Annotated in this window: 90 protein-coding genes and 1 other annotated feature; of the genes, 79 read left to right on the top strand and 11 right to left on the bottom strand. The window is 47.3% G+C overall.

The genetic code is table 11. The features are described 5' to 3' along the window. Positions 1-159 precede the first annotated feature (159 nt). A complete protein-coding gene (locus FC47_RS10435; protein ID WP_081036750.1) occupies positions 160-300 on the bottom strand; it encodes a transposase in 141 nt (46 codons plus the stop codon). Positions 301-515: 215 nt separating this feature from the next. Continuing rightward, positions 516-1,007 (bottom strand): hypothetical protein, encoded by a 492-nt coding sequence (locus FC47_RS06260; RefSeq protein WP_052088691.1) that lies wholly within the window; start codon positions 1,005-1,007, stop codon positions 516-518. Between the two features lie 296 nt (positions 1,008-1,303). Here FC47_RS06260 and spxA point away from each other — a divergent pair, with 296 nt between their 5' ends. The 3 genes from spxA to FC47_RS06245 all read left to right on the top strand — a co-directional run bounded on the left by spxA (position 1,304) and on the right by FC47_RS06245 (position 3,726). Next, a complete protein-coding gene (gene spxA, locus FC47_RS06255) occupies positions 1,304-1,705 on the top strand; it encodes a transcriptional regulator SpxA (RefSeq protein ID WP_033934933.1) in 402 nt (133 codons plus the stop codon). A 164-nt stretch (positions 1,706-1,869) separates the two neighbouring features. Then, a complete protein-coding gene (locus FC47_RS06250; protein WP_081036749.1) occupies positions 1,870-2,586 on the top strand; it encodes an adaptor protein MecA in 717 nt (238 codons plus the stop codon). A gap of 96 nt (positions 2,587-2,682) precedes the next feature. Beyond that, a complete protein-coding gene (locus FC47_RS06245) occupies positions 2,683-3,726 on the top strand; it encodes a competence protein CoiA (RefSeq protein WP_056968414.1) in 1,044 nt (347 codons plus the stop codon). Here the strand turns inward: FC47_RS06245 and FC47_RS06240 are convergent. Then, a complete protein-coding gene (locus FC47_RS06240; protein WP_006499685.1) occupies positions 3,723-4,361 on the bottom strand; it encodes a DsbA family protein in 639 nt (212 codons plus the stop codon). The genes FC47_RS06245 and FC47_RS06240 overlap by 4 nt on opposite strands. Before the next feature lie 252 nt (positions 4,362-4,613). On the opposite strand from FC47_RS06240, the gene yjbM reads away from it, so the two are divergent. Genes yjbM through FC47_RS06225 form a run of 3 tightly spaced genes read left to right on the top strand, consistent with a single transcriptional unit; the run spans position 4,614 to position 6,988 of the window. Then, complete coding sequence (gene yjbM / locus FC47_RS06235; protein ID WP_006499686.1) at positions 4,614-5,282, top strand: GTP diphosphokinase; 669 nt, start codon at positions 4,614-4,616, stop codon at positions 5,280-5,282. 3 nt (positions 5,283-5,285) lie between these two features. Then, positions 5,286-6,098, top strand: a complete 813-nt coding sequence (locus FC47_RS06230) for an NAD kinase (protein ID WP_056968413.1) — start codon at positions 5,286-5,288, stop codon at positions 6,096-6,098. Next, entirely contained in the window at positions 6,098-6,988 is an 891-nt protein-coding gene (locus FC47_RS06225) for an RluA family pseudouridine synthase (RefSeq protein ID WP_056968412.1), read from the top strand. The genes FC47_RS06230 and FC47_RS06225 overlap by 1 nt, the downstream gene beginning before the upstream one ends. A gap of 50 nt (positions 6,989-7,038) precedes the next feature. On the opposite strand, the gene FC47_RS06220 is transcribed toward FC47_RS06225, so the two are convergent. Next, positions 7,039-8,070 carry a lactonase family protein gene (locus FC47_RS06220; protein ID WP_056968411.1) on the bottom strand — a complete coding sequence of 344 codons (1,032 nt, stop codon included), beginning with the start codon at positions 8,068-8,070 and terminating at the stop codon, positions 7,039-7,041. Positions 8,071-8,163: 93 nt separating this feature from the next. Between FC47_RS06220 and FC47_RS06215 the strand changes: the two genes are divergently transcribed. From FC47_RS06215 to FC47_RS06205, 3 genes are all read left to right on the top strand, one after another. Continuing rightward, positions 8,164-9,015 (top strand): methyltransferase domain-containing protein, encoded by an 852-nt coding sequence (locus tag FC47_RS06215; protein WP_039945611.1) that lies wholly within the window; start codon positions 8,164-8,166, stop codon positions 9,013-9,015. Between the two features lie 180 nt (positions 9,016-9,195). After that, positions 9,196-9,705, top strand: a complete 510-nt coding sequence (locus FC47_RS06210; protein ID WP_006499691.1) for a tRNA (cytidine(34)-2'-O)-methyltransferase — start codon at positions 9,196-9,198, stop codon at positions 9,703-9,705. A 25-nt stretch (positions 9,706-9,730) separates the two neighbouring features. Continuing rightward, positions 9,731-12,097, top strand: a complete 2,367-nt coding sequence (locus FC47_RS06205) for an FtsK/SpoIIIE family DNA translocase (RefSeq protein ID WP_056968410.1) — start codon at positions 9,731-9,733, stop codon at positions 12,095-12,097. Positions 12,098-12,179: 82 nt separating this feature from the next. On the opposite strand, the gene FC47_RS10430 is transcribed toward FC47_RS06205, so the two are convergent. After that, positions 12,180-12,296 (bottom strand): DUF4044 domain-containing protein, encoded by a 117-nt coding sequence (locus tag FC47_RS10430; RefSeq protein ID WP_006499693.1) that lies wholly within the window; start codon positions 12,294-12,296, stop codon positions 12,180-12,182. A 122-nt stretch (positions 12,297-12,418) separates the two neighbouring features. Here FC47_RS10430 and FC47_RS06200 point away from each other — a divergent pair, with 122 nt between their 5' ends. From FC47_RS06200 to FC47_RS06070, 27 genes are all read left to right on the top strand, one after another. Next, positions 12,419-12,757 (top strand): hypothetical protein, encoded by a 339-nt coding sequence (locus FC47_RS06200; RefSeq protein ID WP_056968409.1) that lies wholly within the window; start codon positions 12,419-12,421, stop codon positions 12,755-12,757. Positions 12,758-12,909: 152 nt separating this feature from the next. After that, the gene (mraZ, locus tag FC47_RS06195) at positions 12,910-13,338 is read left to right on the top strand and encodes a division/cell wall cluster transcriptional repressor MraZ (RefSeq protein ID WP_033934927.1); all 429 of its coding nucleotides are present in this window, start codon (positions 12,910-12,912) and stop codon (positions 13,336-13,338) included. A 23-nt stretch (positions 13,339-13,361) separates the two neighbouring features. Next, positions 13,362-14,306 carry a 16S rRNA (cytosine(1402)-N(4))-methyltransferase RsmH gene (rsmH, locus tag FC47_RS06190; protein ID WP_006499696.1) on the top strand — a complete coding sequence of 315 codons (945 nt, stop codon included), beginning with the start codon at positions 13,362-13,364 and terminating at the stop codon, positions 14,304-14,306. A gap of 24 nt (positions 14,307-14,330) precedes the next feature. Continuing rightward, complete coding sequence (ftsL2, locus tag FC47_RS06185) at positions 14,331-14,702, top strand: cell division protein FtsL (protein ID WP_006499697.1); 372 nt, start codon at positions 14,331-14,333, stop codon at positions 14,700-14,702. After that, positions 14,702-16,846 (top strand): penicillin-binding transpeptidase domain-containing protein, encoded by a 2,145-nt coding sequence (locus tag FC47_RS06180; RefSeq protein ID WP_056968408.1) that lies wholly within the window; start codon positions 14,702-14,704, stop codon positions 16,844-16,846. The genes ftsL2 and FC47_RS06180 overlap by 1 nt, the downstream gene beginning before the upstream one ends. Before the next feature lie 32 nt (positions 16,847-16,878). Next, entirely contained in the window at positions 16,879-17,838 is a 960-nt protein-coding gene (gene mraY, locus FC47_RS06175; protein ID WP_033934926.1) for a phospho-N-acetylmuramoyl-pentapeptide-transferase, read from the top strand. A 127-nt stretch (positions 17,839-17,965) separates the two neighbouring features. Beyond that, complete coding sequence (gene murD / locus FC47_RS06170; protein ID WP_056968407.1) at positions 17,966-19,342, top strand: UDP-N-acetylmuramoyl-L-alanine--D-glutamate ligase; 1,377 nt, start codon at positions 17,966-17,968, stop codon at positions 19,340-19,342. Continuing rightward, complete coding sequence (gene murG / locus FC47_RS06165) at positions 19,342-20,448, top strand: undecaprenyldiphospho-muramoylpentapeptide beta-N-acetylglucosaminyltransferase (protein ID WP_056968406.1); 1,107 nt, start codon at positions 19,342-19,344, stop codon at positions 20,446-20,448. The genes murD and murG overlap by 1 nt, the downstream gene beginning before the upstream one ends. A 12-nt stretch (positions 20,449-20,460) precedes the next feature. Continuing rightward, positions 20,461-21,312, top strand: a complete 852-nt coding sequence (locus tag FC47_RS06160; protein WP_039945615.1) for a cell division protein FtsQ/DivIB — start codon at positions 20,461-20,463, stop codon at positions 21,310-21,312. A 135-nt stretch (positions 21,313-21,447) separates the two neighbouring features. Next, a complete protein-coding gene (gene ftsA, locus FC47_RS06155; protein WP_033934922.1) occupies positions 21,448-22,827 on the top strand; it encodes a cell division protein FtsA in 1,380 nt (459 codons plus the stop codon). A gap of 36 nt (positions 22,828-22,863) precedes the next feature. Beyond that, the gene (gene ftsZ / locus FC47_RS06150; RefSeq protein ID WP_006499704.1) at positions 22,864-24,198 is read left to right on the top strand and encodes a cell division protein FtsZ; all 1,335 of its coding nucleotides are present in this window, start codon (positions 22,864-22,866) and stop codon (positions 24,196-24,198) included. A gap of 76 nt (positions 24,199-24,274) precedes the next feature. Beyond that, positions 24,275-24,718, top strand: coding sequence for a cell division protein SepF (locus tag FC47_RS06145; RefSeq protein ID WP_006499705.1), 444 nt, complete (start codon positions 24,275-24,277; stop codon positions 24,716-24,718). 8 nt (positions 24,719-24,726) lie between these two features. Next, positions 24,727-24,996 (top strand): YggT family protein, encoded by a 270-nt coding sequence (locus FC47_RS06140; protein WP_006499706.1) that lies wholly within the window; start codon positions 24,727-24,729, stop codon positions 24,994-24,996. 10 nt (positions 24,997-25,006) lie between these two features. Further along, a complete protein-coding gene (locus FC47_RS06135; protein WP_006499707.1) occupies positions 25,007-25,795 on the top strand; it encodes a YlmH family RNA-binding protein in 789 nt (262 codons plus the stop codon). Positions 25,796-25,811: 16 nt separating this feature from the next. After that, entirely contained in the window at positions 25,812-26,525 is a 714-nt protein-coding gene (locus FC47_RS06130) for a DivIVA domain-containing protein (protein WP_033934918.1), read from the top strand. Between the two features lie 299 nt (positions 26,526-26,824). After that, positions 26,825-29,620 carry an isoleucine--tRNA ligase gene (gene ileS, locus FC47_RS06125; RefSeq protein ID WP_056968405.1) on the top strand — a complete coding sequence of 932 codons (2,796 nt, stop codon included), beginning with the start codon at positions 26,825-26,827 and terminating at the stop codon, positions 29,618-29,620. Positions 29,621-29,741: 121 nt separating this feature from the next. Next, complete coding sequence (locus FC47_RS06120; RefSeq protein WP_056968417.1) at positions 29,742-29,951, top strand: cold-shock protein; 210 nt, start codon at positions 29,742-29,744, stop codon at positions 29,949-29,951. 15 nt (positions 29,952-29,966) lie between these two features. Continuing rightward, a complete protein-coding gene (locus tag FC47_RS06115; RefSeq protein ID WP_006499711.1) occupies positions 29,967-30,551 on the top strand; it encodes an NUDIX hydrolase in 585 nt (194 codons plus the stop codon). Next, the gene (locus tag FC47_RS06110; RefSeq protein ID WP_006499712.1) at positions 30,532-30,807 is read left to right on the top strand and encodes a hypothetical protein; all 276 of its coding nucleotides are present in this window, start codon (positions 30,532-30,534) and stop codon (positions 30,805-30,807) included. The genes FC47_RS06115 and FC47_RS06110 overlap by 20 nt, the downstream gene beginning before the upstream one ends. Positions 30,808-30,823: 16 nt before the next feature. Beyond that, entirely contained in the window at positions 30,824-31,528 is a 705-nt protein-coding gene (locus FC47_RS06105) for a 5'-methylthioadenosine/adenosylhomocysteine nucleosidase (RefSeq protein ID WP_033934914.1), read from the top strand. 1 nt (position 31,529) lies between these two features. Beyond that, complete coding sequence (locus FC47_RS06100) at positions 31,530-31,874, top strand: cysteine desulfurase (protein WP_056968404.1); 345 nt, start codon at positions 31,530-31,532, stop codon at positions 31,872-31,874. A 111-nt stretch (positions 31,875-31,985) separates the two neighbouring features. Then, positions 31,986-33,119 (top strand): tRNA 2-thiouridine(34) synthase MnmA, encoded by a 1,134-nt coding sequence (gene mnmA, locus FC47_RS06095; protein WP_006499715.1) that lies wholly within the window; start codon positions 31,986-31,988, stop codon positions 33,117-33,119. Positions 33,120-33,297: 178 nt separating this feature from the next. Then, the gene (locus FC47_RS06090) at positions 33,298-33,957 is read left to right on the top strand and encodes a histidine phosphatase family protein (RefSeq protein WP_034539864.1); all 660 of its coding nucleotides are present in this window, start codon (positions 33,298-33,300) and stop codon (positions 33,955-33,957) included. Positions 33,958-33,970: 13 nt separating this feature from the next. Next, the gene (locus FC47_RS06085; protein WP_006499717.1) at positions 33,971-34,657 is read left to right on the top strand and encodes a tetratricopeptide repeat protein; all 687 of its coding nucleotides are present in this window, start codon (positions 33,971-33,973) and stop codon (positions 34,655-34,657) included. Then, a complete protein-coding gene (locus FC47_RS06080) occupies positions 34,654-34,947 on the top strand; it encodes a YrrC family ATP-dependent DNA helicase (RefSeq protein WP_006499718.1) in 294 nt (97 codons plus the stop codon). The genes FC47_RS06085 and FC47_RS06080 overlap by 4 nt, the downstream gene beginning before the upstream one ends. After that, on the top strand, positions 34,934-37,432 hold the full coding sequence (recD2, locus tag FC47_RS06075) for an SF1B family DNA helicase RecD2 (RefSeq protein ID WP_006499719.1): 2,499 nt from the start codon (positions 34,934-34,936) through the stop codon (positions 37,430-37,432). The genes FC47_RS06080 and recD2 overlap by 14 nt, the downstream gene beginning before the upstream one ends. 78 nt (positions 37,433-37,510) lie before the next feature. After that, the gene (locus FC47_RS06070; RefSeq protein ID WP_006499720.1) at positions 37,511-38,512 is read left to right on the top strand and encodes a ribose-phosphate diphosphokinase; all 1,002 of its coding nucleotides are present in this window, start codon (positions 37,511-37,513) and stop codon (positions 38,510-38,512) included. A 61-nt stretch (positions 38,513-38,573) separates the two neighbouring features. Here the strand turns inward: FC47_RS06070 and FC47_RS06065 are convergent, their stop codons facing one another. Then, the gene (locus FC47_RS06065; RefSeq protein ID WP_006499721.1) at positions 38,574-38,996 is read right to left on the bottom strand and encodes a transcriptional regulator Spx; all 423 of its coding nucleotides are present in this window, start codon (positions 38,994-38,996) and stop codon (positions 38,574-38,576) included. Positions 38,997-39,294: 298 nt separating this feature from the next. On the opposite strand from FC47_RS06065, the gene FC47_RS06060 reads away from it, so the two are divergent. Together FC47_RS06060 and FC47_RS06055 are read left to right on the top strand one after the other, a co-directional pair. After that, on the top strand, positions 39,295-40,836 hold the full coding sequence (locus tag FC47_RS06060; RefSeq protein ID WP_006499722.1) for a C40 family peptidase: 1,542 nt from the start codon (positions 39,295-39,297) through the stop codon (positions 40,834-40,836). 220 nt (positions 40,837-41,056) lie between these two features. Next, positions 41,057-41,269 (top strand): hypothetical protein, encoded by a 213-nt coding sequence (locus tag FC47_RS06055; protein WP_006499723.1) that lies wholly within the window; start codon positions 41,057-41,059, stop codon positions 41,267-41,269. 134 nt (positions 41,270-41,403) lie between these two features. Here the strand turns inward: FC47_RS06055 and FC47_RS06050 are convergent, their stop codons facing one another. Further along, positions 41,404-42,366, bottom strand: coding sequence for a diacylglycerol/lipid kinase family protein (locus tag FC47_RS06050; protein ID WP_006499724.1), 963 nt, complete (start codon positions 42,364-42,366; stop codon positions 41,404-41,406). A gap of 70 nt (positions 42,367-42,436) precedes the next feature. Next, entirely contained in the window at positions 42,437-42,649 is a 213-nt protein-coding gene (locus FC47_RS06045) for a DNA-directed RNA polymerase subunit epsilon (RefSeq protein WP_006499725.1), read from the bottom strand. Positions 42,650-42,781: 132 nt separating this feature from the next. On the opposite strand from FC47_RS06045, the gene FC47_RS06040 reads away from it, so the two are divergent. After that, positions 42,782-43,246: a hypothetical protein gene (locus FC47_RS06040; protein ID WP_006499726.1), complete on the top strand. Its 465-nt coding sequence runs from the start codon at positions 42,782-42,784 to the stop codon at positions 43,244-43,246. An 86-nt stretch (positions 43,247-43,332) separates the two neighbouring features. Here FC47_RS06040 and def read toward each other — a convergent pair whose 3' ends face one another. Next, positions 43,333-43,893 (bottom strand): peptide deformylase, encoded by a 561-nt coding sequence (def, locus tag FC47_RS06035; protein WP_006499727.1) that lies wholly within the window; start codon positions 43,891-43,893, stop codon positions 43,333-43,335. 144 nt (positions 43,894-44,037) lie between these two features. Between def and FC47_RS06030 the strand changes: the two genes are divergently transcribed. The 12 genes from FC47_RS06030 to holA all read left to right on the top strand — a co-directional run bounded on the left by FC47_RS06030 (position 44,038) and on the right by holA (position 55,386). After that, entirely contained in the window at positions 44,038-44,325 is a 288-nt protein-coding gene (locus FC47_RS06030) for a UPF0223 family protein (protein WP_006499728.1), read from the top strand. Positions 44,326-44,341: 16 nt separating this feature from the next. Further along, positions 44,342-45,106: an inositol monophosphatase family protein gene (locus tag FC47_RS06025; protein WP_048344657.1), complete on the top strand. Its 765-nt coding sequence runs from the start codon at positions 44,342-44,344 to the stop codon at positions 45,104-45,106. Between the two features lie 92 nt (positions 45,107-45,198). Then, positions 45,199-47,043 (top strand): translational GTPase TypA, encoded by a 1,845-nt coding sequence (typA, locus tag FC47_RS06020; RefSeq protein ID WP_006499730.1) that lies wholly within the window; start codon positions 45,199-45,201, stop codon positions 47,041-47,043. 178 nt (positions 47,044-47,221) lie between these two features. Further along, positions 47,222-48,427, top strand: a complete 1,206-nt coding sequence (locus FC47_RS06015; RefSeq protein ID WP_006499731.1) for an FtsW/RodA/SpoVE family cell cycle protein — start codon at positions 47,222-47,224, stop codon at positions 48,425-48,427. Beyond that, on the top strand, positions 48,427-48,714 hold the full coding sequence (locus FC47_RS06010; RefSeq protein WP_006499732.1) for a YlbG family protein: 288 nt from the start codon (positions 48,427-48,429) through the stop codon (positions 48,712-48,714). Before FC47_RS06015 ends, FC47_RS06010 begins: the two co-directional genes overlap by 1 nt. Continuing rightward, complete coding sequence (gene rsmD, locus FC47_RS06005) at positions 48,711-49,277, top strand: 16S rRNA (guanine(966)-N(2))-methyltransferase RsmD (RefSeq protein WP_039945619.1); 567 nt, start codon at positions 48,711-48,713, stop codon at positions 49,275-49,277. The genes FC47_RS06010 and rsmD overlap by 4 nt, the downstream gene beginning before the upstream one ends. After that, positions 49,277-49,798 (top strand): pantetheine-phosphate adenylyltransferase, encoded by a 522-nt coding sequence (coaD, locus tag FC47_RS06000; RefSeq protein ID WP_006499734.1) that lies wholly within the window; start codon positions 49,277-49,279, stop codon positions 49,796-49,798. The genes rsmD and coaD overlap by 1 nt, the downstream gene beginning before the upstream one ends. Next, on the top strand, positions 49,782-50,831 hold the full coding sequence (locus FC47_RS05995; RefSeq protein WP_006499735.1) for a SepM family pheromone-processing serine protease: 1,050 nt from the start codon (positions 49,782-49,784) through the stop codon (positions 50,829-50,831). Before coaD ends, FC47_RS05995 begins: the two co-directional genes overlap by 17 nt. A 95-nt stretch (positions 50,832-50,926) precedes the next feature. Further along, positions 50,927-51,565: a helix-hairpin-helix domain-containing protein gene (locus FC47_RS05990; RefSeq protein WP_056968403.1), complete on the top strand. Its 639-nt coding sequence runs from the start codon at positions 50,927-50,929 to the stop codon at positions 51,563-51,565. Between the two features lie 67 nt (positions 51,566-51,632). Next, positions 51,633-52,127: a ComE operon protein 2 gene (locus FC47_RS05985; RefSeq protein WP_033934904.1), complete on the top strand. Its 495-nt coding sequence runs from the start codon at positions 51,633-51,635 to the stop codon at positions 52,125-52,127. Beyond that, positions 52,124-54,391 carry a DNA internalization-related competence protein ComEC/Rec2 gene (locus FC47_RS05980; RefSeq protein WP_056968402.1) on the top strand — a complete coding sequence of 756 codons (2,268 nt, stop codon included), beginning with the start codon at positions 52,124-52,126 and terminating at the stop codon, positions 54,389-54,391. Before FC47_RS05985 ends, FC47_RS05980 begins: the two co-directional genes overlap by 4 nt. Then, positions 54,361-55,386 carry a DNA polymerase III subunit delta gene (gene holA, locus FC47_RS05975; RefSeq protein ID WP_006499739.1) on the top strand — a complete coding sequence of 342 codons (1,026 nt, stop codon included), beginning with the start codon at positions 54,361-54,363 and terminating at the stop codon, positions 55,384-55,386. Before FC47_RS05980 ends, holA begins: the two co-directional genes overlap by 31 nt. Before the next feature lie 50 nt (positions 55,387-55,436). Here the strand turns inward: holA and rpsT are convergent, their stop codons facing one another. Further along, positions 55,437-55,691: a 30S ribosomal protein S20 gene (gene rpsT / locus FC47_RS05970; RefSeq protein ID WP_006499740.1), complete on the bottom strand. Its 255-nt coding sequence runs from the start codon at positions 55,689-55,691 to the stop codon at positions 55,437-55,439. 261 nt (positions 55,692-55,952) lie between these two features. On the opposite strand from rpsT, the gene rpsO reads away from it, so the two are divergent. From rpsO to yihA, 9 genes are all read left to right on the top strand, one after another. Next, complete coding sequence (gene rpsO / locus FC47_RS05965; RefSeq protein WP_006499741.1) at positions 55,953-56,222, top strand: 30S ribosomal protein S15; 270 nt, start codon at positions 55,953-55,955, stop codon at positions 56,220-56,222. 209 nt (positions 56,223-56,431) lie between these two features. Further along, positions 56,432-58,243: a ribonuclease J gene (locus FC47_RS05960; RefSeq protein WP_006499742.1), complete on the top strand. Its 1,812-nt coding sequence runs from the start codon at positions 56,432-56,434 to the stop codon at positions 58,241-58,243. Between the two features lie 63 nt (positions 58,244-58,306). Continuing rightward, positions 58,307-59,197: a hypothetical protein gene (locus tag FC47_RS05955; RefSeq protein WP_056968401.1), complete on the top strand. Its 891-nt coding sequence runs from the start codon at positions 58,307-58,309 to the stop codon at positions 59,195-59,197. A gap of 202 nt (positions 59,198-59,399) precedes the next feature. Beyond that, complete coding sequence (tuf, locus tag FC47_RS05950) at positions 59,400-60,590, top strand: elongation factor Tu (protein ID WP_006499744.1); 1,191 nt, start codon at positions 59,400-59,402, stop codon at positions 60,588-60,590. Positions 60,591-61,054: 464 nt separating this feature from the next. Further along, positions 61,055-62,401, top strand: a complete 1,347-nt coding sequence (locus tag FC47_RS05945) for an NCS2 family permease (protein WP_006499746.1) — start codon at positions 61,055-61,057, stop codon at positions 62,399-62,401. Between the two features lie 81 nt (positions 62,402-62,482). Beyond that, positions 62,483-64,228, top strand: a complete 1,746-nt coding sequence (ade, locus tag FC47_RS05940) for an adenine deaminase (RefSeq protein ID WP_056968416.1) — start codon at positions 62,483-62,485, stop codon at positions 64,226-64,228. Between the two features lie 133 nt (positions 64,229-64,361). Continuing rightward, entirely contained in the window at positions 64,362-65,675 is a 1,314-nt protein-coding gene (gene tig, locus FC47_RS05935; RefSeq protein ID WP_056968400.1) for a trigger factor, read from the top strand. 215 nt (positions 65,676-65,890) lie between these two features. Continuing rightward, a complete protein-coding gene (gene clpX / locus FC47_RS05930; protein WP_006499749.1) occupies positions 65,891-67,141 on the top strand; it encodes an ATP-dependent Clp protease ATP-binding subunit ClpX in 1,251 nt (416 codons plus the stop codon). A gap of 51 nt (positions 67,142-67,192) precedes the next feature. Beyond that, positions 67,193-67,783 carry a ribosome biogenesis GTP-binding protein YihA/YsxC gene (gene yihA, locus FC47_RS05925; RefSeq protein ID WP_006499750.1) on the top strand — a complete coding sequence of 197 codons (591 nt, stop codon included), beginning with the start codon at positions 67,193-67,195 and terminating at the stop codon, positions 67,781-67,783. 97 nt (positions 67,784-67,880) lie between these two features. Here yihA and FC47_RS11025 read toward each other — a convergent pair whose 3' ends face one another. Further along, positions 67,881-68,015 carry an SPJ_0845 family protein gene (locus FC47_RS11025; protein WP_258442021.1) on the bottom strand — a complete coding sequence of 45 codons (135 nt, stop codon included), beginning with the start codon at positions 68,013-68,015 and terminating at the stop codon, positions 67,881-67,883. Between the two features lie 141 nt (positions 68,016-68,156). Here FC47_RS11025 and uvrC point away from each other — a divergent pair, with 141 nt between their 5' ends. From uvrC to hisC, 19 genes are all read left to right on the top strand, one after another. Next, complete coding sequence (gene uvrC / locus FC47_RS05920; RefSeq protein WP_033935672.1) at positions 68,157-69,968, top strand: excinuclease ABC subunit UvrC; 1,812 nt, start codon at positions 68,157-68,159, stop codon at positions 69,966-69,968. 71 nt (positions 69,969-70,039) lie between these two features. Further along, complete coding sequence (gene obgE / locus FC47_RS05915) at positions 70,040-71,347, top strand: GTPase ObgE (protein ID WP_006499753.1); 1,308 nt, start codon at positions 70,040-70,042, stop codon at positions 71,345-71,347. A 36-nt stretch (positions 71,348-71,383) separates the two neighbouring features. Next, complete coding sequence (gene rnz / locus FC47_RS05910; RefSeq protein WP_006499754.1) at positions 71,384-72,310, top strand: ribonuclease Z; 927 nt, start codon at positions 71,384-71,386, stop codon at positions 72,308-72,310. Between the two features lie 11 nt (positions 72,311-72,321). Then, entirely contained in the window at positions 72,322-73,155 is an 834-nt protein-coding gene (locus FC47_RS05905) for an SDR family NAD(P)-dependent oxidoreductase (protein WP_045025450.1), read from the top strand. A 62-nt stretch (positions 73,156-73,217) separates the two neighbouring features. Next, positions 73,218-75,533 (top strand): single-stranded-DNA-specific exonuclease RecJ, encoded by a 2,316-nt coding sequence (gene recJ / locus FC47_RS05900; protein ID WP_081036748.1) that lies wholly within the window; start codon positions 73,218-73,220, stop codon positions 75,531-75,533. Positions 75,534-75,546: 13 nt separating this feature from the next. Further along, complete coding sequence (locus FC47_RS05895) at positions 75,547-76,065, top strand: adenine phosphoribosyltransferase (protein ID WP_056968398.1); 519 nt, start codon at positions 75,547-75,549, stop codon at positions 76,063-76,065. A 209-nt stretch (positions 76,066-76,274) separates the two neighbouring features. Beyond that, positions 76,275-76,922, top strand: a complete 648-nt coding sequence (locus FC47_RS05890) for a hypothetical protein (protein ID WP_048344662.1) — start codon at positions 76,275-76,277, stop codon at positions 76,920-76,922. Between the two features lie 11 nt (positions 76,923-76,933). After that, the gene (locus FC47_RS05885) at positions 76,934-78,145 is read left to right on the top strand and encodes an MFS transporter (RefSeq protein ID WP_006499759.1); all 1,212 of its coding nucleotides are present in this window, start codon (positions 76,934-76,936) and stop codon (positions 78,143-78,145) included. Positions 78,146-78,253: 108 nt separating this feature from the next. Then, positions 78,254-79,111: a histidinol-phosphatase HisJ gene (gene hisJ / locus FC47_RS05880; RefSeq protein WP_056968397.1), complete on the top strand. Its 858-nt coding sequence runs from the start codon at positions 78,254-78,256 to the stop codon at positions 79,109-79,111. Between the two features lie 40 nt (positions 79,112-79,151). Next, positions 79,152-79,383, top strand: a binding site (T-box leader). A gap of 71 nt (positions 79,384-79,454) precedes the next feature. Next, positions 79,455-80,612, top strand: a complete 1,158-nt coding sequence (locus tag FC47_RS05875) for an ATP phosphoribosyltransferase regulatory subunit (RefSeq protein WP_006499761.1) — start codon at positions 79,455-79,457, stop codon at positions 80,610-80,612. Beyond that, positions 80,606-81,265, top strand: a complete 660-nt coding sequence (gene hisG / locus FC47_RS05870; RefSeq protein ID WP_048344664.1) for an ATP phosphoribosyltransferase — start codon at positions 80,606-80,608, stop codon at positions 81,263-81,265. The genes FC47_RS05875 and hisG overlap by 7 nt, the downstream gene beginning before the upstream one ends. Then, positions 81,237-82,520, top strand: coding sequence for a histidinol dehydrogenase (gene hisD / locus FC47_RS05865; RefSeq protein ID WP_056968396.1), 1,284 nt, complete (start codon positions 81,237-81,239; stop codon positions 82,518-82,520). The genes hisG and hisD overlap by 29 nt, the downstream gene beginning before the upstream one ends. 4 nt (positions 82,521-82,524) lie before the next feature. Then, the gene (gene hisB / locus FC47_RS05860; RefSeq protein WP_056968395.1) at positions 82,525-83,109 is read left to right on the top strand and encodes an imidazoleglycerol-phosphate dehydratase HisB; all 585 of its coding nucleotides are present in this window, start codon (positions 82,525-82,527) and stop codon (positions 83,107-83,109) included. Next, positions 83,109-83,723: an imidazole glycerol phosphate synthase subunit HisH gene (gene hisH, locus FC47_RS05855; protein WP_056968394.1), complete on the top strand. Its 615-nt coding sequence runs from the start codon at positions 83,109-83,111 to the stop codon at positions 83,721-83,723. Before hisB ends, hisH begins: the two co-directional genes overlap by 1 nt. Next, complete coding sequence (gene hisA / locus FC47_RS05850; RefSeq protein WP_048344667.1) at positions 83,720-84,445, top strand: 1-(5-phosphoribosyl)-5-[(5-phosphoribosylamino)methylideneamino]imidazole-4-carboxamide isomerase; 726 nt, start codon at positions 83,720-83,722, stop codon at positions 84,443-84,445. Before hisH ends, hisA begins: the two co-directional genes overlap by 4 nt. Further along, positions 84,435-85,196, top strand: a complete 762-nt coding sequence (gene hisF / locus FC47_RS05845; RefSeq protein ID WP_056968393.1) for an imidazole glycerol phosphate synthase subunit HisF — start codon at positions 84,435-84,437, stop codon at positions 85,194-85,196. The genes hisA and hisF overlap by 11 nt, the downstream gene beginning before the upstream one ends. Next, a complete protein-coding gene (gene hisI, locus FC47_RS05840) occupies positions 85,193-85,543 on the top strand; it encodes a phosphoribosyl-AMP cyclohydrolase (RefSeq protein WP_033935685.1) in 351 nt (116 codons plus the stop codon). The genes hisF and hisI overlap by 4 nt, the downstream gene beginning before the upstream one ends. Beyond that, positions 85,524-85,850, top strand: a complete 327-nt coding sequence (gene hisE, locus FC47_RS05835; RefSeq protein ID WP_033935686.1) for a phosphoribosyl-ATP diphosphatase — start codon at positions 85,524-85,526, stop codon at positions 85,848-85,850. The genes hisI and hisE overlap by 20 nt, the downstream gene beginning before the upstream one ends. A gap of 10 nt (positions 85,851-85,860) precedes the next feature. Further along, entirely contained in the window at positions 85,861-86,937 is a 1,077-nt protein-coding gene (gene hisC / locus FC47_RS05830) for a histidinol-phosphate transaminase (RefSeq protein ID WP_048344670.1), read from the top strand. Positions 86,938-87,531 lie beyond the last annotated feature (594 nt).

Below are 87,531 nucleotides of genomic sequence, written 5' to 3'. Positions count from 1 at the left end.
GTTCGAGTCTCGTACGGACCGTATGATTGAACATGTTGCTGTTTCGGCAACATGTTTTTTTGTTGGCAAAGCTCGTGAGAAAACTTGGTACTTTAAGTCTTTGTCAAATCGTATTGGTGAAGATCAATTCCCTGCTTCAAAAATGAAGTGGAGAATTTTTTAGGAACGGATACAGTCAATGCGCCGCAATAGATTTTCAAAATTGCGGAAGCCACAACAGCTGTGTTTTAAGTTTTTGATTTTTCGATTGATGCCTTTCAGTAGCCCGTTGGAATAGTCGTATTTGGCATTGTTGGCGATATAATGGGCGGAGTGAAGGTTTGATCCATCGCGGTTTTGGTGTTCTCATAGGCAAAAATGGCACTGTTAAACTTGTCAACATTGCGCCGACTGAAGCCCCTGATAGGTTTCGTAAACCCACGTAAAGTCAGGATATTTGGGTGATTGCAATTATTGCAAATTCAGATTTCTAGGTAAAACAAAAGTGCAATGCATTGAACTGCATTGCACTTTTTCTATTCAGCTGGACGATAATCCTCATAGTAGTAAACGCTGCGCGGACTGTGATCCATGTATCCGGCGAGCGGTGCAAAGTCGGTACTGCTGGTCCAGTCATCAATGGCAACTGCATTTGTCCAAGTCGTTATCAAAATAGTTGCATTGGTTTGATCAGGACGTGAGAACATATAGCCAGTCGTCATTTTAGAATGGTCAGCACTATCAAGAGCAATTTTTGCCTGTTTGCGCAGCAGGTTCTTATCTTCAGTGCCGAGCTCAAATGATTCAAAATGAAGAATTCCTTTGAACTTGTCATTACCAACACTGTATAAAGTCTCTAAGGTAATTGGACTGTTAAAGATGGTTGGTTTACCTGATAGGTCAAATAGAGCCAGCTTGCTGTTGTCACCAGTTGCCTGCAGCAGCCGGAAGTCACGATCTGGGTGCTTTTTAATGATTTCAAGCAGAACTGGCATTGAGCCAAAAGTAAAACTAATTTGTGATAGCATGATTGTCTCCTCCTTATCTTAATTGTCTCAATTATACCGCTCATTAACATTAATTGGGAATAACGAGTTGGAAAGCGCAACTAATTAATCAATGATGCCCATTATATCAATAAATGTATCGTTCGCGATGGTAGTTTAATAATTGTTGATGAGCAAACCAGACGTCATTTTCAATTCCACTTACAAAAAGTCAAGAAAATTACTGACAGTGGTTCAAAATCATTCTAAAATAAGTTATAATTATTTATGGAGTGATCAAGGTTAAACATGTTTTTGATTTAAAGGAGGCCCAACAAATGGTTACACTATATACGTCTCCAAGTTGCACATCTTGCCGTAAGGCGCGGGCCTGGTTGAAGGAGCATGGCATTCCTTTCACCGAGCGCAACATTTTTTCTGAACCTCTGAGTATGGACGAGGTAAAAAACATTTTACGAATGACTGAAAACGGTACTGAAGACATCATTTCAAAACGTTCGAAAGCTTATCAAAGTTTAAACATTAATCTAGATGAGATGTCAATGACCGAGCTTTATGATTTGATTCGTAAAAATCCAGGCCTGTTAAGACGACCAATCATTATGGATGATAAAAGATTGCAGATTGGATATAACGAAGATGAGATTCGTCGGTTCCTGCCACGTGAAGTCCGAGCATTGGAGCTGGCTGAAGCACGTCGAAAAGCAAACTTGAACTAAAGGGGTGGCGATTTTTCGTCGCCTTTATTTTTTTATCGAACTGTTATCGGAAAAAGAATGCTATAATGAAAACTAGACGTTTAATATCGTTCGGCTTTTTAAGCTTGAATCAAAGCCGGAGCGACCGTATGAAAAATTAGCGAATCAAAGGGGGCGCGATGCATATGGAAATGAAACGCATTAACGAAAATACGATTCGCGTGCTGCTCAATAATGAAGATCTAAATGAGCGCGGTATTACCGTACTTGATTTGCTGAATCATAATCAACAGATTGAAGACTTTTTTTACAGTATTTTAGAAGAAGTCGATGCTGATCATCAATTTCAGGATAATGATCTGGTTACGTTCCAAGTTCGTCCCCAACAAGATGGTTTAGAGCTTTATATTACCAAAACGGATCCTGCCAGCCTAAAAAAAGGTACGCCCGCTGGTCAGCCGCCATTGGATCAAGACCAGATTACCAACTTGATAAAAAAAGAGCTGGTTGGCAGAGATCGTCAGGAATCGCATCCAGATCATAATCAAGAAAATAATGTGTCCGCAGGTGATGAGCCAGAAGCTGCCATTGATAATCCAGACATTGAAAAAAACGTTTGTGTCTTAAGGATTGATGATTTTGAGGATCTGGTAGCCCTGGCTAAATCAGCACGTGACAACATCAATGCGGTATCCGATCTTTATCGTTATCGGAACAATGACTACCTGCTCTTGACGTTTATTGATGATGGCTCACTGTCAGCGAGTCAGTTGAAGGATCAGCTGGCTTTGGCATATGAGTATGGTCAAAAAACCAATCTGATGCCCGACGTCATTTTAGAACACGGTAAGCCATTAATGAAACAGGCTGCCCTAGAACTGGTGCGAACGTATTTTGAATAGTTAAATTGAAAAGCTGAGTCATTGGACATTTCAATGACTCAGCTTTTTTAATAACAATTACAGTTTTTTGGCATATAGCAAAGTGGAGGTGTAATTATGCAGACCGCTTTGTGGAATGGTCAACCGGTTTGGGCCCAAACTGAAGCTAAAAAAGCGCAGCGAACGTATCGGTGTCCGGACTGTGGTCAAAAAGTTCATTTATGTCAGGGAACCGATCATCGTCCCTATTTTGCGCATTATGCCCAAAGCAGATGTGATGCCAATGAAACCGCTATTCATCAGTTGGGTAAGCAGCAGATTGGCAGGTGGCTGAATCAGCAAGGCTGGCCGAGCTATTCTGAGGTTTATTTACCGACAATCAAGCAGCGCCCAGACATATTGACCAAGATTAATGATCAGTGGGCAGCCATTGAGTTTCAGTGCAGTCCGCTTGGCTTGACGCGGCTGATTGAACGCAATCAAGGATACGAGCGGCTGGGAATTGCCTATCGCTGGTTTTTGGGTCCAACCTATGCGCATCGGCTGCAGCCGGGAAAAGCAGCTCAGTTTTTACAATGGCATCATCAGCAGCTGATCTTACCATTTTGGAATTTAAAACGACAGCAGCCTGACTATCAAAAAAGACGGCTTTTTGGCCCCAAATCGGGAAAAAGTCGTCAAGATGTCTGGCAGATTTTAATTTGGCAGACTCAGCAGCTGCAGCGACAGATTCGCTTGGCAACGCCGCGGCTTTGTGAATTAGCCAATCAGACCTATCTAATGGGTCACGGAGCAATCAGCACCTGTCCCTTGGTTGCTCATGATACGCATTTTCAATGGAGCTTGATGAATGAGACCCCATTAGAATGGCGCATATCGGTTATTTTAAGGCTTGAGCAGTGTGCCGCGCATCAATGTTGGAATTGGCCAGCCTGGTATGACTTTTTAAATCAAAGTGCCAATTGGCTTCCTTTGCCATGTCTGAGTGATCTTCAAGTCGAGCAGGTTCGTCATCGAAGCCTGGCCTGCTATACCCAAGAGCTGAATCTGGCTGGCGTGATCCGCTACCAGCAGCAGGTCGTTGAATTGATTCAGCCGCCGCGATGGTTCAGCAGCTATGAACGCAAGCTGGCCTACTTGGAAAAATTGGCAGCCAGCTAAAGAATCCGCAGCGTTGATTGATGATGCTTATCATTAAAGCTTTGCGCAAATTCTTCGGGAGTCTGCTGCAGGCAAAACTGATGATTACGGTATGATTCGATCAGCGATTCATAGTCAAAGTTGTTGATCATATATCCATAGACAGGCTGTTCGGAATCAAAAACGACTGCAGTGGCAGTTTGGGTAACGCCCATTTCATCAGCCATGTATTGATCCTTTTTGAATGCTTTGATTGCCAGTTCTGATTTACGATCTTCCCAAAACATGTCCAAATCAAGCTGCGCCTGTTGAGCAATCTTTTGGGCAAGGGCTTCTGAATAATCAGCTCCTTCATTGATCAGCGCAGATTGCAGCCGCAACAGATAATGTCGGCCACGCTTGCGTCCTTGAAACAGTGCTGCTTTATAATCCAAGATAATCTGGTAAAGCGTAGCCGAAGTCTGCTGCCGAACATTGAGATCATGATCGTTGAGATGATAAAGCTTCATAGTCTGCTGAATCGTGTCCATATTAAACAGCGGAATAAATTGATAGTTGACTTTAGTGCGCAATTGCTGGTCAATGCGCAAAACATCCTGTTCGCAGCGAAAACAGCGCATGCCTAATGGATTAACAAAAAGATGAATTTCGAGCACAGCCGCTCCTCCTGTTCGTTGCAGAATTATCGGTTATTGAACAATGCTATTTTTACAAAGAATGAGCACGATGTAAAGCGATCTGTTTTGGATGAATTTACATAAAATAATTTGAAGCAATCATTTAGCTAATCAGTTACGATATCTGTGAAAATACTACACTTGTTTTTCAGTTGAACCAGGCAGTCTTTAGTTAAGTCATTACGAAACTATGATAAAATAAACAGAGATTGTCAAGGAAGTGGGATTGCAATGATTGAAGATTGGCAGCATTTTTTATTACCTTATCAACAAGCAGTCAATGAATTAAAAGTCAAGCTGCGGGGGATGCGTAAACAATTCCAAGATCAAGATCAGCATTCACCGATTGAATTCGTTACTGGCCGTGTTAAGCCGGTTGACAGTATTAAAGAAAAAATGGTGCGGCGGCATGTCCTGGAAGAACGCCTGGAGCAAGACATGCAAGATATTGCTGGCTTGCGAATCATGTGTCAGTTTGTCGAAGATATCTATCAAGTCGTTGACCTGCTGCGTCAGCGCAATGACATGACGATTCTAGAAGAGCGTGATTACGTAACCAACGTTAAGCCAAGCGGTTATCGATCTTATCATATCGTGATCGAGTATCCCGTTCAGCTGGTTACCGGTGAAAAAAAGGTTTTGGCTGAGATCCAGGTACGAACGCTGGCGATGAATTTCTGGGCGACGATTGAGCATTCATTAAACTACAAATATCAAGGTGCGTTTCCTAAAGAACTTTCTGATCGTCTGCAGCGGGCGGCAGAGGCTGCTTTTAAGCTGGATGAGGAGATGTCTGAGATCAGAGAAGAAATTCAAGAGGCACAGACGCTGTTTGGCCGCAAGCAAGCACCTGATGAACTGCTGAACTCATCGCTGGAAGATAAAAAAGGAGCGGATTAACCAATGCGGGTAGCCATTTTTAACTATGAATCGCCGGAGTCATTGCGCGTACGCAAACTGTTGCTGAATCGTCTGGAAGAGGAAACGGCAATTACCTATGATGATCAGCAGCCAGATGTCGTTATCACGATTGGCGGCGATGGCACGCTGATTTCGGCATTTCATCACTATGAGGATCGCTTGTCGACGATTCGTTTTGTTGGTATTCATACTGGACACCTGGGTTTTTATACCGATTGGCGTAATTTTGAGGTCGAGGATCTGGTCGAAAGTCTGCAAAACGACAGTGGTCAATCCGTCAGCTATCCATTGCTGGAAATGAGTGCTACTTATGATGATGGTGAGATTGAACGACGCGTGGCGCTGAATGAATCAACGCTGCGCAATATCGTCAAGACCATGGTTTGCGACGTATACATCAATAATCAGCTGTTTGAGCGTTTTCGCGGTGATGGACTGGTCATTTCAACACCGACTGGATCAACGGCCTATAATAAATCAGTTGGCGGCGCAATTTTGGATTCGCGCATTATCGGTTTCCAGCTGGGTGAGATGGCCTCGTTAAACAACCGGGTTTTTCGAACGCTGGGCTCGCCGGTCGTTTTTGGCTCAGATACCAAACTGACGCTGCGGCTGCCTGATGATTCCGGGACGGTGCTCAGCTGCGATCGCGATCAGATAATGATGGATTCGCAGTCGCATCGGTTGGTCGATGTGTCCTATCGCGTATCCGACAAAGTGATTCGTTTTGCCAAGTACCGGCATACCAACTTCTGGGACCGCGTTAAGGATTCGTTTATTGGAGGCATCCAATAATGGAGTTTTCCTGGGTCTATACCGGAGAAAAGCCGATCAAGCTGCGTTCGGCACTCAAACAGCAGGGCGTTACCAGTTCATTGATCAAAGCAGCCATCTTTCATGGTGGTCAGATGACGATCAATCATGAGGTGAAATGGGCCGTCGATCTGGTTGAGCCGGGTGACCGTTTTGCTATTGATCTGCCGCCAGAAGTACCTAATGATCATGTTCCGATCTGTTCCAAACCATTTGATATCGTTTATGAAGATCGGGATTTTTTGGTGATCAACAAAGCTGCCGGCGTGGCAACAGTACCGGCTCATAACGTTGCCGAACAAGACAGCTTGGTCAATCGCGTTAAATACTATTATCAAAAACAAGGCTATGAAAATCAGGTAACTCATGTCGCCACGCGTCTGGATAAAGACACCAGCGGCCTGGTGATCTTTCCTAAGCATCGTTTTGCTCATGCCGTCTTGGATAATCAGCTCAAGCGGCATTTAGTAAAAAAGGAATACGTTGCTTTAGTCAGTGGGCAGGTGGCAACCAGGCATGGCTATATCGATGCACCGATCCAGCGTGATCCAGAATCGTTTGTTCAGCGTCAAGTCGGTTCGGATGGTAAAGCGGCCGTTACCGAGTATTGGCTGAAATATCCGGGCTTGAATGCCTCGATCGTCAAGATTCGGTTGCATACCGGGCGTACTCACCAGATTCGCGTTCACTTCAGCTATCTTGGTCATCCGCTGTTGGGCGATGCCATGTATGGCGGACCAGACGTAATGGCTCGGCAGGCACTGCACTGTCAGTGGCTGAGCTTCTATAGCCCATTTTTAAACCGGCAGATTGAGCTAAAAGCACCAATTCCAAGCGACATGACTGCCGTAATTGAAAAAATGACGCAATAAAAAACGGGACGCTGATTAAGCACCCCGTTTATTTATTGAATTGTCAGCAGTTATTTAGGCCAGCGCTTGACACAGACTGGTTCTGGACAAGCCACGTCTTTTTGCAGCAGCGTCAGCAGGCCAGATTGAGCATCGCGTTTGTAAAGCGTCAGGTTATCGCTATTTTGATTTGAACCTACCAGGTAGGCGTCGTCATGGCTCAATTCAAAGTCGCGTGGAAAATCGCCTTCTGTATTGATGGATTGAACGTGGGCAACCGTAAAGTCTGGCTGGACGGCAAAAACTGCAATGGTATTTTCACCACGGTTGGAAGTGTAGACAAATCGACCATCAGCAGAAATGTGAATGGCTGCGGCTCCGTTATGAGCGGTCCAGTCAGCCGGAATGGTCTTGATGGTCTGCAGGTGAGTCAAGGAAGCGTCAGCAGCGTTGTAGCGCATTACGGCCAGCTTGCTGCTTAATTCACCCAGCACATAGACGATCTTGCCATTTGGATGGAAGACCAGGTGACGCGTACCAAAGCCGGGTTCGAACTGGTAGCGGGATGCAGCCGTGAGCTTGCCTTCATCGGATACGTCATAGACAACGACCAGATCCATTCCCAGGTCGCAGACGATAAGACGATTGTCCGGTGTTAAATCGATATAGTGAACGTGTGGCGCATCCTGTTCTGGTTGGGGGCCGGTTGCTCCTTGATGAACGACGGAATCAGTTTGGGTCAGCTTGCCATCAGCGGCAATCTTAAAGACCTTGAGTTCGCCGGTATGGTAATTGGCGGAGAACAACAAGTGACGCTGGTCATCAACGCCAATATAGGCAGGGGTAGGTCCCTTTTCCAATTTGGCATCGATCAGTTCAGCCTTGTCGCCGGACAGATCGTATGAAGCTACGCCGCCACGCTCACCATCCTGCTTTAAGGCGTACAGCCGCTTTTGTTCACCGTACTGCAGGTAGGCTGGCTTGCCGGAAGCAGCCACCAGGCGAACGTTGGTCAATTCTTCTTTTTCCGTGTCTAAGGTTACGCCGTAAATGCCACGGCTGGATTTACTGGTGTAGGTTCCAATTAAAAAGTCTTCAGTCAAAACGAAGCCCTCCTTTAAAAATGTACACCTATATAATAGCAGAAACTGTTCGCTTAGAATTGAGAAATTATGAGCAAATTGAAAGGATCATCAATGAAAAAAATCGTAATTAAGAAACAATGGGTCAATGAGCATCGACGGCTTTTTCGCTGCTCAGTCTGTCAGGCACCAATCAAGGGCGTTTTTGAAAACAGTCTGGTCTGCAAGCAGGGGCATGCCATTGATTTTAACAAGCATGGCTATCTTTATTTTTTGAATAATGGCAATGGTACCGACTATGATCGGGCGATGTTTGAAGCCAGACGCCGCATGCTGAGCGCAGGACTTTTCCTGCCAATGCTTAAACAGATCAATGCCGTGATGCCAGACCAGCCGCAGACGATTTTAGACGTTGGCACGGGTGAAGGAACGCCGCTTTTTCAATTAGAGACTTTGCGGAATCAAAATGATGCTGCCATTGGTTTTGACATTTCAAAGGCCGGCGTGCAATTAGCCACTCAGCTGCCAGGCAAGCTGTTCTTTTGCGTAGCGGATCTGCGCCGGCTGCCGTTTGCGGACGAGTCGTTTGATCAGGTGATGGAGCTTTTTTCACCATCTGATTATCAAGAATTCGATCGGATCCTCAAGCCAGGGGGGCAGCTTTTAAAAATCATTCCCAACGCCAACTACCTGATCGAGCTGCGTCACCTTTTATACGATCAAAACGATCAGCATGCTGCCTACGACAATACACCAGTAGTCGAGCGTTTTATGCAGCATTACCAGCAGGCCAGGATCGTACCGCTTCAATATCAGTTTGAGATTCCGCTGGGGCTGGCTGAGGATTTGGTAGAGATGTCGCCGCTGCATTGGGGCCGGAATGCGAAACAGCTTGATGAAAGCGATTTATCATCATTAAAACAAGTTACCGTTGACGTCAGCTTGTTAATCGGTAAAAAAATTTGATTAATTAATTGTTTTTTTTAAGTGATGGTAGTATATTATCTTATAGAAATCGTTTGACTGAGGACATCGATTTAATCGTTGGCATTGGTCAAAGAGTACTTCATTAAAGCAGCGTTTCGCCGTGCCCACACCGAGACCCTGCTTTTTTTATTGCCTTTTTTAGGAGAGAGAAGACTGACTATGACTAATCATATTGTGCTGTTTGAACCCTTGTTTCCAGCTAATACCGGCAATATTGCCAGAACCTGCGCCGGAACCGACACTGTTTTGCATTTGATCAAGCCCCTTGGTTTTTCAACGGATGACAAGCATATGAAGCGTGCCGGTCTGGATTACTGGGACAAGGTTAAGGTTGTCTATCATGAGGATCTGCTTGATTTTATGGCAACGGTGCCTAACCTTGACCAGCTGTATCTGGTTTCGAAGTTTGCCGAACGCGACTATACTGAAGTTGACTACCGTTTGCCTGGCGACCACTATTTTTTGTTTGGCAAGGAAACGACCGGCTTGCCGGAACCGTTTATGCGACGCTATCCGCAAAACTGTATTCGGATTCCGCAAGACGACAACAACATTCGTGCGCTTAACCTTTCCAACAGCGCGGCGATTGTTATTTATGAAGCGCTTCGTCAACAAGGATTTCCTAAATTAGCCCGTGTGCATCGCTATTCGGACGATAAGCTGAAATAATCGGTAAGGTAAAAGGAGGAATTGCATGGCCCGCAAAAACAATACGACCCGTCGCCGTTCTAATAAAACGGCTGCCAAGCGGCGATCAAGAAAACCAGCGCGTGACGAGCGAGCTATTCGCAGCTTAAGCGGCCTGGCCATCATTCTTTTAACGCTGACCGGTCTGTTTAAACTGGGAATTTTAGGTGCTGGCGTGCAGGATATTTTTAAGGTTTTGGTTGGTCAAAGCTATCCATTGTTAATGGCAATCGTAATCCTGTACAGTCTGGGACTGACGATCTATGCTCAATGGCCGCGCTTTAGAAAACGCTGGGTCTGGGGAATGCTGATTTTTTATCTGGGACTCTTATTGATGCTGCATGCGCGGATGTTTGATCAATTAGGCCGCCACAGCGATTTTTGGAATCAGACCTGGAGCAGCGTAACTGCGGCAGTCTTAAATGATGATTCCAGTATGCCGATTGGCGGCGGTATGTTGGGGGCAGCGTTATATTCTGGCAGCGGGTATCTGCTTGGCAGTACTGGAACCAAGGCAGCGGCTGTTTTGCTGATGATTATCGGCGTTGTGGTCTTTTTTGATCTGCCGGTGCAAAAGCTGCGTTTGGCGATTGCCCAAATGCTAAAGCAGCTTAAAGAACGCTTCCATCAATTAAATGCTGATCGGCAGGCTCGGCAAGCAGAGCGTCGGCAACGTCAGCCAAAAGAGCCAATGGCAGTGCCGAGCGATGAAAATGATCTGCCAACGCCGCATGCTGAACGGAAGCGTGAGCAGCAATCACGAGAACTGCCAGAATTTGAAATTGGTCAATCAGCGGCTGATAAAACCGCTGCACCTGATCAGCAAAGCCGCGCGCCCCGCATTACCGTAGCCAGCGAAAATGAGCGGCCAGCATCATTGAATGCCAAGGATCAGACCGATGTTGAACTGTCCTTGAATCGGGTTGAAGCCAAAGAGGATCAGGACTATCAATTCCCGCCGCTGGATCTTTTAACCAAAGTGAAGCCAACGGATCAAAGCGCTGATCTTGATTCGATTAAGTCCAATACGCAAAAACTGCAGGATACGTTAAAATCGTTTGGTGTCGATGCCACGGTTGAAAACGTGAACCTGGGACCTTCCGTAACTAAATATGAGCTGCGTCCAGCCGTAGGAGTTAAGGTCAGTCGGATTACGAATCTGGCTGATGACCTGGCCTTGGCGCTGGCTGCCAAGGATATTCGAATTGAAGCACCGATTCCTGGCAAGTCATTGATCGGGATTGAGGTGCCTAATCAGCAGATTGCCACGGTAGGCTTTCGTGATATGATCGAAGCTGCTCCCCATGATGATCGACCGCTTGACGTGCCGCTTGGTCGCACGGTTACTGGTCAGGTAATGACGGCTGATCTGACTAAGATGCCGCACTTGCTGATTGCCGGAGCAACCGGGAGCGGCAAGTCGGTTGCCATTAACGTGATCATCACCAGCATCCTGTTAAAGGCTAAGCCCAGTCAGGTCAAGATGCTGATGATTGATCCTAAGAAAGTAGAGCTAAGCGTGTATAACGGGATTCCGCATCTGCTCAGTCCAGTGGTTTCCGAACCGAAAAAAGCGGCTCGGGCATTAGGCAAGGTAGTTGGTGAAATGGAACGGCGCTATGAGCTGTTTGCTGCTTTAGGCGTCCGCAATCTGGATGGCTATAATCGAATGGTTGAAAAAGAAAATCAAAATCATACCGATCCGAATGAACAGCAGCCGACAATGCCATTGATTCTGGTAATCGTTGATGAATTGGCTGATTTGATGATGACTGTTTCTAAAGACGTTGAGGATGCCATCGTGCGAATTGCGCAAATGGGGCGGGCCGCCGGCATTCACATGATTTTGGCAACCCAGCGGCCCAGCGTTGATGTCATTACCGGCTTGATCAAGGCCAACGTTCCCTCGCGAATTGCATTTGCGGTCTCCAGTGGGGTCGATTCGCGAACGATTATTGACACCAATGGAGCTGAAAAGCTGCTTGGCCGGGGCGACATGCTGTTTGAGCCAATCGATCAAAACAAGCCGATTCGAATTCAAGGCGCCTTTATTTCTGATCATGACGTTGAGGCAGTCGTTGATTTCATCAAAAATGAGCGGCCAGCAGAGTATGATGATCAGATGATGGTTAGCGATGCTGAGATGCAGCAAGAAGAACAAAAAGAAGATGAAGATGAGCTGTTTGGCGAAGCGCTGCAGTTTGTTGCCCAAGAGCAAAAAGCTTCAACCTCGCTGATTCAGCGTCGTTTCCGCATTGGCTATAATCGAGCGGCGCGAATTATTGATGACATGGAGCAGCGTGGCTATATCGGTCCAGCTAATGGCTCTAAACCGCGTGAAGTCTATAAGAAACCAGACTTGCCGGCGCAATAGGGCTAAGCTGCTTAAAATTTAATCTAGCAAAAAAGAGGTTTTAGCTGTTTGGCCAAAACCTCTTTATATTTATACCGATCAGCTAGAAGCCGAGTGAAGCAACGGCCCCTAAAATCAAGGAGCCCAGCATTGCGATCAGCATCAGCCAAACGGCCACCATAGTAATTTTTTGGAATCGGGTCTTTTTCTTGCGTTGCATCGGTAACTAATCCCGCCTTTCAATTTATCCTTATCAGTTTACACATCTTAGCACTCAAATTCAAATCTGTTGTTGATCTGTGATAGAATGAGACTTGACTAAATTTTGCGGAGGCAGTTTGAATGATAAGACAACTGATCATGGAATTCATTATCTTGATTGGCTATGGTATGCTGGAACGGTTAACTATTAAGCTGTTTAAACTGCCCAAGCAGCGTAGTACCTGGCTTTGGGCCATGCTGCTGATGGTCTTGAGCTTTTGGAATCTGGGGTTTTATTGGTACTGCTACGTGTTGATTGTTTGGATGCTGCTGAGTATCGGCCTGATCTTTTTACAGCTGGCGGCCGCGCATCAGTTCATCTATCGACAGTATTGGCCGGCTTTTTGGCGCGTAACGCTGGTCGTATCAGTTGCAGCTTTCTTGGTTTCTTTAGCCGGATCATATCTGCCGGTCGTTTAGCAAAGAAGATATGTTTAGGGTTTCAAAGCCGTTGTCTCGCTTCATGGGACAGCGGCTTTTTTAGGCTGTACAAAATTATTAAAATCCATGGTGAGAAGTGGGGGATTGTGGTAGACTGTATCTGTAACATTGGTCCAAAAGGGGGGATTAGTATGTTCATGGGTGAATATGAACATACGATTGACGATAAGGGTCGTCTGATCATCCCCGCCAAATTTCGTTCGCAACTGGGAGACGGATTCGTCGTTACTCGTGGCTTGGATGGCTGTTTGACTGGTTATCCGCTGAGTGTCTGGCATGAATTGGAAACAAAATTAAAGTCGTTATCAATGACAAAACGCAATGCACGAGCTTTCGTGCGTTTTTTGTATGCTGCCGCGACCGAATGCCAGTTCGATAAGCAAGGACGGATCAATTTGCCAATAGCACTGCGACAGCATGCTGCTTTAAATAAACAGTGCACGATCGTTGGAGTATCAGAACATTTGGAAATCTGGGATACAGAACGCTGGCAGCGGTATATGGATGATACGGCTGCAGATTTTGATCAGATTGCCGAGGATCTTGACTTCGATCTGTAGCTTGTCAGAAAGGAGGTATATTAATGACTGAATTCAACCACGTTACGGTGCTGCTTAACGAAGCAGTGGCTGGTTTAAACATTAAGCCAACTGGCATTTACGTTGATGCAACGCTTGGTGGTGGCGGTCACAGTGAGGCAATCTTAAAACAGCTTACGACAGGACATCTGTACTCGTTTGATCAAGATCAGACTGCAATTGACTATAATCAGGAGCATCTTAAGCCGTACTTAAAGGCTGGCCAAGAAACCTTTATTAAGAACAATTTCCGCCATTTAAAATCGGCTTTGAATGCGCAGGGCGTAACGAAGATTGATGGCATCGTCTATGATCTTGGCGTTTCTTCGCCACAGTTTGACGATGCCAAGCGTGGTTTTAGCTATCAGCACGATGCATTGCTGGATATGCGCATGGATCAGAGCCAGTCGCTTTCAGCTATGGAAATCGTTAATGAATGGCCATATGAACGTCTGGTCAAGATTCTGCACCGCTATGGCGAAGAAAAGTTTGCCAAGCAGATCGCGCGGGCAATCGAACGACAGCGCAAACAGGCTCCGATTAAGACCACGCTTGAACTGGCTGAAGTCGTTAAAAATGCAATCCCAGCGGCAGCTCGGCGGCACGGCGGACATCCGGCCAAAAAGAGCTTTCAAGCGATTCGCATTGCGGTCAATGATGAGCTGGGCGCCTTGGAGGACTCATTGGAGCAGGCGTTTGAGATGCTTAACGTTGGTGGCCGCATCAGTGTGATTACCTTTCAGTCACTGGAAGATCGATTGGTCAAGACAATGTTTAAAGAACAGGCATCACTGCCAGAATTACCGCCAGGATTGCCAGTAGTTCCACCGGACATGGAACCCAGCTTTAAATTGGTAAATAAAAAGCCAATCCTGCCAAGCGATATGGAACTGCGCGACAACCATCGTTCACACAGTGCCAAACTGCGGATTATTGAAAAAACTAAGTAGAAATCAGTAAGGAACGTGTTTTATATGGCCTCAAATGCGGCAAGAAAATTAAATCAACCAACGCCTCAATTGACGCCGCGCCCTAATCAGCCGACGCCACAAGTAAAGTCTCATCAGCATCGCTTGCCGTTTTCGCCGTTTGAAAAGATTTTGATGATCTTTGGCGCTCTCATTGCATTTTCGATGATGATCATGGTCGTAACTACCCAGCTGTCAGTCGTTAAGCAGCAGCACCGTCTGCAGAATCTGCAAATGCAGGTAGCCAATGTTAAACAGCAAAATGTCAGCGATCAGCAGGAAGTTACTACGCTGACCAGTCAAGCGCGATTGGAGCAGATTGCGCAGAAATATGGCCTCACGGATGCGAATTCAAGCGTAAGGAACGTTAATAAGTAATGAAAAACCAACAACAACGAACGATTGGAAAGAATCAAAAAAATCGCAAAATGTTCGGTATCGCATTATTCCTAACATTTTTCTGTATTTTTGTTCTGTTTGTCGTTCGTTTTTTTGTCATTGCAACGACCAAGGATGTCCAAAATCGAAATTTACAGACGATGGCCAGTCGAATGTACACCTCGAAACGAATTATTGAGGCCAAAAGAGGTACGATCTATGACGCGCAGGGCAATGCACTGGCTCAGGATACCAAAACCTATACCGTAACAGCGGTCTTGAGTCATCAAAGTTTGACTGCCAAGGGAAAGCCTAATTACGTAACCAATAAGAAAAAAGCAGCTAAGGTCTTGGCTAAGTATCTGGATATCACGGAAAAAAAGGCCTTGTCGATCATGTCGCCAAAGCGCAAGAACGTTTACCAGGTTGAGTTCGGTCCGGCTGGCAGCGGTATTTCAGTCAGCACGATGAAAAAAATCAAGGCTCAGCACGTTACGGGACTGCAGTTTACGTCAACGCCTGCTCGTCAATATCCGGCCGGTGAATTTGCCAGTCAATTGATTGGTCTGGCTACTGCCAAGACCAATGACAAGACGGGTCAGACCAAGCTGGTTGGGCGACTGGGATTGGAAAGCTATTTCAATAAGAACCTGACCGGTATCAACGGCCTAAAGGAAATCAAGCAGGACGTCTATGGCTATCAGCTGGCTGACAGTCAGGTAAAGGGCCGCCCCGCCAAAGATGGTGCCGACGTCTATACGACTTTGGACAATCGAACGCAGCAGCAGCTTGAGACTTTAATTACCAAAGCTGAAAAAGAAACACAGGCCAGTTCGATGACTGCCGTGGTTATGGAGGCCAAGACCGGCAAGATCCTGGCAGCAACGCAGCGGCCTAATGTCAATTCATCAACCCCGGTCTGGCGCAATGCCTTGGTACAAGATACCTATGAGCCGGGATCAACGATGAAGGTTTTAGCACTGGCGGCGGCGATTGATTCTGGCAACTTTAACCCCGAGGCCGTGTACAAGTCGGGGACCTGGGAGCTTGGCGGCGGTAAGATCACTGACTGGAATACGGCTGGCTGGGGCAATATTACATATAAGGAAGGATTTTATCGTTCCAGTAACGTTGCCTTTGCCCACATTGAACAGGACATGGGATCAGCTACCTGGAAAAAGTACATCCAAAAGTTCGGTCTGCTGAAAAATGTTGGCGTCTACGGCATGAGCGGTGAGTCCAAAGGCTATACCAGCTATAAGGGGACGCTGGAACAGGCCAACACGGCATTTGGTCAGGGGATTACCGTCAACGTAATGCAGATGATGCAGGCTTTTTCAGCTATTGCCAATAATGGCACAATGGTCAAGCCCTACTTCATAAAAAAAATCGTAGCCAGTGATGGAAAGACGCTTGAAAAAACCAAACCGCAAACGATTGGTCATCCAGTCAGCCAGGCAACGGCAAAAAAGGTGCTCCATTATATGCAGGGCGTCATCTATAACAAGAATGGGACTGGTCAAGTATATAAGATCAGCGGCTATCGGATTGCTGGGAAGACTGGGACGGCCCAGATCGGCAGCTCGCATGGTTATGAAACCGGGAGCACCAACTATCTGTACTCTTTTGTCGGGATGGCACCAGCTAAAAATCCAAAATACGTCGTCTATATTACGATGAAACAGCCGCAGCACATTACCAAAGCCGCCGAGCAGTACATGGCCGAGGTAGTCAATCCAGTCACCAAGCAGCTTTTGGACCGGGCAGCGGCTAAGGATTCTAAGCACCAGGGCGTCGTCAAGCTGCCAAATGTTGTTGGATTGAGTGCGGCTGATGCGCAAAAAAAGCTGCAGAACAAGAAACTGAACGTGGTTGTTTTAGGAAATGGCAAAAAAGTCAAAAAGCAGTCGGCCACTAAAGGCAGCAGCGTGATTATCAATGAGCGCGTCTTTCTGCTGACGGGCGGGCAGGTTACGATGCCGGATATCTCTGGCTGGTCACAGGCCGATGTCAGCCGTTTTGCTCAGTTGCTAGGGCTTAAATTAAAATCGACTGGTGGTGGCTATGCCGTTTCACAAAGCATCAAGGCCAACACGGTCCTTAAAGAGGGAGATGCCTTGCAGGTCCGCTACAAGGCAAAATAAAATCATATGAGAATTGATTCTAGGAGGATATTATGAGTATATTAGTTGTCATTTTGACGCTGCTCAGCTCGTTTTTAATTACGTTCTTGCTGATGCCGTCTTTGATTCGCTATTTTCGGGCCAAAAAAGAAGGACAGCAGATTCGGGAAGAAGGTCCGACCTGGCATGCTAAAAAAGCCGGGACGCCGACAATGGGCGGGCTTTTGTTTATCATTGCCGCTTTGGTAACCTGCTTGTGGGTTGCAGTCTGGCAAGGAGTCTTAACCAATACGATGTGGGCTTTGCTGTTTGTTTTGGTGGTTTATGGATTGATTGGCATGTGGGATGACTCGATCAAAATCTTTAATCATCAAAATGAGGGCTTTAAGCCATGGCAAAAAGCACTTTGCCAAATTGTTGCTGCCATGATCTTTACGGTAATCTATCAGCATGAAGGCTTTCAAATGGGTTTTGGCAGCTCACAGATCGGTTGGTTTTATGGCTTGTTTATTATTTTCTGGATGGTTGGCTTCTCCAATGCCGTAAACCTGACTGATGGCTTGGATGGCTTGGTAACTGGCTGCGGTATCGTATCCTTTTTAGCTTACCTGTTCTTGGCAGTTATGCAGCGTCAATATGAGGTTGCTTTGTTCTGTCTGGCAATGGTGGGGGCTTTGGCCGGCTTTTTCCCTTATAATCACAAACCGGCTAAAATCTTCATGGGTGACATGGGTTCTTTGGCAATTGGGGGATCGTTGGCTGCCGTTGCGCTGCTTCTTCATCATGAATGGTCGCTTTTGTTTATTGGGATCATCTATGTTGCCGAGACCTTGAGCGTGATTCTGCAGGTAGCAGCCTTTAAGACAACCGGTCATCGAATCTTTCCGATGACGCCGATTCACCACAGTTTTGAAATGAAGGGCTGGAGTGAATGGAAGATTGATATCGTCTTTTGGAGCGTTACGCTGCTGTTTTCGATCCTGACGATTGGTACGATCATGCTGTTTGAATAGTCAGCTGGTTTTTAACGATAACTTTAAATATAAATCAGTATAAGTGGTCTATGATTATTTTTATGATTAAAGACTAGGTAAAATAATTTTTGCTTTTATAATTGATGAAAATACGAGGTGAATTTTCGTGCGACAAGTAACGAAGTATCAAGGCAAAAAGGCATTAGTATTGGGGTTTGGCATTAGTGGCATTAACGCTGCGCATCTGCTGGTCAAGCTGGGAGCCCAGGTGGTAGCCAATGATCAAAAGACGCCTGAGGATCCGGCGGTCGTAGCTGATCTTAAAGCAGACGGCATTGAGGTAATTACGGGTGAGAATCCTTTATGGCTGGCTGATGAGGACTTTGATGTCGTCATTAAAAATCCTGGAATCCCTTATGATGTGCCGCTGGTTCAAAAATTCATGGCCCAAAAAACGCCAATCATTACTGAAGCTGAACTGGCCAGCGAGATTTTTGCGGGTCATCTGATTGCAGTTACGGGCAGCAATGGAAAGACCACGACCACGACTTTGATTGAAAAAATGGTTGCCAAGAGCAATCTGCACCAGACCGCCTATGCAGGCAATATCGGCGTGTCATTCAGCAAGACTGCTGAAAAGATGGGAGCCGATGATACGATCGTCGCGGAGCTGTCCAGTTTTCAGCTGCTGGGCGCGCCAACGATTCATCCCCATATTGCCGTTATTACCAATATTTTTGCCAATCACCTCGACTATCACAAAAATCGGGAAAACTATATCAATGCCAAGCTCAACATTACGCGCAACCAAACCAAGGATGACTACCTGATCATCAACTGGGATCGTGATGAATGGCAGGCAGTTGCGCGACGCTCCAATGCAACGATTATTCCGTTCTCCCGGCTTAACAAGAGCCATGAGGGAGCCTATGAGCAAGATGGCATGATTTATTGGCGGGATGAAGCAATCATGGCAGCCAAGGATATTCGACTGATTGGACCGCAAAACGTTGAAAATGCACTGGCAGCAATTGCCGCGGCTAAGCTGAGCGGCGTTTCCAATGAGGATATCGTTGCCGTGTTGACGACTTTTTCTGGAGTGCGTCATCGCCTGCAGTACGTAATGGACTATCAAGGGCGGCGTTTTTACAATGATTCCAAGTCGACTGATATCGAAGCCACTGAAGTTGCACTGCAGGGCTTTGAGCAGCCGGTAATTCTGCTTGCAGGTGGCTTGGATCGTGGCTATACGTTTGAGCGTCTGGTACCATATTTCAAGAAACACGTTAAGGCAATTATTGTCTTTGGTGAATGCAAGCAGCAGATGAAGGATGCTGCTGAGCAGGCTGGCATTGCCAAAATCGTTGAAACCGAAAATGCCATTACGGCGGTTCCAGAAGCTTGGAAACTTAGCGAGCCTGGTGACGTCATCTTGCTTTCGCCAGCCAATGCCAGCTGGGATCAGTTCCCCAGCTTTGAAGTACGCGGCGACAAATTTATCAAGGCGGTTGAAGAATTGACTGGACAAAAGGAGCAGAACTAATGAGAATCATCGTATCCGGTGGCGGTACCGGTGGCCATATCTATCCAGCATTAGCGTTGATTGAGCGCTTAAAGCAAGTGGAGCCAGATACCCAGGTCCTTTATGTCGGGACTGATCGCGGTCTGGAAAACAAAATCGTTCCAGCAGCAGGACTTGAACTAAAGGTTTTGCATACGCAGGGCTTTAAGCGTTCATTGTCGCTAGAAAACTTTAAGACGGCTTATCTGTTTTTAAAAGCCGTTCATGATGCCAAAAAAATTATTAGGGAATTTAAGCCGGACGTGGTTTTAGGAACGGGTGGCTATGTCAGCGGCGCCGTTTTGTATGCGGCAGCCAAACTGCACGTACCAACGGTTATCCATGAACAAAACAGCGTTGTCGGTATTACCAATAAATTTTTGAGTCGTTACGTTGATGAGATTGCCATTGCCTTTGATGCTGCCAGAGATCAGTTCCCAGCAGCCAGGGTTACGATGTGCGGCAATCCACGTGCGCAGCAGGCAGCCGCTAATGCGAATTCCGATTTTTCTTGGACCAGCTACGGCTTAAGTGATGCCAAGCCGGTTCTGATGATCTTTGGGGGCAGCCAAGGAGCACCTAAGATCAATGCCAGTGTGGTCCAGGCCATTCCTGAATTCAGCAAGCGCGATTATCAGGTTGTTTTTGCCACGGGTCAAAAGCGCTATGATCAGGTTAAAGAGGCACTTAAAGACGTTAAGGTTGGATCAAACGTCAAGGTCGTTCCTTATATTGAGGATATGCCGGCTAAAATGCCTAAGGTTGCCTGCCTGGTCTCAAGAGCCGGTGCAACCACGATTGCTGAGATTACGGCACTGGGCATTCCAACGATTTTGATTCCAAGTCCTTACGTAACGGCCAACCACCAAGTCAAAAATGCCATGGCGCTGGTTAAAAACGGTGCCGCGGCCATGATTACCGAAGATCAGCTTGATGGCCGCTCACTGCTGGTTCAAGCTGATCGTCTAATGGAAGATCAGGCTGCCCGTGATCAGATGGCACAGGCCTCAAAAAAGATGGGCCGTCCAGATGCAGCTGATCGCTTGATTAAGATTCTGTACAAAGCGATTGCCGATCACCAAAAATAAAGGGGGAACAACATGAAAAGCGACGAAGAACGAAATCAAGAGCATCAGCGATATGCACGACGTTTGGCCAAATTAGAAGCGCAGAGTGCCGCGGCTTTTGATCGTCGTCGTCGCTATCAAGAACAGGGCATTGGCAGTCGTGTCGTGGGTATCAAGCGTGCACAGCGCGTTGACAACTCACGGCGCGTACTCAGCATCTTGGTTCCTTTTTTGATCATTATGCTGCTGGCCCTGTATATCGTTTCTCCTTTAAGCAAGATTAAAAAAATCCAGGTAACTGGCAATCAAGATCTGTCGGCTGCTAAAGTTGAATCGGCAGCCCAGATCAAAAAGGGAGCCCTGATCTGGCGAGTCTTGTTTCAGCAAAAAAAACTTGAACAGACGGCCCAAAAAGCCAATCCGCAGGTTAAAACGCTCAAGGTTAGTCTAACTGGACCGCAGTCGATCAAAATCAAGGTCACTGAATATCCGATTATTGGCGTAATTGAGCATAATGGGGTCAATCAGCTGCTGATTGGCAATGGTCGGCTGACTCCAGTCAAGAATCGCTCAATCTCTAATTTTGTCCGCTATGCCGGTTTTGAGCATCATGAAAAGATCATGCAGCAGACAGCCCGTCAGATTGGCAGGCTTCCCGCCGCGATCCGGGGTGGCATCTCAGAAGTAACCTTTGCCCCAACGACATCAGATACTAAGCGTCTGCGCATTTATATGAATGATGGCAACGAGATTTTGGTTCGTTCTGACAATCTGAATCAAAAAATGCGCTATTATCCTTCAATTGCCTCCAAAATGAAGGCAAACGGCGTAGTTGATCTGCAATATGGGGCTTTCTCGTACTCATATGGCACCAAAGACGAGTAGGTTCGTTGATCAAGCGCCAAATAAACATGGTTTGGACCTTTTTTGTATCGTGTTAAGTGTGGTAAAATTTAGTACAGTTTATGGCTACAATCTGAATCCGGGTTGAATTTTAGAAAACAGGAGGGTTCCAGGCAGATGGAAAATTCACAAGTCTACGTAGGCTTAGATATCGGAACCACTTTAATTAAAGTATTGGTATGCGAAAACGTAAAAGGACAATTAAAAGTCGTAGGCACTGGCGTTCAACCATCTGCTGGGCTGAATCGTGGCGTGATCGTTGATATTGACAAAACGGCGCAGGCAATTTCAAGAGCGGTTGCTGAGGCCGCGGCCAAGTCGGGCATTGACATCAAAAAGGTCGTCGTTGCTCTGCCAGCCAACTATCTGCAAATGGGTCACGTTCATGGCATGATTACGATCGCCAGTCAAGGCCAGTCGCGTGAGATCGTCAATCAAGACGTAATCGACGTTGCTCAGTCAACGCTGACGCAGAATCTGCCGCCTGAACGCGAAATCATTGACCTGGTTCCACAAGAATTCACGGTCGATGGCTTTAAGGGAATTAAGGATCCACGGGGAATGGTTGGCGTTCGCTTGGAATTGGCAGCTACTCTTTATACTGGCCCCAAGACGATCGTTCACAACACTAAGAAGGCAGTTGAACAAGCGGGGCTGCAGATTCAAGATCTGGTCGTCTCACCGATTGCCACTGGCTTTAACCTTCTCAACGATGGCGAGCAGGACTTTGGTACGCTGGTCGTCGACATGGGTGGCGGTCAGACTACGGCCAGCATCATTCACGACCATCAGCTGAAGTTTGTCTATGTTGATCCTGAAGGCGGTCAATTAGTAACGCGCGACATCTCGACGGTGTTAAATACCTCAATGCGCAATGCTGAGCGCCTCAAACGAGATCATGGCTATGCCGACAGTCGCATGGCTGATGAAAACGTGCAGCTGGCAGTTGATGTCGTTGGTCAAAATCAGCCGGTCGAATATTCTGAAAAGTATCTGGCAGAAATCATCGAGGCTCGGATTCGGCAGATTTTCCAACGTATCAGCAATCGTTTAAAAGAGGTGCATGCGCCTAATCTGCCTGGTGGCGTCATTTTGCTTGGCGGCGTGACGGCCTTGCCTGGTGTGGTTGAGTTGGCCAAAGAATATTTTACGACCAATGTAAAGACTTTTGTTCCTGAACAGATGGGAGTCCGTCATCCTGGCTTTGCACTGGCAATTGCTCTGGGAATGTATGAGGATCACCTAAACGATATTGATCGTCTGCTGAAGCAAACCGTTCAGCAAGGTGCCTTGATTATGAGCCCTCATCAAGCCGAGCAGCCGCGCAAGCTGGAAACGACTCGTAGCTACTATCAAGAGTCATATCAAAAACCAATGCCTGATGCCTCGTCAGAACCTCAGCAAGCAAAAGAAGAGCCAATGACGCCGGAAAAGCCCGTCAAAAAGCCTAAGAGCAAGGGTGGCATTAAGCGCTTCTTAGAGAACTTCTTTGACTAATTAGACTAACTTTTAAAGTGACGGAGGAACCAACGAATGGACAATTTAACTAATGAAACTGACCAAATGCAATTAGAGGGTGCGAAGATCAAGGTTATCGGTGTCGGCGGCGGTGGCGGCAACGCAGTTAATCAAATGATCAATGATAAAGTGTCCGGCGTTGATTTTATCGTTGCCAACACTGACCTGCAGGCATTGGATGCCTCACACGCCCAAACCAAGATTCAATTAGGCCCCAAGCTGACCAAAGGATTGGGTGCCGGCTCTAATCCGGAAGTCGGCTCCAAGGCTGCTCAAGAAAGCGAGTCTGAAATTTCAAAAGCCCTTGAAGGTGCTGACATGGTATTCGTAACTGCCGGCATGGGTGGTGGTACCGGGACTGGTGCTGCTCCAGTCGTTGCTAAGATTGCCAAGGACTCTGGTGCGCTGACGGTTGGTGTCGTTACGCGTCCATTTACCTTTGAAGGTCAGCGCCGTGCCAAATTGGCCAGCGAAGGACTTGAAAAATTAAAGCAAAACGTTGATACGCTGATCGTCGTTGCCAATAATCGACTGTTAGAAATGATTGACAAGAAGACGCCAATGATGGAAGCCTTTAAAGAGGCTGATAACGTTCTGCGTCAAGGTGTAGAAGGGATTTCCGATCTGATTACCAATCCTGGCTACATCAACCTGGACTTTGCCGACATTCGTCATACGATGGAAAACCAGGGCTCTGCTTTGATGGGAATTGGTTCTTCGACAGGCGAAAACCGGGCTGCCGAAGCCACGAAGAAGGCCATTTCCTCACCACTGCTTGAAGTATCGATTGACGGGGCTGAACATGTCCTGATGAACATTACTGGTGGTAAGAATCTGTCGATGTTTGAAGCCCAGGAAGCTTCCAACGTCATCAGTCAGGCTGCTAATACCAATGTTGATATTGCCTTTGGGATGGCCATGGATGACACGCTTGGCGATGAGGTTCGCGTAACGGTTATCGCTACTGGTATCGATAAGGCCAAACAGCAGCGCCAACAGGCAGCCGCTGCTCGGCCAGTAAGCACGCCAGCTGCCAGTGAAACGCACGCTGCCCGTGTTGAACCAGAGGCCAAGCCAGTTTCTGAAAGCAAGCCTGCTGAACAGCCTGTAGAAGAACGTCCAGTCGAAAATCAACGGAGTGAACGAGCAGCTTCTCAGGATCCATTTGCTGGCTGGGATGATCCAACCGCTGGCACTCATTTAACCGATACGCGTGAACAAAACGATGAGTTCAATCACGTTAAAAAGCCAGAATTCAATGTCTTTCATGGGGATGTAGCTGCATCCGACGAACAAGACGATGATAATCTGACGATGCCACCATTCTTCAAGAACCGTCGTCATGATTAATTAGTGATTTGGGGGAGCTGAATAAAGGCGCTCCCTTTTGCTGTATCTTCAGCTCAGAATTAAAGGAGGAGCAAAAATGGCTAATTTTTTAAATAACTTTTTTGGAATCGGCTCTGAATCAGAAACTGAAGATTACGAGCCGCAGCCGGTCGCACCAGCAGCTCCCGTAACGCCAGCCATCAGCAAAAAGGTGGTCCCGATTGATCGAGCACAGCATGCTGCGGCTAAGCCAGCACCGGTTGAAAATGGCAAGATCATGCTGTTTGAGCCGCGGTTGTATGGCGAGGCCAAGGAAATCGTTGATGAGCTGCTGAGTCATCATGCCGTTATCGTTAATTTCACTCAGATGGACAACAAAGCTGCCAACAAGGTCGTGGACTTTTTAAATGGGGCCGTCTATGCAATTGATGGTGAAATTAAGCGGATTGGCGAGCAGATCTTTCTATGCGTGCCACGTGACGTTGATGTTGCCGGTAAGCTGGCCGGTGATCTTAATTCCAATAACAGTGAACGACTTTAAGGAGAAATATGGTTGCTTATCTTGCATGGCTGATCAATAAAATTATTGATGCTTACATTTTACTGATTGTTGTCTGGTGTCTTTTAACCTGGTTTCCGGGTGCAATGCAGAGCCGTTTAGGTGAATTGCTCACTAAGCTGGTTCAGCCGTATCTGCGTTTTTTTGACGAACACATTCCGCCACTGGGAGGGATCAGTTTTGCGCCGGTGGTGGCCGTATTCGTGCTTTATCTGGTACAGTATGGCATTATTATGCTGACCAGAATAATAGGCTATTAGGAGCAGAAAAATGACGGATGAAGAAAACATTAAGCAGCATTTTCGTCCTGATGAAGCGCCCTTGATTGCTCAGGTTGAGGATTGGCTGAATATGGCCGCTGATCAATACCGGCCGATTTTGACTGATTTTTTGAATCCGCGCCAGGTCTATATCGCTCAAACGCTGACCAATCGACGTGATGATGTTAAAATGCGGGCCAATGGCGGCTGGGAGCATGCTGAGATGCAGCGGGTCTTGTTTTATCCCAGCTATTATGAGCCGCAGCAGACTGACTTTGAGCTGCAGCTGATTGAAATCGACTACCCAACCAAATTCACCGAGCTGCATCATCGGCAGATCTTGGGAACACTGATTGGCACTGGCTTGGTGCGTTCATCATTTGGTGACGTGCTCAACGAGGGAATGCGCTGGCAAGTAGTAGTCAGCCGCAGTCTAACCGACTATCTGCGGCAGCAGGTTGGTCAGATTGGCAAGATCCACGTTAAAATGAAGCCGGTTGAACCAGAAATGATCGTGACGCCCCAAGAAGATTGGGAAACCATGACTGATACGGTTTCATCAATGCGCTTGGATGCTGTGATTGCAGCCGGCTTTAACTATTCACGCAACCGTGCCAAGCAGCTGATTGAACATGGCGATGCGCGGGTAAACTGGGAGACTGAGATGCGTCCCGATTATCCGCTGGTTGCTCATGATCTGCTTTCAGTACGGCATGCAGGTCGAATTCGGATTGATGAGATCCAAGGAACTACAAGAAAAAATAAGATTCGCGTCGCCATGTCAGTGGTGCATGCTTAGTTTGGAGGAAAAGCAAATGACGTTAACCGTTGAAGAAATCAGCAAAAAGCAGTTTGACAACAAAATGCGGGGCTATAATCCCAGCGAGGTCAATGAATTTCTGCGTCAAGTGGCCAGTGAGTTTCAGGCACTGCAGGCTAAGAATCATGAATTAACGGAAACTATCAAGGCCAATGAAGAAAAACTAAAATACTTCACGGACTTGAAGGATTCTTTGAACAAGTCGATTCTGGTCGCGCAAGAAGCAGCCGACAAGGTTAAGAACAATGCCAAACGCGAAGCCGAAATCATGATTCGCGAGGCGCAAAAACAGGCAACCGATATTGTTTCAGAAGCCAATGCCAAGGCAAATCAAGTTGTTGAAAACAGTGCCGATGAAACGCGGAAACTGACTACGGAAACCAATGATCTTAAAAAACAAACACGGATTTTCAGGCAGCGACTGCAGGTAATGCTGGAATCACAGCTGGAAGTCGTTAAGAGCAAGGATTGGGATGAGCTGTTGGCGAATGACGATCTGAGCAAATATGACGAAATTCAAAAGATTTTGGGAAGCAGTCTTGACAATCATTCGACAAACAGTGTAGAATCACAAGCAATCGATCAACCAGCTGCTGAAAAGTCGCAGGAAAGTCAGGCACCAAAGCAGGATCAAAAAGCTGCGGCCAAGCCTGCTGCTAAAAATGATGGCGAGACGGTTGTTGTCTTTCCTGACAGTTCGGCACACTAGTTGATAATTAATCGCGAACAAACTGTTGAGGAGAATCACGCCCCCAGCGTCGTATTTCAGCGAGCCAACGAATGGTGAGAGGTTGGCAATTAAGGCCTGGGCAGCTATCATCTCTGAACGTCAATGCGAACTCAGTAGCATTGGCCGGCTCATTGCCGTTACCAAATGACTTAAGGAATCAGACAACTGATTTGAACTTGGGTGGTACCACGAAAACGCTTCGTCCCATTGCGGGCGGAGCGTTTTGTCGTTTGGACGCGATTTTTAAGTTTAGAGAATTGACAAGGAGGAATTCGCAGATGCGGGTCAAAGACACTTTGAACATCGGCAAGACTAAGTTCCCTATGCGTGGACGCTTGCCGGAAACCGAAGTACAACGCGAAAAGCTGTGGGAAGACAACAAAGTCTACGAACAGCGGCAAAAATTGAATCAGGGCAAGCCAACTTTTATTCTTCACGATGGCCCTCCATATGCTAACGGGAACATCCACATTGGCCATGCCATGAACAAGATCTCCAAAGACTTTATCGTTCGCTACAAGTCGATGGCTGGTTTTCGGGCACCATACGTACCAGGCTGGGATACGCACGGTCTGCCGATTGAGCATCAACTGACCAAGATGGGCTATGACCGCAAGAAGATGAGCACGACTGAATTTCGGGATCTGTGCCGCAAGTTTGCCTTGGAACAGGTCGACAAGCAGCGGACTGACTTTAAGCGGCTGGGAGTTTCTGGCGAATGGGACAACCCATACCTGACGCTGGCTAAGGAGTTTGAAGCACAACAGATCAAAGTCTTTGGTGCTTTTGCCAAGAAAGGTCTGCTATACCAAGCTAAAAAGCCAGTCTACTGGTCATGGTCATCTGAATCTGCATTGGCAGAAGCCGAAGTTGAATATCATGACGTTGTAGCCAAGACGGCCTACTTCTGTGAACAGGTTATTGATGGCAAGGGACGTTTGGACAATGATACGTACCTGGTTGGCTGGACGACTACTCCTTGGACGATTCCAGCTTCTGAAGCCGTTGCCGTGAACCCCAAGATTATCTATGCCGTAGTTAAGCCGGCTAATGATGATCGGAAGTTTGTAATTGCCGATGAGCTGGTTGCCAAATGTGCTGAAAAGTTCGGTTGGGATGAATATGAAGTCGTTGATCGGCTGTCTGGTCAAGACATGGATCGCATGACCAGCAAGCACCCATACAACGACAAGGAAATGCTGGTTGTTAATGGTGATCACGTCACGCTTGAAGCAGGGACAGGGCTGGTTCATACCGCGCCTGGCTATGGTGATGATGACTACCAAGTCGGCAAGAAGTATGGCCTGCCGATCTTTGCACCAATGAACGATCAAGGTGTCTTGACTGCTGAAAACGGTCCTGAGTTTGATGGCGTCTTCTATCAGGATGCTGACGACATTTCGTTGGATCTTTTGAAAAAGCATCATGCACTCTTAAAGCAGGAACCGCTGGAACACAGCTATCCATTTGACTGGCGGACCAAAAAGCCAATCGTCTTTCGGGCTACTGATCAATGGTTCGTCTCAATTGACAAGATGCGTGATGAAATCTTAAATGCCGTTGATGAAGTTAAATACTATCCAGGCTGGGGCAAGGTTCGGCTGCACAACATGCTCAAGGATCGCGGCGACTGGGTCATCTCGCGTCAACGGGTCTGGGGCGTGCCATTGCCAATCTTCTACGCTGAAGACGGCACGCCAATCATGACTGAAGAAACGATCAACCATGTTTCCGACCTGTTCCGTGAGTATGGCTCCAACGTTTGGTTTGAACGCGATGCCAAGGACCTGCTGCCAGAAGGATTTACCAGTGAACATTCGCCACATGGTCAGTTTAAGAAAGAAACCGACATCATGGACGTTTGGTTCGATTCTGGCTCCAGTCACCAAGGCGTATTGGCAGAGCGTGACTACCTGACCTACCCATGCGACATGTACCTGGAAGGTTCTGACCAATACCGTGGCTGGTTCAACTCCAGCCTGATCTGCAGCGTCGTACTTTCTGGTCATGCTCCATACAAGTCCATCGTTTCGCAAGGCTTTACGCTGGACAAGGACGGCAAGAAGATGTCCAAGTCGATCGGTAACGTTATTGATCCAAACAAGGTCGTTAAGCAGATGGGGGCCGAAATTATCCGTCTTTGGGTAATGAGTGCCGATACTTCAGCTGATGTGCGGGTTTCGATGGATACGTTCAAGCAGATCTCGGATGCCTACCGGAAGCTGCGCAATACCTTCCGCTTCCTTTTGGCCAACACGGCTGACTTTGATGCCAATGATGACACGGTTTCCTATGAAAAGCTGGAAAGCGTTGACCAATACATGGTCGTTAAGCTGAACCGCTTCTTAAAGGAAATGCGCGATCTGTTTGATGAGTATGACTTCATGACGGCTTACAAGAAGCTGATCAACTTTGTGAACAATGATCTGTCGGCATTCTACATGAACGTAGCCAAGGACGTCTTGTACGTCGAAGCCAAGGATTCTCATGCGCGTCGTTCAATGCAGACGGTCTTTTACGACATCTTGGTAACGCTGGTTAAGCTGCTGACGCCAATTCTGCCGCACACGACCGAAGAAGTCTGGGAATACATGGATGAGCCAGAACAGTTCGTCCAGCTGACTGAAATTCCAGAGCCACGGACCTACGCCAATGAAGAAGAACTGCTGAACAAGTGGGACGACTTTATGGAGATTCGCTCTCATGTTCTGAAGGCCTTGGAAGAAGCGCGTGATGCCAAGCTGATTGGTAAGTCGCTGGAAGCACAGGCTGATCTGTACTTAACCGACAGTCAAAAGACGCTTTTGGACAGCATGAACGCTGATGCCGGTCTGCTCTTTGGCGTATCGGCATTGCACGTTCATGATGCTGACCAAGCACCAGCTGATGCCGAGAAGTTCAACGACAACGTTGCCGTAAAGGTTTCCGTCGCTGCTGGCGAAACCTGCCAACGCTGCCGGATGGTAAAAGAAGACGTTGGCGAGGATGCCGTTTATCCAATGCTTTGTGCGCGCTGTGCAAAGCTGGTGCGGGAAAACTTCCCTGAAACGGTTGCTACTGGCCTAGAAAAGTAATCTTAAACGAACCTTTATTGACCGGTTAAAGACAAGGTTTAATAAACGGTGTAAAATGTATCAAGCAGCATTTAACTGTTTGATGCATTTTTATTTTGCAGTGAAATGGCAGGTGAAAAAATTGCTAAAAGGACGCGTAAAAAATTTTGATGCCCAAAAAGGCTGGGGCTTTATTGAAATTGAAAACGAGCCAGATGTCTTTGTTCACTTTAATGGCATTGAAGGCAGCGGCCATCGTGAGCTAAAGCCCGGACAGCTGGTTTCCTTAGTCGTCGTACAGGGAAGAAAAGGGCCGCAAGCTGCTCATGTTCGACCATTGGATAATTTTTAGAAATGAGGGACGACAATGGATCTAGAAGAAAAAACGATTGATCGACAGACGGTCTTCAAAGGCCATGTAGTCGACGTTGAGCTTCAGCACGTCAAAACACCGCAGGGAAATACTGCTGTGCGTGAGATCGTGCGTCATGCCCCGGCAATTGCTTTGTTGGTAATTGATGATGATCAGAAGATGATTTTAGAAAAACAGTGGCGAGCCCCAGTGCAGAATATTACATGGGAAATTCCGGCCGGCAAGCTGGATGAACGCGATCACGGCGATGCAAGACACGCGGCCGTTCGTGAGCTGAACGAAGAAACGCGCCTTAAAGCTGATAAATTGACCAAGATTACGTCTTTTTACAGTTCCGTAGGCTTTTGCGATGAATTCTTGACGCTTTATCTGGCTAAGGGCCTCAAACCGGTTGAACGTGCCCTGCCGCAAGACCAAGATGAAGACATCAAGCTCTACCGCTTCAGTCTTGAGGAGGCTCTGCAGATGATTGCCAATGGTGAGATTCAAGACTCCAAGACGATCGTAGCGGTTTATTATTGGCAGGCGCAGACATTGGCCCAGAAATTAAAGGAAAATAATGAAAAATCAGCAGATTGATCCAGAAAAAATGACGCGCCAGCAGTATCGTGAATGGCAAAAACAGCAGCAGCAAATTCAGGAAAATCCTGAACCACCGCTTGATGATGTCAGTGAGCCAACGCCGCTGCAACCGCGCCAAACGGTAAAAAAGGCTCAAGCACAGCAGCTGGCTGAAGAAAAGACTGCTCGTTTAAAGCGCCGGCTGAATTGGGCAATTCTAGGGCTTAGTCTGGCGATTATCGTCGTCTATCTAATTTTGTTTTTTGTAGGTTGATGGAAGGAAGATCTTAATGAAGTTTGGAATTATTTGTGCGATGCAAGAGGAGATTAAGGAACTAAAGGCAGCTCTAAAAAATAATCGGACCAAGACGCTGGGCGATAAAGAGTACTTTGCCGGTCAAATTGATGGTCAAGACGTCGTACTGGTTGAATCTGGGATCGGCAAGGTTGAGGCTGCGATTACTGCTGAGCATTTGGCAGTGGACTTTGCCGTTGACGTCATTATCAATTCTGGTTCAGCTGGCGGGATTGGCGAAGGCCTGCATGTTGGCGATGTGGTGGTTTCTTCAGAGACGGCCTATCATGATGTTGACGCGACTGCTTTTGGCTATGAATACGGCCAGCTGCCGCAAAAAACGCCTCGTTTCAAAGCCTCACAGCAATGGGGCAGTGCCTTGATGACGGCGGGTGAAAAGACTGGCTTGAACGTCAAGCGCGGCCTGATCGTTTCGGGTGATCAATTTGTTGCCAGTCAGGCTGCGATTGCCAAGATCAAGCAGCACTTCCCAGATGCTCTGTCCGCTGAAATGGAGGGCGCTGCTGTGGGACAGGTAGCCTGTGATCACAAGCTTCCTTACGTTGTTGTGCGGGCAATGTCTGATACTGGTGATGAAAAGGCCAATGTCTCATTTGATGAGTTTATCATCGAAGCCGGTAAGCGCTCAGCTAAGATGCTTTTGCAGCTGTTTAGCGATCTAAACGCTCAGGAGGGATAAGATGGCTGAATTCGTTTCTAAGCTAAAGCTTCCCGGCGATACTGACACATATTCAATCAGCCCGGAGATAAAAAAATACACGCTGCTTGATCTAGGATTTGAACAGTCAGCGCGGGGCGTCTATACCTACTTAGGCAGCCTGGATCGGCAAAATCCATTCAAACCAGTTGCTCGTTTGAAGATTCGCATCAATCCAGAAATGACTGGTTTTAAAATGGAAACCGTCAATACCAACGGCTTTCGTGAAGTCAACATTTTTAGGCATCCGCGTGCTGATGAATTGACGACTCAGTATCACTTCATCTTGAATGAAATGGTCGAGCGGCATATCTTTGATCGTCAATAATGTTTTTTACTGGTCAAACCGGGCGTGTCTTTGTTACAATGAAAAACACTGTGAACACGCGACCTTCACTCGTAGATTGTTCCAGAATCTATTGAAAATGATGGTGATAAAATGACAGACAACTCTAAGACTCGCGTTGTCGTTGGCATGAGCGGCGGCGTTGACTCCTCAGTTACGGCGCTTTTGCTGAAACGGCAGGGCTATGATGTCGTGGGCGTCTTTATGAAGAATTGGGATGACACTGATGAAAATGGCGTCTGCACTGCAACTGAGGACTATAAGGACGTCGCTAAGGTTGCCACGCAGATTGGTATTCCATATTATTCAGTAAACTTTGAAAAGGAATACTGGGACCGAGTCTTTAAGTACTTCATTGCAGAATACAAGAAGGGCCGCACGCCTAATCCTGACGTTATCTGCAACAAAGAGATCAAATTCAAGGCTTTTATTGAATATGCTCATCAGCTGGGTGCCGAGTACGTTGCAACCGGTCATTATGCTGATTTGAAAGCAGATGCTGATGGCAATATGCACTTGATGCGGGCGGCTGATCCGCATAAAGATCAGACCTATTTCTTGAGTCAGCTGGATCATGCTCAGCTGGATCATGTTTTGTTCCCACTGGCTGGCTACACCAAAAAGCAGGTGCGCGAGATTGCCAAGGAAGCAGGACTAGCGGTTGCTGATAAGAAAGACTCGGTAGGAATCTGCTTTATCGGAGAAGATGGTCATTTCCGTGAATTCTTGAGCCAGTATCTGCCAGCACAGCCCGGCAACATGGAAACCGTTGATGGCAAGGTAGTTGGTCAGCATGCCGGTCTGATGTACTACACGATTGGTCAGCGACGTGGTTTGGGCCTTGGCGGCAATAAGGAAAGCAATGAGCCTTGGTTTGTAATCGGCAAGGATATTACCAAAAACGTGCTTTATGTTGGTCAAGGCTATGAAAATGAGCATCTGTATGCTACTCATCTGGAAGCCAGCGACATTCACTGGGTTGATGACGTGGTCAGTCGCTATGGCCGCCATTTCCACTGTACGGCCAAGTTCCGCTATCGTCAGATCGATGAAGGCGTTACGGTAACAATCAGTGATGACGATCAGATGGTAACGGTCGAGTTTGATGAACCGGCACGGGCAATTACGCCAGGCCAGGCCGTAGTTTTCTATGACGGTCAGGAATGCTTGGGCAGTGCAATTATCGATCGTGCCTACAATCATGATCATCAACTTCAATACGTATAATCAAGACTGTCTTTGACAGAGCCGCTTGCAGTTACCCGCGAGCGGTTTTTTGCTATCATTGAGTACTTTAATGATATCTTTATTTATATTTATAATGATAAATATTGGTTATCTCCCAGTTATTTTTGGTATCATATAAGCAGACACATCAAAAAAGGCAGACATTTGGAAGAGAAAAATGACAAGGATCTATTTTATCAGACATGGTAAGACTCAGTGGAACCTCCAATCGCGCTATCAAGGTGCCCATGGCGATTCACCGCTCTTGAAAAGCAGTTATCAAGAAATTGAGTTGTTAGCGAAATCATTAAATAACACCGCTTTTGCTCATGTTTATGCTAGTCCGCTTAAACGAGCCCGCGTTACGGCAATGACGCTGCTTGACAATCTGGAGCAGACGGTGCCGTTTACGATTGACAGTCGGCTGCGTGAATTTGATCTGGGACTGATGGAAGGAATGCATTTCAGCGCCGTTGCTGAAAAGTGGCCCGCGGTTTTGGACAGTTTTCGACATCATCCTGATCGCTATGATGCCTCGATCGTGCAAAGCGAGAGTTTTCCTGAGGTGATTGCTCGGGTTGGTCAGGCCGTTAAAGAGTACGCACGCTGCTATTCCGGCAATCAAAATCTATTGATCGTTTCCCATGGGGCCGCTTTAAATGCCGCCATTAATGGCCTGCTTGCAGTTCCAATGGCCCATCTAAAGGATCGTGGCGGACTTAGCAATACATCGACTACGATTTTGAGAACCGATGATGCTGAGCATTTTGAATTGGAAAAATGGAACGATACCACTTATCTGCATAAAGAACATCTAGATCCGACTGATACGATTTAATGGGGTGAATAATATGAGCAACCAAGAAATCAATCGCGAAGAACAGAAAAAACAGACTCAAAAGCTGGTTCACCGCTTGGTAATGGCAATCGATGAAGAACCAGACAAATTCAACAATTACTATGACCTGGGTGCACTCTTGACGCGTCTTAACGACTTTGAGCAGGCAGAAGAGCTGTTTATGAAGGCTTTGGGCATCTTTGAAAAGAAAAATGATGCCAAAGCCGTCAACCTGTTAAACTATGGCTTGGGCAACGTCTATTACTCAGTCGGCAAGACCAATGAAGCAATCAAGCAGTACAATAAAATCGATGATGCCAAACTGAAGGCCGATTCTTATTTGATGCTTGCGCAAAGCTACATGAAGCAGAAAAACTATCAGCAGGCGGTGGCATATGGTTTGACGGCTCATGATCTGCGTCCGCAAGATCCTGAAATCAATCAGGCAATTGGGGATTCGTTATTGGCACTGGGCGAGTTTAAACAGGCTAAAAACTACTATGACCTGATCTTAAAGCGTCACCCAGGCCGTGCTGATACGCAGTTCAACCGAGGACTGGTGGCAATGGTCTTAGGCGAGCCTTACCAGGATTACCTGAATCAGTCACAGCAGCTTGATCCAGACTATTATGCACAAAGCGAAAAACGTATTTCAGATATTGAGCACTTTTTGCAAAAGCAATCTGGTCAAGATAAATGATTGCTGCTCAAAAAAATAGCCGTCCGGCAGCAACGTCATTTATCGGCGTTCTGCGTCGGGCGGCTTTTGTTGCGCCGAACAGTTTTTATCAAGTCTTATACGTGCAGGTTTTAGAAGCGCCGTTTGTCAAGAAGCAGGCTGAGATTACCGTGGTTGGACGCTTTGGTCAGCTTAAAGTCGGTCAGGCCTATCGCTTCATTGGCTACTGGCAGACGCGCGCCCGTTTTGGCAATCAGTTTCGTGCCGTCGACTACCAGGAAGTAAGGGAGGATTTGCATGGCCAAGAGTAAAAGCGCATCAGCTAAAGAGAGTCTGCGGGGGACGGTTAATTTTATCAAGTTTGCTAAAGAAGAAGGACCCAGAGCTTTTCGTATCTGCGTAGTTGATGTGGAAGAGGCCAGTTTTCCCTGGTCAGAAATGGAGATTACGGTCAAGGGACCACTGGGAGACATTAAAAAACACCAAATGTACGAATTTACCGGTCGGCTGGTCGACAATGCCAATTATGGCCGGCAATTCGAGGCTGCGAGATGTCAGATTGCCCTACCGCAGTCAGAAGATGAGCTGACTGGGACCTTAAACCAGGCTGGGATTGCGGTTACGGATGCGGCCGAGATCAGCCACCGCTTGTTTAAGAAGTTTGGCAAAAAAGCGGTCGCCAAAACCGTTGATGATCCTAAGCGACTGGAGAAGATCAAGATTTCTAATGAGGCTGATCGCAAGCTGGCTGCTGATTATTTCAATGCCCGCCATGATGAGCACCAAATGAATGATGAACTTGTAGAATGGCTGGCCAAACTCGGTTTTAAGGATCGTCTCAGTGAGCGGATCATTAATAAATACGGTGCGGATACGATGAAGGTCATCAAAGAGAATCCCTATCAACTGGTTTTGGATATTGATCGCATCGGTTTTGGTCGGGCGGACTTTGCTGCCGGGGTCTTGGGAATTGCACCAGATGATCCGCGGCGAATTGCGGCAGCCTTATTGGAAGTCTTAAATCAAGAAACTATGAATCAAGGTGCTACCTATGTCAGTCAAAAGACACTGATCGCACGTGCAATGGGTCAGCTGGGCAACGTATCCGATGCAGCGCTGTTTGAAAACGAGCTGGCTGAGCTGATTAAAACCCATCAACTGCAGGCTGAGGATGCCGAACATATCTATCCACGCTTCTTGTATAATTCCGAATGGCTGATTGCTGAGCATCTGCATCGAATTTTGTTTACTGAAGCCAAAGTTGACGAAAAACGGGTTGATGAGGCCGTCCAGACTGCAGAAAAGGCAGCCCGGATCGATTATGACCAGCAGCAGAAAAAAGCAATCAAAATGGCGCTTGAATCCAAGGTGCTTTTACTTACTGGAGGACCAGGGACAGGGAAGACGACCATTATTCGGGGGATCGTTAACAGCTTTGCTCAGCTGCATGGTGTTGATGATGAAGAAATCATTTTAGCGGCGCCAACCGGTCGAGCTGCCCAGCAAATGGCGGCTGCAACCAAGATGCCAGCCAGCACGATTCACCATCTATTGGGACTGACTGGCCAAGAAACGCCATCTAAAATGACAGCTAGCCGTTTGAAAGGCAGTCTGCTGATCGTTGATGAGATGTCGATGGTTGACACATTGCTGTTTAAGACTTTAGTCGCCGCGATTCCTCAAACGATGCATGTGGTTTTGGTTGGTGATCAGGATCAATTGCCGTCAGTTGGTCCAGGACAGGTTTTTCGGGATCTTTTAAGCTTTGCCCAACTGCCGCAGGTTCGCTTGACGCAGATTCATCGTCAGTCAGCTAAATCAACGATCATTCCGCTGTCAAAAAGCATCAATGAAGGCCAGGTACCAGCTGATTTGTTTAAGCAGGCCTTGCCGGATCGCTCGTTTATTCCAACTGATGCTCAAAATGCTGGCCGGTTTATCAATCAGCTGATGGATTGGGGACTAAGCCAGCCGGGATGTGATCTAATGAACGTGCAGGTCTTGATCCCAATGCATAAGGGAATTGCCGGCATTGACCAGCAAAACCGCAATCTACAGGATCATTTGAATCCCGCCAGTCCAAATCGGCAGGAGGTTAAATTTGGTGAGACGGTTTTTCGTAAAGGCGATAAGGTAATTCAAACAGTCAACGACCCAAGCAACAACGTCTATAATGGCGACATGGGAATCATTGCCGCGATTGAAGGAGGCGACAATGCTCCACAGACTAAATCAGCCAAAAAGCCGCTCAAGGTAACCGTCCGTTTTAACAATGACAACGAGGTTAGCTATAATCGCAAAGAATTGGCCAATCTACAGCTGGCGTACTGTGTAACGATTCATAAATCACAGGGGAGTCAGTTTAAAATGGTGATCCTATTGATGCTGGCCAACTACCGCTTGATGTACCAGCGTAATCTGCTGTATACGGGAGTCACACGGGCGACTGATTTCCTGCTGCTGCTTGGTCAGCCAGAAGCTTTTCAGGATTGTATCCAGCAGCCGCCCCTGGCTCGACACACGATGCTGCCTGATCGCCTGCTCAAGGTTTGGCAGCAGCCAGATTTTTATCGGGCACCCGAGCCGGTCAGTGATGATGAGGGAATCAATCTGTTTGCCAACGTTCCTAAAGCAGAAGCAATTGATTTTTTAAAGCATCATCACCAAAATAGCGATCCTCAGGCCCAGCCGCAGCCAGCCGCACAGTTGCCAGATCGTTTGACTGCACGGCTGATTGAACAAGAGGCGATTGACCCGATGATTGGAATGCAAAACGTTACGCCTAATGACGATTAAATCAGATACGGCTTGCACAACAAGGGATTTGTTGCGATAATATTCTTAATGTTTAACATAATTGCGTGGAGGATTTAAATGAGCAAGATTGAAAATGCAGAAAACGTTCGTCTGTTTGCGCTGAACTCCAATCAGCCACTGGCACGGCGATTGTCTGAAAAATTAGGATTGCCGCTGTCGGATGCTACGATTACGCACTTTGCGGATGGCGAAATCTCGATTACCATCAACGAAAGCGTTCGTGGTCGCGAAGTATATGTTTTGCAATCCGTTTCTCAGCCGGTTAACACCAATCTGATGGAGCTTTTGATCATGGTCGATGCCTTGCGGCGGGCTAGTGCGGCAAAAATCAACGTGATCATGCCTTACTATGGCTATGCTCGTCAAGATCGAAAAGCCCGCAGTCGGGAACCGATCACGGCCAAGCTGATTGCCAACCTGTTGGAGATGGATCAAATTGACCGCTTGATTGCGATTGACTTCCATGCACCACAGCTGCAAGGCTTCTTTGATATTCCGGTTGATCACCTGCAGGCTGCACCAATTTTGGCTTCCTACTTTGCGCAAAGTGATCTTGACTTGGAAAATACGGTCATTGTAGCACCAGATCATGCTGGGGTTACGCTGGCACGGCGCTTTGCTGAATTTTTGGGGACGCCGATTGCCATTATTGATAATCGTAATCTTGAACAGCAGCGCGGCACCAAAACTACGGAAACGCCAACCTCAATCATTGGGGACGTTGCCAATAAGACGGCCCTGGTAGTTGACGACATCGTTGATACCGGCGTCCGAGTTGCCAACTCAGCAGAACTGCTCAAGAGCTGTGGTGCCAAAGAGGTCTATGGCGTTGCCACGCATGCAGTCTTATCAAAAGGCGCTGTTGAACGGATTCAAAACTCAGCCGTTAAAAACATGGTGGTTACCGATACGATCGATCTGCCGGCAGAAAAACGGATCGATAAGCTGGTGCGGCTGTCGATTGCTGATCTGTTGGCCGGCGCCGTTGCAAGCATTCATAATCACGAATCGATTCACTATCTCTACAACATGCCGGAAGTTAAACCGGTTGAAGACTAAACTAAAAGGATTCAGCGCTTCAATGCTGAATCCTTTTTAGTTATATTAAGTATTGGGCAGCCTAAGCCGGTTTAGCCTGCGGACTTGGCGTGGCGAAACTTTGTAGAAGTCGTTTTAACTCGATGCGCCGCTGCTGTTTGGAGATAAAGAGTCCCATTTTTTCTTTGTCGAAGCCCGTAATCAACTTATTCTCACTAAAAATAATCGGGTTTTTTAAGATATGCGGACTTTTTTGAATAGCTGCGGTTAATTCGTTGAGCGTCATTTGATCGGGATCAATCTTTAAGGCCTTGGTTTCACGAGAGCGCTGAGATACCAAGTCGTCAGTGCCGTTTAAAGAAATCGTCAGCAGCTGCTGAATCTCGGCTGCGCTCAATGGTTCTTTCTCAATGTTGCGCTGCGTCAACGCGATATCATGCTTGGCAAACCATTGAACGGCTTTGCGCTTGGAAGGATCATTAGTATGAAAATACAGATTAACCATTTGAACGAACCACCTTTTATGTGCTTTAAAAGACATTTTAGCAAGTTTGACAATAATATAAAGACTAATTGACCAATTGTTAAATAAAATTTATCAAATATGACTTTTTTTAGAAAGTCTTAATCTTTTTGAAAAGGCTTAACACGGCATTTAGCAAGCGATTGACTGGTTATCACCAATAAAGCGAACATGGTGACGCCTTCAAATATGCGGTAAAAAATGTTAAATTAAAAGAGTATAAATTTTTTCCGTGGCGTCTTGACGTCAATCGAGTAAAGCTCAAAGAGGTGTTAAATTCATGGTTAAACGGATCAAAGCTCAGCATCAGCGGCATGGCCGGCAATGGCTGTTGGGAACGGTCAGTGCATTGAGCCTGCTGGCAACGGCTCATGCCAAAGCTGATCAGGTTACCGTTAAAGATGGTGATACTGTTTGGGATCTGGCGAATCAATACCAAACCAGCGTTAACGCAATTGAAGATGCCAATCCTCATGTTAAAAAAATCAACAGCAGCGTTGATCTGATCTATGCCGGCCAACAGCTGGAACTGTCAAAAAACAGTACTGTCAGTCAAACTTCAGCTGTTGATAGTGACTCTTACACGGTCAAAAGTGGCGACACGCTGAGTCAGATCAGTGAACGGCTGCATGTATCGCTTGCTGACCTGGTAAGCTGGAATCATCTGAGCAATCCTGATCAGCTGGTGATTGGTCAGCAACTGATTGTCAAAGGAACGGCGGCTGCCAGTCAAACGCCAGCTTCAACCTCAGCAGCTGAAGCATCAAATACTGCTGTCAGCGTACCAGCAACGGCTAATGCCGGTTCCGTCAGTCAAACAGTCGTTCAGACAGCACCGGTTGTCTCAGCTGAATCGACCGCCTCAGATGGTACGGATTCAAACAGTAATGCGGCATCACAGGCAAGTCAAGCCGATGAACCTGCAGCTGCTTTAAGTCAAGCGGCCACTCCTGCAGTAACTTCAGCGCAGGATTTGACCAGCGGCACTGAACAATCATCTACAGCAGCATCATCAGAGATGGTATCTGCGGAATCGTCAGCTGCTAATATGGCTTCGGCAGATACAGTTTCCAGTTTTGATGATCAATCCGCTGCAACGACGGCTGCAAGCTCAACCAGTGAAACGGTACCCGTTGAGCAGACTGCTGCATCCAGCACAACAACGACCGCGGCGGCAATCAGTTCGGCAGATGCAATCAACGAAAGCGCATCGGCTGAACAACCAACACAGTCTACAGTGGCTTCATCAGTTGCAGAATCAACCAATCAGCAAGCAGCTTCTTCGACCAGTCTGGCAGCCGCCGATTCGTCAGCGGCAAGTACTCAGACTGCGACTACTGACTATTCCACTGCGGCTGCTTCAACTAGTTCATCCAGTACGTCAGAACAGGCAGGTGCCAATAGTACGACTGTTGCTGCGGACACTGCTGCTTCAACCAACAGCAGTTCGGATCTGACGACTGGTTCGGTAGTGAGTCTGGCGGTTAAGCTGGCCAACGCCAACATTCCATACGTATGGGGCGGGGCTTCGCTTTCCGGAATGGACTGTTCTGGTTTGGTCGACTATGTTTTCCAAAATGCGGAAGGAATCTCGCTGCCACACTATACGGTATCTTTGGAAAGCTGCGTCAGTCAGCATTCAGTTGCTGAAGCTCAGCCAGGTGATGTCTTATTCTGGGGCAATCATGGGAGTACCTATCATTGTGCCATCTACATCGGCAACAATCAGTACGTAGCTGCACCACAGCCTGGGCAAAACGTTGAGATTGAGACGATCAGTCCTTACTTTATGCCAAGCTTTGCGGGGACGGTAATCCGCTGATCCATAAAATAAAAGAGCAGCCGGCTTGATCTGCGGGCTGCTTTTCTAATTGCATCGATTAAGCAATTGTTTTGAAAGTACAAAATACTAAAAGATTTCTTATTGAAACGTAACAAACTTGTAAAACGAAAAAGGTTAACATTTTTTAAAGAGAGTGTTAAATTATGTTTATCCAATCCGGATCAGCTTTAAATATTTTCATTATTGGAGGTTGTTTAAAGTGAGCAACAAGTTTGAAATTCAACATGATTTAGTTGAAGCCCAAAACAAGCTTAACCGGTTATGTCAGGCAGAATCTAAGGCTAATGCCGCTCAATCCGGTACGCAAACGATAACGATCGAACCTCAATTTGGGGATGAAATGCAGCGTCTGCGCGAGGAATGCAGTCAGCTAAGCATTATTCTTGAGGCGATGGAAGCTTCTGAGGATTAATCGGCTTAAAATAAATATAAAAACAAACGATTATTTCAAATCCGCTTGAGTAATCGTTTTTCGTTTCCAACTATAGAAGCGAGGATGTTAAAAACGTGCGAGCTGCGGCGATAACGCCTGCTGTTCGCACGTTTTTAATTAAACTTTTTTTCTTTTAGTGAAGTGCCCCAAAACGGATATTGACAAGTATCCAGCGTCAGATCCATAAAACGACTGCCCATCTCCTCGCCATCAGTTTGCGCAAATTCTAGTGAGGTCGTAACGTAATGCAGTCTGGATGCACGGAAGCATTTGGCAAAACGAGAATGATTCAGCCTGCCGCGTGCAAACTGCCGCAGACACCAAAACGTAATCAGCCAGTTGCGTCTTTCAACTACTAAAAGCTCTAGAGTTGATGAATGCAAGGATTCGTCAGGAGCAATCTTAAACCCGCCGCCGATGTAGGGGTGGTTGCTGGCAATCAGAATAAAAGTTTTGGGGAAAAGGTGATGATGACCATTTTTTTCTTGCACCATCGTCTCAAAGGGCTCTTGATTGTATAAAACGCCTAAAGCCTGCGACAAATACGATAAGTTGCCCAGATGCCAGCGATTCAGCCGCTTTTTGGCGCTTGATGCGTTAGCCTGACTGACAATGGCGGCATCAAAGCCAACTCCAAGGTTATTTAAAAAGTAGCCTTCTTCCTGCTTGATCGCATCATAATAATGACCAACGTTGATCAGTGTCGGGTGCTGGGCGTCCAATGCCTGTTGCAAGGCGGTCATTGGATCTTGCGACAGACCATAGCCGCGAGCAAAGTCATTGCCGCTGCCAGCTGGAATATAGGCCAGCGGTAATGACGAGTTCGCCTTAATCAGCCCATTGAGTGTTTCGTGCAAGGTTCCATCGCCGCCAACCACCATTACGACATGCGTAGCCGCAGCAGAAGCAAAACGATGAGCAATTCGCTCGGCCAAATCGACGGCATGTCCATGATAGCGGGTTTCAACGACTTGATACACGATATTCAGCTCGTTTAGACGGCTCTGCAGCTGCTGCCAGATTTTTTTAGCACGGCCGCTGCCTGCTAATGGATTAACAATGATTGAATACTCCATGCAACGCTCCTTAAAAATAATAAAAAAGCCGAGACAGACTTGCCGTCCCAGCCATTAAAGACCATTCAGCCTAAAATTCGGTAATCTTGAAGTCTGGATTCTGCTTTTCGTATGCCAAAGACTTTTCATCCAGCAATTCAATGAATTCAATTTGATATTCGGTCTTAGTTTCCACGAGCTGACGTGCCGCTGCTTCAGAGTCAGCTTCCAAGTAAAGCGACTTGGTGTTTTCACGTCGAGGAGTCATGGTTTTATCTGGTTGATAGTAAACTTTAAAAGTCATTTTTTCTCTCCTTAGATATTGGATCTCGATAAATCACCAATTTATTTTATCACAACTAACGAGCAGTGTCGCCATTCTTAATGAACCATGTGGTATTCTTAAGATAAGAATAATAAAACGGAGGAATTTAAAATGCGACTGTTTATCATGATTCTAGTCTCGGCAATTATTGTCATTGCAATCTATCTGCTGATTCACCGGACGATGATCAACCGAGCAACGCTCATGCTGCGCAAACAGGCTCAAGCGGCAACCGATGCGGCGATGGCTTATGCATTGAAGCAAAATCTGCTGCAGCTGCCATCAATGCCGGAATCACAGCTGGTAGCCGATGTTTGGGGGAAAGGCGTGCTGGCATTTGAATATACGCTCAAAGCTAAAAAAGTTACGGAACTAAAAGAAAAAGACGTTGAAATGGCGCTGAATGCCTATGCGAAAGAAAAGCATCTGGATCATCTGCCAACAGCAGCCAAAACATTTGTCGTGACTGATTGGTGGACCTACGAACAAATGCTGCATATTGACGTAGCCTATATCTATAATGAAGCCACGCGCGAATACGTAATGGATCTGCGCAAATTGAATCAGAACAATTGATATCGCTTGTCAGACGTAACTTGGGCAACATAAAAAGCCCAAGCGCACGAAAAGCGGTGTGCTCAGACTTCTTGAATCGGCTAAGCCTAGTCGAATAGAATCGTATCTTTAGGTGCCTCAAAAGGATGTTCCTTATTGATGTGATCATAGAACAAGACCCCATGCAGATGATCGATTTCATGTTGGCAGACGATGGCTGGATAATGCTTGAGCCGGATCTTGTGCGTTTCACCAGTCGTGTCTTGGTATTTCAAGGTAATCCGATCATGACGCGGTACATAGCCGGGAACGTCACGATCAACGGACAGACAGCCTTCGCCTTCAGTTAAAGCGCCATATTGAACCGATTCGCTGATGATTACTGGATTGATAATAACGTCTTTAAAAACCGGCTTGTCATCTGGCTCTTCACCAGGAACCAGGACAGCGGCCATCTGTTTGGATTCGCCGACTTGCGGAGCCGCCAGCCCGACGCCGGCCCGCAGCTTATATTTTTCACACAGTTCAGGATCTTGACTGACCACCAGGTATTCCATCAAGTCCTTGGCCAATTTCTGGTCATCTTCAGAAAGAGGGAACTCGACTTTGGCCGCCCGCTTGCGCAGAACGGGGTCGGGATCACGAACAATGTCTTTCATTAAAAACATACTTGGTTTCGCCTCCATATTAAACATTCAAAGAATAGTCTATCATAAAAACTCGAAAAAAAGCGGACAGAAGCCTGTCAATTTGATAATGAAGGCATATACTAGATGAGATAAGCAGAATACCGTAAAAAGGAAGTGAAGACAGTGCACGATAAAAATTATTCCTATCCACTGGATCCAGGCTGGAGTACAGCTGAGATTGAAACCGTGATTGCAATGTTTCGAGTTGTGGAGGATGCTTACGAAACAGGCATCAATCGTCAGCAGATCATGGACTGTTATCGAGATTTTAAGAACGTGGTACCAGCTAAAAGCGAGGAAAAAAGGCTGGGTAAAGAATTTGCCAAGGTGACGGGTGGCTATCAGCTCTATGATGTCATCAAAGCCGCTCGTGAGCAAAAAGCAGGACAAATCAAGCTAAGCGTAAAATAACATTAGAGGTGTAGGAATGCTCGAACAAATTGATCAGCAGGCGCAGCGGCTGATGTGGGAAGTCCGTCAGCAAACGCTGCAGCTGATGACCAAAAAATTTAACGTTGCTGAAAAAACCAGTGCCAGGGATCTGGTGACGACTGTTGATAAGCAGAATGAAAAAATGATTGATGAACGGCTCAAAACAATTGATCCTGCCTGTCGAATCGTCAGTGAGGAAGGCTTTGGCGATCAGGTTGATGATTTAAAGGGGCATGTTTGGATTGTCGATCCGATTGATGGCACGATGAATTTTGTTATGCAAAAGCGTAATTTTGCGATTATGATGGGACTATACGTTGATGGTCAGCCAACCTTGGGCTATATCATGGATGTTGTCGAGGGAACGCTCTATCATGGCGGCAAAGGCATGGGAGTATTTGCCAACCAGCAGCGGCTGCATACACCCGAAAACAAATCACTGGCTGATAGTCTGATGGTAATGAATGGGTATTTGACCATGAATAACGTTCATGGACTGCAAAAAGCCGCTCGCAAAGCGCGTGGTCTAAGAATGTATGGCAGTGCCGGCATTGAAATGATCTATGTGCTGACCGGATGCTTGGGTGCATACGTTTCGCACCTGCATCCATGGGATTTGGCGGCTGGCCGCGTCTTGGCCGAAGAACTGGGATTAGTTGTGAAACCAATTGACGATGATCATCTCAATGTGTTATCATCTAACCTTGTATTAGTAGCGACAAAGCAAGCCGGTCAAGATCTTTTGACCATCGCTGAATAGCCCAAGACTGTGACAGCGGTCACAGTTTTTTTATGACAAGGCCGCTGCCCCACAAAATTTAGAGTATTGATTAGACGAAAGGAAGATAACTTTTGAAAACACGTGATGATATTCGCAACATTGCGATCATTGCCCACGTCGACCATGGTAAGACTACTCTGGTCAATGAAATGTTGAAGCAGTCTGACACTTTGCCAGAACACTTCGAAATTCAGGATCGGGCCATGGATACCAACGCCATTGAACGTGAACGTGGTATCACCATCCTCTCCAAGAACACGGCCGTTAAGTACGGTAAGTACCAGATCAACATTTTGGATACCCCAGGCCACGCCGACTTCGGTGGTGAAGTTGAACGGGTTATGAAAATGGTTGATGGCGTGCTGCTGGTTGTCGATGCCTTTGAAGGTACGATGCCACAGACGCGGTTCGTGCTGCAAAAAGCTCTGGAACAACACCTGACGCCAATCGTGGTTATCAACAAGGTTGACCGTAAAGGCGCACGTCCAGAAGAAGTCGTTGATGAAGTATTGGATCTGTTCATTGAATTGGGTGCCGATGAAGATCAGCTGGACTTCCCAGTTATCTACACTTCAGCTATGAACGGTACTTCCAGCTACGACTCTGATGTCTCAACGCAGGAACACACGATGAAGCCATTGTTTGACACGATCGTCAAGACGATTCCAGCGCCAATCGACAACTCCGATGAACCACTGCAATTCCAAGTTGCCATTTTGGACTACAACGACTTTGTTGGCCGAATTGGGATTGGTCGGATTTTCCGTGGCAAGATCAAGGTCGGCGACAATGTTTCTGTTATGAAGCTGGATGGCTCCAAGAAGAACTTCCGGGTTACCAAGCTGTTTGGTTTCTTTGGTCTGAAGCGTGAAGAAATTCAAGAAGCCAAGGCGGGTGACTTGATTGCCATTTCTGGGATGGAAGACATCAACGTTGGTGAAACGATTACGGATTCTGAACATCCTGAAGCCTTGAAGCCATTGCGGATCGATCCGCCTACGCTGCAAATGACTTTCCGGACCAATGACTCACCATTTGCTGGTCGGGAAGGTAAGTTCGTTACGTCTCGTCAACTGGAAAACCGTCTGAACGCTGAACTGCACACGGATGTTTCACTGCGGGTTGATCCAACTGACGAACCAGGTGCCTGGACGGTTTCTGGCCGTGGTGAGCTACACCTGTCAATCCTGATTGAAACGATGCGTCGGGAAGGCTACGAGCTGCAGGTTTCTCGTCCACAGGTTATCTACCGTGAAATCGATGGTACGACCTGCGAGCCATTTGAAGAAGTCCAAGTAGACGTTCCTGATGAATACACTGGTGGTATCATTGACTCCCTCGCAAAGCGTAAGGGTGAAATGAAGAACATGGAACCTTCCAAGAACGGTCAAACGCGGATGATCTTTGAAGTTCCTTCCCGTGGTCTGATTGGCTACTCGACTGAATTCATGTCACAGACTCGTGGTTATGGGATCATGAGCCACTCCTTCAAGGAATACCGCCCAGTTATCAAGAACTGGAACCCAGGCCGGACTAAGGGAACGCTGGTATCAATGAATGCTGGCAAGGCTACGACTTACGCAATGATGGGGATCGAATCGCGTGGTACGCTTTTGATCGACCCAGGTACGGAAGTCTACGAAGGTATGATCGTTGGTGAAAACAATCGTGAAAACGACATTACCGTTAACATCACCAAGGGTAAGAACCTGACCAACGTGCGGGCAGCTGGTTCTGATGAAATGGCGCGGATCAAGACGCCAACGCACCTTTCACTGGAAGAATCACTGGAATTCTTGAACGATGATGAATACTGTGAAATCACTCCTGAAAACGTGCGCCTGCGTAAGCAGATTCTGAACACGAATGCTCGTGAAAAGGAAGCCAAGCGTCGTCGGGCAGCTTCACGCAAGTAGTCAGTGCTTGATGCATGTATTAAGATTTGATAAAGACTCATCATTCGGCCTAGTAACCGGATGATGAGTCTTTTTTAAATGTCATCCAGTTTTCAGACGGCTTGTGATTTGCCGCATGTTTACATGAATACTGGTGTATAATGTTACTTGATTTTATCAAAAAGCGAGGAATGGCTAGTTGAAGACGACGTTAAAAAAAATCTATCGAAAATTGCGCAACATTGACTATTGGATTTTAATTCCGTATTTGGTGCTGTGTCTAATCGGCGTAGTCATGGTTTATTCGGCCAGTGCCGCAATCAGAATGCAGACAGGCGGCTCACCAGTCAACTATCTGATCAAGCAGATCGTATTTGTATTGATGGGCTGGGGAGTATTTGGTTTTTTTGCTTCGCTCAATCTAGACAAGCTAAGAACTAAAGGTATTTTAGGATTGTCTTTTGGGATTTTGCTTTTGGCGCTGCTTTTTGTTAAGGTTGCCGGTCGTGCCGTTAATGGTGCCAATGGCTGGATCAATCTGGGGCCGATCAGCATTCAGCCGGCCGAGTTCACCAAGCTTTTTATGATTGTCTATTGGGCCGATCGCTGTACCAAGGTCAATGACGAGCTGCATCGTCCCAGTATGCAGGATTATGTTTCAGGATTGATTTTGACTGCAATTTTGCTGATTTTAATCATTATTCAGCCTGACGTCGGTGGTTTTTCGATCAACTTTGCCATTGCTGCTTTGATAATCATGGCATCGGGCTATAATTCACGTTGGACGATTCTGATTTTTGACGGTCTGCTTTTGATTGGAATGGTTGCCTTACCCAGCTTGGCTAAGGTTGTGGCAACTGGTCATATCAAAAACTATCAGGTCGCGCGCTTCGTGGCATTTGTCAATCCGTTTGGGACTCAGAGTGGTGCCGGCAGTCAGCTGGTTAATTCATACTATGCAATCAGCAATGGTGGGCTAAAAGGCGTTGGTCTGGGCAATGGTATTCAAAAAATGGGCTATCTGCCAGAGCCAAATACCGATTTTATCCTATCAGTTGTCAGCGAGGAGCTTGGCTTTATTGGTGTATTTTTGATCCTGGCACTTTTAGCGGTCATCATCTGCCAGATTATTCGGGTTGGGGTCCGCTCTGACAATATGTATGAGGGACTGCTTTGCTATGGAGTGGGTACTTTTATTGCCGTTGAAGCTGCAATCAACGTCGGTGGGGTTACCGGTCTGCTGCCGATTACGGGGGTAACGTTCCCATTTATCAGTTATGGGGGATCCAGTATGATTGCATTAAGCATTGCGCTTGGTTTGGCGATGAATGTCAGCATTCGGCAAAAGCTGCGGCGTAAAAATCAACGGCGCCTACAGGCAATCAGACAAAGGAGGATCGGGTAATGAGCTTTAAGATTCGTCCCCGGCGCGGCTTGATCGTCTACTTAAACAGCATGAAGACGGTCAAGTCGCTGCGGCGGTATGGTCATGTTCAATATTCATCGCGCCGGATGCATTACGTGGTTTTGTACGTTGATGAAGAAAATATTGCCAATACAATTGAAAAACTGCGGCAGCTGCGTAATGTCAGAAAAGTAATGCAGTCGCACTGGCCGGAAATCGATCCTGAATTGACCGATCTGGAAGTGACGGGACTGTACAAAAAACATGATGAGGATGAAAAAGAATGAGAATTATTTCAGGCGAGTTTCGTGGACGGCGCTTGAATGCCGTACCTGGAATGGCAACGCGACCAACGACTGATAAGGTCAAAGAGTCGCTGTTTAATATTATCGGCCCTTATTTTGAAGGCGGGACCAGTCTAGATCTATATGGCGGCAGCGGTGGGCTGAGTATTGAAGCCGTTTCGCGGGGAATCGATCATGCGACCTTGATTGATCGGCAGTATGCAGCCATCAAAACCATCAAAAAAAATATTGAGGTTACCAAGCACCCTGAGCGTTTCAGTGTTTATAAACAGGATGCCGAAAAAGCCCTGCATTTTTTGAGTCGGCAAACACAGCATTTTGATTTGGTCTTTTTGGATCCGCCATATGCCAAGCAGCATATTATTGATGATCTGGAAAAAATGGTTGACTTGAATCTATTGAACGATCAAGCTTTAATCGTAGCTGAGACCAATCAAGAAGCTCAGCTGCCGACTGAGAATTGGGGCAGCTTTGAGTTTTTGCGACAGCAGACTTATGGTATTACGGTATTGACGATTTATCGTTTTAGAAAGGATGAAGCCTAATGAAGATTGCACTTTTTCCCGGGTCATTTGATCCACTGACTCTGGGCCACTTAGATCTTATTCGTCGCGGCAGCGCGCTGTTTGATCAGCTGGCGGTTGCAGTAATGAGCAATGATTCCAAAAAGCCGCTGTTTACGGTTGAGGAACGCGTTGCCCAGGTTAAAGAAGCAGTAGCCGGACTTTCCAATGTTTCGGTAATCACGGCTGAGGGCTTGACCGTTGATCTGATGAACAAGATTGGCGCCGACTATTTGATGCGTGGACTGCGTAACGTTACTGATTTTCAATACGAACGCGATATTGCAGCGATGAATCAGTTTTTAGACGATCAGGCAGAAACGATTTTCTTTTTAGCTGATCCTAAATATCAGCATCTCTCCAGCAGCCTTTTAAAGGAGACCGCCGCAGCTGGTGGCGATATTTCTGCTTATTTGCCAGGCAATATCAATAAGGCTTTGGAGAAACGGCTGCGGGAACAAAAACTGGAGCAGGTAAAAGAACAAAATGAGCAGACAAGATAAGCAGATTCTCAAGCGGATTGCGGGGGTTCTGGCCGCGGTTTTGTTTGTTGGCTGGTTTTTATTCTGGCCACTGAACTATTATATTGAGACGCCGGGGACCGCCGATAATCTAAAATCATATGTAACGGTTAAGGGGCATCCAGATAAGCACAAGGGAAGCTATATGATTACCTCCGTCTACTTGCAGCAGGCCCGTCCCGCAACCTATATCTGGGCCCATTTTGATCCGCAGGCAACGATTGAGAAGGCTTCTGATGTTACGGGCGGTCAAAGCGGTGCCACTTATAACAAAGTACAAAATTTTTATATGAAGAGTGCCATCAATGAGGCGATTGCCGTTGCCTACAAGGCTGCTCATCAGGAATACACCAAGCAGTATCTAGGGATTTACGTTCTCGAGGTTGAAAAGCAATCCAAATTCAAAAATGATCTAAAGGTTGGCGACACGATCACCGAGGTTGACGGCAGGCATTTTGATACTGCTCAAGGCTATCAAAAATACATTGCCAATCAGAAAGTAGGTCAAGACCTTACGATTACCTACCTGCACAACGGCAAAAAGCATCAGACAACGCACAAGCTGATCAAGATAATGGGCGATCGTGCCGGCATTGGAATTTTACTGACTGACAACGTCAAGATTCATACCAAGATTCCCGTGAAGGTTGATCCAGGACAATTGGGCGGACCATCCGGCGGCTTGATGTTCAGTCTGCAGATCTATCAGCAGGTATCTGGCGAGAATCTACGGCATGGCCGCAAAATCGCTGGGACGGGAACGATTGCCCCAGATGGATCGGTTGGTGAGATTGGCGGCATCGATAAGAAGGTCATTGCCGCTCATAAAGCCGGCGCGACGATTTTCTTCGCTCCTTACGTCAAGCCAACCAAAACAATTCTCAAATATGAAGAAGGCCATCAGACCAACTACCAATTGGCTAAAAAGACGGCCAAAAAGTATGCGCCGGGGATGAAGGTCGTACCGGTCAAGAGCTTCAATAACGCTGTTGAGTATCTGAGAACTCACCAATAAAGAAATAATGTGAAAGTCGGAAATTTTAAGAATTTTCGGCTTTTTTTAATGCAAATAAGTCTTTTTGGCATAAAGCATATTGAGGGGGTGAAAAAATGCAGTGGCAAGAATTTTGGGAGCTGCACCGCAAGACGATTTTGATCGTTTTAGGCGGGGTGGTACTGCTGATCGGTGGCTGGCTGTATTCCAGACCGGCGCCAGCCAATCCAACTTTTGCCACGGCTGTCAGCACCAAGCCGGCAGCCGTTGATAAAAGCAAGGCAGCGACATCGCCTGCCAAAGTTTGTGTTGATGTAAAAGGAGCGGTCAATCGGCCGGGAGTATACACGCTGGGAAAAAATGCCCGCGTTCAAGAAGCGATTGCAGCAGCAGGAGGCGTCCATACCGATGCAGACATGCGCCAGGTCAACTTGGCCAAGCAGCTGCAGGATCAGCAGGTCGTCTATGTTCCAGCTCAAGGCGAACAGCTGCCAGGCGGTTTGACGACAGGGATGGCAGCTGATCAAACTGGGCCGAGTACTTCGACTGGGGGACAGGATACGCCCAAGATCAATCTTAATCAGGCCAGCAAGGAAGAATTATGTCAGATTAACGGAATTGGCGATAAAAAAGCTGATATGATCATCCAGTATCGGCAGCAGCATGGACCATTTAAAAGCATCGATGAGCTGAAAAACGTCGATGGCTTTGGTGATAAGACGGTTGCCAAGCTAAAAGACCAAGTGGCGGTTTAAAATTGACGTTGGTGTTGAGATTGAATCTGGTATACTGGTTAGCAGAACAAAAAAGAGGATGATAAAAGTGGAACATAGAATTGATTGGGATCAGTATTTTATGATGCAGGCGGCCTTACTGGCTTCCCGCAGTACTTGCCAGCGACTGTCGGTTGGCGCCGTCTTGGTTCGTGACAAGCGGATTATCGCTGGCGGATACAATGGCTCGGTTTCAGGCGATGATCATTGTCTGGACGCGGGCTGCTATTTACGTGACGGTCATTGCGTGCGGACGATTCATGCTGAAATGAATGCAATTCTGCAATGTGCCAAGTTTGGTGCCTCAACGGATGGCGCGAGCCTTTATGTCACCGATTTTCCTTGCCTGCAGTGCACTAAGAGTCTTTTACAGGCTGGAATCAAAGAGATCAATTATATCCGCAATTATCATAACGACGACTATGCAATGAAGCTGATTCGCTTGAAACATGTCGCTTTACACCAGATCAAGCTTGATACCAACATTTTGGAAGAAGCCCATTTGGACCAGTACATCAATCCGCAAAAGCCATTTAAGGATTGATTGATTCACGGTGGCTTTTTCCTGCCCTAACCGCTGCTTTGGTTACCGGGATTATCCTGGGCAGTCAGCTGTGGCTGTGTCTGCTGCTGCTCTATTTGCTGTTTCGCGTTTGGACGCTGCATGATTTTACAACGATCAAGCTGGTGCTTTTAGCTGGTTTGACGACGATCCTGATTTGCGGCTATGCGCTTTATAATGCTCGGACTAAGCCGCTGACAACGCCGCAGCCGATTGAATGCAATTTTAAGGTACTGCCTGATCAGATCGTAGTTAATGGCAATTTAGTTCAGATGCAGGGAACCAATCTGAATTCAGGCGAGCGTGAATCAGTGGTCCTAAGACTGCGTTCTTCACAAGAAAAGGCGGCGCTGGTTCACAACCAAGCCGTGCTTTTTTGGCAGATCAAAGGCCAAGAGCAGCCAATCATCGGTCCTACCAATTTTGGCCAGTTTGACTACCAAAAGTACCAGTGGCGACATCATATCTATAATGAGATTCGGGCACAAAAATGGCATTGGCAGCCGCAAAAACCACATACGCTGATTGAACGCTGTCATTGTCTAAGAATTGGTCTGCATCAGTATTTTCAGACGCTGCCCTCGCCGCTGAGCGAGTATTGCGATAGTCTGATCATTGGCCTTAATACCTTTAAGACCACGCAGCTGTTGAGTTCAGTCAAAAAACTGGGTGTGATTCATCTATTTTGCATCTCAGGCATGCACGTGGTTTTATTGATTGCAATTTTAAGAGGACTTTTGATCCGGTTGCGGTTTAATATTGAAACGATCGACTGGCTTTTAATTGCTCTGCTGCCGTTTTATCTGATTATTGGCGGTGGTGCGGCTAGTCTGATTCGAGCATCGATTATGGCTGAAGTGCGCCTTTTGAGTCATCGGCTGCGTTTTTCAAGAGTTGATGCCTGGTCGATCAGCCTAGTGATCGGCATTCTGCTTGATCCATACGTTTTGTTGACGCTTGGCGGACAGCTGAGCTATTTGATGTCTTTGCTGATGCCGTTGTCGCTAAGAAACGTTTCGGATCTAAAAAGAGCATTTTGGCTGAATCTGGTCAGTCTGCCCAGCCTGTTTCATTATATTTATGAGGTACACTTATTAAGCACGCTGGTCAGCTGGCTTCTGATACCATTATTCGGCACGGTACTGTTTCCGCTTACGCTGCTGGCGGCTCTGACTGCCAGCTGGCTGCCGCTTTTGGCATACAGCTTTAATCAAATGCTGAAGCTGCTGCATCGGATTTTGGACCAATTGGCTGCTGGGCCAGGCATGCTGGTGTTTGGTCAACTATCTTCACCTGGGGCTATTATAATTCTGCTTTTGACTTTGTGGCTGTTGGCAGAGCCTGCTAAAAAAAGCAGCTGGTATATTTTGGCTGCTGCTTATTGTGTGGCTTTTTTGTCGATTCATCTAGCGCCAGCTGGTGAGGTGACGTTTGTAGATATTGGTCAGGGCGACTGTGCGATTGTGCGAACGCCGTTTAACCGCCAAGTAGTGATGATTGATACGGGTGGCCGACTGCAGTATCGTCTGCCGCAATGGGCCAAGAGTCAGACGACCAGCGATATGGCAGCCAGAACTTCGATCAGCTATTTAAAGAGTCGTGGCATCACGCGACTTGATGCTGTTTGTCTAAGCCACAGCGATGCTGATCATATCGGCTATCTGCCAACCGTACTCAAATCAATGCACGTAAAAAAGGTGCTGGTCCCCAGTGGAATGGAGCGTAATCCGAAATTTAAGCGCCTGGTCAGTCAGCCGCTTAAAGTCATACCGGTGCGAGCCGATCACCAGCCCAATGATCTGCCCTTAAAGGTGCTGCATCCCTTTAAATCTGGGACGGGCAAAAATGAAGACTCAATGGTGCTGGCAGGACGCTTTGGATCACTTGACTTTGTTTTTACCGGTGATCTGGATCGCAAAGGAGAACGGGCCGTTATTGATCGCTATTCACAGCTGAGAGCCGACGTTCTGAAATTAAGCCACCATGGCAGCCGAACTGGCAGCGATCCTAAATTTCTAAGCCGTCTGCAGCCGCGTTACGGTATCATCTCAGCCGGTCGCTTTAATCGCTATGGTCATCCTAATTCCGTGACGATAAAAAATCTGCGGCGTTTGGGGATTACACCGGTTTCTACTCAGCAGTATGGGATGATCAGCTATTGTTATTATCAAAATCAAGGATATTGGAAAACAAGACTAAAAGGGGATGAATTAAAATGGATGTTGCCACCTTACGCCAACAGCTAAGCAGCCAGACGCCGGCAATGATCTATGTAATATTGGGAACACAAGGAATTTTGCAGCAACAGGCGCGTGATGCTTTTATGAATCTGATTCCTGAAGCAGAGCGGGTGATGAACGTTGGCAGCTACGATATGGAGACGACGCCGCTTTCGGTTGCGCTTGATGATGCAATGTCGGCACCTTTTTTTGGCGAACGGCGCTTGGTTTTGATCAACAAGCCATATTTTTTAACGGGTAATCCTGCCAAGGTCAAGGTCAATCATGACTTAGACGCATTTAAAAACTATCTGGAACATCCTGAGCCGTCAACGGTACTGGTATTAATGGCACCTTATGAAAAACTTGACAATCGCAAGGGACTGGTCAAAGAACTGAAAAAAGTCGCAGTTGAGGTCAGTGCGGCGCCTTTAAGCGAACAGGATGCCCGCCATCAGGTTGAACAAAAGCTCTTAGGTGACGGTTACCGCTTGGAAAACGGTGCGATGGATGAACTAATCAGACGTACCAATGCCGATTATGGCTTGATGATGGGGAACGTTGAGAAACTAGAGCTTTTGGCATACCAAAGCAAACGCATCAAACGCGATGACGTGATGGGGCTGGTACCACAGTCATTGGATGAGAACGTCTTTGATCTGATTACGGCAGTCTTAAAAAGAGACCAGGCCAAGGCGTTGGATATCTACCAGCAGCTTTTGGAAACCAATCACGAGCCGCTGCAGCTGAATGCACTGTTGGTCAGTCAGTTTCGACTGCTGATTCAGATTAAGGTATTGAGCAAGCGGGGGCTGAGCCAGGGAACGCTGGCCAGTCGGCTTAAAGTGCATCCATACCGGGTTAAGCTTGGTATGCAGACGGCGCGTCGCTTCCAAATGAATGATTTGGTAAGAGCCTATTTAGGTCTTATTCGCTGTGAAAAAGCCTTAAAAACGACTTCGCGCGAGCCAGAACTGCTGTTTCAGCTGTTTATGCTGCAGTTTGCTAAAAAAGCTGGGTAAAACAAAAAACCGATGCCGCTGAGACATCGGTTTTTTGTTTTATTTAAGCACTACTTGTTGTAACGAGCCGTCAGACGGGACTTGTCACGAGCAGCCTTGTTTGCCTTGATCAGGCCCTTGGAGTGGGCACGGTCAATAGCGGAAATAGCTGCCTTGTACAGGTCGTCAAGGTTTTCGGCGCCGGCTACCTTAGCCTTGTCGAACTTCTTAACAGCCGTGCGCATTTCGCTCATTTGGGAAGCGTTGCGTGCTTGGGCCTTTTCGCTGGTCCGTACACGTTCGATTGCTGATTTGATGATTGGCATGAATTTCACCTCCGTTAACCCGGTTTAATTAGTTGACCAGAATTTTTCAACATTTGTCATTATACAAAAGTCAGTTGGCGATTGCAATAGTCTTAGTCCTATCGTTTGAAAAAAGGCTTTGTTGGTTGCAATTTTGCTCAGAATCCGTTATATTATCAAAGGCTGCTAAAAACGGCCCATGCCTCTTCTCGGTTCAGCGATCCTCACCGACGCTCTACCTAGAACTCGGCGCATTAAAATTTGAAAGGTGGGAATAGCAACATGGCTATCTCTAAAGAACGCAAAAACGAAATCATCAAGGAATACGCTACGCACGAAGGCGACACGGGTTCAACTCAAGTTCAAGTTGCCGTATTGACTGCTGACATCAACGAACTGAACAACCACCTGCGTACGCACAAGCATGACTACCATTCACAACGTGGTCTGATGAAGAAGATCGGTCACCGTCGTAACCTGCTGGCTTACCTGCGTCGTACTGACCTGCAAGCTTACCGTGAACTGATCAAGCGTCTGGGCCTGCGTCGTTAATCCTAACGTCTGCTCAGATCTTAAGTCTCGACAAATGTCGGGGCTTTTTTTGTTGCTCTTTTTAATTAAAATTTTTCATGGATAGAATGGTTAATTATCAATCTGTGTTGATTCTGTGGTAAGATGAATAACAGCAATTATGAACGAATAAATTGCCATGAGCCGTCCAGGACCGTGGCGCGTTTAAATACAATCATAAAGGAGCAAACATGAGCAAGATTAAGATTACGCCTTTTGGGGGCGTGCACGAAAACGGCAAAAACATGTATGCCGTCGAGGTTGACGAACAGATTTTTATTTTGGACTGCGGTTTAAAATATCCGGAAAACGAACTGATGGGAATTGACGTGGTCGTACCGGACTGGTCATTTTTAAAGGACAGTGCCGATCGCATCGTCGGGGTCTTTTTAACCCAGGGCCATGCCGATGCAATTGGTGGGTTGCCGTATTTCCTGGCTGATTTTAACGTACCGGTATTTGGGAGCGAATTGACGATTGCCCTGGCTAAGCTGGCCGTTAAAGACAGTGCCGACAAGAAAGTCAAAAAATTCAATGACTTCCATGTTGTTGATGCTGCTACTGAAATCGACTTCAACGACGTTACGGTTTCATTCTTTAAGACCACGCACTCGATTCCTGATACCATGGGGATTGTTTTGCAGACGCCAGAAGGCAACATTGTCTATACCGGTGACTTTAAGTTTGATCAAACGGCTGCTGAAGGCTATCGGACCGACTTGGCTCGGCTTGCTCAGATTGGCCAGCAGGGAGTCTTGCTTTTGCTGTCTGATTCGGCCGGTTCTGGGATTACCGGCATGAATACCAAGGAAAAAGATATTGCAGCCTACATTCAAGACACTTTTGAAGCTGCTCCAGGACGCGTGGTGGTTGCCAGCGTAGCCTCAAATATTATGCGCGTTCAGCAGATTTTAAACGCGGCAGCGGCAACGGGACGCAAGGTGATTCTTTCCGGCCATGACCTGGAACAGATCATTGACACGGCTATGTCTCTTAATAAGCTGAAGATGCCAGAAGACGACCTGCTGATTACGCTGGAAGAAGCCAAGAAACTGCCGCCAGAGGAACTGGTTGTCTTAGAAACGGGCAAGATGGGTGAGCCAATCAAGGCGCTGCAGCAGATTGCCAATGGCGACAATAAAAACATCACGCTCAACGAGAACGACCTGGTTTTTGTTACGACGACGCCATCGTACGCGATGGAAACAACGGTGCAAAAGACTGAGGACATGCTTTACCGGACTGGTGCCAGCGTCAAGTTTATTGCGGCTGATCTGAATCCATCCGGTCATGCCAACCAAAATGATGAGCAGCTGATGCTTAACTTTATGCGGCCACAATGGTTTATGCCGATTCAAGGGGAATATCGCCTGCTTGATCAGCATGCCATTTTAGCTGAAGAAGTTGGCATTCCGGCTGACCACATCTTTTTGACTAATAAGGGCGATGTCTTGACCTATGAAGACGGGGCATTCCATTTAGGGGCCCACGTTGAGGTTGGCAATACCATGATTGATGGTACCGGGGTTGGTGATATCGGCAATATCGTGCTGCGTGATCGCCGCGTATTGTCCGAGGACGGCATCTTTGTAGTCGTGGCAACGATTGACCGTAAAAAGAAGAAGATCGTGGCGCGGCCGCAGATTACCTCGCGCGGTTTTGTTTTCGTTAAGACCAACCGGCAGCTGATGAAGCAAAGTGCCGATCTGGTTGAAAAAGTCGTGCAGGAAAACCTTGATCAAAAAGAGTTTGACTGGACGCATCTTAAATCTGACGTGCGCGAAAAGCTGAATCGTTTCCTTTTCAATCAAACTAAGCGTCATCCGGTAATTTTGCCGGTGATCATGGAAATCAATCAGCATCCAAAGCGCAAAAATCACTCTAAAAAGACTAATGATAAGGCCAATGAAGAATCAACGGCCAAAAAGACTGTCGCTAAGCGTCGCGGACGAGGCCGCGGAGCCAAGCGTCAGCGTAAAACCGAAGCCAAGGCAGGCAAATAATCAGCAGCGTGAGCATCAGCCAATGCTCGCGCTGTTTGACTTTTAGAAAGGAATTTTAAGACTATGACGCCTTTACAACAAGAGCAGTTTCATCAAGCAGATCAGTTGCTTGACCAGCAGCACTATCATGAGGCCGCCCAACGGTTTGCCGCTTTGTATGAAGAGGTTGACGAGTTTGCTATTAATCGCCAGCTGGTAAGAGCATTATATGAAGATCAGCAGTATGCTGAGGCCGCTTTTTATGCAATTGAGCATCTCAATGACTATGTGACTTCTAAAGAGCTGATGCAGCTATTGATCAACGTTGAGCTGCATGCCCAAGCGTTTATTGACGTGCGCGTGCAGCTGAATGCTCTGCCAAAATGGTATGATGAGTTTATTGGTCAGGTCGAGCAGGCCGAAAATGAGTTTGCCGCTCACTATCAGACGACGCTGAACAGTCAGCTAAAACAGTTCTACCACTTGGGCGATGGCAGTTTTAGCGAACAGCAGCGTCGTTTTAGAGCTGCCAGTCACCTGCCGCTTAAGCAGTATCTGATTGGGGCCAAGTTCTTGGTGCGTGATCCGTTTGTCAATCCGTTGATCAGATCAAGTCTGATGCAAATATTGCAGCGATTGCATCTTACGGGAAAGATTGCCATTTATTGGCTGGATGAACGAGAGCATTTGATTGATCTGGCAAAACTGTCGGATGTTGAAGCGATACCGGTTGTTTCACAGGTTGAAGAAATGATCAAACGAGATTTCAGCCAGCAGGATCCATTGTCATATCAGATGTTTGACCAAGAGTTTCGCCTGCAGCTGGCCTTTTTATATCCCCTGGTTGAATTGGCGATTCCTGATGCAGGCGCTTGGTATCAGGCTTTGACGGCTTATTCTAAAAGTACTGATCAGGATCAGGACGTTATTTTGGCTAAGCAGTGGCAGAATCAGATTGCACGTCTGGCTCAGTAACTAGGCATGCATTAAAAAGTTTCGGTTAAATTCATTTACAAATCAGGGGAGAGCTGATATTATAATTAAGAATTCTTTCGGAAAACCGGTTTTTAAACTTTTAATTGGCTCCCGGAAGTAGTACAATTTTCATTAAGGGTGTGTCAGACAATGTTTTGGTTGTCTGGCATTATACTTGTAATTTATCAGGAGGATTTCATTAATGGCTGAAAAAGAACATTATGAACGTACTAAACCCCATGTAAACATTGGTACTATTGGCCACGTTGACCATGGTAAGACTACTCTGACTGCTGCTATCACGAAGGTTCTGGCAGAAAAGGGTCTGGCAAAGGCTGAAGACTACGCTGATATCGACAACGCTCCAGAAGAAAAGGAACGTGGTATCACTATCAACACGGCCCACGTTGAATACGAAACGGAAACGCGTCACTACGCACACATCGATGCCCCTGGCCACGCCGACTACGTTAAGAACATGATCACTGGTGCCGCACAAATGGATGGTGCTATCCTGGTTGTTGCTGCTACTGACGGTCCTATGCCACAAACTCGTGAACACATTCTGTTGGCTCGTCAAGTTGGTGTTCAATACATCGTTGTATTCCTGAACAAGACTGACTTGGTTGACGACGACGAACTGGTTGACTTGGTTGAAATGGAAGTTCGCGACCTGCTGAGCGAATACGATTTCCCTGGCGATGACATTCCAGTTGTTCGTGGTTCTGCTTTGAAGGCTCTGGAAGGTGACCCTGAACAAGAAAAGGTTATCCTGCACCTGATGGATGTTATCGACGAATACATCCCAACTCCAAAGCGTCCTACTGACAAGCCATTCATGCTGCCAATCGAAGACGTCTTCACTATCACTGGTCGTGGTACTGTTGTTTCCGGTCGTATCGACCGTGGTACCGTTAAGGTCGGCGACGAAGTTGAAATCGTTGGTCTGAAGGACGAAATCCTGAAGTCTACTGTTACGGGTGTTGAAATGTTCCACAAGACGCTGGACCTTGGTGAAGCCGGGGACAACGTTGGTGTTCTGCTGCGTGGTATCGGCCACGACCAAGTAGAACGTGGTCAAGTTCTGGCACAACCAGGCTCCATCCAAACGCACAAGAACTTCAAGGGTGAAGTCTACGTTATGACGAAGGAAGAAGGGGGCCGTCACACGCCATTCTTCTCCAACTACCGTCCACAATTCTACTTCCACACTACTGACGTTACGGGTACGATCGAACTGCCAGATGGCGTAGAAATGGTTATGCCTGGGGACAACGTTACGTTCACTGTTTCCCTGCAAAAGCCAGTTGCCATTGAAAAGGGTCTGAAGTTCACGATTCGTGAAGGTGGCCACACTGTTGGTGCCGGTGTCGTTTCTGACATCCTGGACTAATTTCAAATTAGTGCAATTAATCAAAGAGCAAGCAGATTTCTGCTTGCTCTTTTTTTGTTCTTTGTCAAATCGGATTGGCGAAGATCAATTCCCTGCTTCAAAAATGAAGTGGGGAATTTTTTAGGCGCGGATACTGTCAATGCATCGTAACAGACTGAAATTACTGATATAACCTGTGTAGCTGCTAAAAATCAAGGCAATGACATTCAGTCAGAGATGGATTGATTAGCCGCAGCTAGGAAAACAATTGAAAATTATTTTTGATTTATTCTTACCAGGCTTGCACATTGATGGCCTGGTTTTTGATTTCCGAACAATCGCATTTAAAACCTTTTACAAAAGCTAATTTAAAAATCAAATGCGAACATTCGCAATTTTATCGTTTTAGTATATTGCAAAAATCCGAAAATTGTTGCATAATCAAATCTTGTTTGTTGGATTAAATGCATAGGAGATGAATTTTAATGGGTCAAAGCACGAATAACTCGCCTGCTTCTACCAATATTTTAGAGAAATGGTTTCATTTAAGCGAGCAGGGCACGACGATCAAGCGTGAGCTGCTCGCGGGTCTGACGACTTTTGTTTCAATGGCTTACATTCTGTTTGTCAATCCCAGCGTCTTGGGAATGGCCGGCATGAATAAGGGTGCGGTTTTTACGGCAACGGCATTATCTGCAATTATCGGCTGTTTATTGATGGCATTTTTAGCCAATTATCCGATTGCCATTGCACCTGGTCTTGGTGATAACGCGTTCTTTACATACTCGGTGGTTCTGGCAATGGGGATCTCATGGCAGACTGCGATGGCTGGTGTTTTTGTAGCATCGGTAATCTTTACGATTCTTTCTTTGATGAAGGTGCGTGAAGCCGTGATCAACGCGATTCCGCATGATTTGAAACTGGCCATTGCGGCTGGGATTGGTCTGTTCATTGCTTTTGTTGGACTGCAGGGCGGTGGCCTGGTCGTTGCCAGCAAGAGCTCATTGGTTCAATTAGGTTCACTGACGGTACCAACGACCTGGCTGACGATCTTTGGGGTCTTAGCGATTGCACTGTTGATGGCTAAACGAGTTCCTGGATCAATCTTTATCGGGATGATTCTGACGACGCTATTGGGCTTGTTTACGGGCCTGATTAAGATGCCTGCTCATATTATTTCGTTAGCTCCTTCCATGAAGCCAACTTTTGGCGTGGCGCTGACCAACCTGGGTAAGGTTAATACGCCGCAGATGTGGGCCGTGGTGCTGATCTTCCTTTTGGTGGCATTCTTTGACACGGCCGGAACACTGGTGGGTTTGGCACAACAGGCTGGTTTAATGAAAAACGACCGGATGCCGCGGATTGGCCAGGCTTTGATGGCAGATTCAATTTCCATGCTGAGTGGTTCGGTAATGGGGACTACGCCAACGGCTGCCTACGTTGAATCATCGGCTGGGATTGCAGTTGGTGGTCGAACGGGATTGACTGCGTTGACGGTCGGCGTTTTGTTTGCTTTCAGTCTGCTGTTCAGTCCGCTGCTGACGGTGGTTACGACCCAGGTTACGGCACCTGCACTGATTATTGTTGGTTCGCTGATGGCCAGTTCATTGGCGGGTATCGATTGGCTTCATTTTGAAATTGCCTTTCCAGCATTCATGGTGGTTGCCGGTATGCCTTTGACATACAATATTTCTTACGGGATTGCGTTTGGCTTTATTCTCTACCCGCTGACGATGACGGTTGCAGGACGGCGTAAAGAAATCAATTGGATCATGTGGACATTGCTCTTTGTCTTCATCTTGATGCTGTATGTCTTAAACGTATTACCATAACGACTATTAAAATGGCTCGATCGAAAGCGGTCGTGCCTTTTTTATAATATTTTGACAGAAATGAAAGAGGCTTCAGTCATGATAAAAAAAACAGAACTAAAACACTTGATTGATGTGGCAGCTGGTCGCGTGCCAGCTGACGTAGTGATTAGAAACGCGCAGATCGTGGATGTCTTTTTAGGAACCATTCGGCGAGGCGACGTGGCCTTGGCAGCTGGTTATATTGCTGGAATCGGTGAGCGTTATGAAGGACAGCAGGTGGTTGATCTGGCCGGGCGCTTCTTGCTGCCAGGGTTGATTGATGCTCACATTCATGTGGAATCTTCCTATGTTTCGCCTGAGGAATTCAGCCGGATTTTTGTCCCATGCGGAACGACAACTGCTTTATGCGATCCGCATGAAATTGTCAATGTTGCCGGTTTAAAAGGCTTGGAATACATGGAGCAGGCTGCCAAACTGGCAAAAATGGATATTCGTTACCTGATGCCTTCTTGCGTGCCTTCGACTCCTTTTGAGCATGCCGGCGCCAACCTTAGTGCTTTAGATATGGAACCGGCCTTAAAAAATGGTACCGTGGATGGCTTGGCTGAATTAATGAATTATGTCGGCGTCGTCAATAATGATGATAAGATGATTGACGAGGTTATGCTGGCCAAAAAGTATCATCGGCGGATCGATGGTCATGCGCCGCAAGTCTTTGGCAAACTGCTGAATGCCTATGCGGCTGCGGGCGTAGCTAATGATCATGAATGCTCAACGGTTCAAGAAGCCAAAGATCGTCTGGCTTGCGGGATATATGTTCTGCTTCGGCAGGGAACGACTGAGCATGACTTGAAAAATCTCTTGCCAGTCGTAAACCCGCAAACTGCTCGCCATTGTCTTTTGGCTGGCGATGACGTCCAGGCAGTCACGGCAATGAAGCTGGGCCATCTGAACAACAGCATTCGGATCTGTATCGAGCAGGGCCTTTCTCCGATTACGGCTATTCAAATGGCCACCTTAAACGCAGCTGAATACTGCGGGTTAAATGATCGTGGTGCCATTGCTCCCGGCAGACGGGCTGATTTGGTAGTCGTAGATGATTTAAGAAGTTTTCATGTGGAACAGACCTGGATCCTGGGTGAGAAAGTGGCTCAAGATGGCCAGTATCTGCCAAAGGTTCAGCGCTATCCAATCGATGCGGTGGCAACCTCCATGCACGTTAAGCCGTTAGCCAGCGATTGTTTTAAGCTGCATCTGACTGGTAAGCCGGTGCGGACGATTAAGGTGATTCCGGGGGAGGTCTTGACTGATGAAGCAATCCGTCAAGTCAGTCATGATGAAACCGGTGATTTTGTCTACGATCAAAGTCAAGATGTGGTTAAATTAGCAGTTATTGAGCGTCATCACGCCACCGGCAAAATGTGTACGGCACTGGTCAGCGGATATGGCATCAAGCATGGCGCGATTGCCATCTCAATCGGTCATGACTCCCACAATATCATGACAGCCGGGGTCAGTGATTCTGAGATGCTGGCAGCTGTTGCTGAACTGATCAAACAGGGCGGCGGCGTTGTCATGGTAAAAGATCAAAAGCCAATTGCCCGCATGGCGCTGCCGATTGCTGGTTTGATGAGTGATCAGCCGGCTGAACAGGTCGTGGCGGCCCAAAATCAGATCAATCAGACTGCTTACCAAGAGCTGGGAATTCCAGAAAATATTGATCCAGTCATGTCACTGAGCTTTTTGCCATTGGCAGTAATTCCAAAATTGAAATTGACGGATGAGGGGCTCTTTGACGTTGCCAATGGTCGGTTTGTAACGCTCGAAGTCGATGATCAGGCTTAAATTGGCGATAATTAATGCGAATAGTTGAAATCCAGGGCACTGTACGGTAAACTATTAAAGTATGTACGGGTCGCTGTCATTTGTGATATGAGCAGCGACCAGTTGAAAACTGCAAGTTATTGGAGGAAATGAAATGTCAGCAAAATGGGAACGCGACAGCGAAGCCAGCAAAGGGACATTAACTTTTGAAATCGACGTTGAAACGGCTAAGAAGGGTATTGACCAAGCCTTTAAGCGTACGCAAAAACGGATCACGGTTCCTGGTTTCCGTAAGGGCCACGTGCCACGTCAACTGTTTAACCAAATGTACGGTGAAGAAGCTCTGTACCAAGATGCTTTGAACATCGTGCTGCCAAAGGCTTACGAAGATGCTGTTAAAGAAACCGGTATCGAACCAGTTGACCAACCACAAATCGATGTTAAGAGTCTGGAAAAGGGTCAGCCATGGGTACTGACTGCCGAAGTTGCCGTTAAGCCAGAAGTTAAGCTGGGCGACTACAAGGGTATGGAAGTTCCAGCTCAAGACACGACGGTTTCCGACAAGGAAGTTGAAGACGAATTGGAATCCAAGCGTCAACAACAAGCTGAACTGGTTCTGAAGGAAGACCAACCAGCTGAAAACGGCGACACGGTCGTTATCGACTACGTAGGTTCCGTTGATGGCGAAAAGTTTGACGGCGGCTCTGCTGACAACTACTCGCTGGAACTGGGCTCAGGCGCCTTTATCCCAGGATTTGAAGACCAACTGGTTGGCCACAAGTCTGGCGAAGACGTTGAAGTTAAGGTAACCTTCCCTGAAGAATACCATGCACAAGACCTGGCCGGTAAAGAAGCCGTCTTTGAAGTCAAGCTGCACGAAGTTAAGGAAAAGCAACTGCCAGAAATGGACGACGAATTTGCCAAGGACGTTGACGAAGACGTTGACACGCTTGACGAATTGAAGGAAAAGACGAAGAAGCAGCTGCAAGAACAAAAAGAAGACGCTGCTCACGCTGCCATTGAAGATGCTGCTATTGAAGCTGCCGTTAACAACGCTGAAACGGAAGAAATTCCACAAGCAATGCTGGACGACGACACGGACCGTCAAGTACAACAATACCTGATGGGCATGCAGCAACAAGGCATCAATCCTAAGATGTACTTCCAAATCACTGGTACTACTGAAGACGACCTGCGCAAGCAATTCGCCAACGATGCTGCTAAGCGGGTTAAGACCAACCTGGTTCTGGAAGCAATCGTTAAGGATGCCAACCTGGAAGCAACCAATGAAGACATCGATGCTGAAATCAAGGACCTGGCTGCTCAATACGGTATGGAAGAAGATGCCGTTAAGAAGGCTCTGTCCAAGGATATGCTGAGTCACGACATTCAAATCAAGAAGGCCGTTGACCTGGTTACGGATTCTGCTAAGCAAGTTGAATCCAAGGACGCAGAAGAAGACAAGTAATCTTTGAAATTGCGTTAAAAACAGTTGCAATCAGCACTGTTAAAACAACATAGGGGCCCAGCGTTCGGTTATCCGGGTGCTGGGCCCTGTTGTCGTACTGAGTCGATCATTTTTTATTTAAGCCTGCCTGTCGTATCGATGATGGTTTGAATTATTCGAAATTTGGCCGACAGTTTGGTATGATAAACACAATCATTTTAAGAGGAGGACGCAAGATGTTTGAAGATACCAGTGGCATGGATGCCGTGCACTGTTCTTTTTGTGGCAAGTCGCAAGACGAAGTAAAAAAGATCGTTGCCGGTCCTGGCGTCTACATTTGCAACGAGTGTGTCGATCTTTGCCAGCAGATTATTGAACAAGAGCTGGCCGAAGATCACGCTAATGAAACTTTCCGCGTACCAACGCCGGCCGAAATCGTCAAGGAGCTTAACGACTATGTAATCGGGCAAGACGATGCTAAAAAGACGCTGGCCGTAGCGGTATATAATCACTATAAACGGGTCAACGCCATGATGACGGGCGACAACAACGAAACTGATCTGCAGAAGAGCAACATTGCCATTATTGGGCCGACTGGTTCTGGGAAGACCTATCTGGCACAATCACTGGCAAAGATTTTGAACGTGCCATTTGCGATCGCTGATGCGACTACCTTAACTGAAGCCGGCTATGTCGGTGAGGACGTTGAAAACATCATTTTGAAGCTTTTACAGGCCGCTGACTTTGATGTTGAACGAGCTGAAAAAGGTATTATCTACATTGATGAAATTGATAAGATCGCCAAAAAAGGCGAAAACGTCTCAATTACCCGTGACGTTTCTGGCGAAGGGGTTCAGCAGGCACTGCTTAAGATCCTGGAAGGCACGATTGCCAACGTTCCGCCGCAGGGTGGCCGTAAACATCCGCAACAGGAGTTTATTCAAGTTGATACCAGCAATATTTTGTTCATTGTTGGTGGGGCCTTTGATGGAATTGAAAATATTGTCAAGGAACGCCTGGGTGACAAGACGATTGGTTTTGGAACGGATACTGGCGAGCTGCAGGACGTCAACGAAAAGAACATCCTCCAACACGTCATTCCAGAAGATCTGCTTAAGTTTGGGCTGATTCCTGAGTTCATCGGCCGCTTGCCAGTTTTGACGGCGCTGCAAAAATTGGATGAAGATGATCTGGTCCGCATCTTAACGGAGCCAAAGAATGCTCTGGTCAAGCAGTATCAGGAACTGATCCGCTTGGATGGCAGTCAGCTGCAGTTTACGGATGGTGCCTTGCGGGCAATGGCTCAATTGGCAATCAAGCGAAATACTGGGGCGCGTGGACTGCGTTCGATCATTGAAGACGTAATGCGAGACGTCATGTTTGATCTGCCAAGCCGCAATGACGTTGCCAAGGTCGTAATTGACAAGCGCTGCGTGGAAAGCCATGGCGAGCCGCGTTACGTATTAAAGGACGAAAAAGCTTCATAACAGGCAGAAAGGGTCAGCAGTGACCCTTTTTTAACGGAGGAAAAACAGATTATGGAAGTTCATCACGTTGACTTAACGATCAGCGCGGTTGCTGAAGAACAGTATCCGAAGACCGACTACCCAGAGATTGCTTTGGTTGGTCGGTCGAATGTCGGCAAGTCTTCTTTGACCAATGTGTTGATCAATCGCAAAAACTTCGCTCATACCTCTAGTCAGCCCGGCAAGACACAGACGCTGAACTTTTATAACGTTGAAGATCAGCTCTTTTTTGTCGATGTCCCTGGCTATGGCTATGCCAAGGTCTCCAAAAAGCAGCGCGAAAAATTTGGCAAGATGATTGAAACTTATCTGACCACACGTCCGCAGTTAAAGGGTGTAATTGAATTGGTTGATGCCCGTCATGCACCAAGCGACGATGACGTAGCCATGTATCAGTGGTTGAAATACTACCAGGTACCGCTTTTGGTAGTCGGCACCAAGATCGATAAAGTCAAACCTAGCGCACGAACGAAATCGATCTCGCAGATTACCAAGACGCTGGGGATGACTGACACGCCACTGCAGCTTTTCTCGGCTGAGACTAAATTCGGCAAGGATGAAGTCTGGCAATGGATTGAAGCTCGCATGCACGATCAAAAATAGCAGTTTTTGATCAATCAGTCATGAATCAGCAAAAAGGGCCCCATGTCCGGAACTGACCGGATACGGGACCCTCTTGCTTTCTTATGATGCAAAACGATTATTGCTTGTTTTTGTCGCTGGCTTCTGTCTGGTCAGCCGACTTGGCCTTTTCCTTGGCTTTTTCTTTTGGATCGATTGCCAAGTCGTTGAACAGTTTTTCCAGCTTTTGATTGCGTTGTGTTACCAAACCCATGGCTGGCCCTCCTTTAATTGCTGCTTGCAAATATCCTATCACAAACTGGAAATGACGTAAATCAACTTACAGGCGATTCTTTTGCGACCAGCTGCCAGTCTGTACTAGAATTAAAGATAATTAACTAATTGGAGGCGTTCAATGACCACACAGCGAGTGGAGCATAAGCTGATGCTGCTGCCGGATAAGCCCGGATGCTATTTAATGAAAGACATCAATGGTCAGATCATCTATGTCGGCAAGGCAAAGAATCTCAAGAACCGGGTCCGCTCGTATTTTAAGAGCAGTCATACGGGGAAGGTCGCGGCAATGGTTGATCAGGTCGCGGATTTTGATATCATTACCACCGATTCTAACAAAGAGAGCTTTCTGCTTGAGATTACGCTGATTCAAAAACATCAGCCTTACTATAACATCAAGCTTAAGCGGGGAACCGGCTATCCTTACATCAAGATCACCAATGAGCGTGACCCGCGCATTGAGATTACCGGTCAGATAAAAAAAGATGGTGCCTATTATTTTGGCCCTTATCCAAACGTCTACGCAGCGGAAGAAACGCTGCACTTTATTCAAAAGGTCTATCCGCTGCGCCGTTGCCGAGGACATCAAGGACGGCCCTGCCTTTACTATCACATGGGACAGTGCCTGGGTGCCTGTTTTAAAGAAGTTCCGCGGGAAGACTATGATGCTCAGATCAAAAAAATCAAGTCGTTTCTAAATGGCAACACTGCCAGCGTCAAAAAGCAGCTGTTGGCCAAAATGAAACAGGCCAGTGCTGATCTTGAATTTGAAAGAGCGGCCGAGATTCGCGATCAATTGCACTATATCGAGGTCACGGTTGAAAAACAAAAAATCATTACCAACGATAAAACGCCGCGTGATCTGTTCAACTTTTATATGGACAAAGGCTGGCTGAGTATTCAAGTATTCTTTATTCGCCAGGCAAGGCTGATGAAACGAGAAAAGCGACTGTTTCCGGTAGTCGACACGGCAGCTGAAGAAATGACCAGCTTTATTCTGCAGTTTTATAACCGTAAAAACAATATTCTGCCTAAAGAGATTCTCTTACCAGTCGGGCTGCCCAATCATGAAATCAGTGAGATTCTGGGCGTACCGGTGCGAACGCCGCAGCGGGGAGAAAAACGTGATCTGATGCACATGGCTTATGAAAACGCCCAGTTACAGCTGAATGAGAAATTTCGGCTGCTGGAAATGGATCAGGCTAAAACCAGCGGCGCAATGAAAGAGATTACGGATGCTTTAGGTCTTTCAGAATGCCATAAAATCGAGGCTTTTGACCATTCGCATATTCAAGGTGCCGATCCGGTCAGCGCCATGGTAGTCTTTATTGATGGCGAGCCGATCAAAAAGCTGTACCGCAAGTATAAATTGAAAACGGTAATCGATCATGCGGATGAAGCGGCCAGTACGCGCGAAGTGATTCGGCGTCGCTACAGCCGGCTGCTTAAAGAGGGGCAGCCTCTGCCCGATCTGATCTTTATGGATGGGGGCGAGATTCAGATGGACGCGGCCCGCGATGTCTTGGAAAATGAGCTGAATCTGGCAATTCCAGTCGTAGGGATGGTCAAAAACGATAAGCATAAAACGGCTGATCTTTTATATGGTCAAGACGATCATCACGTTCATCTTGATCCGCGCAGTCAGGGATTTTATCTGGTACAGCGGATTCAAGACGAGGTGCATCGATTTGCAATTACCTTTCATCGCAGCGTGCATACCAAACATTCGCTGAGTTCCCGACTGGACGAGATCAAGGGCGTGGGACCAAGAACGCGCAATAAGCTGTTAAAAGCGTATGGCTCATTGGATCGAATCGCTGATGCCAAGGTTGAGGATATCCAGGCACTAGGGATCAATCAAAAGACGGCCCAACTGATCAAAATATCTTTGCAGGGCAAGGCCGATGTGGCAAAAGGCAGCAGTCATGACTGATTTTGACGCCCGCCTGATTTTTCCTTATACTAGACTTAGCAGTCACTATTTTAAGAACGGAGAATATTTTCATGGCTAACATGTTTGTGGATCAAATAAAAATTGAAGCCCATGCCGGAAAAGGCGGTAATGGGATGGTGGCTTTTCGGCGCGAAAAGTACGTTCCCAACGGTGGTCCAGCCGGTGGCGATGGTGGTCGCGGCGGCAGCATTATTTTAAAGGTCGATCCGGGCTTGCGAACCTTGATGGACTTTCGCTACCACCGGATTTTTAAGGCTAAAAATGGCCAAAACGGGATGAGCAAGCAGATGACGGGGGCAGCTGCCTCTGATCTGGTCGTGGCCGTGCCCGAGGGAACCACGGTACGCGATCTGGATACGGGTGCGATCATGGGCGATCTGACGCAGCCTGGCCAGGAATTGGTAATTGCCAAGGGCGGTCGTGGCGGTCGCGGCAACATTCACTTTGCCTCAGCCAAAAACCCAGCACCGGAAATTGCTGAAAATGGCGAGCCGGGTGAGGACCGCTACTTGGAACTAGAATTAAAGATGCTGGCCGATGTTGGGCTGATTGGTTTTCCATCCGTGGGCAAATCAACGCTGCTTTCGGTCGTTACTGGTGCTAAGCCTAAGATTGCCGCTTATGAATTTACAACGCTGGTGCCTAATCTAGGGATGGTCATGCTGCCGGACGGTCGTGATTTTGCAATGGCTGATATGCCTGGCCTGATCGAAGGCGCGTCGAAAGGGGTTGGCCTGGGCTTGACGTTCCTGCGTCATATCGAACGCACGCGGGTATTGCTGCACTTGATCGATATGGGCAGCCAGGACCCCGAACAGGCTATTGAACGCTATCATCAGATTAATCATGAGTTGGCCGCGTATGATCCTGAGCTGTTAAAACGCCCGCAGATCATTGTTGCTACCAAGATGGATCTGCCGGACGCTCAAGAAAACCTGGCGCACTTTAAGGAGATGCTTGCTCAAGACGATACGTTTGCTAAGATGCCGCCAGTCGTGCCAATCAGTGCGATTACGCATCAAGGCGTGCAGGGGCTGATGCAGATGACGGCGGATCTGCTTGATCAGACGCCAGCCTTTGACAGCGAGCACCATGACAAGCTGACAAGCGTCGAATATCGTGCTAAGGAAGCCGAACCAGACTTTACGATTACGCGTGACGATGACGGCACCTGGGTCTTAGGCGGCGAAAAACTGACGCGCCTGTTTAAGATGTCCAACCTTGATCATGAAGACGGTCAGCTGCGATTTGCTCGGCAGCTACGGCATATGGGCGTTGACGATGCATTGCGGGCTAAGGGCATCGAAAATGGGGATTTGGTACGAATTGAAAAGTTTGTTTTTGAATTTGTCCAATAATCGACGATAATAGAAGACAGAATAGGAAAATGATTTATGCAGATTGAATTCTTAGGAACCGGTGCCGGGTCGCCAAGTAAGCAGCGCAACGTTTCCAGCATTGCCTTAAAGCTGTTGGAAGAACGCAATGCAGTCTGGCTGTTTGACTGCGGTGAGGCTACTCAGCACCAGATCTTGCGGACGACGATTCGCCCCCGCAAGATTGAAAAAATTTTTATCAGCCATCTTCACGGTGACCATATTTTTGGCCTGCCGGGTCTGCTTAGTTCACGATCGTTTCAAGGCGGCAATGAGCCATTGACGATCTATGGTCCCGTTGGTATCAAGGAGTTTGTCAAGACCGCGTTAAAAGTCAGCGAATCGCGTTTGAGCTATCCCTTGAAATTTGTTGAGCTGCGTGATGATGGCGAGATTTTTAGCGACAAGACGTTTACGGTTTATACCAAAAAGCTCAATCACAAGATCGCCTGCTTTGGCTATCGGGTGGTTGAGCATGATCATCCAGGCGAATTACAGGTCGAAAAGCTGCGGGCTGCCCAAGTACCATCAGGACCAATCTATGGGCAACTTAAAGCCGGTAAGGTCGTTGAGCTTCCGGATGGACGAGTGCTGGATGGACATGACTTTATCGGCGCGCCGCAAAAAGGTCGGGTGATTACGATTATCAGTGATACGCGTCATACGCCAGCGGCCATCGAACTGGCTAAGGATGCCGACGTCTTGATTCATGAGGGCACCTTTGCCAAGGACGAGACCAAGATGGCGCGCAGCTACTACCATTCAACCAGTGGTCAGGCGGCAATGACGGCAAAAAAGGCGCATGCTAAGAAACTGCTGCTGACGCACATCTCGGCACGCTATACCGGCAAAGCGGCCTATCAGCTGGCCTACCAGGTTCGCGATATATTCCCTGACACGCGCGTCGTTAATGATTTTGATATAGTTGACGTACCATTTAAATAGAGGTGATGGCAATGATGAAGCGAATGAAGGCATTACGGATGCTGCGCAATAAGGTTGTTTTGATTACTGGCGGATCTAGCGGCATTGGCAAAGAACTGGCTTTAGAAGCAGCTCGCCGCGGGGCAATCGTTGTGGTTTGCGCGCGTGATCTGGAAAAGCTCAATCAGGTTGCCCAGCAGTGCCTGATTCTTTCTGGTCGCCCATCATTTGCCTATCAATTGGACGTCACTGATCCGGATCGCGTCGATGAGGTCTTGAATACGATTCGGCATGAGGTTGGCGAAATCGATGTTTTGGTCAATGCGGCCGGTCTGGGCGACTTTACCGCGGTTAAAAGCCAGTCGCGCACGGTCATGAAACGCATGGTTGACGTCGACTTGCTGGCATTGATGTATCTGAGCCGCTGCGTAGCTAAGCAGATGATGGATCAAGGTTTTGGCGCCATTATCAATCTAGGCTCTTTGGATGGCAAGATTCCGACCCCGAATGCGGCTGCCTATTCAGCAACCAAGGCTGGCGTGATCCAGTTCGACAATATTCTGCGCATGGAAGTAGCCGATTATGGCGTCCAGGTGTTGACGGTCAATCCAGGCCCGGTTGCCACGTCGTTTTTTGACAAGGCGGATCCTGATGGCAGCTATCTAAGCAAACTGCCGCGCTGGATGATCGTGCAGCCGGCGGAACTGGCTAAGCAGGTTTGGGCTCATGTTGGCTATGAGACCCGTGAGATCAACGTACCAGGCTGGACCTCCTGGCTTTCATGGGGCTATCAGGTGTGGCCAGGACTTGGCGATTGGGCAATCAAAAAGTTCTTTGACTATCAGCAGGACAAGCGCAGTCTATAAACAGACGACGACCGGGACTGAAACAGGTTCCGGTTGTCATGTTTTAAAGGAATGGTGAAATAATGGAAGCGCGCTATGCGTGGGAATTGTCCCAAAATAAAGACCAGCAGCTGGCAAAAGAGCTTCAAGAACAATGTCAGCTTTCACCGCTGCTGGCACAATTATTGGTCCAGCGCGGCATTGATTCGGTTGAAAAAGCCAAGCAGTACTTGGATCCACAACTGGCCGAACTGCGCGATCCCTTTGAGCTGCATGATATGCAAAAAGCAGTTGATCGAATTCAAGCCGCCGTTGCCAATGGTGAAAAGATCGTCGTCTATGGCGATTATGATGCAGATGGCATTACCAGTACGGCGGTTATGTATGAAACGCTGGATGAGGTGGGAGCTCAAGTCGAATTTTTTATTCCTAATCGGTTTACTGACGGCTATGGTCCCAATCTTGATGAATATCAGCGCTTGATTGATGGCGGTGCTCAGCTGATCGTTACGGTCGACAATGGCGTTTCCGGTGCCAAGGAAATTGAGTATGCCAATTCACGCGGCGTTGACGTTGTGATTACCGATCACCATGAATTGCCGGCCCAGCTGCCTGAAGCCGCCGCAATCGTTCATCCCAAGTTTCCTGGCAGTGAGTATCAAGGCGGTGATCTTTCGGGAGTCGGCGTTGCTTTTAAGACGGCCTGGGCACTGACGGAAGAGTTTCCCCAAGAGATGCTGGATCTGGTAGCAATTGGCGAATTGGCCGATCTGGTTGACGTTACCGGTGAAAATCGGGCATTGATTACCTGGGGCCTCAAGCAGCTGCGTCAGGGAATGCGGCCGGGACTCCATCAGCTGGTTAAACTGGCCAAGCTCAATGAGGATCGGCTGACTGATCAAGACATCGGCTTTGGCATCGCACCCCGCTTGAATGCACTGGGTAGAATTGACGATGCCAGCGAAGGCGTGCTGCTTTTAACGACCATGGATGATCGCGAAGGCAAAGAGATTGCTCAAGAAGTCGAAAATGCCAACCAAACGCGCCAACAGCTGGTAGCAAAGATTACTGATGAGGCTTTAAAACAGGCCCGTTCAGCCGAAAATGCAGATCGATCGACGCTCGTGCTGCTTGGGCATGAATGGCATCAAGGCGTTTTAGGCATCGTTGCCAGTCGCGTTGTTGAAGAAACCGGCAAGCCCACGATTGTTGCCAGCGTTAATGATGGCGATGAGATTGCCAAGGGTTCTGGACGCAGTCGCGACGGTTTTGATCTATTTATGGCACTGCAAAAGCATCGTGATTTGATGACGGCATTTGGCGGTCATGCACAGGCATGCGGGATGTCATTTACCATTGACCAGGTTGATGAACTGCGGCAGGCCTTGGAACAGGAAGCCGTTGAGCAGGGACTTTTCGAAGCAGGATCGGCTAAACTGGAGCTGGCGGCTGAACTGGGACCTGATGACATCAACGAAGATCTTTATGATCAGCTGCAGTGTCTAGCGCCGTTTGGTCCCGGCAATCCAGAACCGGTTTTTGCAATTCATGCTGATCGAATCAACAACGTCAAAACAATGGGCAAGGCTCAGGAACATCTAAAGTTTGAGCTGCGGGGACAAAAACGCAGCGCGGCCGTGGTGGCGTTTGGCAAGGCTGAGCTGGCGCCATTGCTGCTGGCTGGCGTACCGGTAACGATTGCGGCTACGGTGGGGATTAATGAATGGCGTGGCAAGCGGACCGCGCAATTGATGCTAAAGGACATCCAAACGCAGGGGACGGCAATTCTGGATCAAAGAACGCGGCAGCTTTTGCCAAGCATGTTTACAGAAACCGGCTATTATGTCGCCTTTGATCAGACGCTGCGGGAAAATATTGCCGGTCATGCACAGGGGACGGTTTTAAGTCCACAGACGGCCGTCAAAACCGACTTTAAGGATCAGCAGGTGACGATCGTGGACTGTCCGCCAAGTTTAGAGATGCTCAGTTCGCTTTGGCAAAATGGCGGGCAGCCGGCAATGATTCGGCTGCTGCTTTGGGAAAGAAATCCAGTCCGCTTTGGTCTGCCGACGCGCCAGCAGTTTGCGGTTTTGTATCGTTTCTTGCGTCAGTATCCTAAGATTGCCAACTATCGCCAACAGCAGCCGGTAATGGCGCGTTCGCTGCAGATGCCGGTTGAGCAGTTAAATTGGATGATTACGGTGTTTTATGAGGCAAAATTTGTTACAATAAATGATGGCGTTCTGAGACTGGCGGAGCATCCTGCCCATGTTGACTTGGAACAGACGAAATGCTATCAGCAGCACGCGGCTCACCTAAAAAGCGCGCAGGTACTGCTGTACAGCGATACGCACACGCTGCGCAAGCGAGTTGCGGCTTGGCTGATGGCAAACGAATAAGGAGAAATTTTAAATGGCTCTAGATCTTTATAAATACGTTGCAAGTATTCCTGACTATCCAGAAAAGGGAATCATCTTCCGTGATATTTTACCGCTGATGGCTGACGGTGAGGCCTTCAAGCAGGCAACCGATGAAATTACAGCATTTGCTCGTGAACGAGACGTTGATATGGTTGTTGGTCCTGAAGCGCGGGGCTTTATCGTTGGCTGCCCGGTTGCCTATGAATTAGGCGTTGGCTTTGCGCCAGCACGGAAGAAGGGTAAGCTGCCACGGGCAACGGTCAGTGCTTCTTACCAGTTGGAATATGGCGAGGCAACGCTGCAGATGGAAAACGACTCTGTTAAGCCTGGTCAGCGCGTTTTGGTAGTTGACGATCTGCTGGCTACTGGCGGTACGATTGGTGCTACGGTCGACATGGTTGAGCAAATGGGCGGCAAGGTCGTTGGTGCAGCTTTCCTGATTGAATTAAAAGAGCTGGAAGGCCGTAAGCATCTGCGCGGTATCGATACGAAGACGCTGATGGAATTTTAGTCGCTGATCGGTTGGTTTTTCGTACAAAAAGGGTCCAACGCTCATGGAGTGGAGGACCTTTTTATTGTCATACGGCTTTTTTATAATGATCATGCATCTGATCAGTCAAAAATCTCAAATTATGATTGAAATAAAGTACGATCCGTAAAAAATTATTGTAAAGTAGTAATGAAATAGATTTTTATTTAATGATTACAAAGGAGCTTTCCATGATTTTCTTAGTTGTATTCGGCGCACTGATGCTGATCTTGAGTGCCTTTTATCTGGTTAATTCCTGGCAGCAGTATCGCCAATGGGTAGTGCCAACGATCATGCTGGTGTTAAGTCTGGCAGCTACGGTTTATGGTACGATCAATCTGCCATATTGGCACCATAGTCAATCGGCACAGCAAACGACGAGTGCTGACAGTTCAGGATCGTCGCTTAGTTCTGCGACTGATTCGAAAGCTGATTCAAGTTCCAGTTCTAGCTTTTCAGTCAATGGCGCTACCGCGGTCTTCAACCAGCAGGACAGCGGCGCCACTCAGGAACAAAAAGAAATGTATCTGCTTCGTCAGCTGCAGAAGGCCTACAGCAAGATGGGCACCGTCAACTATGACAGCGACTCGAAAACCTATCAGATTATGCCAACCAATGAGAATACGGTTGAGGCTTTAAACTACATTGCCCAAAATCCAGCTCAGGCTCAGCAGGCAGGATGGTCAAACCTTACCAATTCGCTTAACCAGACTTCAAAACAGATTAAAAAAATCGTGGGCAGCGGCTATTCATTAAGCATGATGAAGCCCAACGACAATCAAACGGCGCTGTATACGGCTAAGGATGGCGAGCAGACCTACAGTATCGTCAATCAGTAGGGGGCGAGCGGATGAAGAATCGTGATCGGCTGGTCTTAGTGACGGTGATTGCGTTTGGCTTGGCCATGCGTGCGCCCATCGTCACCATTCCATTGATAATCGATCAGCTTGCGCGCCAGTTAAAAACCGCAGTCGGCAACCTTGGAATCTTGACAACCATTCCGCTGATAATGTTTTTGCTGTTTTCGATCGTTGTCGCTAAGGAAATGACCAGATTCGGCCTGCGTCGCGCTTTAAATTTTGGCTTGACGGCGTTGGTCTTAGGCGCCTTGTTAAGACTGGACGTTGCCTGGCCAATGCTGCTGCTTGGCACGGTGCTGGTTGGATTGGGCATTACGCATCTAAACGTTTTGACGCCTTCCGTGGTTGCCACGTATGAGCCCAATCACACTGCATTTTATACTACAGCTTATTCGCTGGCGATTATGGTTGGTTCATCAGTATTCAGCCTGCTGACGCATCCGTTATCGAGTACTTTTGGCTGGTGGTCCGTCTTGGTCGTTTTATTAATGTTGACGATGTTTCCTTGGCTGATGTGGATACTTTTCAAGTTGCCGGTACCAGTACGTTCTCAAGCAAAGCGCGCTGATAATCAGTCAGTCAAATCAATTCATGAACCAGACCTAAAAACGACTGCCGTGCCGCTTTGGCAGAATCGATATGCGTGGTGCTGCCTGTTGATGTTTGGTACACAGTCGCTTATTAACTATACTTTAGTGGCCTGGCTGCCAGAATTGATGCGTTTTAATGGTATTTCTGGCGGTCAGATCAGTATTGTCTTGGCAATGTATTCAGCAGCAGGCATGCCGGTGTCATTGCTGCTGCCCCGTTTTCTTGAAACAGCCACGCATCGAAGCCAGATCGTAATGTCGATCGTGGTTGGACTGTTGACGCTGTTGGCGGCCGTTTTGATGTTTTGGCAGTCGTCCATGCCACTTGTTTACTGGTATTATTTGTCAATCATTACTGGTGCAATGACGGCTTTTTACTTCATTATGGCGCTAACGACTTTTCCACTTAAGACGATTTCACCAACCCGAACGGCACAGCTTTCCGGTTTGACGCAAAGTGGCGGTTATCTGATAGCATCGTTTGGTCCAGCGCTTTATGGCCTGGCTTTTAAAAGCAGTCCGCTGGGAATCATGCAGATTTGGTGTTTTGCCATTGTCATCGTTTTATGTACTTTGGCTAGTTTTGTGGTTATCAAAATGCCAAAAATTTAAAAGTAAATTCAAAAAAGCAGTGGTCGTTTCGATCGCTGTTTTTTTATGCCTTGACGATTGTTAAGCCAGTCGCTAAACTGGAAAAAATTTTAAAAGGGAATGATTAGAATGCTTAAAATTGATGGCCACACCCATACTGAGCTTTGTCCCCACGGCAGTCACGAGAGCACGCGGGCGATGGTTGAACGTGCCATTGAGCTTGGCTTTGACGAATATTGGATTACTGAGCACGCGCCCATGCCAAAAGATTTTGTTCAACGGTTTGCCGGTCCAGCCGATGATTGGCAAACGGAAGGACTCAGCTGGGAGCAGGTTGACGACTATCTAAACTTAGCTGAGCAGCTGCAAAGTGAATATGCCGATCAGATCAAGATCAGCATTGGTTTTGAGATTGAGTATCTGGCAGGCTTTGAAGAAACGACGCACGCCTTTTTGGATCAGTATGGGAAAAAGACCCAGCACAATATTTTATCGGTACATTATCTTCAAGATGATCAAGGAAAATTTTGGGGAATTGACTATTCCACAGATGAGCTGCAGGCTGGGTTTGCCAATGAGCTGAAGACGCCGCAGCTGCTATATCAGCGTTATTTAAAAACGGTCTTGGCCAGTGCCCGCTGCGATTTGGGAAGTTTTAGTCCCGATAAGCTCGGCCATATCAGTCTGATCAAAAAATATCAAGATTATTTCGGCCTGCCGGAAGCCTTTGATCGATCATGTCAGCAGCTGATTGATGAGATCATGACTACCGCCAGCCAGCGGCAGCTGAGTCTGGACTTCAATTCGGCTGGCCTTTATAAAAAATACTGCAATGATTTTTACCCAGGCATTCAGATTGCATTGGCAGCATTAAATGCCGGAGTACCGCTGATTTTTGGGTCGGATGCGCATGGTGTTGATGAGGTTGGTCGTGGCTGGCACGGTATGAAAAATTTTTTAAAAGTTCTTGACACTCTTAAAAGATGAGAATAATATAGCTACAACACCAAATGAATCTCATTATTTTTTAATGGTAATGAACCGGAGAGTAGCTATCGTGGATTATTAAGAGAGTCTCGCAAAGTTGGGAAGAGATTGATTGCGATAGTGAACCACACCGGTGAGCCGACCAGCTGAAAGGTTATAATTAGGCTGCTCCGGGACCACTCGTTATCAGGGCTGAATTTTATCCAGCATGAGGATCGTTTCGCAAGGGGCGATCGAATTTGAGGTGGGACCACGCGAAAAGCGTCCTCTTTGTCCAGATGGGCAGAGAGGACGCTTTTTTATATAAAAAATAAATGAGTAAAAAATGAGAGGAGGCATTATCATGATGAGCAGCATTGCTTTACCGGCTGGCTTGCGCGATCAGTTTGGCACGGAGGCAGAATCAAAGGATCAAATCAGTGCCTGGCTGATGAAAAATCTGCGCAGTCGTGGTTATCGACGCATCATTACGCCAATCGTGGAGCGGCGGGATCTGTTTGCCGAGTTCAACATGCAAAGTGAGCAGTATCGAGTGATTGACCCGGCTGGCGATGAGTTGGTCTTGAGACCGGATCTGACCTTGCCGGTTGCCCGGTTCTTGGCAACGACCAACGTTAAGCTCCCCCAAAAGATTTATTATCTGGGCGAGCGGTTTCAAGCAGCACCTGAGCTTTCAGGCGGGAAAAACGAACAGACGCAGGCTGGCATCGAATTAATCGGCTATGGTTCATTGAAGGCAGAAATGGAAGGTGTGATCTTAATGCATCAGCTTAACCGCCATCTGCTGGACAATCAGTTAACGATTGAGCTGGGACACGCCAGACTGGTTGATACGATTCTCGATGCGCTTGAACTGGATGAAGAACTGCAGCAGCAATTGGCCCAGGCACTTTATCATAAAAACTTTCCGGCCTATGAAAAGCTGCTCAGACAGGTTGATGCCCCCCAGACAATGCCGTTTCTGCGTAAATGGCCATGGCTGTTTGGCACGCTGGCGGAGGTCAACGACATGTTGGCAGAAGTCAAGGTTCCTGAGCTGGCCCGTCCGTTACTTGGTCAACTCAAGACGGTGGCTGAATTCGCTGGTGAGCTGGCTGATCAGCAGGTAATTGTCGATCTCAGCAGTGCGGTGCCGCAAAAATATTATACGGGTATCGTTATGAAAGGCTATGTGGAAAAGACGACCGGTGCCTATTTAATCAGCGGTGGACGCTACAACCGCCTTTTGGCCAACTTTCAGTCACAGTTGGAACCCGCGGTTGGCTTGGGAATCAACATTGATGCTTTGGCCGAGGCGACAGCACTCAAACCGGTCAAAAAACAGCCGGTCTTTGTCTACGCGCCGTTTGAGCTTCTCGGACAGGCAGCGGCACTGGTTGAAAAGCATGGCAACTACTCGCTGGCTTTGGCTGATTCGTTGCAGGAGGCTCAGCAGCAGGCCCAAACAGCGGGGGCAAAACTGGTCGCCTTGGATGCTAAAAAGGGGATGAAGGAATGCTGAGAATCGCGCTGACCAAAGGAAGAGTTGAAAAGAAGTTCATTCCGCTTTTGCAGAGATGCAATATTGACTGTCAGCCCTTGATCAATAAGCAGCGCCGCTTAATTATCAATCTGGGTGATCAGTATCAGATCATTCTGGTTAAAGGTGAAGACGTCTGCACCTATCTAAGAAAAGGAGCGGTTGATCTGGGCGTCGTAGGAAGCGATGTTTTAGAAGAACAGGGTGCCGATGAGCAGGTAAATGAACTGTTGGATTTAAACACTGGTCGCTGTCAATTTATCGTTGCCTCAAAAAGCGATTTTGACTGGAACCAGCCGCGCCGCAAGGTAATTGGCACCAAGTATCCCAACGTGGCGCGCCGCTGGTTTGCCAGCCAAGGCGAAGACGTCGAGATCATCAAGATTGCCGGCTCGGTTGAACTGGCACCACTGACTGGCTTGGCCGATGCCATCGTTGACCTGACTGAAACTGGAACAACGCTGCGGGTTAATCACTTGGTCGTTCATGACTGGCTGGACGTAATCACGAGTCGGCTGGTGGCTAATCCGGTTGCCTTAAAGCAGAAGCGTGATGAGATATTTACATTGACGAATCAATTAAGACAGGCAATGGAGGAAGAGTATGATGAAGATTTACGAAAAGTCACTGAATGAAATGAAAAAAATCGTTGCTCGCTACACTGAACAAACCATTGATTTTGAAATCGAAAAGACCGTCAGCGAGATTATTCAAAATGTAGCACAAAACGGTGACCAAGCAGTTCGCGACTATGAGCGCAAGTTTGATAATGTCAACCTGGCAGATTTTTCCATTCCGGCCTTTCAGCTTGACCAGGCCTTGGATTCAATCGATGAAGACTTACGGGCGGCTTTGGAACTGGCTAAGCAAAACATTACCAGTTTCCACAAACAAGAAATTGAAAACAGCTTTGTTGACGTCAGCACACCAGGAATCATGCGCGGTGAAAAGATTACGCCGCTGGCCAGCGTAGGTCTGTATGTGCCAGGCGGAACGGCAGCTTATCCATCAACTATTCTGATGTGTGGCATTCCGGCTAAGCTGGCTGGAGTTAAACGTGTCGTAATGGTGACGCCGCCACAGCCAGCCGGCATCAATCCGGCGGTCTTGGCAGCTGCCAAACTGGCCGGAGTCGATGAGGTCTATCAGGTTGGCGGTGCTCAAGCCATTGCTGCTTTAGCCTATGGCACGGAAACCATCCCCGCTGTCGATAAGATTATGGGACCCGGCAACATCTTCGTGGCAACGGCTAAAAAGCAGGTGTTTGGCAAGGTAGCCATTGATATGGTAGCCGGTCCATCTGAAATCGGCATCCTGGCTGATGAAAGTGACAATGCCAAAGAAATCGCGGCTGATCTTTTGTCACAAGCTGAACACGACAAGCGGGCCCGGGCCATGCTGATTACCAACAGCAAGTCGCTGGCCGAAGCCGTTTCTAAAGAGATTGAACGCCAATTGAGCACGTTGCCGCGTCAAGAGATTGCACGAACTTCCATTGAGGATCGCGGTTTTATTGCAGTGATGGAAAATACGGCTGAGATGTTTGAATTGATGAACGACGTGGCTCCGGAACACTTGGAGGTTCAATTGGAAAATCCAACTCAATATCTGGGGCTGATCAAAAATGCTGGTTCAGTTTTCTTGGGTCGTTATGCCAGTGAGCCTTTGGGTGATTACGTGGCCGGACCAAATCACGTGCTGCCAACTGGTGGAACAGCACGCTTTGCTTCACCGTTGGGGGTTTATGATTTTGTCAAGCGGACTCAGTTCATTCAGTTTGATCGTCAAAATCTTAAAGCTGATCTCAAAGCCATTACCAAGCTGGCGCGTACGGAAGGTTTGGAAGCTCACGCCCGCGCCATTGAAGCCAGATTTGAAAAGGAGGACTGATCAGATGCGCAAAGCAACGATAAACCGAGCTACGAAAGAGACGCAGATCAAAGTCGCGCTGAATCTTGACGATCAAAGCCAGGTTGCCATTAATACCGGCGTGGGCTTTTTTGACCATATGCTGGAGCTGTTTGCCAAGCACGGCCGCTTTGGCTTGGTCGTGGAGGTCAAAGGCGATCTGAACGTTGATGCTCACCACACGGTTGAAGATACCGGCATCGTCTTAGGTCAGTGCTTTAAAGAAGCATTAGGCGACAAGGCGCAGATTGAGCGCTATGGCAATGCCTTTGTACCAATGGATGAGACGCTGGCACAGGTTACGGTTGATTTAAGCGGCCGTTCCTATCTGGTATTTGATGCCGAGCTGACCAATCCACGGCTAGGCACCTATGAAACGGAAATTACCGAGGACTTTTTCCAGGCGCTGGCCTTTAATGCTGAGATGAACCTGCATGCCAGAGTATTATATGGCCGCAACACGCACCACAAGATTGAAGGATTGTTCAAAGCAACGGCCCGCGCGATGCGGCAGGCGGTTACGATCAATCCAGCCATTCAAGGAGTTAACTCAACCAAGGGGATGATTTGATGATCGCGGTAATCGATTATGGAGCAGGCAACGTCTTTAACGTGCTCAAGGCCTGTCGGTACCTAGGCCGAGAAGCTGAACTGACGGCTGACCCGCAAAAAATATCGCAGGCGGATGTGGTGCTGTTTCCAGGCGTGGGAGCATTTGGCGCAGCCATGACTCGCTTAAAAGAAACCGGACTTGATCAAGTCATTAAAAGCACGGTTGCCAATGGGACCCCATTTTTAGGTATCTGTCTAGGCATGCAGCTTTTGTTTGATTCATCAACTGAGTTTGGCAGTGCAGCCGGCCTGGGCTTGATTCCAGGACAGGTCGTGCGGATTCCCGATGAGGATGGTCAAAGAATCGTTCCGCAAGTGGGATGGAATCAAAACGAACTGCAACGGCCGGAAAGTATTTTTAAGTCGATCGATCGGCAATATACCTATTTTGTTCATTCCTATTATGCCAAGTGTGCTGAGGAATATGTCGTATCAACGGTTGACTATGGCGTGGCCGTGCCAGCAATCGTTCAAAAAGACAACGTTTACGGTTTCCAGTTTCACCCTGAAAAAAGCGGTCAAGTCGGGTTGGAACTGCTGCAAACCTTTTTTGAAAAGGCGGTGAGAGCATGATCTATCCAGCAATTGATCTTCAAAACGGCAGCAGCGTGCGGCTCTATCAGGGCGACTTCAAACAAGAAACGCTGGTCAGTGCCGATCCAATCAGACAGGCGCGCTTGATCAGAGAAGCCAGGATCGGTGGACTGCATCTAGTGGATCTGGATGGCGCTAAAACTGGTCAGCCACAGAATTTTGAGCTGGTAAGTCAGATCGTTAAGGTATTTGCGGGTGAAACTGAGATTGGCGGTGGCATTCGAAACGAGCAGACGATCAGACGCTACCTAAAAAGTGGGGTTGATCGAGTCATTCTTGGTTCAGCAGCTCTAAAAGATCCTAAATTTACCAAGCAGATGCTGGAAAAATTCGGCAGTCGAGCAATTACGATCGGCGTTGACGGCCGCAACGGTCAAGTAGCAACTGATGGCTGGCTCAATCAGTCCACGACTTCAATGGCTGATCTGATTGCGGCGATGACTGATGCCGGAGCCAAACGCTTTATCGTTACTGACACGGCAACGGATGGTACGCTGACGGGGCCGAATATCGAGCTGCTTGAAGGACTGCAGCAAAAGTTCCCCGAAGTACGGATCGTGGCCTCAGGCGGCGTTGGCAGTCTTGATGATCTGAAAAAGCTTAAGCAGGCTGGGTTAAAAGACGTGATCGTAGGTAAGGCGATTGCAGCGGGCAAGGTAACCTTAGAGCAGATTGCGGAGGTGAATGAGGATGCTGGCTAAACGAATCATTCCATGCCTGGACGTAGCTGACGGACGGGTGAAAAAAGGCGTTCATTTCGTCAACTTAAAAGATGTCGGCGATCCGGTTGCAATTGCAGCAGCATATGAAAAACAGGGCGCTGATGAACTGGTTTTTTTGGACATCACTGCAACCAATGAAAAGCGGCAGACCATGAGTAACGTGGTTGAGGCAGTTTCCAAACAAGTCTTCATGCCGCTGACGGTTGGCGGTGGCATCAAAAATCTGGCCGACATGGAGCGCATGTTAAAAGCCGGAGCTGACAAAACCGCGATCAACTCAGCAGCAGTTGCCAACCCATCACTGATCAGCCAAGGTGCCGAACGATTTGGCAGTCAGGCTGTGGTAGTGGCGATTGACGTTCGCTGGAATCCAGCAGCCGGTAAATATTTTGTCTACACGCATGGCGGTCAGCAAAAGACGAATCTTGAGGCAGTTGCCTGGGCTAAAAAAGCCGTTGAGCTGGGAGCCGGTGAGCTGCTGATTACCAGCATGGACTGTGATGGGACCAAAGATGGCTTTGATCTCAAGCTCTACCAGACGATTGGCCGCATCGTCAACGTGCCGATCATTGCTTCTGGCGGGGCCGGCAAAATCCAGGACTTTGTTGACGTATTTAAGCAGACGCCAGTGACGGGAGCTTTGGCCGCCTCGGTCTTTCACTTTAAAGAGCTGACGATTCCGCAGGTTAAGCAGGTGCTGGCTAAGGAAGGAGTGCCGGTTCGCCAATGAAACCCGATTTTTCGAAAATGAATGGTCTGCTGACGACGGTGGTGGTTGATGTCAATACCAAAGCCGTTTTGATGGTGGCCTGGATGAATGAAAAAAGCTTTCAAAAAACGCTGGCCAGTGGGGAGACGTGGTTTTGGTCTCGTTCCCGTCAAGAACTCTGGCATAAGGGAGCTACCAGCGGCAATACGCAGCGGGTGGTCAGCATGACGCTTGACTGTGACGGCGATACGCTTTTAGTAGCGGTCGATCCTAAAGGGCCAGCCTGTCATACCGGACGATACAGCTGCTTTTTTAATCCAATTGAAATCATGAAAGAAGGCAATGCTAATGACACAGCAGAATCTTGATGAACTTTATGAACTGGTTAAACAACGGAAAGAAAATCCAATTGATGGTTCGTACACTGACTATCTCTTTAAAAAAGGCCTGGATAAGATCTTGAAAAAAGTCGGCGAGGAAACGACTGAGGTTATCGTCGCTGCCAAAAACAGCGATCCGGCTGAACTGCAGTACGAAACGGCTGATCTGCTGTATCATTTAATGGTCCTGCTCGTTGAATGCGATCTGCCATTTGAAAAAATCAAAGAAGAGCTGGGTTCGCGCGTTGGTCAGATGAGCCAGTTTAAGGATCGTGCCCCAATCAAAAAACTTTAGAGGTGAGACGATGAAAGAAACGATTAAGCAACTGGCAAGCTATGTACCGCCAACGCCGACGGAAACGATTGCCAAACAATATGGCCTTAGCCGCGTTGCCAAGCTTTCGGCCAATGAAAATCCATATGGAACCTCGCCTAAGGTTGCCGCGGCGGTTGTTGATGCCGTGGAGCAGGGGAGTGGCAATTGGTATCCAGATGGCAATGCAACCGTGCTGCGAGAAATGATTGCTCAAAAACTGGCCGTTAAAGCAGAAAATATCGTCTTTGGCTGTGGTCTGGATGAGATCATTACCTTGGTTTCAAGAGTCTTTTTGGAATCAGGAGATGAAGTCTTGGTTGCTGAGCCGACGTTTTCCGAATACGGTCTCAATGCTCAGATAGAAGGCGCGACCGTCAAAAGCGTGCCTGTTGACTCGCAAAGCGGCGCCAATGATTTGAATGCTTTTTTAAACAACATTACGCCGAATACCAAAATGATCTGGCTGTGCAATCCTAACAATCCGACCGGTGGATATAATCAAATCGCTGCTCTGCGTGATTTTATGACTCAGGTTCCCAAAGATGTTTTGGTACTGATTGATGAGGCATATATTGATTTTGTCAGGTCCGCTCAGCCTGCCTCGGCATTGCCGCTGCTCAAAGAATTTGACAACGTGGCTGTTTTAAGAACCTTCTCCAAGATCTATGGACTGGCCGGCTATCGGGTTGGCTATATTATTGTCGATGATCAGCGGGCGCGCTATCTGCAGACGGTGCGCCTGCCATACAACTTAAATACGCTGTCGCAGGTCGCGGCCCAGGCAGCATTTGCTGATCAAGAGTTTGTCGAGCAGGTCGCGGTTAAAAATGCTCAAGAGCGTGATAAATGGGAGACGTTTTTAAAACAGCACCATGTTTTCTACTATCCCAGCCAGGCTAACTTCATCTACTTTAAGCTGCTGGGTGCCGATCAGCTGGCTAAACGATTCTTGGAAAACGGTTATCAGATTCGCACCGGATTTGCTGATGACTGGCTGCGAGTTACGATTGGTCTGCCGAATGACAATCTGGCGATGCAGCAGATTATGGCTGATTTTTTAAATTAAGCGTGCGATTAACTGCTTTGTTTAAGCAAGGCAGTTTTTCTGCTGTTAATTGAAAAATAGACTGATTTAACGACTGCCCTTAAAAAGATCAGATATCGGTTTTGGGATGGCAAATCGAGCCTGTCTTATGTGATCTTTAAGCGAATTGTTGGATCGATGCTTCTGACAAAAGCCATTAGTGGTGGTGTCGCGTCCATGCAGTTGATTCTTTTTAAATAAAGCCGGCAGCATCGATAATAGTTTATGGATTGATGCAACAGCGGCCTTCTTATGATTCATAGTCTTGGAAGATCGCTGTTTGCTTTTTTGCAGGACGGCTCTATTTGAAAAAACGATGATTTATTCTTAAATATTGCCAAAAAGTTCAATATTTCCTTGATTAACAAGTAGTTTCTTTGATGATTGTTCATGTTTCTTAAATAAATAAAAAAGTTTTATTTTTGTCGTTGACATTTACTTGCAATCTCGGTATATTAGATAACGTTGTCGCGGCGATAAGCTGCTGATCACTTGAGTTTGGTGGCTTTTCGCACAATTGCCAAGATAAGTCAATTAAAAAAGTTCTTGACATGTAGTTGACAATTTGTTAAACTG

The organism is Limosilactobacillus mucosae DSM 13345, assembly GCF_001436025.1.
GTDB classification, from domain to species: Bacteria; Bacillota; Bacilli; order Lactobacillales; family Lactobacillaceae; genus Limosilactobacillus; species Limosilactobacillus mucosae.
The sequence above is the reverse complement of the archived record's forward strand: the minus strand, read 5'-3'. Positions and strand labels throughout refer to the sequence as shown.

Coding starts and splice junctions, on each gene's coding strand:
- FC47_RS05945 (WP_006499746.1), top strand. CDS start 61,055: ATGGGTCAAAGCACGAATAACTCGCCTGCTTCTACCAATATTTTAGAG.
- mraZ (WP_033934927.1), top strand. CDS start 12,910: ATGTTCATGGGTGAATATGAACATACGATTGACGATAAGGGTCGTCTG.
- FC47_RS06135 (WP_006499707.1), top strand. CDS start 25,007: ATGACGGATGAAGAAAACATTAAGCAGCATTTTCGTCCTGATGAAGCG.
- clpX (WP_006499749.1), top strand. CDS start 65,891: ATGTTTGAAGATACCAGTGGCATGGATGCCGTGCACTGTTCTTTTTGT.
- hisC (WP_048344670.1), top strand. CDS start 85,861: ATGAAAGAAACGATTAAGCAACTGGCAAGCTATGTACCGCCAACGCCG.
- coaD (WP_006499734.1), top strand. CDS start 49,277: ATGAAGATTGCACTTTTTCCCGGGTCATTTGATCCACTGACTCTGGGC.
- tuf (WP_006499744.1), top strand. CDS start 59,400: ATGGCTGAAAAAGAACATTATGAACGTACTAAACCCCATGTAAACATT.
- hisB (WP_056968395.1), top strand. CDS start 82,525: ATGCGCAAAGCAACGATAAACCGAGCTACGAAAGAGACGCAGATCAAA.
- FC47_RS06140 (WP_006499706.1), top strand. CDS start 24,727: ATGGTTGCTTATCTTGCATGGCTGATCAATAAAATTATTGATGCTTAC.
- def (WP_006499727.1), bottom strand. CDS start 43,893: ATGTTTTTAATGAAAGACATTGTTCGTGATCCCGACCCCGTTCTGCGC.
- FC47_RS06115 (WP_006499711.1), top strand. CDS start 29,967: ATGGATCTAGAAGAAAAAACGATTGATCGACAGACGGTCTTCAAAGGC.
- FC47_RS06230 (WP_056968413.1), top strand. CDS start 5,286: ATGCGGGTAGCCATTTTTAACTATGAATCGCCGGAGTCATTGCGCGTA.
- hisJ (WP_056968397.1), top strand. CDS start 78,254: ATGCTTAAAATTGATGGCCACACCCATACTGAGCTTTGTCCCCACGGC.
- obgE (WP_006499753.1), top strand. CDS start 70,040: ATGGCTAACATGTTTGTGGATCAAATAAAAATTGAAGCCCATGCCGGA.
- spxA (WP_033934933.1), top strand. CDS start 1,304: ATGGTTACACTATATACGTCTCCAAGTTGCACATCTTGCCGTAAGGCG.
- FC47_RS06045 (WP_006499725.1), bottom strand. CDS start 42,649: ATGACTTTTAAAGTTTACTATCAACCAGATAAAACCATGACTCCTCGA.
- FC47_RS06200 (WP_056968409.1), top strand. CDS start 12,419: ATGATAAGACAACTGATCATGGAATTCATTATCTTGATTGGCTATGGT.
- FC47_RS06040 (WP_006499726.1), top strand. CDS start 42,782: ATGCGACTGTTTATCATGATTCTAGTCTCGGCAATTATTGTCATTGCA.
- FC47_RS06025 (WP_048344657.1), top strand. CDS start 44,342: ATGCTCGAACAAATTGATCAGCAGGCGCAGCGGCTGATGTGGGAAGTC.
- FC47_RS06070 (WP_006499720.1), top strand. CDS start 37,511: ATGAGCAAGATTGAAAATGCAGAAAACGTTCGTCTGTTTGCGCTGAAC.
- FC47_RS06215 (WP_039945611.1), top strand. CDS start 8,164: ATGAAAAAAATCGTAATTAAGAAACAATGGGTCAATGAGCATCGACGG.
- FC47_RS06060 (WP_006499722.1), top strand. CDS start 39,295: ATGGTTAAACGGATCAAAGCTCAGCATCAGCGGCATGGCCGGCAATGG.
- rsmD (WP_039945619.1), top strand. CDS start 48,711: ATGAGAATTATTTCAGGCGAGTTTCGTGGACGGCGCTTGAATGCCGTA.
- FC47_RS05875 (WP_006499761.1), top strand. CDS start 79,455: ATGATGAGCAGCATTGCTTTACCGGCTGGCTTGCGCGATCAGTTTGGC.
- FC47_RS06260 (WP_052088691.1), bottom strand. CDS start 1,007: ATGCTATCACAAATTAGTTTTACTTTTGGCTCAATGCCAGTTCTGCTT.
- tig (WP_056968400.1), top strand. CDS start 64,362: ATGTCAGCAAAATGGGAACGCGACAGCGAAGCCAGCAAAGGGACATTA.
- FC47_RS05890 (WP_048344662.1), top strand. CDS start 76,275: ATGATTTTCTTAGTTGTATTCGGCGCACTGATGCTGATCTTGAGTGCC.
- mnmA (WP_006499715.1), top strand. CDS start 31,986: ATGACAGACAACTCTAAGACTCGCGTTGTCGTTGGCATGAGCGGCGGC.
- FC47_RS06105 (WP_033934914.1), top strand. CDS start 30,824: ATGAAGTTTGGAATTATTTGTGCGATGCAAGAGGAGATTAAGGAACTA.
- hisE (WP_033935686.1), top strand. CDS start 85,524: ATGACACAGCAGAATCTTGATGAACTTTATGAACTGGTTAAACAACGG.
- uvrC (WP_033935672.1), top strand. CDS start 68,157: ATGACCACACAGCGAGTGGAGCATAAGCTGATGCTGCTGCCGGATAAG.
- FC47_RS06080 (WP_006499718.1), top strand. CDS start 34,654: ATGATTGCTGCTCAAAAAAATAGCCGTCCGGCAGCAACGTCATTTATC.
- FC47_RS06160 (WP_039945615.1), top strand. CDS start 20,461: ATGAAAAGCGACGAAGAACGAAATCAAGAGCATCAGCGATATGCACGA.
- rnz (WP_006499754.1), top strand. CDS start 71,384: ATGCAGATTGAATTCTTAGGAACCGGTGCCGGGTCGCCAAGTAAGCAG.
- FC47_RS06010 (WP_006499732.1), top strand. CDS start 48,427: ATGAGCTTTAAGATTCGTCCCCGGCGCGGCTTGATCGTCTACTTAAAC.
- FC47_RS06100 (WP_056968404.1), top strand. CDS start 31,530: ATGGCTGAATTCGTTTCTAAGCTAAAGCTTCCCGGCGATACTGACACA.
- hisF (WP_056968393.1), top strand. CDS start 84,435: ATGCTGGCTAAACGAATCATTCCATGCCTGGACGTAGCTGACGGACGG.
- hisG (WP_048344664.1), top strand. CDS start 80,606: ATGCTGAGAATCGCGCTGACCAAAGGAAGAGTTGAAAAGAAGTTCATT.
- mraY (WP_033934926.1), top strand. CDS start 16,879: ATGAGTATATTAGTTGTCATTTTGACGCTGCTCAGCTCGTTTTTAATT.
- recD2 (WP_006499719.1), top strand. CDS start 34,934: ATGGCCAAGAGTAAAAGCGCATCAGCTAAAGAGAGTCTGCGGGGGACG.
- hisD (WP_056968396.1), top strand. CDS start 81,237: ATGAAGATTTACGAAAAGTCACTGAATGAAATGAAAAAAATCGTTGCT.
- FC47_RS05895 (WP_056968398.1), top strand. CDS start 75,547: ATGGCTCTAGATCTTTATAAATACGTTGCAAGTATTCCTGACTATCCA.
- FC47_RS06110 (WP_006499712.1), top strand. CDS start 30,532: ATGAAAAATCAGCAGATTGATCCAGAAAAAATGACGCGCCAGCAGTAT.
- FC47_RS06225 (WP_056968412.1), top strand. CDS start 6,098: ATGGAGTTTTCCTGGGTCTATACCGGAGAAAAGCCGATCAAGCTGCGT.
- rpsT (WP_006499740.1), bottom strand. CDS start 55,691: ATGCCAATCATCAAATCAGCAATCGAACGTGTACGGACCAGCGAAAAG.
- FC47_RS10430 (WP_006499693.1), bottom strand. CDS start 12,296: ATGCAACGCAAGAAAAAGACCCGATTCCAAAAAATTACTATGGTGGCC.
- hisA (WP_048344667.1), top strand. CDS start 83,720: ATGATCTATCCAGCAATTGATCTTCAAAACGGCAGCAGCGTGCGGCTC.
- FC47_RS06090 (WP_034539864.1), top strand. CDS start 33,298: ATGACAAGGATCTATTTTATCAGACATGGTAAGACTCAGTGGAACCTC.
- FC47_RS06180 (WP_056968408.1), top strand. CDS start 14,702: ATGAAAAACCAACAACAACGAACGATTGGAAAGAATCAAAAAAATCGC.
- recJ (WP_081036748.1), top strand. CDS start 73,218: ATGGAAGCGCGCTATGCGTGGGAATTGTCCCAAAATAAAGACCAGCAG.
- FC47_RS06250 (WP_081036749.1), top strand. CDS start 1,870: ATGGAAATGAAACGCATTAACGAAAATACGATTCGCGTGCTGCTCAAT.
- hisI (WP_033935685.1), top strand. CDS start 85,193: ATGAAACCCGATTTTTCGAAAATGAATGGTCTGCTGACGACGGTGGTG.
- FC47_RS05960 (WP_006499742.1), top strand. CDS start 56,432: ATGAGCAAGATTAAGATTACGCCTTTTGGGGGCGTGCACGAAAACGGC.
- FC47_RS05995 (WP_006499735.1), top strand. CDS start 49,782: ATGAGCAGACAAGATAAGCAGATTCTCAAGCGGATTGCGGGGGTTCTG.
- FC47_RS11025 (WP_258442021.1), bottom strand. CDS start 68,015: ATGGGTTTGGTAACACAACGCAATCAAAAGCTGGAAAAACTGTTCAAC.
- FC47_RS05955 (WP_056968401.1), top strand. CDS start 58,307: ATGACGCCTTTACAACAAGAGCAGTTTCATCAAGCAGATCAGTTGCTT.
- rsmH (WP_006499696.1), top strand. CDS start 13,362: ATGACTGAATTCAACCACGTTACGGTGCTGCTTAACGAAGCAGTGGCT.
- FC47_RS06085 (WP_006499717.1), top strand. CDS start 33,971: ATGAGCAACCAAGAAATCAATCGCGAAGAACAGAAAAAACAGACTCAA.
- FC47_RS05990 (WP_056968403.1), top strand. CDS start 50,927: ATGCAGTGGCAAGAATTTTGGGAGCTGCACCGCAAGACGATTTTGATC.
- yihA (WP_006499750.1), top strand. CDS start 67,193: ATGGAAGTTCATCACGTTGACTTAACGATCAGCGCGGTTGCTGAAGAA.
- holA (WP_006499739.1), top strand. CDS start 54,361: ATGGATGTTGCCACCTTACGCCAACAGCTAAGCAGCCAGACGCCGGCA.
- FC47_RS05905 (WP_045025450.1), top strand. CDS start 72,322: ATGATGAAGCGAATGAAGGCATTACGGATGCTGCGCAATAAGGTTGTT.
- yjbM (WP_006499686.1), top strand. CDS start 4,614: ATGATTGAAGATTGGCAGCATTTTTTATTACCTTATCAACAAGCAGTC.
- FC47_RS06210 (WP_006499691.1), top strand. CDS start 9,196: ATGACTAATCATATTGTGCTGTTTGAACCCTTGTTTCCAGCTAATACC.
- ftsL2 (WP_006499697.1), top strand. CDS start 14,331: ATGGCCTCAAATGCGGCAAGAAAATTAAATCAACCAACGCCTCAATTG.
- FC47_RS06050 (WP_006499724.1), bottom strand. CDS start 42,366: ATGGAGTATTCAATCATTGTTAATCCATTAGCAGGCAGCGGCCGTGCT.
- FC47_RS06130 (WP_033934918.1), top strand. CDS start 25,812: ATGACGTTAACCGTTGAAGAAATCAGCAAAAAGCAGTTTGACAACAAA.
- FC47_RS06245 (WP_056968414.1), top strand. CDS start 2,683: ATGCAGACCGCTTTGTGGAATGGTCAACCGGTTTGGGCCCAAACTGAA.
- FC47_RS06145 (WP_006499705.1), top strand. CDS start 24,275: ATGGCTAATTTTTTAAATAACTTTTTTGGAATCGGCTCTGAATCAGAA.
- FC47_RS05885 (WP_006499759.1), top strand. CDS start 76,934: ATGAAGAATCGTGATCGGCTGGTCTTAGTGACGGTGATTGCGTTTGGC.
- ftsA (WP_033934922.1), top strand. CDS start 21,448: ATGGAAAATTCACAAGTCTACGTAGGCTTAGATATCGGAACCACTTTA.
- ileS (WP_056968405.1), top strand. CDS start 26,825: ATGCGGGTCAAAGACACTTTGAACATCGGCAAGACTAAGTTCCCTATG.
- hisH (WP_056968394.1), top strand. CDS start 83,109: ATGATCGCGGTAATCGATTATGGAGCAGGCAACGTCTTTAACGTGCTC.
- murG (WP_056968406.1), top strand. CDS start 19,342: ATGAGAATCATCGTATCCGGTGGCGGTACCGGTGGCCATATCTATCCA.
- FC47_RS06205 (WP_056968410.1), top strand. CDS start 9,731: ATGGCCCGCAAAAACAATACGACCCGTCGCCGTTCTAATAAAACGGCT.
- rpsO (WP_006499741.1), top strand. CDS start 55,953: ATGGCTATCTCTAAAGAACGCAAAAACGAAATCATCAAGGAATACGCT.
- ftsZ (WP_006499704.1), top strand. CDS start 22,864: ATGGACAATTTAACTAATGAAACTGACCAAATGCAATTAGAGGGTGCG.
- FC47_RS06065 (WP_006499721.1), bottom strand. CDS start 38,996: ATGGTTAATCTGTATTTTCATACTAATGATCCTTCCAAGCGCAAAGCC.